General features: G+C 73.0%; 72 protein-coding genes and 1 pseudogene. 39 read left to right on the plus strand and 34 right to left on the minus strand.

Features of this window, described 5'->3' with window-relative positions:
* Positions 1 to 99 precede the first annotated feature (99 nt).
* The 6 genes from ADK55_RS12875 (at position 100) to ADK55_RS12900 (ending at position 7,856) form a co-directional block, all read left to right on the plus strand.
* Positions 100 to 1,272 (plus strand): 3-deoxy-7-phosphoheptulonate synthase, encoded by a 1,173-nt coding sequence (locus tag ADK55_RS12875; protein ID WP_053678179.1) that lies wholly within the window; start codon positions 100 to 102, stop codon positions 1,270 to 1,272.
* Positions 1,272 to 2,042 carry a 2,3-dihydro-2,3-dihydroxybenzoate dehydrogenase gene (locus ADK55_RS12880; protein ID WP_053678182.1) on the plus strand — a complete coding sequence of 257 codons (771 nt, stop codon included), beginning with the start codon at positions 1,272 to 1,274 and terminating at the stop codon, positions 2,040 to 2,042. The genes ADK55_RS12875 and ADK55_RS12880 overlap by 1 nt, the downstream gene beginning before the upstream one ends.
* Before the next feature lie 81 nt (positions 2,043 to 2,123).
* Positions 2,124 to 2,747 carry an isochorismatase family protein gene (locus tag ADK55_RS12885; RefSeq protein WP_053678184.1) on the plus strand — a complete coding sequence of 208 codons (624 nt, stop codon included), beginning with the start codon at positions 2,124 to 2,126 and terminating at the stop codon, positions 2,745 to 2,747.
* Positions 2,744 to 4,630, plus strand: a complete 1,887-nt coding sequence (locus ADK55_RS12890) for an anthranilate synthase family protein (RefSeq protein WP_053678186.1) — start codon at positions 2,744 to 2,746, stop codon at positions 4,628 to 4,630. Before ADK55_RS12885 ends, ADK55_RS12890 begins: the two co-directional genes overlap by 4 nt.
* A gap of 45 nt (positions 4,631 to 4,675) precedes the next feature.
* Complete coding sequence (locus ADK55_RS12895) at positions 4,676 to 6,253, plus strand: class I adenylate-forming enzyme family protein (RefSeq protein WP_053678187.1); 1,578 nt, start codon at positions 4,676 to 4,678, stop codon at positions 6,251 to 6,253.
* 31 nt (positions 6,254 to 6,284) lie between these two features.
* Complete coding sequence (locus ADK55_RS12900) at positions 6,285 to 7,856, plus strand: FAD-dependent monooxygenase (protein WP_053678189.1); 1,572 nt, start codon at positions 6,285 to 6,287, stop codon at positions 7,854 to 7,856.
* Between the two features lie 112 nt (positions 7,857 to 7,968).
* Here the strand turns inward: ADK55_RS12900 and ADK55_RS12905 are convergent, their stop codons facing one another.
* Positions 7,969 to 9,471 carry a PLP-dependent aminotransferase family protein gene (locus ADK55_RS12905; protein WP_053678191.1) on the minus strand — a complete coding sequence of 501 codons (1,503 nt, stop codon included), beginning with the start codon at positions 9,469 to 9,471 and terminating at the stop codon, positions 7,969 to 7,971.
* Positions 9,472 to 9,517: 46 nt separating this feature from the next.
* On the opposite strand from ADK55_RS12905, the gene ADK55_RS12910 reads away from it, so the two are divergent.
* Both ADK55_RS12910 and ADK55_RS12915 read left to right on the plus strand, forming a co-directional pair.
* Positions 9,518 to 9,970 carry a carboxymuconolactone decarboxylase family protein gene (locus tag ADK55_RS12910; protein ID WP_234350025.1) on the plus strand — a complete coding sequence of 151 codons (453 nt, stop codon included), beginning with the start codon at positions 9,518 to 9,520 and terminating at the stop codon, positions 9,968 to 9,970.
* 145 nt (positions 9,971 to 10,115) lie between these two features.
* Positions 10,116 to 11,366: an MFS transporter gene (locus ADK55_RS12915; RefSeq protein WP_053678195.1), complete on the plus strand. Its 1,251-nt coding sequence runs from the start codon at positions 10,116 to 10,118 to the stop codon at positions 11,364 to 11,366.
* A gap of 545 nt (positions 11,367 to 11,911) precedes the next feature.
* On the opposite strand, the gene ADK55_RS12920 is transcribed toward ADK55_RS12915, so the two are convergent.
* From ADK55_RS12920 to ADK55_RS12960, 9 genes are all read right to left on the minus strand, one after another.
* Complete coding sequence (locus tag ADK55_RS12920) at positions 11,912 to 13,114, minus strand: FAD-dependent oxidoreductase (protein WP_053678198.1); 1,203 nt, start codon at positions 13,112 to 13,114, stop codon at positions 11,912 to 11,914.
* Positions 13,111 to 14,493: an FAD-dependent oxidoreductase gene (locus tag ADK55_RS12925; protein ID WP_053678199.1), complete on the minus strand. Its 1,383-nt coding sequence runs from the start codon at positions 14,491 to 14,493 to the stop codon at positions 13,111 to 13,113. The genes ADK55_RS12920 and ADK55_RS12925 overlap by 4 nt, the downstream gene beginning before the upstream one ends.
* Positions 14,490 to 16,580 carry a molybdopterin oxidoreductase family protein gene (locus ADK55_RS12930; RefSeq protein WP_053678202.1) on the minus strand — a complete coding sequence of 697 codons (2,091 nt, stop codon included), beginning with the start codon at positions 16,578 to 16,580 and terminating at the stop codon, positions 14,490 to 14,492. Before ADK55_RS12930 ends, ADK55_RS12925 begins: the two co-directional genes overlap by 4 nt.
* Positions 16,570 to 17,952, minus strand: a complete 1,383-nt coding sequence (locus ADK55_RS12935; protein WP_053678204.1) for a nitrate/nitrite transporter — start codon at positions 17,950 to 17,952, stop codon at positions 16,570 to 16,572. The genes ADK55_RS12930 and ADK55_RS12935 overlap by 11 nt, the downstream gene beginning before the upstream one ends.
* Positions 17,953 to 18,041: 89 nt before the next feature.
* Positions 18,042 to 19,526, minus strand: coding sequence for a 3-carboxy-cis,cis-muconate cycloisomerase (gene pcaB / locus ADK55_RS12940; protein WP_053678206.1), 1,485 nt, complete (start codon positions 19,524 to 19,526; stop codon positions 18,042 to 18,044).
* A complete protein-coding gene (locus ADK55_RS12945) occupies positions 19,526 to 21,505 on the minus strand; it encodes an FAD/NAD(P)-binding protein (protein ID WP_053678208.1) in 1,980 nt (659 codons plus the stop codon). The genes pcaB and ADK55_RS12945 overlap by 1 nt, the downstream gene beginning before the upstream one ends.
* 33 nt (positions 21,506 to 21,538) lie before the next feature.
* Positions 21,539 to 23,119, minus strand: coding sequence for a class I adenylate-forming enzyme family protein (locus tag ADK55_RS12950; protein ID WP_053678210.1), 1,581 nt, complete (start codon positions 23,117 to 23,119; stop codon positions 21,539 to 21,541).
* 42 nt (positions 23,120 to 23,161) lie between these two features.
* Positions 23,162 to 23,701 (minus strand): SRPBCC family protein, encoded by a 540-nt coding sequence (locus ADK55_RS12955; RefSeq protein WP_053678212.1) that lies wholly within the window; start codon positions 23,699 to 23,701, stop codon positions 23,162 to 23,164.
* 96 nt (positions 23,702 to 23,797) lie between these two features.
* Entirely contained in the window at positions 23,798 to 24,772 is a 975-nt protein-coding gene (locus ADK55_RS12960; protein ID WP_053678214.1) for an NADPH:quinone reductase, read from the minus strand.
* Positions 24,773 to 25,004: 232 nt separating this feature from the next.
* Here ADK55_RS12960 and ADK55_RS12965 point away from each other — a divergent pair, with 232 nt between their 5' ends.
* The 7 genes from ADK55_RS12965 to ADK55_RS12995 all read left to right on the plus strand — a co-directional run bounded on the left by ADK55_RS12965 (position 25,005) and on the right by ADK55_RS12995 (position 33,100).
* Positions 25,005 to 25,454: a GNAT family N-acetyltransferase gene (locus ADK55_RS12965; RefSeq protein ID WP_053678216.1), complete on the plus strand. Its 450-nt coding sequence runs from the start codon at positions 25,005 to 25,007 to the stop codon at positions 25,452 to 25,454.
* 105 nt (positions 25,455 to 25,559) lie between these two features.
* Positions 25,560 to 26,078 carry a hypothetical protein gene (locus ADK55_RS12970; RefSeq protein ID WP_053678218.1) on the plus strand — a complete coding sequence of 173 codons (519 nt, stop codon included), beginning with the start codon at positions 25,560 to 25,562 and terminating at the stop codon, positions 26,076 to 26,078.
* Between the two features lie 4 nt (positions 26,079 to 26,082).
* Entirely contained in the window at positions 26,083 to 27,300 is a 1,218-nt protein-coding gene (locus ADK55_RS12975; RefSeq protein ID WP_053678220.1) for an NAD(P)/FAD-dependent oxidoreductase, read from the plus strand.
* Between the two features lie 114 nt (positions 27,301 to 27,414).
* Positions 27,415 to 28,944 carry an FAD-binding oxidoreductase gene (locus tag ADK55_RS12980; RefSeq protein WP_063839527.1) on the plus strand — a complete coding sequence of 510 codons (1,530 nt, stop codon included), beginning with the start codon at positions 27,415 to 27,417 and terminating at the stop codon, positions 28,942 to 28,944.
* 82 nt (positions 28,945 to 29,026) lie between these two features.
* Positions 29,027 to 30,535 (plus strand): APC family permease, encoded by a 1,509-nt coding sequence (locus tag ADK55_RS12985; protein WP_053678224.1) that lies wholly within the window; start codon positions 29,027 to 29,029, stop codon positions 30,533 to 30,535.
* 15 nt (positions 30,536 to 30,550) lie between these two features.
* A complete protein-coding gene (locus tag ADK55_RS12990; protein ID WP_053678226.1) occupies positions 30,551 to 30,967 on the plus strand; it encodes a universal stress protein in 417 nt (138 codons plus the stop codon).
* A gap of 45 nt (positions 30,968 to 31,012) precedes the next feature.
* A complete protein-coding gene (locus ADK55_RS12995; RefSeq protein WP_053678228.1) occupies positions 31,013 to 33,100 on the plus strand; it encodes an FUSC family protein in 2,088 nt (695 codons plus the stop codon).
* 59 nt (positions 33,101 to 33,159) lie between these two features.
* Here ADK55_RS12995 and ADK55_RS13000 read toward each other — a convergent pair whose 3' ends face one another.
* Positions 33,160 to 34,119 carry a LysR family transcriptional regulator gene (locus ADK55_RS13000; protein ID WP_053678231.1) on the minus strand — a complete coding sequence of 320 codons (960 nt, stop codon included), beginning with the start codon at positions 34,117 to 34,119 and terminating at the stop codon, positions 33,160 to 33,162.
* A 151-nt stretch (positions 34,120 to 34,270) separates the two neighbouring features.
* Between ADK55_RS13000 and ADK55_RS13005 the strand changes: the two genes are divergently transcribed.
* Positions 34,271 to 37,759 (plus strand): M28 family peptidase, encoded by a 3,489-nt coding sequence (locus tag ADK55_RS13005; RefSeq protein WP_053678233.1) that lies wholly within the window; start codon positions 34,271 to 34,273, stop codon positions 37,757 to 37,759.
* A gap of 117 nt (positions 37,760 to 37,876) precedes the next feature.
* Here the strand turns inward: ADK55_RS13005 and ADK55_RS13010 are convergent, their stop codons facing one another.
* Together ADK55_RS13010 and ADK55_RS13015 are read right to left on the minus strand one after the other, a co-directional pair.
* The gene (locus ADK55_RS13010; protein WP_053678235.1) at positions 37,877 to 39,082 is read right to left on the minus strand and encodes an aromatic amino acid transaminase; all 1,206 of its coding nucleotides are present in this window, start codon (positions 39,080 to 39,082) and stop codon (positions 37,877 to 37,879) included.
* Positions 39,075 to 40,079 carry a DMT family transporter gene (locus ADK55_RS13015; RefSeq protein WP_234350026.1) on the minus strand — a complete coding sequence of 335 codons (1,005 nt, stop codon included), beginning with the start codon at positions 40,077 to 40,079 and terminating at the stop codon, positions 39,075 to 39,077. The genes ADK55_RS13010 and ADK55_RS13015 overlap by 8 nt, the downstream gene beginning before the upstream one ends.
* 90 nt (positions 40,080 to 40,169) lie before the next feature.
* Here ADK55_RS13015 and ADK55_RS13020 point away from each other — a divergent pair, with 90 nt between their 5' ends.
* The gene (locus ADK55_RS13020) at positions 40,170 to 40,628 is read left to right on the plus strand and encodes an Lrp/AsnC family transcriptional regulator (RefSeq protein ID WP_053678237.1); all 459 of its coding nucleotides are present in this window, start codon (positions 40,170 to 40,172) and stop codon (positions 40,626 to 40,628) included.
* Positions 40,629 to 40,934: 306 nt separating this feature from the next.
* Positions 40,935 to 42,437: an FUSC family protein gene (locus ADK55_RS13025; RefSeq protein WP_053678240.1), complete on the plus strand. Its 1,503-nt coding sequence runs from the start codon at positions 40,935 to 40,937 to the stop codon at positions 42,435 to 42,437.
* A gap of 22 nt (positions 42,438 to 42,459) precedes the next feature.
* Here the strand turns inward: ADK55_RS13025 and ADK55_RS13030 are convergent, their stop codons facing one another.
* Together ADK55_RS13030 and ADK55_RS13035 are read right to left on the minus strand one after the other, a co-directional pair.
* The gene (locus ADK55_RS13030) at positions 42,460 to 43,722 is read right to left on the minus strand and encodes a cation:proton antiporter (protein WP_053678241.1); all 1,263 of its coding nucleotides are present in this window, start codon (positions 43,720 to 43,722) and stop codon (positions 42,460 to 42,462) included.
* 4 nt (positions 43,723 to 43,726) lie between these two features.
* Positions 43,727 to 44,197, minus strand: a complete 471-nt coding sequence (locus ADK55_RS13035) for a cation:proton antiporter regulatory subunit (RefSeq protein WP_053678243.1) — start codon at positions 44,195 to 44,197, stop codon at positions 43,727 to 43,729.
* Positions 44,198 to 44,507: 310 nt separating this feature from the next.
* Here ADK55_RS13035 and ADK55_RS13040 point away from each other — a divergent pair, with 310 nt between their 5' ends.
* From ADK55_RS13040 to ADK55_RS13055, 4 genes are all read left to right on the plus strand, one after another.
* The gene (locus tag ADK55_RS13040) at positions 44,508 to 45,491 is read left to right on the plus strand and encodes a HAMP domain-containing sensor histidine kinase (protein WP_053678245.1); all 984 of its coding nucleotides are present in this window, start codon (positions 44,508 to 44,510) and stop codon (positions 45,489 to 45,491) included.
* Entirely contained in the window at positions 45,488 to 46,141 is a 654-nt protein-coding gene (locus tag ADK55_RS13045) for a response regulator (protein ID WP_053678247.1), read from the plus strand. Before ADK55_RS13040 ends, ADK55_RS13045 begins: the two co-directional genes overlap by 4 nt.
* Positions 46,142 to 46,361: 220 nt before the next feature.
* On the plus strand, positions 46,362 to 47,501 hold the full coding sequence (locus ADK55_RS13050; protein ID WP_053678249.1) for a nitric oxide synthase oxygenase: 1,140 nt from the start codon (positions 46,362 to 46,364) through the stop codon (positions 47,499 to 47,501).
* A 55-nt stretch (positions 47,502 to 47,556) separates the two neighbouring features.
* Positions 47,557 to 48,624, plus strand: a complete 1,068-nt coding sequence (locus tag ADK55_RS13055; protein WP_053678251.1) for a lactonase family protein — start codon at positions 47,557 to 47,559, stop codon at positions 48,622 to 48,624.
* 94 nt (positions 48,625 to 48,718) lie between these two features.
* Here ADK55_RS13055 and ADK55_RS13060 read toward each other — a convergent pair whose 3' ends face one another.
* From ADK55_RS13060 to ADK55_RS13070, 3 genes are all read right to left on the minus strand, one after another.
* Positions 48,719 to 49,639: a sirohydrochlorin chelatase gene (locus tag ADK55_RS13060; RefSeq protein ID WP_078998865.1), complete on the minus strand. Its 921-nt coding sequence runs from the start codon at positions 49,637 to 49,639 to the stop codon at positions 48,719 to 48,721.
* 110 nt (positions 49,640 to 49,749) lie between these two features.
* Positions 49,750 to 50,436 (minus strand): uracil-DNA glycosylase, encoded by a 687-nt coding sequence (locus ADK55_RS13065; protein WP_053678255.1) that lies wholly within the window; start codon positions 50,434 to 50,436, stop codon positions 49,750 to 49,752.
* Between the two features lie 27 nt (positions 50,437 to 50,463).
* Complete coding sequence (locus ADK55_RS13070; RefSeq protein WP_053678316.1) at positions 50,464 to 51,552, minus strand: WD40/YVTN/BNR-like repeat-containing protein; 1,089 nt, start codon at positions 51,550 to 51,552, stop codon at positions 50,464 to 50,466.
* A gap of 229 nt (positions 51,553 to 51,781) precedes the next feature.
* Between ADK55_RS13070 and ADK55_RS13075 the strand changes: the two genes are divergently transcribed.
* Together ADK55_RS13075 and ADK55_RS13080 are read left to right on the plus strand one after the other, a co-directional pair.
* A complete protein-coding gene (locus ADK55_RS13075) occupies positions 51,782 to 52,882 on the plus strand; it encodes an NADH:flavin oxidoreductase/NADH oxidase (protein WP_053678257.1) in 1,101 nt (366 codons plus the stop codon).
* Positions 52,883 to 53,042: 160 nt separating this feature from the next.
* A pseudogene (locus ADK55_RS13080) lies at positions 53,043 to 53,381 on the plus strand (ArsR/SmtB family transcription factor); the annotation flags it as partial.
* 61 nt (positions 53,382 to 53,442) lie between these two features.
* Here ADK55_RS13080 and ADK55_RS13085 read toward each other — a convergent pair.
* Positions 53,443 to 54,822, minus strand: coding sequence for an FAD-dependent oxidoreductase (locus tag ADK55_RS13085; protein WP_053678259.1), 1,380 nt, complete (start codon positions 54,820 to 54,822; stop codon positions 53,443 to 53,445).
* Positions 54,823 to 54,874: 52 nt separating this feature from the next.
* Positions 54,875 to 55,528, minus strand: coding sequence for a DUF305 domain-containing protein (locus tag ADK55_RS13090; protein WP_078998866.1), 654 nt, complete (start codon positions 55,526 to 55,528; stop codon positions 54,875 to 54,877).
* A gap of 76 nt (positions 55,529 to 55,604) precedes the next feature.
* On the opposite strand from ADK55_RS13090, the gene ADK55_RS13095 reads away from it, so the two are divergent.
* The gene (locus tag ADK55_RS13095; protein WP_053678262.1) at positions 55,605 to 57,089 is read left to right on the plus strand and encodes an LVIVD repeat-containing protein; all 1,485 of its coding nucleotides are present in this window, start codon (positions 55,605 to 55,607) and stop codon (positions 57,087 to 57,089) included.
* A gap of 21 nt (positions 57,090 to 57,110) precedes the next feature.
* Here ADK55_RS13095 and ADK55_RS13100 read toward each other — a convergent pair whose 3' ends face one another.
* The 6 genes from ADK55_RS13100 to ADK55_RS13125 form a co-directional block, all read right to left on the minus strand.
* On the minus strand, positions 57,111 to 57,740 hold the full coding sequence (locus ADK55_RS13100) for a TetR/AcrR family transcriptional regulator (RefSeq protein ID WP_053678264.1): 630 nt from the start codon (positions 57,738 to 57,740) through the stop codon (positions 57,111 to 57,113).
* A gap of 117 nt (positions 57,741 to 57,857) precedes the next feature.
* Positions 57,858 to 58,670, minus strand: coding sequence for a hypothetical protein (locus tag ADK55_RS13105; protein ID WP_053678266.1), 813 nt, complete (start codon positions 58,668 to 58,670; stop codon positions 57,858 to 57,860).
* A 140-nt stretch (positions 58,671 to 58,810) separates the two neighbouring features.
* Positions 58,811 to 59,263: a hypothetical protein gene (locus tag ADK55_RS13110; RefSeq protein ID WP_159041378.1), complete on the minus strand. Its 453-nt coding sequence runs from the start codon at positions 59,261 to 59,263 to the stop codon at positions 58,811 to 58,813.
* Between the two features lie 108 nt (positions 59,264 to 59,371).
* Positions 59,372 to 60,034, minus strand: a complete 663-nt coding sequence (locus ADK55_RS13115; RefSeq protein ID WP_053678270.1) for a phosphatase PAP2 family protein — start codon at positions 60,032 to 60,034, stop codon at positions 59,372 to 59,374.
* A gap of 33 nt (positions 60,035 to 60,067) precedes the next feature.
* On the minus strand, positions 60,068 to 61,006 hold the full coding sequence (locus tag ADK55_RS13120; RefSeq protein ID WP_053678272.1) for a M56 family metallopeptidase: 939 nt from the start codon (positions 61,004 to 61,006) through the stop codon (positions 60,068 to 60,070).
* A 92-nt stretch (positions 61,007 to 61,098) separates the two neighbouring features.
* The gene (locus tag ADK55_RS13125) at positions 61,099 to 61,677 is read right to left on the minus strand and encodes a DUF5134 domain-containing protein (RefSeq protein WP_053678274.1); all 579 of its coding nucleotides are present in this window, start codon (positions 61,675 to 61,677) and stop codon (positions 61,099 to 61,101) included.
* Between the two features lie 146 nt (positions 61,678 to 61,823).
* Here ADK55_RS13125 and ADK55_RS13130 point away from each other — a divergent pair, with 146 nt between their 5' ends.
* Positions 61,824 to 62,363: a GNAT family N-acetyltransferase gene (locus ADK55_RS13130; RefSeq protein WP_053678276.1), complete on the plus strand. Its 540-nt coding sequence runs from the start codon at positions 61,824 to 61,826 to the stop codon at positions 62,361 to 62,363.
* A 43-nt stretch (positions 62,364 to 62,406) separates the two neighbouring features.
* Here ADK55_RS13130 and ADK55_RS13135 read toward each other — a convergent pair whose 3' ends face one another.
* Both ADK55_RS13135 and ADK55_RS13140 read right to left on the minus strand, forming a co-directional pair.
* A complete protein-coding gene (locus ADK55_RS13135) occupies positions 62,407 to 63,099 on the minus strand; it encodes a glycerophosphodiester phosphodiesterase (protein ID WP_053678278.1) in 693 nt (230 codons plus the stop codon).
* 236 nt (positions 63,100 to 63,335) lie between these two features.
* Positions 63,336 to 64,004: a PadR family transcriptional regulator gene (locus ADK55_RS13140; RefSeq protein ID WP_053678280.1), complete on the minus strand. Its 669-nt coding sequence runs from the start codon at positions 64,002 to 64,004 to the stop codon at positions 63,336 to 63,338.
* Positions 64,005 to 64,053: 49 nt separating this feature from the next.
* Between ADK55_RS13140 and ADK55_RS13145 the strand changes: the two genes are divergently transcribed.
* The 5 genes from ADK55_RS13145 to ADK55_RS13165 all read left to right on the plus strand — a co-directional run bounded on the left by ADK55_RS13145 (position 64,054) and on the right by ADK55_RS13165 (position 69,424).
* Positions 64,054 to 65,178, plus strand: coding sequence for an LLM class flavin-dependent oxidoreductase (locus ADK55_RS13145; RefSeq protein ID WP_053678282.1), 1,125 nt, complete (start codon positions 64,054 to 64,056; stop codon positions 65,176 to 65,178).
* Positions 65,179 to 65,456: 278 nt separating this feature from the next.
* Positions 65,457 to 66,863, plus strand: a complete 1,407-nt coding sequence (locus ADK55_RS13150; protein ID WP_053678284.1) for a DUF6421 family protein — start codon at positions 65,457 to 65,459, stop codon at positions 66,861 to 66,863.
* Positions 66,864 to 66,889: 26 nt separating this feature from the next.
* Positions 66,890 to 67,660 (plus strand): SDR family NAD(P)-dependent oxidoreductase, encoded by a 771-nt coding sequence (locus ADK55_RS13155; protein ID WP_053678287.1) that lies wholly within the window; start codon positions 66,890 to 66,892, stop codon positions 67,658 to 67,660.
* Positions 67,639 to 68,733 (plus strand): threonine aldolase family protein, encoded by a 1,095-nt coding sequence (locus ADK55_RS13160; protein ID WP_053678289.1) that lies wholly within the window; start codon positions 67,639 to 67,641, stop codon positions 68,731 to 68,733. Before ADK55_RS13155 ends, ADK55_RS13160 begins: the two co-directional genes overlap by 22 nt.
* A 91-nt stretch (positions 68,734 to 68,824) precedes the next feature.
* Positions 68,825 to 69,424 carry a transglutaminase-like domain-containing protein gene (locus ADK55_RS13165; protein ID WP_053678291.1) on the plus strand — a complete coding sequence of 200 codons (600 nt, stop codon included), beginning with the start codon at positions 68,825 to 68,827 and terminating at the stop codon, positions 69,422 to 69,424.
* Here ADK55_RS13165 and ADK55_RS13170 read toward each other — a convergent pair.
* Both ADK55_RS13170 and ADK55_RS13175 read right to left on the minus strand, forming a co-directional pair.
* Complete coding sequence (locus ADK55_RS13170) at positions 69,360 to 70,595, minus strand: MFS transporter (protein ID WP_053678293.1); 1,236 nt, start codon at positions 70,593 to 70,595, stop codon at positions 69,360 to 69,362. The genes ADK55_RS13165 and ADK55_RS13170 overlap by 65 nt on opposite strands.
* Before the next feature lie 174 nt (positions 70,596 to 70,769).
* Complete coding sequence (locus ADK55_RS13175) at positions 70,770 to 71,492, minus strand: lysophospholipid acyltransferase family protein (protein ID WP_053678295.1); 723 nt, start codon at positions 71,490 to 71,492, stop codon at positions 70,770 to 70,772.
* Between the two features lie 219 nt (positions 71,493 to 71,711).
* On the opposite strand from ADK55_RS13175, the gene ADK55_RS13180 reads away from it, so the two are divergent.
* The 5 genes from ADK55_RS13180 to ADK55_RS13200 all read left to right on the plus strand — a co-directional run bounded on the left by ADK55_RS13180 (position 71,712) and on the right by ADK55_RS13200 (position 76,376).
* Positions 71,712 to 72,050, plus strand: a complete 339-nt coding sequence (locus tag ADK55_RS13180) for a TlpA family protein disulfide reductase (RefSeq protein ID WP_078998870.1) — start codon at positions 71,712 to 71,714, stop codon at positions 72,048 to 72,050.
* Between the two features lie 299 nt (positions 72,051 to 72,349).
* On the plus strand, positions 72,350 to 72,886 hold the full coding sequence (locus ADK55_RS13185; protein WP_053678299.1) for a flavin reductase family protein: 537 nt from the start codon (positions 72,350 to 72,352) through the stop codon (positions 72,884 to 72,886).
* 202 nt (positions 72,887 to 73,088) lie between these two features.
* Positions 73,089 to 73,874, plus strand: coding sequence for an electron transfer flavoprotein subunit beta/FixA family protein (locus tag ADK55_RS13190; protein ID WP_053678301.1), 786 nt, complete (start codon positions 73,089 to 73,091; stop codon positions 73,872 to 73,874).
* 56 nt (positions 73,875 to 73,930) lie between these two features.
* Positions 73,931 to 74,893 (plus strand): electron transfer flavoprotein subunit alpha/FixB family protein, encoded by a 963-nt coding sequence (locus ADK55_RS13195; RefSeq protein ID WP_053678303.1) that lies wholly within the window; start codon positions 73,931 to 73,933, stop codon positions 74,891 to 74,893.
* 184 nt (positions 74,894 to 75,077) lie between these two features.
* Positions 75,078 to 76,376: a DUF6986 family protein gene (locus ADK55_RS13200; RefSeq protein ID WP_053678305.1), complete on the plus strand. Its 1,299-nt coding sequence runs from the start codon at positions 75,078 to 75,080 to the stop codon at positions 76,374 to 76,376.
* 108 nt (positions 76,377 to 76,484) lie between these two features.
* On the opposite strand, the gene ADK55_RS13205 is transcribed toward ADK55_RS13200, so the two are convergent.
* Complete coding sequence (locus tag ADK55_RS13205; RefSeq protein ID WP_053678320.1) at positions 76,485 to 77,468, minus strand: LacI family DNA-binding transcriptional regulator; 984 nt, start codon at positions 77,466 to 77,468, stop codon at positions 76,485 to 76,487.
* Positions 77,469 to 77,666: 198 nt separating this feature from the next.
* Between ADK55_RS13205 and ADK55_RS13210 the strand changes: the two genes are divergently transcribed.
* Positions 77,667 to 78,704: an NUDIX hydrolase gene (locus ADK55_RS13210; RefSeq protein ID WP_053678307.1), complete on the plus strand. Its 1,038-nt coding sequence runs from the start codon at positions 77,667 to 77,669 to the stop codon at positions 78,702 to 78,704.
* An 88-nt stretch (positions 78,705 to 78,792) separates the two neighbouring features.
* On the opposite strand, the gene ADK55_RS13215 is transcribed toward ADK55_RS13210, so the two are convergent.
* Both ADK55_RS13215 and ADK55_RS13220 read right to left on the minus strand, forming a co-directional pair.
* The gene (locus tag ADK55_RS13215; protein WP_234350027.1) at positions 78,793 to 79,500 is read right to left on the minus strand and encodes an MBL fold metallo-hydrolase; all 708 of its coding nucleotides are present in this window, start codon (positions 79,498 to 79,500) and stop codon (positions 78,793 to 78,795) included.
* A 153-nt stretch (positions 79,501 to 79,653) separates the two neighbouring features.
* Positions 79,654 to 81,018 (minus strand): dipeptidase, encoded by a 1,365-nt coding sequence (locus ADK55_RS13220; protein WP_053678309.1) that lies wholly within the window; start codon positions 81,016 to 81,018, stop codon positions 79,654 to 79,656.
* Positions 81,019 to 81,254: 236 nt separating this feature from the next.
* On the opposite strand from ADK55_RS13220, the gene ADK55_RS13225 reads away from it, so the two are divergent.
* Complete coding sequence (locus ADK55_RS13225; protein WP_107089178.1) at positions 81,255 to 82,481, plus strand: geranylgeranyl reductase family protein; 1,227 nt, start codon at positions 81,255 to 81,257, stop codon at positions 82,479 to 82,481.
* 792 nt (positions 82,482 to 83,273) lie between these two features.
* On the opposite strand, the gene ADK55_RS13230 is transcribed toward ADK55_RS13225, so the two are convergent.
* Entirely contained in the window at positions 83,274 to 83,732 is a 459-nt protein-coding gene (locus tag ADK55_RS13230; RefSeq protein ID WP_053678311.1) for a nitroreductase/quinone reductase family protein, read from the minus strand.
* A 149-nt stretch (positions 83,733 to 83,881) separates the two neighbouring features.
* On the opposite strand from ADK55_RS13230, the gene ADK55_RS13235 reads away from it, so the two are divergent.
* The gene (locus tag ADK55_RS13235) at positions 83,882 to 84,580 is read left to right on the plus strand and encodes a TetR/AcrR family transcriptional regulator (RefSeq protein WP_053678313.1); all 699 of its coding nucleotides are present in this window, start codon (positions 83,882 to 83,884) and stop codon (positions 84,578 to 84,580) included.
* The last annotated feature ends 84 nt before the right edge of the window (positions 84,581 to 84,664 follow it).

The following is an 84,664-nucleotide window of genomic DNA, read 5'->3' on the forward strand; positions in this document are numbered from 1 at the left end:
ACCCACCCCCGCATTTCGCCCGCGCGCCCCGCTCCCGCGACCCCACACCGCGCGGCAGAGCGGGCACCGCGCCCTCGCTCGTCTACTCGGAGGCACCCCGTGGAAAACGCCGACATCGGCATCCGGCTGAAACCCGCGCTCCAACAGCCGGACTGGGACGACCCCGCGCAGTTGCGTCGGGTCAGGGAGGAACTCCTGGCCCGCCCCTCGCTGGTCGCCGCGGACGACGTACGGACCCTGCGCGGGCTGTTGGCCCGGGTGGCGGCCGGCCAGGCCCATGTGGTCCAGGTCGGCGACTGCGCCGAGGACCCGGCCGAATGCACGCCCGACCACGTCGCCCGCAAGGCCGCCGTCCTGGACCTGCTCGCCGGGTCGCTGCGACTGATCACCGGCAAGCCGGTGCTGCGCGTCGGCAGGATCGCAGGCCAGTACGCCAAGCCCCGCTCGCGCCCCACCGAGGTCGTCGACGGGGTCGACATGCCCGTCTTCCGGGGCCACATGGTCAACGGACCCGAACCCGACGTCGACGCCCGCCGCCCCGACCCGCTGCGGCTGCTCACCGGCTACATGGCCGCCGACGACGTGATGCGGGGCCTCGGCTGGCGCCCCGGCAGCCCCGGCGCCGGCATCGACCCCATGGTGTGGACCAGCCACGAGGCCCTGCTCCTCGACTACGAGGTGTCGATGCTCCGCGGCGACGAGGCGGGCGGACTGATGCTGGCCTCCACCCACTGGCCCTGGATCGGCGAGCGCACCCGGCAGGTCGACGGCGCCCACGTCGAGCTGCTGTCCCGGGTGAGCAACCCGGTCGCCTGCAAGGTCGGCCCGAACATGAGCCCGGCGGAGCTGCTCGCCCTGTGCGAACGGCTCGACCCGGACCGCGAGCCCGGCCGCCTCACCCTGATCGCCCGGATGGGCGCCGACGCCGCCCCCGACGCCCTGCCCCCGCTCGTGACCGCCGTCCGGGAGGCGGGACACCCGGTGATCTGGCTGACCGACCCCATGCACGGCAACACCGTCAGCACCCCCGACGGGTACAAGACCCGCTACGTCGAGACCGTCGAACGCGAGGCCGTGGCCTTCCACTTCGCCGTCACCGAGGCCGGGGGTGTCGCGGGCGGCTTCCACCTGGAGACCACCCCGGACGCCGTCACCGAATGCGTCTCCGATCCGTCCGCGATCGATCGGGTCGGCGAGTTCTACACCAGTCACTGCGACCCGCGGCTCAACCCCGGACAGGCCATATCCGTCGTATCCAGCTGGAGTTTCTGATGGACGGCACCACAGCACTCGTCACGGGAGCCGCCGGCGGGATAGGCCGCGCGGTCGCCCTCACCCTCGGGGCGCGCGGTGTCCGCATCGCCGCCGTGGACCGCGATCCGGTTGCCTTGCGGCGGGCGGTCGAGGAGTGGGCCGACCAGGGCGTCAAGGCCGTCGCCTTCCCCACCGACGTCACCAGCAGCGCCGACGTCGAGCGGACCGTCGAGGCCGCGGAGAGCGAACTCGGCCCGATCGAGCACCTCGTCAACGCCGCCGGCATCCTGCGCCTCGGCCAGGCCCGCGCGTTCACCGACGAGGACTGGAACGCCACCTTCGCCGTCAACACCACCGGCGTCTTCCACGTCTCCCGGGCCGTGGTCAACCGGATGGTCGAGCGCGCCGGGGGCTCCCTCGTCACCGTCGCCTCCAACGCCGCCGGCACCCCCCGCACGGACATGGCCGCCTACGCCGCCTCCAAGGCCGCGGCCACCATGTTCACCAAGTCCCTCGGCCTGGAAGTCGCCCGCCACGGCATCCGCTGCAACGTCGTCGCCCCCGGCTCCACCGACACACCGATGCTGCGGTCCATGTGGCAGGACGAGTCGGGTCCGCGCGGCTCCATCGAGGGACACGGGGACTCGTACCGCGTCGGCATCCCGCTCGGCCGACTCGCGCAGCCCCGACACATCGCCGACGCCGTGGCCTTCCTGCTCTCCGACGAGGCCGCGCACATCACCCTGCACACGCTCACGGTCGACGGCGGCGCCACCCTCGGCGTCTGACCTCCGCGCCCGCGACCCGCCGCCGTCCCGCACCACCCTCACCCGCACCCTTCCACCACGTCAGAGCCACGAGAGGAAGCCATGGCCGGCATCCCGACCATCGAGGCCTACCCGATGCCGACATCGGGGGACCTGCCCCTCAACACCGCCGCCTGGTCCGTCGACCCGGCCCGCGCCGTCCTGTTGTTGCACGACATGCAGCACTACTTCCTGAAACCCCTGCCGGACACCCTGCGCAACGAACTCGTCCGCAATTGCGCCCAGTTGCGCGACCGGTGTGTCGAACTCGGCGTCCCCGTCGCCTACACGGCCCAGCCGGGCGGCATGACCGAGCGCCAGCGCGGACTGCTGCGGGACTTCTGGGGGCCCGGGATGAAGCCCTCGCGCGCCGACCGGGAGATCGCCGACGAGCTGGGGCCCCGTCCCGAGGACTGGGTGTTCACCAAGTGGCGCTACAGCGCGTTCCACCACACCGACCTGCTGGCCCGGATGCGGGAGGCGGGACGCGACCAACTCGTCGTCGGCGGGGTGTACGCCCACGTCGGCGTACTGGCCACCGCGGTCGACTCGTTCAGCCACGACATGGAGACCTTCCTCGTCGCGGACGCCCTGGCCGACTTCACCGAGGAGGACCACCACCGCACCCTCGACTACGCGGCCCGGCGCTGCGCCGTGGTCACCACCGTGAAGGAGACCCTGGCATGACCGCCGCCCGGGAACCGGCGGAGCGTGACCTGCTCGCCCGGATCCTCGCCCCCTCGCCACCACCGTTCGCCCTGCTGCACCGGCCCGGAGCCACCGGGCCCGGCCTGGTGGAGGTCCTCGTCGGCGACGTGTCCCACCCCGAGACCCTGGCGTCCGTACCCCTGCCCGAGCGGGGCGCCGCCGAGCCCGGCCGGCACGAGGCGCTGGTCCTCGTACCCTTCCGGCAGATCCGCGAACGCGGCTTCGAGGCCGCCGACGACGGCTCCCCGCTCATCACCCTCGCCGTCACCGGTCAGGAGAAGGTCCCCCTCGCGGAGGCCGTCGCACGCATCGGCGACCGGCCCATCCGGCTCACCGGCGGCGACTTCGACATCGACGACGCCGGCTACGCGGACATCGTCCGTCGCGTCATCGCCGACGAGATCGGCACCGGCGAGGGAGCGAACTTCGTCATCAAACGCTCCTTCACCGCGGAGATCACCGACTACACCCCGCGCAGCGCCCTGACCCTCTTCCGCCGGCTCCTGGAGCAGGAATCGGGCGGCTACTGGACGTTCGTCGTCCACACCGGCGAGCGCACCTTCGTCGGCGCCACCCCCGAACGCCACATCAGCGTGCACCGCGGCACCGCCGTGATGAACCCCATCAGCGGCACCTACCGCTACCCCGCCGGCGGACCCACCCTGCCCCAGGTCATGGACTTCCTCGCGGACCGCAAGGAGACCGACGAGCTGTACATGGTCGTCGACGAGGAACTCAAGATGATGGCGCGGGTCTGCGAGGGAGGCGGCCGGGTCGTCGGCCCCTACCTCAAGGAGATGGCGCGCCTCGCGCACACCGAGTACCTCATCGAGGGGCGCACCACCCGCGACCCGCGCGAGATCCTGCGCGAGACGATGTTCGCCCCCACCGTCACGGGCAGCCCGCTGGAGAGCGCCTGCCGCGTCATCAGCAGGTACGAACCGCGCGGCCGCGGCTACTACAGCGGCATCGTCGCCCTCATCGGCACGGACGAGACGGGCGAACGGGAACTCGACTCGTCGATCCTCATCCGCACCGCCGACATCGACGCCGCCGGCCGGGTCTCCATCGGCGTGGGAGCCACCCTGGTGCGCCACTCCGATCCCGAGTCCGAGGTCGCGGAGACCAAGGCGAAGGCCGCCGGCCTGCTCGCCGCACTGGAATCGGACGGCGCCACCCGGTTCTCCGCCCACCCCGACGTCCGGGCCGCCCTGGCCCGGCGCAACGACTCCATCGCCGGGTACTGGCTGGCCGAGGAGGGCGAACGCGCCCTGCCGCAAGCCTCGTTGGTCGGACGCTCGGTCCTCGTCGTGGACGCGGAGGACACCTTCACCTCGATGATCGCCCACCAGCTCCGCTCGATGGGCCTGCGGGTGACCGTGAGCCGCTTCGACGAGCCGTACTCCCTCGACGCCCACGACCTGGTCGTCATGGGCCCGGGACCCGGCGACCCGCGCGACGCCGGCCACCCGAAGATCGCCAGGCTGTCGGCCGACGTCCGCGCGCTGCTCGCCAAGCGCAGACCCTTCCTCGCCGTGTGCCTCAGCCACCAGGTCCTCTCCCGGGAACTGGGGCTCGACCTGGTCCGCCGCGACCACCCCAACCAGGGCGTACAGCGACAGATCCAACTGTTCGGCGCGGCCGAACGGGTCGGCTTCTACAACACGTTCGCCGCCCGCGGCGCCGAGGACAAGGCCGAGGCCGAGGGCGTCGGCGTGTTCGAGGTCAGCCGCGACCCGGAGACCGACGAGGTGCACGCCCTGCGCGGACCGCACTTCGCCTCCATGCAGTTCCACCCCGAATCCGTGCTCACCCGGGACGGCGTCCGCATCGTCGAGTCCCTGCTCACCGGCCTGATCTGACCGGCCCACCACCCACCCACACCCCTCCCGCGAAGGAGTTCCGCGATGCTTCCCGTCAACGGCAGTGACAAGGGCCTGTACATGGGTCTCGTGGCCGAGCGGGCCGCCCAGGCCCACGGCGACCAGCTGATCATCCTCGACCACGACCTGGACCTCTTTCCCGAGGCCGGGCGACGCCTGACGTTCGCCGAACTGGCCGAGTACATCGACGACACCGCGGCCCGCCTGTACGCCGCCGGAGTGCGCCGCAGCGACCACGTCGCCCTCCACAAGTCCAACGGCTTCGACATCAACATCCTGTCCAGCGCCGTCGCCCGCCTCGGAGCCGTCCCCGTCCAGCTCTCCCCGTACCTCGACGCCGACAGCGTCCTCGCGCTGCTGCGCCGGCTCGGCTCCCCCCACCTGGTCACCGACACCGACAAGCTCGACGGACCGTTCGCCGGCACCCCCCTCGCGGAGATCGCCGGCCAGGTGATCATCGTGGCCGGCTCCCGCCCGGGCACGGTCTCCCTCGCGGACCTGGCCGGCTCCCCGCGGCAGGCCCCCGTCGTCCCCCACCTCGACCTGCCCGCGCTCATGACGCACACCTCCGGCACCACCGGCCTGCCCAAGCTGGTCGTGCACTCGGCCCGCACCCTGCACGGCCGCTACCGCCCGCAGGCCAAGCTCTTCGACATGATCCGCGAACACGAGACGGTCGCCCTGCACGTCAGCTACGTCCACTCGCGGATGCCCCTGGCCCTGGCCGTCCTGCTGCCCCGCGGCAACCCGATGGTCATCATGAACGACGCCGAGCCCGAGCACGCGGCACGACTGTGGGCCGAGACCCGCCCCGGATTCATCGAATCGCACCCCAACTCCTTCATGGAATGGGAGGTGTTGGCCGACCACCCGCTGCGCCCGCTGTCGAACGTGAAGTACTTCAGCACCACCTTCGACGCCATCCACCCCAGCACCATGCACAAGCTGCTGCACGCCACCGACCGCAGCTCGCCGCTCTTCTACCAGATCTACGGCCAGAGCGAGACGGGCCCGCTCGTCGGCCGCGGCTTCACCCGCGCCACCGCCCTCGGCGCGGACGGCCGCTGCCAGGGCCACGCCTTCCCCTCCGACACCAAGTTCCGGCTCGTCAGCCGCAACGGCAAGGAGGTCACCCGCGACAACCCCGGCTACATCGACGTACAGGCCGCCGGCCGGGCGCTGGGCTACTTCGGCGAACGCGAGCGCTACGACACCCAGGTGCACGGCGGCTGGTGGCGCGGCATGGACCTCGGGTACCGCACCGACGAGGGCTGCCTCCACCTCCTGGACCGCGAGGTCGACGCCATCCCCGGCATCCACTCCACCCTGGAGATCGAGGACACCGTCCTCGGCCGGCTCGACGAACTGACCGAACTCGTCGTCGTCCCCGGACCCGACGGCGCGGGCGTCCCCGTGCTCTGCACCCGCGACGACCTGCCGCTGGACACGGCCCGCTGGCGCTCCGCCGCCGCCGCGTGGCCACAGCTCGCGGAGCCCGTGCAGATGAAGCTCTCCGAACTGCCGCGCACGGCCACGATGAAGGTCCAGCGCCTCGAACTCACCGCACGACTGCGGCGGTTGTCCGCCCCGCAGTCGTCCTGACCACCGTCCGGCGACAGGCAGGAGAACACCCGTGAACGCCACCAGCGATGCCGACGTGCTGATCGTCGGAGCCGGTCCCACCGGCCTGCTCGCCGCCTGCGAACTACTGCGGCGCGGCGTGGGCGTACGGATCGTCGACCGGGCCCACGAAGCCGCCCGGGTACCCAAGGCGCTGTCGCTGTGGCCCCGGGTCCGCGACATCTTCACCGACCTCGGCGTCGGTGAGGCCGTACAGGAGGCCTCCGTACCCGTACGGGCCTTCCGCTACTTCTCCGACCGCAAGCCGGTCGCCTCGCTCACCTTCACCGAGGAGCTGGCCGCCCGCCAGCTCCCCCAACCCGAGACGGAACGCATCCTCACCGAACGGCTGCACGCCCTCGGCGGGAAGATCGAGCGCGGCGTCCGGCTGCTGTGCCTCGACGACGTCGACTACTCCGGCCGGATCGAGCCGGGCGGCACGGTCACCGCCGTGCTGGAGCACGGCGACGGCCTCGTCGAGCGGTTCACCGCGCCCTTCGTCATCGGCGCCGACGGGGCGGGCAGCGACGTCCGCCGGCAACTCGGCATCGGCTTCGAGGGATCCACCTACGAGATGGCCTTCGCCCTCCTCGACACCCGCATCGAGGGGAACCTCCCGCCCGACGAGATCTCGTACTACCAGAGCACCTCGGGCACCCTGTGCGTCGTCCCGCAGCCCGACGGGGTCTTCCGCTTCCTGTCGGTGATGCCCGAGGGCACCACCCTGACCCGCGACGACATGCAGCGACTCATCGACACCCGCGGCCCCCACGGCGTACGGATCACCGAACCGGTCTGGGAGACCGTCTTCCGGGTCCACGCCCGGCGGGCCACCGACTTCCAGCGCGGCCGGGTCTTCCTGGCCGGGGACTCGGCGCACGTGCACAGCCCAGCGGGCGGCCAGGGCATGAACAACGGCCTCCAGGACGCCCACAACCTCGCCTGGAAACTCGCCGCCGTCCTCGCCGGCGAGGCCCCCGCCACGCTCCTGGAGAGCTACGGCAGGGAACGCGTCGAGGCGACCGGTCGCATCGTCCGCGACACCGACCTGCACACCCGGGCCCTGACCGCCCGCACCCGGCGCCGGGTCGCCGCCCGCGACACCGCGTTCCGGCTGCTGGACCGCACCGGCGCCGCCGCCCGGCTCTACGCCCCCGTGATGGCGGGCCGCCGGCTCGCCTACACCCCGGACCGCGACACCCGGCAGCCGTCGACCGGCGCCTGTCGGGTACGCGACCGGCTGCCCGGCGGCATCCGGGCCGGCTCGGTCTTCCCCCGGGCCGCCGCCGTCGCGCTGGGCCTGGCCGGACCGGGGCGGGCCCCGGCGGGCTGGACGCTGCTGCTGCGCCCGCCCGCCCGGGACACCGCCTGGACCGCCCGGGTCGAGCACACCGTCGGCCCCTGGCCGGGGCTCCGCGTCCTGCGGGCCACACCCGACCTGCCCGGCCGGGGCGGGCTGTGCGCCCGCCCCGGGTACTACCTGATCCGGCCCGACGGGCACGTGGCGGCCCACGGGCACACCGACGACCTGCACCGGCTGGAGGCCGAACTCCGCCACGCCCTGACCCCGACACCCGACCACTGACCCCCACGCCCCACCGAGCACCGCACCCCGCACCACCGAGCACCCCCGCGAGCGCCGCCGCCCGGCCCAGGCCGGACGGCGGCGCTCGTGCGCGTTCCGGGAGGTCAGGGGCCTACGGTGCGTCGGACCCGCTCCGGCGGCGCGGCGGTTCCTCCCCGCCGGAGCCCACCCGCTCCTCCTCCTGCGGCGGGTCGGGCAACGCCAGGCACAGGGCGTCCAGGGCCGCCGCGAAGGCGTGGTCGGGCGGGGTTCCGTAGCCGAGCACCAGCCCGTCCCGCGGGGTCATGGAGCTCTCGGGGTGCAGGTACGGCCGCAATCCGTCCAGCGCCAGGCCCTGCCGGCGGGCCGCCCGCAACGCCGCCTCCTCGGTGTCCCTCGGCAGCTCCAGCACCGCGTGCAGCCCGGCCGCCACCCCACTGACCTTGATGTGCGGGGCCTCCTGCGCCAGCCGGGCCGCCAGCTGGTCCCGGCGGCGCCGGTAGATCAGGCGCATCCGGCGCAGGTGACGGTCGTAGGCGCCCGAGCCGATGAACTCGGCCAGGGTCAGCTGGTCCGTGACCCCCGACCACATCTCGCGGGGGCCCTTCACGGCGAGCACGTCGTCCACCAGCCAGCCGGGCAGCACCATCCAACCCAGCCGCAGCGCGGGCGACAGGCTCTTGCTGGCGGAGCCGATGTAGACGATCCGGTCCGGGTCCAGGCCCTGGACGGCGCCGACCGGCTGGCGGTCGTAACGGAACTCCCCGTCGTAGTCGTCCTCGATCAGCACTCCACCGCTCGCCCGCGCCCAGTCCACCACCGCGGCCCGCCGCTCCGGGTGCAGGGGCCCGCCCGTCGGGAACTGGTGAGCCGGGGTGAGAAGCACCGCCTTGGCGCCCGTCCCGGGGAGTTCCTCGACCCGCGCGCCCCCGCCATCCACCGTCAGCGGCACCGTGGCCAGCCCCGACGCCACCAGGATGTCCCGGTGGAAGGACAGCCCGTACGACTCCACCGCGACCGGGCCGGCGAGCACCTTGCCGAGCAGCTCCAGCCCGTGGGCGAAACCGGAGCAGACGATGATCCGGTCCGGGGCGGTCCGTACGCCGCGCACCCGCGCGAGGTACTCGGTCAGCGTGCGGCGCAGCTCGATCCGGCCGCGGGGGTCACCGACCCCGAAGGCGTCGTGCGGAGCGGCGGCCAGCGCCCGCCGGGCGGCGCCGATCCAGGCGGTACGGGGGAAGGCGGAGGCGTCGGGGGAGCTCGGCAGCAGGTCGTGCACGGTCCGGCGGTGCGTCGGCCGGGCCGGGCCGCGCGGCCGGTCGGGCTGGAGCGGGGCCGCCCGTCGGGCCACCCGGGTACCGGAGCCCTGGCGCGCCGACAACCAGCCCTCCTCCACCAGCTCGGCGTACGCGTCGGCGACGGTGTTGCGGGCGATCCCCAGGTCCACGGCGAGGGCCCGGTAGGGCGGCAGCCGGGTGCCGGGGGCGAGCCGGCCGGAGTCGATCGCCGTGCGTAACGCCTGCATCAGCTGGTTGCGCAGGCTGCCCTCGCCGCTCAGCTCCAGGTGCAGATCGCTCCCGGTACCCGTCGGATCGGGATCGGACGCACCCTCGGAATTGACCCATGATCTCTGCATGGGAATGCACCCTACTGCGGGCCGATTGCGCTCCTACAGTTTTCACATGACCACTTTTCAGGTTCCTGAGCGCATGAACTTCGCCGCCGTCGCCCCCAAGATCTTCAAGTCCGTCCTGGCCCTCGACGGGGCCGCCCGACAGGGCCTCGACCCGATCCTCCTGGAGCTCGTCCAGATCCGCACCTCGCAGATCAACCGCTGTGCCTACTGCATCGATTACCACACCAGCGACGCCCGCAAGGGCGGCGAGTCGGAAGAGCGGATCTACCAGCTCACCGCCTGGCAGGAGTCCAGCCTCTTCACCGTCAAGGAGCGCGCGGCACTCGCCCTCACCGAGGAGGTCACCCTCCTCCCCGGCGGAGTCACCGACGCCGTCTACGACGAGGCCGCCCGCCACTTCGGCGAGGAGGAGCTCGCGCACCTGATCGCGCTCATCTTCACCGCCAACGTGTGGAACCGGATGAACGTCGCCACCCGCAAGACCCCCGGAACCGAGTAGTCCGGCCGCTCCGCGACCCCCTCAGACCCCATAACGACGCACCAGGGCGGTGGCCACCGCCGGACAGGCCAGGCCACCGCCCCACGCATGCCCCCACCCCCGTCTCCCGGCACCAGAGGGGGACCGCTGACGAAGGACTGACATCGTGACCACCCTCGATTCATCCGCACCGCGCACCGCGGGCAAGGAACCCTCCGCGGTCAAGGGCTGGCTGGCCGTCCTGGCCGTCACCCTCGGCATCTTCTCCCTCATGACCTCCGAGCTGCTGCCCGTCGGCCTGCTCACCCCGGTCGGGGACGCCCTGAAGGTCTCCGAGGGCACGGCGGCCCTCATGGTCACCATCCCCGGCCTGGTCGCGGCGATCTCGGCCCCGCTGGTGACCGTCGCCACCGGAAAGTTCGACCGGCGGCTCGTCCTGGTCATCCTGATCGCCATCGTCGGCCTGGCGAACCTCGCCTCCGCCTTCGCCACCAGCTTCGCCGTGGTCCTGGTCGCCCGCTTCCTCATCGGCATCAGCGTCGGTGGCTTCTGGTCCATCGCCGGCGGCATCGCCCTGCGCCTGGTGCCCGAACGACACGTCGCCCGCGCCACCGCCGTCATCTTCGGCGGCGTCGAGACGGCCTCCGTGCTCGGCGTGCCCACCGGCACCTTCCTCGGCGACCTCTCCGGCTGGCGCACCGCCTTCGCCGCGGTCGGCATCCTCGGCCTCGTCGCCCTCGCCGCCATGCTCTTCCTGATGCCGAAGGTCCCGGCCGAGCGCACCATCGTCTTCGGTGACCTGCCCCGCGTGTGGAAGTCCAACGCCGGCGTCCGCATCGGCATCGCGATGACCTTCCTCGTCATCACCGGCCACTTCCTCGCCTACACCTTCGTCCGTCCGCTCCTCCAGGACGACGGCGTCGGCGACAACATGATCGGTGTCCTGCTGCTGACCTTCGGCATCGCCGGCATCACCGGCAACTTCATCGCCGGCGCCCTGATCGCCAAGCGGCTGCGCCAGGTCGTCATCGGCATCGCGATCGTCCTCGCCGTCGCCATGCTGCTGCTCGCCACCGTCGGCAACACCACCGTCACCGCGGCCGTCATCCTCGTCCTGTGGGGCCTGGGCTACGGCGCCGTGCCGGTGACCTTCCAGACCTGGATCCTCGACGCCGCCCCCGACGCGACCGAGGCCGCCTCCTCCCTGTACGTCTCCACCTTCAACCTGTCGATCGCCCTCGGCGCCCTCTTCGGCGGCATCGCCGTGGACAACCTCGCCACCGCCAGCGTCCTGTACATCGGCGCGGGCCTCGCGATCCTCACCCTCCTCGTCGTCGGCCGACGCTCCGGCCGCCCGACCGACTCCGCCCCGGCCGCCGAACCGGCGACCGACCCGGCCACCGCGGCCGCCCACTGATCGTCTGCCCCGCGACCAACCGTCCCCCGCGGGCGGGACAGACAGCCGGGCGCGGCTCCCTCAAGGAGCCGCGCCCGGCGCTTTCGCGTGCGAGTGCGCTTCTGGCGGGGCGCGGGTTCGGGGGTGGGGCGGGCTTCCGCGCTTCGGCTCCCACCCCTCGGGTCGACGACGCCGCACCCGGCCGCTCCACACCGCGGGAGCCCGGGTGCGGTCAGGGGCGCAGGTCGGGGGCACCGGTCAGCACGTCCCGACCCGTCCCGACCTGACCGGCGAAGGCGTGCGAAAAGCTCCGGTAGACGCTCCGGGGAGGCGCTGTCGTCGCCGACCTCCATCACGGGGCGGGCTCCTGTACCGACACGGACACGGATACCGATACCGACACCGGGACGGAGACGCGGCTGCCCGAGAAGCAACGCCCTCGGCGCACACCGGCGGGGGACGGCCGGCGAACGGCACCAAGGGGAACGCACAAAGGGGCGGGTCGGCGCCGTAGCGCCGACCCGCCCCACCCTGCCCCTCGGCCGCCGCGATCCGCGGCCCGCGTCTCAGACGAGCAGCCGCTCCGGGGGCCCGGTCAGTTCGTGGCCCAGCATCGAGCGGAGTTCCCCGTAGGCGCGCGTGTCGCCGGCCAGGACGCCACCGAGGAGGGTGCGGCCGTCCGGGCCGAGGACCAACTTGGCGTAGGTGGCGGCCGTGTGGTCCTCCCGTACGAAGGACAGCGCGCCCTCGACCCGGGCGTGGACGTCGCCGAACCCGGCCACGTCCACGCCGAACACCTTCAGCTTCGCCGAGGTGTCGGCGCCCGGGAAGGGCTCGGACGCCCTGCCGGTCAGTTGCGCGGCCACGCTCTCGGCCATCAGGTAGCCGGGGGCGACCAGGCCGTGGCAGCGGCCCAGGACGGCCGCGCACTCTCCGACCGCCCAGATCCGGGGGTCCTCGGTACGGCAGTGGGCGTCCACCAGGAAACCGCCCCGCTCCCCGCGCGGAAGCCCGGCCGGCTCGGCCAGTTCGTCGCGCGGGCGGACCCCCGCCGAGAACACCACGCAACGGGCGGGCAGCACGTCACCGTCGGCCAGCGTCACCCCGCGGACCCACCCGTCGGGGCCCGCGTCCACGGACGCCACGCCGCGGCCGCAGTGCACGCTCATGCCGAGCCGGCCCACCAGGCGGGCCAGCACCGCGCCCCCGCCCTCGTCGAGTTGGAGCGGCATCAGGTGCGGGGCCACCTCCACCACATGGGGTCGCATTCCCAGCGAACGCAGGGCCTGCGCCGCCTCCAGCCCCAGCAGCCCGCCGCCGATCACCACGCCGGCGGCGCCCGGTTCGGCGGCCGCGCGCAGGGCGTCGAGGTCCGCGAGGGTCCGGTAGGTGAAGCAGCCCGGCAGGGTGTGACCGGGGATCGGCGGCACGAACGGCTTCGACCCGGTGGCCAGCACGAGCGCGTCGTACCGCACGTGCGAGCCGTCCGCGAAGGTCGCCGTACGGGTCGCCCGCTCGATCGCGACGACCGGAACCCCGAGCCGCAGTTCGACCCGGGGGTCCTCCAGGACCTCGGGGCCGGTCAGCGTCAGGTCCCGGGCGCTCCGCCCGTCCAGGTACGAGGAGAGCGCCACCCGGTCGTAGGCGGCGCGGGGTTCCTCGGCCGCGACGACGATCCGCCACGACGCGAACCGCTCGTCCGCCCGCAGGAGTTCGAGGAGCCGGTGGCCGACCATGCCGTGGCCGGCGAGGACCAGGGTCCCGCTCACGGGCGGTGCCCCCCTTCCGCGGATCGGGCGAGTTCGGCGCAGAGCCGGCCCACCGCCGGGACACAGGTCCCGCAGCCCGTGGTGGCCCGGGTCGCGGCGGCGAGCTCGGGCAGGGCGCGGGCACCGCCGTCCCAGGCCTGCCGAAGGGCCCCCCGGGTCACGTTGTTGCACTGGCAGACCACGGCCGTGTCCGGCAGCGCGCCCGAGGCCGCGTACCCGCCGGCGGAACCGATCAGCAGGGCCAGCCGGTCGCTCGGCACCGGGAGGTCCCGCGCGTACAGCCGGCCCACGGCGGCGACGGCCTGCGGGAACCCCGCGACGATCCCGGACCGGATCCGGCCGTCGCGCAGCCGCAGTCGGGCGTGGCGCCCGCCGCCCGGATCGGACAGCGACACGGTTTCCTCGCCGGGGGCCGGTTCCCGGTCCGGAGCGGGTTCCCCGCCCTGGCCGACGACCGTCAGTTCCAGTCCCCGGATCCCGGGGCGCAGCACGCGTCGCGTCGGCCGGTACGGCCTGTCCGAGCCGGTCAGGATGCTTGCGAGGGCGTCCGCCTGTTCCCACGCCGACGTCAGGGAGTCCCCGGCGGCGCCCGCGTGTTCGGCGCAGTCCCCGATGGCGTGGATCCGCGGATCGCCGGTGCGCAGCCGGTCGTCCACCACGATCCCGCGCCGCACCTCCAGCCCCGCCGCCCGGGCCACCGCGGTCTCCGGGACGCTGCCCGCGCACGCCAGCACGGTGGCCGCCGCGAGCAGCCGGCCGTCGTCCAGCACGGCCTTGCCGTGCTCGGCGCCGGCCACCCGGCGGCCGAGTTCCAAGGCCACGCCGGCCTCCTCCAGGGTCCGCGCCAGTACCGCCGAGGCAGGCCCGTCGAGGTCGCGGTGGGCGAGCCGCGGCCCGGAGTGCACCAACGTCACCTCGTGCCCGGCGCCGCTCAGCGCGGCGGCGGCGCCCGCCCCGCGCAGCCCGCCCCCGGCGATCACCACCGGCCCCTCCGGGGGCGGTTCGGCGTCGGCGAGGGTGCCCAGTCGGCGCACGGCGGGGGAGTCGAAGCCGGGGGACCGCGGGCGCGCCCCGGTGGCCAGCACCAGGACCTCGTACCCGTACCCGGTCCCGTCGGCGGTACGGACCTCGCGTCGGGCACGGTCGATGCCGGTCACGACGGCCGCCCGGCGCACCCGCGCGTTCCCCGGCGGCGCGGCCAGCTCCAGGGCGCGGCCGGGCAGGGTGCCGTCCAGGACCGACAGCAGCAGGGCCCGGTTGTAGGCGGCGTGCGGCTCGGCTGCCAGGACGGTCACCGGACCCCGGTGCCCGAGCCGGTGCAGGGAGGCGCAGAGGCGGTGGGCGGCCGGGCCGTGGCCGACGACGACGATCCCGCTCACGAGGACTCCGACCAGGGTTCGACGCGGACGGCGGCCAACTTGAACTCCGGCATGCCGCTGACCGGGTCCAGGGCGGGCCCGGTCATCAGGTTGGCCCGGCCCGCGCCGGGGAAGTGGAACGGCACGAACACGGTGTCGGCGCGCAGGCTCTCCACCAGCCGGACCCGGGCCACCACCGCCCCGTGCGCGGAGACGACCCGGGCGTGAGCGCCGTCGGTCAGTCCGAAGCGCCCGGCCGTGTCCGGGTGGACCTCGACGAACACCTCCGGTGCGACGGCCATCAGTTCGGGTACCCGGCGGGTCTGCGCCCCCGACTGGTAGTGGGCCAGGACCCGGCCCGTCGTCGCGAGGAGCGGCCGCCCGGCGTCCGGGACCTCCGCGGATTCCCGGTCCTCCACCGGGGCGAACCGGGCCCGCCCGTCCGGGTGCGCGAAGCGGTCCAGGAACATCCGGGGCGTACCGGGATGCCGGGCGCCGCCGTCGTCCGCCGGGCAGGGCCAGTACAACTCCTCGCCCGCGTCGAGCCGTTCCCAGCTGATCCCCGCGTAGTCGGCGCGGCCCCCGGCGGAGGCCCGGCGCAGCTCCTCGAAGACCGTGCGCGGCGCCGTCGGGAACCGTTCGGGAGGCTGCCCCAGTCGCGTCGCGAGCCCGTGCAGCACGTCGAGGTCGGTCCGTACCCCGGGCGGCGGGGCCAGGACCGGGCGGCGGCGCACCACCCGCCCCTCCAGATTGGTCAGGGTGCCCTCCTCCTCGGCCCACTGGGTGACGGGCAGCACCACGTCGGCCAGGGCCGCCGTCTCGGACGGCACGAAATCGGCGACGACCAGCAGGTCCAGGGCGGCCAGCCGGCGCGACACGTGCGCCGCGTTCGGGGCGGACACCGCCGGATTGGAGCCGAAGACCAGCAGGGCCTTGGGTCCGCCGGGCGTGCCGAGGGAGTCGAGCAGTTGGTAGGCGCCGGTGCCCGGGCCGGGCAGGGTGTCGGGCTCCACGCCCCAGACGCCCGCCACGTGGGCGCGCGCCGCCGGGTCGGTGATCATCCGGTACCCGGGGAGCTGGTCGGCCTTCTGGCCGTGCTCGCGTCCGCCCTGCCCGTTGCCCTGGCCGGTCAGGCAGCCGTACCCGCTGCCCGGGGTGCCCGGCAGGCCCAGCGCGAGCGACAGGTTGACGAACGCGGACACCGTGTCGGTGCCCTTGCTGTGCTGTTCGGCGCCGCGCCCGGTGAGCACGTACCGGCGGTCCGCCCCGGCGAGCATCCGCACGGCCTCGCGCATGTCCGCGACCGGTACGCCGGTGATCCCCTCCACCCGCTCGGGCCACCAGGCCACGGCCCGCCGCCAGGCCTCGTCGAAGCCGGTGGTGCGCTCGGCCACGTACGCCTCGTCGAGCAGGCCTTCCGTGACGGCGAGGTGGAACAGGCCCAGGGCCAGCGCCAGATCGGTGCCCGGCACGGGCTGGAGGTGCAGCGCGGCCAGTTCCGCCGTACGGGTGCGGCGCGGGTCGATCACGACGAGGCGCGCCCGGTTCAAGTGCCGCATCAACGGCGGCATCGTCTCGGCGGGGTTGGCGCCGGCCAGCAGGATGACCTGCGCACGCCCGAGGTCCGCGACGGGGAACGGCAGACCCCGGTCGAGCCCGAAGGCCGCGTTCCCGGCGGCGGCGGCCGACGACATGCAGAAGCGGCCGTTGTAGTCGATCCTGCTGGTGCCGAGCGCCACCCGCGCGAACTTGCCGAGCAGATAGGCCTTCTCGTTGGTCAGTCCGCCGCTGCCGAACACCCCGACGGCGTCCGCGCCGTGCTCCCCGCGCAGCCGTGCCAGCCGACCGGCGACCAGGTCGAGCGCCGAGTCCCAGTCGGTGGGGGCCAGTCGCCCGTCGGGGCCGCGCACCAGCGGGGTCCGCAGCCGGTCGGGCGCCCGGAGCACCGCGGGGGCCGTCCAGCCCTTCTGGCACAGGCCGCCCCCGGCGGGGTCGGCCGGCCGGACGGCGACCGCGTCGCCCTCGTCGCGCAGCACGGTCGGGCACTGGAGGGCGCAGTACGCGCAGTGCGTGGCGGCCTCGGGCGCCGCGACCAGGTCAGCGGGCACGGGCCGGCCTCGGCTCGCGCGATGGGGCGGGTCCCTGGGCGACCCGCCGCCCGGGACGCAGGTACACCGCCCAGGTGAGCAGCACGCAGAGCGCGTAGTAGCCGAGGAAGCAGGCGAACGCCGTGGTGCCGCTGCCCTGTGGCCCCTGGTAGGAGGCGCGGAACGCCAGGTTGATCGCCACCCCGCCGAGCGCGCCGACCGCGCCCGCGATCCCGATGGCGGCGCCCGAGATCCGACGGGCCCGGGCGAAGGCCTGCCGGGCCTCGCCGCCCGAGGTGATGGTGGCCTCCGCCTCGGCGGCGGCCGCGGCCGGGATCAGCTTGTACGTGGAGCCGTTGCCGAGCCCGCTGAGCACGAAGACCAGGGTGAAGGCCGCGACGAACGCCCCGAAGGACCCGGCCCGCGAGGCCAGCAGCAGCCCCGCCGTTCCCAGGGCCAGCGCCAGGAACGCCCACAGGGTGACGCGCGCCCCGCCCCAGCGGTCGGCGAGCTTCCCGCCGAGCGGCCGTGACACCGAGCCGAGCAGCGGGCCGATGAACGTGTACGAGGCCGCTTCGAGCGGCGTCGAGCCGAACTCGTTCTGCAACACCAGCCCGAAGGCGAACCCGTAGCCGATGAAGGAACCGAACGTGCCGATGTACAGGAAGGAGATGAACCAGGTGTGGCGGCTCGCGGCGGCCTCGCGCAGCGCCCCGGGCCGGGCCCGGACCGCGTCGACGTTGTCCATCTTCAGGGCCGCGAGCAGCGCGGAGAGCACGATCAGCGGGAGATAGACGGCGGCCACGTACGACGGGTGGGTGTCCCCGGCCGTGGCGATCACCAGCAGGCCCAGCAACTGCACCACGGCCACGCCGAGGTTGCCGCCGCCGGCGTTCACCCCCAGGGCCCAGCCCTGGCGGTTCTGCGGGAAGAAGGTGGTGATGTTGGTCATCGAGGAGGCGAAGTTGGCGCCGCCCACCCCGGCCGTGGCGCCGATGACCAGGAACACCCACAGCGGGGTCCCCGGGCGCTGCACGAAGACGAACGCGAGCAGCGCCGGCACCAGCAGCACGGCCGAGGCGAACACCGTCCAGTTGCGACCGCCGAACCGGGTCACCGCCCAGCTGTACGGCAGCCGCAACACGGCGCCCACCAGGGTCGGCACCACGACGAGCAGGAACTTCTCACCGGGGGTGAACCCGAGGCCGATCTCCGGCGACATGAACAGCACGAGCACCGACCACATGCTCCACACCGAGAACCCGATGTGCTCGGACAGCACGGACAGTGCCAGGTTGCGGCGCGCGATCCGCTTCCCGGTGCGCTCCCAGTACTGCTCGTCCTCCGGGTTCCAGCCTTCGATCCACCGCCCGGCGGCGGGCCTGGTCTTCATGTCTCTCCTCTCTGGGGCCCGGTCCGCCTCTCGGCGACACCGGGCCCGACGGGGTGCCGCTCAGGCCGCTCGGGGCGCCTCGGGCCCGCTCAGGGCCGCTTGGGGGCGCGTTCCACCAGGGCGCGTTCCACCAGGGCGCGTGCCGCGCCCGTGTACCCGGCCGGATCGCACAGGCCCGCCAGCGCCGCCGGCCCCAGGACGCCCGCCAGCTCGGGAGCCTCGGCGAGGACGTCCGCCAGGGGACGTCCCTCGGCGCCGGCCGTCGCCGTGGCCTCGTTCAACAGCGTGCGGGCCGCGGCCTTCCCGAGCCGTGGGGCGAGCACGGCCACGATCCGCTCCGAGACCACCGCGCTGCCGGTGAGGTCCAGGTTGGCGCGCATCCGCTCCGACCTGACCTCCAGCCCCTCGGCCAGTTCCACGGCCGTGTGCGAGGCGCCGCCCACCAGCCGCAGGCACTCCCGCAGCAGCAACCACTCGGCGTGCCAGGCGCCCGCGGACCGCTCGTCCTCCGACACCAGACAGGCCGTCAACGCGCCCGCCAGGGCCGGGACCTGGAGGGCCGCGCTGCGGATCAGCGTGGACAGCACCGGATTGCGCTTGTGGGGCATCGCGGAGGAACTCCCCCGCCCGGCGCCGCCCGGTTCGGCGAGTTCGCCGACCTCGGTCCGGGCCATGCCCTGCACGTCCACGGCGATCTTCCCGAGCGCCCCCGCCGTGAAGGCGAGCGCCGCCGCCAGGTCGGCGAGCGGCGTGCGCAGGCTGTGCCACGGCAACGCCGGCCGGGCCAGGCCCGTCTCGGCGGCGTACGCGGCGACCAGCCGGTCGTGGAAGACCCCCGGGTCCAGCACGTCCTCGGAGCCCTCGGGGCCGTCGAGGCCGGCGTACTCGACGTACCCGGCCAGGGTTCCCGCCGCGCCGCCCAGCGAGACGGGCAGCCCCTCCTCCTGGACCCGCGCGAGCCTCTCCCGGGCCTCGCGCACCAGCTGGAGCCAGCCCGCCGCCTTCAACCCGAACGTCGTCGGCACGGCGTGCAGCGCCATCGTCCGACCGGCGATCAGCGTGTCCCGGTGCTCCCCGGCCAGCGCGGCCAGGGCCGTCGCGGTACGCGTCAGGTCCTCCCGCACGAGCGTCAGCGCGCGGTGCGCCACCAGCATCGCCCCGGTGTCGAAGATGTCCTGGCTGGTGGAGCCGCGGTGGACGTACTCGGCGGCCTCCGGGGAGTCCGCCGCGACCACCGCGGTCAGCGCCCGCACCAGGCCCACGACCGGGTTGGCCGTCTCCCGGGCCGCGACGGCCAGCTCGCGCAGGTCCAGCCGCTCCGCCCGGGCCGCGTCGGTGATGGCGTCGGCGGCCTGCCAGGGCAGGGTGCCCAGCCGGGCCTGGGCCCGGGCCAGTGCCGCCTCGGCGTCCAACATGGCCTGGAGCCAGGCGGGATCCCCGGTCACCGCCTCGACGGGGGTGCCGGCGCGGACCGGTGAGAGCAGGCCCGCGTCGGGCGCCGTCGCGGGAGCCGGCTCGACCTCGGCCGCGGGAGGGGGCGCGGCCGGCTCGACCAGGCGCAGACCGCCGGGCATCAGACGATCACTCCGGTGAGGTCGGTGCCGGCGTCCACCGGGCCCAGCCCGGCCGGCACGTGCGCGACCGCGGGCAGGTCCAGTACCGCGCGGGCGATGGCGTCGGAGTCCCCGAGCGTCACCGAGTCCACGCCCGGACGGATGCCCGCCGCGGTCACCCAGTGCACCGATTCGGTGGGCACCCCGTACGCGAACCGTCGCGGATGCGCGCGGCCCCGCGCGTCGAGCATGTGGAACGGTCGCTCGGTCACCGCGAGCCCGCCCGTCTCGTACGTGGTGCCCTGCGCGGCGTCGATCCGGTAGGTGGCGGCCTGGTCGGTGTCCAGGAGGTGGCGCAGCAACGGGTCGGCCGTGCGCCGCAGATCGGGCTCCGGCAGGCGGGCCTCGATCAGCGCGGTCGCGCGGATCGCCGGACCGGGAACCACCGAGGACTCGGCCACGTACAGCTGCGCGGTGGTGTCGATGCGGACCTGCACCCCGGGGCCGAGGATGGTCAGGACCCCCGCCTCGATCAGGGCGCCCATCTCCTCGATGCGGGAGGCCGGCGGGCCGATGGACAGGAACGCGTTGAGCGGCGTGTACCAGCCCTCCAGGTCGTCGCGGTGCGAGGTGCCCTCCAGCCCGCCGTGGTCGACCGCCAGCCGGATCTCGTTGCGCAGGTCGCGCAGCAGGTCCAGGGCGGCCTTCACGGGGCCGCTGACGTTCCCCTGCTTGGCCGCGACCACGTCGCGGGCCAGGTACTCCAACAGCCAGGCGGTGAAATCGGCGCGGCCGGTGAACACCCGGTCGCCGTAGGGACGGGAGAGGCCCTCCCAGTCCCACCGGTCGGCCTCCTCGATGCCGTGCGCCGTCAGCAGTGGCGCGGGATCGGCGTCCGGCTCCAGCGCCAGGTACTGCTCCACGAACGGCTCGCGTTCGGCGTCCCGGCCGCGCTGCGTGAGCAGGGTGCCGTAGTAGACGCTCTCCACCTCGCGGGCGATCAGCGGCCACAGGTCGGCGCTGAAGCTGACCGGCCGGCCGTCCCGCGCGTCCTCCTTGAGCGCCGCGATGAACTCGGCGGTCAGCAGCCGCGGGTAGTAACGCCCGTGCGCGCCCTTCTCGTTCTCGCCGCGCGCGTGGTAGGGGATGCCGCGCCGCGAGAACGCGTACAGCCGGGGCTCCTGCCCGGACGGGCGGTACACGAGCTTGTCGCCCTCCCGCTCGAAGGCCCCGCCGCGGCCCGCCGTCAGCAGCGCCATGTGGTCGAAGAAGTTCAGGCCCAGACCGCGCAACAGCACGTTCTGGCCGGCCTCGATGCCGCTGAGGTCCAGGTCCGCCGGGTTCGAGGGCGTGAGGTAGGTGAGGTGGTGGATCCGGGCCAGGCTGGCCGTCCGGGCCTCCCGGCTGGTGAGCCGGGCCGGCACGTGCCCCTGCGCCATCACGATGGCGTCGAGCGCGTTCAGCCGGACGCCGTTCTCCAACCGCACGCCCTGCGGTCCACCGGGCACCCCGTGGGTGTCGGCCATGGCCACCGCCCGCGTCCGGTGCACGTGCACCGTGACGTGGCCGGGCGCGCTCTCGACGACCCGGCGGAAGCAGTCGCCCAGGTAGGTGCCGTAGAAGGCGCGCGTGGGGTACGTGTTCGGACCCATCCGGCGGGCCTCGGCCAGCGTGGCCTCGTCGTGGCTGTCACGGTCCCCGAGCAGGGCCAGGCCCTGCGCCCACTCGTACAGGCTCGGACCCGGCTCGATGGGCCCGTCGATGCGGACGCTGTGGTCCGTGAAGACGGTGATCTGCGAGGCGACGGTGTTCATCAGCAGGTGCCGGGACTGGGCCGCGCGCCACACCGTTCCGGCGCCGGGCGCGGAGGGGTCCACGACGTGCACCACGACGCCCTCGCGCGAAGGCGCGGTCCGCTCGGCGGCGATCAGCCGCTCCAGGACGGACAGGCCGCGCGGTCCGGCGCCGATGACGGCGAGCTCTACTCGGCTCTTCTTCATTGCGGAACTCCCATTCCTACGGTGCGCGGACGACTAGTTGGCGGTGCTCGTGGACTCGCCGGCGCCGAGCAGCCGGGCCAGCTCCAGGCGCTTGATCTTCGTGGTCGCGGTCTGCGGGAGGTCCTCCAGCCGCCACTGCACGGGCTCCGCCAGCGGCGGCAGCCCGACCACGGCCGACTGCCAGGCGGCCAGGTCCAGCGGCTTGTCGTCCCGGGTGCTGACCACGGGGACGGCGGTGCCGTCGGGGCCGGGGATGATGATGACCTCGACGAGCTCGGGGACGCGGGTGAACAGCTTGTCCTCGATCTCCAGGGTGCTCTTGACGCCCGGGATCTCGTCCACCTCGCGGTCCAGCAGGTGCAGACAGCCCCACTTGGTGCGGTAGCCGACGTCGCCCATGCGCCACCAGCCGTCGTTGACCTGCTTCTCCCAGCGCTGGTGCTCGCCGAGGTAGCTGATGATCCGGCCGTCGCTGCGGACCTCGATCCAGCCCGGGTTGTCCTTGTCCGGCGGGTTGCCGTCGCGGCTGACGACCCGTACCCCCGTCATCCCGGGGAACGGCACGCCCACGCACCGGCCGTTGAAGTCGGCGCCGTCCTTGAGGGAGTACGTGCGGGCCGCGATCGGACCGACCTCGCTCTGGCCGTAGGCCTGCGCGAACCGGCGGTTCTTCCGCCCGGAGGCCTGGAGCAGCCGGTTCACCGTCCGGGGGTGGATCGCGTCGAAGGTGCTGGAGAAGTACTTCACGTTGGCCAGCGGCCGGCGCGGGTCCTCGGCCAACACCTCCCAGCGCAGGAAGGTGTTGGGGTGCGCCTCGATGAACCCCGGCGGCACCTGGCTGAACAGGTCTCCCACCGTCTCCGGGTCGTCGTCGCGCAACACGATCAGCGGATGGCCCTGGAGCACGGCGATGGGCATCGCGGTGAACATCCGCGAGTGGACGAACGAGACGTGCACGGCGATCGGTTCGCTGCGCCGCACGGCCGTCGACACCACGGTGGCCTGCGGCCGGTAGCGCGCCTGGAAGCTGGTGCCGGTGTGCACGGCGAGCTTCGGCGTGCCGGTCGTGCCCGAGGTGTGCGTGATCAGGGTGGGATGGTCGGCGGGCATGGCGACCGCCGGCACCCGCGGTGCCCCGGCGAGCGCGGCGAACGCGGTCGCGCCCTCGTACGCCCCGGAGGCGAGCAGCACCTCCCGGGAGAGGGCCATGACCTCGGCGGGCAGCGAGTGCTCCAGCTTCTCCTGGTCGGTGACCAGGAACGGCCGGCCCACGCGCCGCAGCAGCTCGGCGACGGTCGCCCCGTCCAACTTCGGCGACAGCAGCACCGGGACGGCCCCGATGCGGGCGATGGCGCAGGCCAGCAGGGTGATGTCGAACCCGTCCCCCTTGTGCACCACCACGTGGTCACCGGGGCGGACCTGGACCGACCACAGCCGGGAGGCCAGCTCCGCCACCAGTTCGGCGACCTCCGTCAGGGTGGCCCTGCGGCTCAGCTCGGGGGCGATGTCGAGATCGTGGTCGAGGATCACGAAATTGCCGGGGTGTCGGGCGGCCGCTCGATCGAACAGCGTGCCGAGCCGAATTCCCTTGTTGTTTATGCGCTGGAGGAACATGCGTCACTCTCTCGTCCGTGAATTGCCGATGCCGGTCTGAATTCAGGCCTTTTCGATGACGTCCTTGATGCGGGAGAGAGTGGCGTCGAGATCCTGCACCAACTTCGCCGTCCAGTCGTCGACGAACTTCCGGCGCCCCGCCTCGTCCAGATCCGCGACGATCTTGTGGATTCCGGCGGTCGCCTTTCCCATCCGGAAGTGGTGGGTGAGCACGGAACCCGATCCGTCGGCCTTCACGTCGAAGCCCCAGACGCTCTCCTGGTCCTCCTGGGCGTGCGTGAGCATCATCCAGCGGAACGTCCGGCCCGGCTCGGCCGCCGTGACCCGGGCCTCGGTGTACCAGGTGCCGCGGACCAGCGGGGCCCAGGCGACGACCTGCTCGCTGCGCAGGTTCTCGCCCCGGAAGATCGAACCGACCGCGGAGGGCTCTCCCGAGATCCATTCGCCGCCCATGCATTCCGGGCTCCATTCGGCACTGCGCGGCAGGTCGCTGACCACCGCGTACACCTCCTCGGGCGTGGCGTTCACCGAAATGTCGGCGCGGAGTTCAAACAGCGGGGAGGTTTCGATGATGTTCGTCATGGTTGAAATCCTGTCTTTGTCGGGGCGGCCGGTCAACGGCCGAAATTGCTATCCGTCAGGTCGATGACGCCATGCGTCCATGAATTCGGGAATGCGTCAGGAAACGCGCAGGACGAGCTTTCCGCGGACCTTTCCCTCGTCGAGCCGACGGTGCGCCGTGCCCGCCTCGCTCAGCGGCAGCACCTCGGTCGCGTGCGGCTTCAGCAGCCCGTCGGCCAGCAACCGGTTGATGTTCGCGGCGGCGTCCGCCAGTTCGTGCGTACGGGCGTGGGAGATGGCGAAGCCGAGCACCGAGCGGTCCTGGAGGTACAGGGCGCCGGCCGGCAACACCGGACGCGTCCGCAGTCCGGCGAGGACGACCACCCGGCCTCGGGAGGCGAGCAACTCCACCGCCGTCTCCAGGTCGTTGCGGCCCGAGGTGTCCACGTACAGGTCCACGCCGTCCGGGGCCGCCGCCCGGATCAGGGCCGGCACGTCCTCCTCGCGGTAGTCGACGAAGTGCCGGGCGCCCAGCGAGCGCACGTACGCGGCGTCGCGCCCGGCGGCCACGGCCACCACCCGGGCGCCCGCCTGGGCGGCCATCACCACCGCCGCGCTCCCCACGTTCCCGGCGGCGCCGAGGACGAGGACCGTCTCGCCGGCCCGGACCCGACCGTGCGTGAACAGGGCGAGGTGCGCCGTCGCCGCCGGATGGGCCAGCGCCACCGCGTGCACCGGGTCCACCCCCGCCGGCAGGTGGTACAGCCGGTCCGCCGGCACGGCCACCCGTTCGGCGGCGGCGCCCTGCCGGCCCGCGTGACCGAGGCTGTTGCACCACACCCGGTCACCCGCCGCGAAGCCGGGCGCACCGGGACCGGCGGAGACCACCGTTCCCACGAGGTCCCGTCCCACGACGAAGGGGAACGGCACCGGGGTTCGCCAGGCGCCCGAACGCACGAAGGTGTCCACGTGGTTGACGGCGGTGACCTCGACGTCGACCAGCACGTCACCCGAACCGGGAACGGGCGGCGGCAGTTCGCCGTGACGGATGGAATCGGGGGGACCGAGTTCTTCTATGTAGGCAGCACGCATGGCTCGGATTCTGGTGCGGTTCCGGGGCTCCCGGGCCGCCGGAGGCGATCACCGCCCGAGGTCCGTCACCTCCCCGTCCCCGGTGTGTCACCTCGGCGCCCCCGGACGACGAATCGCACCACCGAGGTCCGTCAAGTCCCCGTCCCGCACGTCAAGTCCGGGCCCGGAACGTCAAGTCGGACGAGGCCGCCGCTCCATCGGCCGCCCGGCCGCCATCCCTACGATGCCGGTCATGACCACGACCCCGCCGCGCACCGCGGCACTCCACGAGGTGCCGATCGGCGATCCGCGCGTCACCACCGACGTCGGCCCGCTCATCCGGGCCCTGCGACCCGCGCTCGACGAGCAGGCCTTCGCGGCCTTCGCGACCGAAGCCCAGGCACAGGGGCTGGTGTTCACCGCCGCCTACGACGAGGCCGGCCACTGCCTCGGCGTGGCGGCCCACCGTGTCCTCGCCACCAGCCGCGGTCGGATCCTGTTCGTCGACGACCTGGTCACCGATCCGGACCGGCGCTCGGGCGGGACCGGTGCGCTGCTGCTGGCCGCCCTGAAGTCCCGGGCCCGGGAGGAGGGATGCGTCCGCGTGGAACTGGACTCCGGGGTGACCAACCAGGGCGCCCACCGCTTCTACCACCGCCACGGCCTGACCATCGGCGCCCTGCACTTCGCCGTCGAGGTCTGAGACCCGCCTCCGCCGCACCCGACCGCGGCCTCTCGACGACGGGGCCTCGCCCGCGCCTTGCCGGTTCTTGGTCACGCCCTGTCCGGCGGCCGGGACGCTGGCGACATGACCACGCACGCCCCCTCGTCGACCCGCCCCGTCCTCCCGGAGCCGGCCGCCCTCACCCGTGTCCGCACCCTGCTGGCCACCCTGAGCCGGGACCACGCGAGCGCCCGGTGGGCGCCGACCGCGCTGGAGGCCCGCATCGGCGAACTCCTGCTCACCGCCTCGGCGGGCGACGGCGCACTCACCGCGCCCCGCCTGCGGGCAGCCCTCGCGGAGGGATCGATGAGCTTCCTCGCGGACAACGGGGGCCGGCTCGCCCTGCTCCTCGGCGCCGTGCTGGAGCTGCTGATCTCCCCGGGGCCGGCCGACCCCGGAGCGGCCGGCCCCGCCGCGCCCGAGGACCCGTACGACGCGGAGCACACCCGGCAGGCGGCGGCACACGCCCGAGAGGCGGTCGGACACGTCCACGAGACGGCGGCACACGCCCGAGAGGCGGTCAACGCCGTGGACGCGGTACACGCCCTCCTCGACCGGATCACCCGGGACCCGGGCCTTCGGGCCGACGGCGCGGGGGGCTAGCGCGATGCCGGACATCCTCGTCGTCGGCGGCGGCTTCGCCGGGGTCTGGGCGGCCGCGTCCGCCGTCCGCGCCCTCCGGGAGGCGGGCGCCCCCCACCACTCGGTCACCCTGGTCACCCCGGGGAACGACCTGGTGCTCAGGCCCCGGCTCCACGAGGCCGACCCGCACACCATGAGGGTCCCGCTCGACCGCGTCCTCGGCCCGATCGGGGTGGGGCGCGTCGCCGCGACCGTGACGGGAATCGACACCGTCGGGCGACGTGTCACCACCGCGGACACGGCCGGCCAAGAACTCGTCCTGCCCTACCGCCGGTTGATCCTGGCGTGCGGAAGCCGTCTGGTGCGGCCCGAGCTGCCCGGCGCCGACCTGCTCTTCGACGTCGACGACATCGACTCCGCCACCGCCCTGGACACCCACCTGCACGGCCTGCCGGGCGAGCCCGTCGCACCGGGCCGCTTCACCGCCCTCGTCGTCGGCTCGGGCTTCACCGGCCTGGAGACCGCGACCGAACTCGTCGGCCGGCTCCGCGTGATCGCCGCACCCCACGGCGCCACCGCCGAGGTGCGGGTGGTCCTCGTGGAACGGGCCCCGGTACTCGCCCCCGGCCTCGGCCCCGGCCCCCGACCGGTGATCGTCGAGGCGCTGGAGCGGCTCGGCGTCGAAACCCGCCCGGCCACCACCCTGGAACGGGTGACCCCCGCCGGCGCCACCCTCTCGGACGGCGCCGTGCTGCCCACGCGCACCGTCGTGTGGACCGGCGGGGTCGTCGCGGCCCCGCTCACCGCGCTGGTCCCCGGCGCCCGCGACCCGATCGGACGCCTGGAGGTGGACGAGTTCCTCCGCGTCCCCGGCGCACCCGGGGTGTACGCGGCGGGGGACACCGCCGCCGCCCGGGCGGACCCTGACCACCTCGTGCTGCCGAGCTGCCAGTACGCCATCCCGCTCGGCAAACACGCCGGGCACAACGCCGCCGCGAGCCTGATCGGCCGGACGCCCGCACCGTTCCGCCCGGCTCCCCACGTCACCACCCTCGACCTGGGCGAGGCCGGCGCGGTGTCCACCACCGGCTGGGAGCGAACCGTACGGCTGACCGGCGCGGAGGCCAAGACCCTCAAGCGGACCCTCACCGCGCAGTGGATCCGCCCCCCGCTGGACGACGCCGACGAACTGCTGCGCCAGGCGGACCCCGCCTTCCGCACCCGCCGCACCACACCCGCCTGACCCATACCCACCCGACCCACCGCACCGACCCGACCCACCGCACCGACCCGACCCACCACGCCCGTCCCGATCCACCACACCCACCTCACCGTGCCCACCGGGGGAGCCATCCGCATGATCAGCAGACGCACACTCATGAGAGCCGGCGCCGCGACCGGGGCCGCCGGCCTCCTCGCCTCCGGCACCGCCTTCGGGACCGCGGCCCTCGCCAGCGACCGCAGCGCCCCGTTCGCCCGCCTGCGCGAACGGCTGACCGGCCGACTGGTCCTGCCCCAGGACCCCACGTACGACCTGGCCAAACAGCTCCAGATGGCCCGCTACGACGCGATCCGCCCCCAGGCCGTCGCCTACTGTGCCAACAGCGCCGACGTGGCCCACTGCGTCCGCTTCGCACAGGACCACGGGCTCCACGCCGCCGTCCGCAGCGGCGGCCACAGCCAGGCCGGCTACTCGACCACCACCGGACTCGTCATCGATGTCTCCCGGCTGAGCAGCATCCGTCCCGGCCGCGACACCGTCCGCCTCGGCCCCGGCAGCCAGGGCGTCGACATCCTCAACACCCTGGCCCCCCTCGGCATCCAGCTCGGCTCCGGCACCTGCCCCACCGTGGCGATCGGGGGCTGGGTGCAGGGCGGCGGCCTCGGACTGACGGCGCGCGCCTTCGGCATGGGCAGCGACCGGCTCGTCTCCGCGCGCGTCGTCCTCGCCGACGGCTCGGTGGTCGACACCTCCGCCGCCGAGCACCCGGACCTGTACTGGGCCCTGCGCGGCGGCGGCGGAGGCAACTTCGGGGTGGTCACCGACCTGGAACTGCGCCCCGTCGACGCGCCCTCGATGACCGTCTACACCCTCACCTACGACGGGGCCCACGCCGCCGACGTCCTGCTCGCCTGGCAGGACTGGATGGCCGACGCGCCGCGCGAACTCGCCTCCGAGCTGTTCGTCATCCTCCCCGCGGACTCACCCGAGGGCACCGCCCCCACCGTCGTCGTCTCCGGCGCCCACGTCGGCGCCCTGGCCGCCGCGGACCGACACCTCGACCGGCTGATCGCCTCGGCGGGCCGCCCGACCACGAGCCGCGAGGCCGCTCAGCTCCCGTACCAGCAGGCCATGATGAAGGTGTACGGCTGCGCCGACGCCACCGTCGAGGAATGCCACCGGATCGGCTACTCCCCGAGGGCCACGCTGCCCCGGGAGAGCTACGCCACCTACCGCAACGTGTACTTCGACCGGCGCTGGCCCCCGGCGACCGCCCAGGCCGCCCTCGCCGTCCTCCAGAGCGATCCGCGGCCGGGCCAGTTCCGCTTCCTGGGCCTGTTCTCGTACGGCGGCCGGATCAACGAGGTCGCCCCCGGCGCCACCGCGTTCGTCCACCGCGACGTGCTCTTCGAGGCGGGCTTCCAGGTCGGCCTCCCCGTCGGCGACCCCGCCGCGCAGGACCGCGAACGCGCCCAGGCCTGGGTCGACGGCGGCTACGCCACGCTGTACCCGCGCTCCAGCCGCCGTTCGTACCAGAACTACATGGACCCGGCGCTCACGAACTGGCGGGAGGCCTACTACGGCCGCAACTACGCCCGGCTGCGGAGCGTCAAGCGCGCCTACGACCCGCACCGCTTCTTCCGCTTCGCCCAGGCCGTCGACTGACGGCGCCCCACCCCGGCCCGACCGGCCCACCGGCACCGCCGCCCACCTCGCGCGGCGGTGCCGGGTGCGTGAGGATGCGTACATGGCCCAGGACGGCACGGCCGGCGGACCGGCGAGCGACATCCCGGAGGCGGGGCTCAAAGCCAACGCGATCGGCTTCCTCGACGCGCTCGTCATCGGCCTCAACTCCACCTCGCCCGCCTACTCGCTGGCCGCCGTCATCGGGCCGATCGTGGCACTGGCGGGGATCTACGCACCCGGCGTGATGCTGGCGTCCTTCGTCCCCATGCTGCTGATCGCCGCCGCCTTCTACTACCTCAACAAGGTCGACCAGGACTGCGGGACCACCTTCTCGTGGGTCACCCGGGCCATGGGCCCGTGGGCCGGCTGGCTGGGCGGCTGGGCGATCGCCATGACCGGCGTGCTGGTCATCGGCTCCCTCGCCGACGTGGCCGTCCACTTCGGTCTGCTCGCCGCCGGCCTCGACGACTGGGCGACCGACCCCGTGATCCGACAGACCCTCACCGTCGTGGTGATCCTCGCCATGACGGCCGTCTGCGTCATCGGAACGGAGATGTCGGCGCGCCTCCAGGACGTGCTCATCATCGCCCAGGTCTTCTTCCTGCTGACCTTCGCGGTGGTCGCCCTCTACCGCGTCTACGCCGGCACCAGCACCCTCGACTCGATCGAACCGAGCATCGACTGGCTCAACCCGTTCGGCGCCGGCGGCGCCGCCCTCACCGGCGGACTGCTGCTCGGCGTCTTCATCTACTGGGGTTGGGAATCCGCGGTGAACCTCACCGAGGAGGTCGAGAACTCCGCCACCGCGCCCGGCAAGGCGGGCATCTGGTCCACCGTGGTGCTGCTGGTGACCTACCTGTCCGTGGGCTTCGCCGTCGTCGCCTACGCCGGAACCGCCTTCCTCGCCGAGAACGCGGGCGAGGAGGAGGCCGTCTTCGCGGTCCTCGCCCACGAGGTCATGGGCGGCCTGGACTGGGTGGTCCTCCTCGCCGTCTGCACCTCGGCCCTCGCCTCCACCCAGACCACGATCATCCCCGCCTCCCGCACCGCCCTGTCCATGGCCCGCCGCCACGCACTGCCTCCGGGGCTCGCCCACATCCACCCGCGGTTCCGCACCCCGGACGTCAGCACCTGGTGGGTCGCCGGCATCGCCATCGCCTGGTACCTCGTCGTCAACCAGATCAGCGAGAACGCCCTGCTCGACTCCCTCACGGCGCTGTCCCTGCTCATCGCCTTCTACTACGCGCTCACCGGCCTGGCCTGCGTGATCTACTACCGGCGCCACCTGACGGAGAGCCTGCACAACTTCCTGCTCATCGGTCTGGGCCCGCTGGTCGGCGCCGCACTGCTGTCCTGGCTGCTCGTGGAGTCGGTCGGCGACATGGCGAACCCGGCCAACTCGGCCGGCGGCGTCTCCTGGTTCGGACTGGGACCGCCGCTGGTCATCGGGATCGGGATCGCCGTCGTCGGCGTCCTCGTCATGTGCTTCTGGCGGCTCCGGGACGGCCGGTTCTGGCAGGAGCGACGCGGCGTCGCCGACCCCGCGCTCGTCCACGCCGAACAGCACTGAGGCGGGAGGCCTCCCATGTCCGTGGTCCTCGGGTACGACGAATCACCCGGCGCCGAACGCGCCCTGCGGGTGGCCCTGGAGGTGGCCGCCGCCTTCGGTGAACCCCTGGTGCTGGTCTACGGGGCGAACGCGCCCGGCGCCACCGGGGAGGAGTACCGGGCCCACCGCGAAGCCGTCCGCCAGGCGGGCCGCAGCGCCCTCGCGCACGCCGTGGAGGCCGCCGACGAGGCCGGAGTCCCCTCGACGGTGGAGGTCGTCGACGACAAACCCGCCCAGGCCCTGCTCGACGCGGCCGAACGCCACCGGGCCCGGGTGATCATCGTCGGCACCTGGGGGGACAGCCCGATCCGCGGCGCCCTGCTCGGCTCCACCCCGCACAAGCTGCTGCACCTGTCGCCGGTCCCCGTGCTGTGTGTCCCGACGGAGCCGTGACGCCTCCGAATGTCCCGCCCGCGCCGGCCGTGCGACGCTGAAACCGTGCGAGCCCTGGAGGAACTCCGGACCGGCACCGGCGCCGTGCCGGCGGCCGCGCGCCGGTCCGTCCGGGTCACCCTCGCCGCCTGCCTCGCCTTCTACGGGCTGCTGTACGGCCTGGACCGGCCCGTCGGCGCCACTTACGCCCTCTTCGCCGCCGTCGCCCTGGCGGGCCTGTCCCGGATCCCCGGCACCGGCCGGCAGCGGTCCGTCGTCATCGTGCGGGTCCTGCCCGTGACCTGCGTGCTGGTGGTGATCGGCACCTTCCTCGCCGTGCGGACCTGGACCGCGGTCGCCGGCATGCTCGTCATCGGCTTCTGCCTGGCGTTCGCCGCCGCGGGCGGGCCCCGGCCGGCCGGCGCCGCCCCCGGCCTCCAGCTGATGTACATCCTGCCGAGCTTCCCGCCGTACGCCCCCGACGACCTCGCGGAGCGGCTGGGCGGCACCCTCGTGGGACTGGTCCTGCTGATCCTCGCCGAGCGGTACGTCCTGCCCGACCCGCGCGTCCCCGGCTACCGGGACCGGGCCGCCGACGCCGCCGTCGAGGCGGCCCGCTGCGCGGCCGACCTGGAACGCCGGCCCCACACCCTGCCCGCCGCCGAGGCCGAACGGTCCAAGGCCGTCGCCGAGACCCTGCGCCCCTCCATGGTCCCGGAGGCGGAACGGCCCGCCGGCCCCGGCGTACGGGAGCGGGGACTCGCCCACACCGGGCTCGCGGCCCGCACCCTGCTGGCCCGGCTCCGCAACCTGCCCGCGCCGGTGGCCGGGCTGCCCGCCCGAAAGCCCGGCCTGCGCGTCGTACGGGCCGTGCGGGAGTCGGCCGACGGCACCGCCGTCCTGCTGCGGGAGGGCAGCCGGCCCCCGACGGACTCCGCGCCCCTGTGGAGGCTGCGGGCCGAACTCGCCGACACCCCGATCTCGGAGCCGGGCTCCGGCCCCCGGCACGCCGCGCTGCTGGAGGTCGCCGACGCCGCGCTCGTCCTGCGCTCGGCGGCGGAACTCGCCGTGTACGGCCGGGCGGCCGGGCGGGAAGGCGACCCGGCGGACCGCTTCTGGTACGCCCGACAGAGCACGGCCCGACTGTGGTGGCACCGGATCGCCGGGCACACCGGTCCGAGGTCCGTGCACTTCCAGAACGCCGTCCGGCTCGCCGTGGCCCTCGCCGTCGCCCGCACCGTGGCCGGGATCGACTCGCTCCCGCACGGCTTCTGGGCGATGCTCGCCGTGGTCAGCCTGACCCGCACCACCGCCGTGGCCACCCGCGGCACCGTACGGACCGCCCTGATCGGCACCAGCCTCGGCGCGCTCGCCGCCGGTACCGTGCTCGCGCTCGCGGGCGAGGCGACCACCGTCTACCAGGTCATGCTGCCGCCGCTGATGCTGGTCACGTTCATCGTCGGGCCGGTGAAGGGGGTCGGCTGGGCGCAGGCGATGTTCACCCTGGTCGTCGCCATGGTCTTCGCCCAACTGTCGCCCGTGACCTGGCAACTGGCCGAGGTCCGCTTCCTGGACGTGCTCATCGGCAGCGTGATCGGCATCGTCTGCGGCGTGTTGGCCTGGCCGCGCGGCGCCCACGACGAACTCCAGCGCGCGGTCGCCGAGTTGTTGCGGACCGCGGCGGACGACGTCGAGGTGACCACCCGTGACACGGGGGCGCCGCCCGGCCCCGAGGACATGCGGGTGCGGCACGCCCTGACCATGGCCGAGACGGCGTTCGCCCAGTACCAGGCCGAACGCCAACGGCCGGCCGCGCCCCACCAGGACTGGCAGGCCGCTCTGATGGTCGGCCACCACGTGCTCTGGGGCTCCCGGCGGGTCCTCGACAGCCCCGACGGCCTGCCGCTCGGGCCGGTCGAGGCGGCCGGGATCCGGGAGTACGGAACCTGGGTCGCGGCCGGGTTGCGGGAGGCGGCCGACCGCTCCGGCGCCCCCAGGCCCCCGTCGGCGCCGCCGGAGCGGGCCCTGCGCCGTCCCGAACCGGCCACGGCCGCGCCCGTGTTCTTCGCGGCGATGGCCTGGCTCGACAACCTCACCGCCGACCTCGCGCTCCTGGACACGGACCCGTCCGCGCGGGTCGCCGCCGCCCGCTGACGGCCCGGGTCGCGCCGTCCCCCTTGTCCCGGTCCCGCCGGCCCGCTGACGGCCCCGGTTCAGTCGAGGGCCGGGTGGACCTCCGGGTGGGCGTCCCACCAGGCCCGGTGGAAGGGGTGGTTGTCGATGTTGGCGAGGTACGAACCCGCCGCCGCGCGGTACAGGACGTCCGCCTGGAGCGCGGAGACCGAGGAGCGGTTCCAGGCCAGCCGGATGCGTCCGGTGATCGGGGTGCCGACCAGGGGGCGCATGACAGTGCCGTCCACGACGGGGGCCGTGGGCTGACTGAGCGCGATGGCGCGGCCCGCGGCGATCAGGTCGTGCCGCATCTTGCGGTCGATGATCCGATAGCGCAGTGACGGGACGAACCCCGCCTTCGCACAGGCCTCGATCAGCGCCTCGGGGCCGCCGTCGTCGTCCTCCACCAGGGTCATCCACTGCTCGTCGGCCAGTTCGGCCAGTTCGAGGTCCTCGCGTCGGGCCAACGGGTGCCGGGCGGACATCCTGATGCAGAAGGGCTCCCTGGGGACCAGGGTCCGGGCCAGGACACCGCCGGGCAACGGAACCACGTGGTCGTTGACCTCGCCGTACACGATGACGTCGTAGCGGCCCGCGCCCAGCATGCGCACCAGGGCCGTCACCGAGTCCTCCAGGTCCACGGTGATCTCCCGCCCGGACAGGGCCAGATCGGTGCGCGCGAGCAGGCCGTCGAGCAGGACGAGCATGATGCAGCCGAGCCGCAGCGGATCGTCGGTCGACATGGCCCGGGTGTCGGCGCCGAGCGCGTCCATCTCGTTGAGGACGCGGCGTGCCTTGGCCAGCACGAACTGGCCCAGCGGGGTCGGTTCCACGCCGTGTCGGCCCCGGACGAAGAGTTCGCCGCCGGTGACCCGTTCGATCCTGCGCAACTGGGCCGAGAGCGCCGGCTGTGAGATGCCCAGCCGCCGCGCCGCGCCCCCCAGGCTGCCGGCCTCCGCGATCTCGCAGACGGCTTGCAGATGTCTCAACTCCAACTGCATCCGGGCAGCTTACGCAGGGTGACCCCACCGCACCATAACGCGGGTCTTATGCCGGCAGGGATGTCCCAATCTCGCCATGTCCACGCCCATACTCGGCGCAGCCAGACCCCCCACACACGATCGGAGTGGACTCTTGCAGCCCACCAGATGGATGGCGTCCGTGGCCGCCATGGCGCTGACCGCGAGCCTCGCCGGCGCGCTGGCCGGCACCGCCTCGGCCACGCCCCAGCAGCAGGGACAACCCACCGGATCCGCCGCCCGGGCCGTCGCCGCCGCCGACGCGGCGGTCCGCAGCGGACTCGACACCCTCGTCAACTCTCCCCAACAGCAGTACGACCGGCGCCTGGTCACCCCCTGGGTGCAGGACCTGTACTCCGTCGCCTACGAACGCAGCTACCGCGGCCTGCCGGTCGTCGGTGGTGACGCGGTCGTCCTCGCCGACGGCGAGGGCCGGGTCCGCGCCCTCCAGTCGGCCTCCGCGACCGTGATCGACGTGGCGACCACCCCGACCGTCGCCGCCCGCACGGCCGAGGCCACCTCCCGCGCGGAACTCGCCTCGGTGGACAAGGTCCTCGACAGCCGGCTGGTCGTCCGACTCAAGGACGACAAGCCGGTCCTGGCCTGGGAGACCGTCCTCTCCGGCCGCACGAAGACCGCTCCGAGCAAGCTGCACGTGTTCGTGGACGCCCGCACCGGCAAGATCGTCGACCGCCACGACGAGGTCGTCGCCGGCACGGGCACCAGCAAGTGGAACGGCCCGAGCCCGCTCACCATCGACACCACCGCCTCCGGCGGCACCTACTCCCTGCGCGACCCGAACCGCACCGGCCTGAGCTGCGCCGACTACAGCACCGGCACCGTCTTCTCGAAGTCCTCCGACTCCTGGGGCAGCACCAACGCCACCTCCAAGGAGACCGGCTGTACCGACCTCATGTTCGCCGCCCAGAAGCAGTGGGACATGCTCGGTCAGTGGCTCGGCCGCAACGGCGTCAGCGGGAACGGCCGAAGCTTCCCCGGCAAGGTCGGCCTGAGCGACCTCAACGCCTACTGGGACGGCAGCTCCGTCACCATCGGCCGCAACACCGCCAACGAGTGGATCGCCGGCGTGGACGTGGTCGCCCACGAGTACGGGCACGCCATCGACTCCAACACCCCGGGCGGCACCAGCGGCCAGGAGGCCGGGCTCGGCGAGGGCACCGGTGACATCTTCGGCGCGCTCACCGAGGCGTACATCAACGAGCCGTCCCCGTACGACACCCCGGACTACACCGTCGGCGAGATGATCAACCTCCAGGGCCGCGGGCCGATCCGGAACATGTACAACCCGCCGGCCGTCAACAACGACCCGGCCTGCTACAGCTCCGCGATACCCGGCACCGAGGTGCACGCGGCGGCCGGCCCGCTCAACCACTGGTTCTACCTGCTCGCCGAGGGCACCAACCCGGGCGGCGGCAAGCCCAACAGCAGCACCTGCAACTCCAGCACCCTGACCGGCGTCGGCGTCCAGAACGCCGGCAAGATCTTCTACGGCGGCATGCTGCTCAAGACCAGCGGCATGTCCTACAAGAAGTACCGGACGGCGACCCTCGGCGCGGCCAAGTCGCTCGACCCGACCACCTGCAACCTGTTCAACAAGACCAAGGCCGCCTGGGACGCCATCAGCGTGCCCGCCCAGAGCGCCGACCCGACCTGCGTCCCGAGCGGACAGAACGACGACTTCTCGCTCGCCCTCAACCCGGCCGCGGGCACCGTCCAGCAGGGCGGCTCCGTGACCACCTCGGTGTCCACCAACACCACCACCGGATCGGCCCAGCAGGTCACCCTCAGCGCCACCGGCCTGCCGGCGGGCGTCACGGCCACCTTCAACCCGGCCACCGTGCAGTCCGGCCAGTCCTCGACACTGACCCTCTCCGCCAACTCCAGCGCGGCCCCCGGCGCCTCCACCGTCGTGGTCAAGGGCCAGGGCCCGAGCCTCGCGCACACCGTCGACTACACGCTCAACGTCGGCGGCACCCAGCCCGGCAACGACCCGCCGAACATCAGCGTCGCCAACGTCCAGGCGCACCTGACCCAGTTCAACACCATCGCCTCGCAGAACGGCGGCAACCGCCGCGCCGGCAGCGCCGGTTACACCCAGTCCCTGGCCTATGTGAAGGGCAAGCTCCAGGCCGCCGGCTTCACCGTCACCGAGCAGAACTGCACCTCCTGCACCTACCCGTCGAACAACCTGATCGCCGACTGGCCCGGCGGCCCCGCCGACCAGACCGTCATGTTCGGCGCCCACCTCGACGGCGTCCCCGCGGGCCCCGGCATCAACGACAACGGCTCCGGCTCCGCCACCCTGCTGGAGAACGCGCTGGTCCTCGCCCAGAAGAACCCCACCATGACGAAGCACGTCCGCTTCGCCTGGTGGACCGACGAGGAACAGGGCCTGAACGGCTCGGAGTTCTACGTGGGCCGGCTCGGCAGCGCCGAGCGCACCGCCATCAAGGCCTACTACAACTTCGACATGGTGGGCTCCACCAACGGCGGCTACTTCATCAACAACGTCAACTCCGCCGCGGCCGCCCCCCTCAAGGCCTACTGGACCTCGCTGAACCTCGCCCCCGAGGAGAACGTCGAGGGCCAGGGCCGCAGCGACGACTACTCCTTCCAGCAGGGCGGGATCCCCACCTCCGGCTACGCGGCCGGCGCCAGCGCCCGCAAGACCTCCGCCCAGGCCGGCAAGTGGGGCGGCACCGCGAACTCCGCGTACGACTCCTGCTACCACAGCGCCTGTGACACCACGAACAACATCAGCGCCACGGTCCTCGACCGCAGCGCCGACGGCGTCGCCTACGCGATCTGGAAGCAGGCCGTGGGCGGCGAGACCCCCGCCCAGGACTTCTCCCTCGCCACCTCCCCGGCGGCCGGCTCCGCCAACCCGGGCGGCAGCGTCACCTCCACCGTCAACACCACCACCGTCAGCGGCGCGGCCCAGACCGTCGCCCTGTCCGTCTCCGGCGCGCCCTCCGGCGTCAGCGCCACCCTCAGCCCGACCTCCGTCCAGTCCGGCCAGTCCTCGACGCTCTCCGTACAGGTCGGCGCGGGCACCGCGCAGGGCACGTACACGCTGACCGTCACCGGTACCGGCACCACCAGCCACAGCACCACCTACACCCTGACCGTCGGGGGCGGCGGCGGCACCTGCACCCCGCGCCAGGTCGTGGTCAACGGCGGCTTCGAGAACGGCTCCAGCCCCTGGACCGCCTCCTCGGGCGTCATCACCAACCAGGCCGGCCAGACCCCGCACGGCGGCTCGTACAAGGCGTGGCTGAACGGCTGGGGCACCAGCCGCACGGACAGCGCCTCGCAGTCGCTGACCATCCCGGCGGGCTGCTCGGTCCACCAGCTGTCCTTCTACCTCCACATCGACACCGACGAGGACGAGAACGTCGTCTACGACACCTTCAAGGTCTCGGTGGGCGGCCAGACGCTGGAGACGCTGTCCAACGTGAACGCGAACTCCGGCTACGCGCTGAAGAGCTACGACGTCTCCCGGTTCGCCGGCCAGACCGTCACCCTGCAGTTCCAGGGGGCCGAGGACCAGTCCCTCCAGACCTCCTTCGTGGTGGACGACGTCACCCTCCAGGTGAGCTGACGCCCGCCCGGGCAACCGCCCCGGAGCGGCACGCCCCCGGCCGACCGGCCGGGGCGCGTGCCGCTCCGCGGCGTTGCCCGGCGGCGGCGAGGGCCCGTCTCCCGCGCGGTGGCGCGGCTAGTTCTTCTCGGCCAGCACGGCCGCGACGCCCTGCGCGAGGCAGGGGACGCGGTGCGAGGGGATGCCCGCGATGTTGATCCGGCCCGAGGTGGTCCCGTAGATGGCGAATCCGCTGCGCAGCCGCAGCATTTGGCGCGGGTCGAGCGGCAGCATCGAGAACATGCCCTTCTGCCGTGCGAGCACGTCCGCCTGCGAACTCCAGCCGAGCTTCTCCAGGCCCGCGACCAGATCGCGCCGGTTGTCCGTGATCCGGTCGCGCATGGCGTTCAGCTCCGCCCGCCAGGTCGCCCGCAGTCCCTCGTCCTCCAGGACCGCCGTCACGATGGCGGCCCCGTGCTCCGGCGGCATCGAGTAGAGCGTGCGCGCGGCGTTCTGGAGGGCCGTCTCCACGTGCCGCAGCGAGGCGCGGGAGGAACCGATGACGACGGCGCAACCGGTGCGGTCGCTGTAGAGGCCGAAGTTCTTGGAGCAACTGATCGCGACGAGCATCTCCGGCACCCGCTCGGCGAGCATGCGCGTCGGGGCCAGGTCGGCCTCCAGGCCGTCGCCGAGTCCGTGGTACGCCAGATCGACGAACGGGACCCAGCCGGCACGCTCCGCGAGCGCGGCCAGCTCCTCCCAGTCCCGCGGCGACGGGTCCACCCCACTGGGGTTGTGGCAGCAGCCCTGGATCAGCACGACGTCGTCGCGGCGCGCCCGCGCCAGGTCCGCCAGCATGCCGGCCGTGTCGTGGCGACCCTCGGCGTCCACCCAGGCGTACGTCCGCACGTTCAGCCCGGCCGCCTCCAGGATGGGCCGGTGGTTGACGTAGGCGGGGTCGCTGATCCACACGGTGGTCCCCGGACGGGTCCGGCAGATCAGGTCGGCCAGCAGGCGCAGGGCCCCGCTGCCCGCGACGGTCTGGACCGCGACGGCCCGCTCGGCCGGCGCCTCGGCCGCGCCCGAACCGGGCCCCAGCACGAGCGACAGCATCGCGCGGTTGAAGGCGGTGTTGCCGGACAGACCGCGGTACTCCTTCGAGGCGGAACGTTCCGCCAGACCTATCTCGGCCTCGCGCACGGCCGCCATCACGGGCGTGCCGCCCGTCTCGTCCCGGTACACCCCGAGGACGAGGTTCAGCCGCTCGGGCCGCGCGTCGGCCCAGAAGGCCTCGGTCAGGTCCCACAGCGGATCCACGGGCGGCGGAAGGAGGAGCTCAAGCATCTGCGGGAACCTCGGGCTGGGATCGGGGGCGCGAGCGCCGATTGGCGAGGACGACGCCGGCGGTGATGAGGGGGACGCCGACGAGCACGGCGAGCGTCGGCGACTCGTCGAGCAGGGGTATGGCGAGGAGGACCACGGCGACCGGGCTCAGACTCCCGACGACCGAACTGCGCTCCGCGCCCAGCGCCCGGATGGCGTACGCGTAGAGCAGGCCGGCGCACAGCCCGACCCCGAGCCCCTGCACCACGAGGAACAGCAGGATGTCGCCGCCCGTCGCCGAGGCCATGCCGGTGGGGAGCACGCCCGTGAGGACGAGGAGGCCCATCACCGTGACCGAGGGCAGGCACAGCAGCCCGATCGACCCGACCGGATCGAGATCGACCTCCTTGAGGCCCACCGTGTACAGGGCCCACAGCCCGCTCGCCACCAGCAGCAGCCCCGAGCCGCTCAGCACGTCCGTGTTCAGCGGGACGACGTGGCGCCAGACGAGGGCCCCGACACCGGCGCCGATCAGCGCCAGTCCGGCCGCCTGGGTCCCCCGGGGCATCCCGCGCCCGCCGGCGACCATCAGCCCGGACACGAACAGCGGGACCATGCCGGGGACGATCGACCCGACGAACGCCGCCGAGGTCAGCGAGCCGCCCTGCATGGCGGCGAGGAAGAACGGGACGCCCGCCCCGCAGACGATCTTCGCGGCGGCCGCCGGGCGCACGGCCGCGATCCGGGCGCGCCGCCGCCACAGCGCGGGCGCCAGGACCAGGACCGGGACGCCGAACCGCAGCAGGGCCGCGTCGGCGGGCAGCAGGGTCGAGGTGCTCAGGGCCCGGGCGCTGAGCGCGAAGGCGGCCCAGATCAGCACGGTCACCACCAGCGCCGCCGTGCCCCGCGCCTGTGGCGAGAGCCGGTGCGCGACGGACCCGCGCGGGGGGGCCGTCGCGGGCAGGACGCTCTGCGTGACCAAGGGTTCCTCCAGCATGAGGGGGCCGGAATCGGCCACCAGGCAACGCTAGAGCTTGAGCCGGGGCAGCCGATTGCCACTTCTGCCTCCCAGGCATAGCTTTGGGGCAGAATCTGCCAAGGAGGGCCGATGGACTCAGTCGATCTGCAAATCATTCGCGAATTGCAGGCCGATGGTCGCCTGTCCAACCAGGACCTGGCCGACCGCGTCCGACTCTCCCCCTCGCCGTGTCTGCGCCGGGTCCGCCGACTGGAGGAGGCCGGTCTCATCCGCGGCTACACGGCGATGGTCGACCAGGTCGGCTTCGGGCTCCCCATCACCGTCTTCGTCCGGATCCGGCTGGAACGCCACACGAGCGAGGCCGTCAGGATCTTCGAGGGGCACGTCGGCGGCATCGAGCACATCCAGGACTGCTACCTGATGGCGGGCAGCAGCGACTACCTGCTCAGGGTCGTGATCGAAAGCCTCCAGGCGTACGAGGCCCTGGTCCGCGACCGGATCCACGCCATCCCCGGCATCGCCTCCATCGAGTCGAGCTTCGCCTACGGCAGCGTGAAACAGTCCCGCACCTACCCCCGCCCCGCCTGACCCCGGTCACGGACGCGACGCCGGGTCACGGACGCGATACCGGGCCCTTGGTCCGCGCCGGCCCACATCCCGAGCCCGGAACAGGGCCAATGGCCCAGTCGACCGAGCCCGAGTTGAGCCAGTGGGCCCGGGGGTGGTTATCTGTGTCCTATCCATGTACTTACGGCGCCACGCAGCGCCGGACGGCGACGAGGCCGCTCCGGACCGTGGCGCCTTCGCCGTGCCCGCACACCGCCCACCACCCCCGGGCGGACGCAGGCCCGGCGCGCGTCGTATCGAGGGGGGCGGCACACCGCCGTGAAGAGGATGTTCGTGGCTCCGGACCCGGGGCGAATGAGACTCAGGAACGCGCTCCGCGCCGTGATCGGCATCGGCCTGGCCGTCGCCTCGGCCGAACTGGCCGGACTGTCCCTGACCGCCTCCATCACCGGCGGACTGGCGGCCCTGCTGGCCCTGTTCACCGTCCTCGACGCCACCGTGCGCGCCCAGCGGGTGACCACGGCCCTGTTGCCCCTGGCGGGCTTCCCCGTACTGGCCCTCGCCACGACCCTGCACGGCATCACGCTCGCCCGCGACGCGGCGTTCCTCCTCGTCGTCCTCGCCGGGGTCTACGCCCGCCGCTGGGGTCCGCGCGGCCACGCCCTCGGCGTCTTCGCCTTCATGAGCTTCTTCACCACCCAGTTCCTGCACGCGGTCCCCGCCCAACTGCCCGAACTGTTCACCGCCGTCGGCCTGGCACTGCTCTCCGCCGGCGCCGTGCGCTTCGTCCTGTGGCCGATCGAGCGCCGCACACCGCCGCCCCCGACCCCGCCCGGCCTGCCCGGCACCGGCTTCGCGCGGACCACCACCCGACAGGCCCTCCAGGCCACCGCCGCCTGCGCCGTCGCGCTCAGCGTGGGCCAGGTGCTGTCCGAGGACCGCTGGTACTGGGCCGTCGGCACCGTCTGGTGGATCTTCGTGAACACGGCCTCGCGCGGCGAGACCCTGGTGCGCGGCTTCCGCCGGGTCCTCGGCACGGTCATCGGGATCGGCGTCGGCCTGCTCGTCGCCATCCCGCTGGACGGGGCGCCCGCGCCGACCGCCGCGCTGGTCGCCGTCTGCGTCTTCGGGATCTTCTACACGGCCCCCGTCTCGTACAGCTGGATGATGTTCGCCGTGACGGTCATGGCCGGCCTGCTCTACGGTCTCCTCGGCGTCCTGGACCCGGGCCTGCTCGTGCTGCGCTTCCAGGAAACGGCCGTCGGCGCGGTCTGCGCGGCGCTCGCCGTGATCCTCGTCCTGCCCGTCACCACGCACGCGACGAACGACGCCTGGATCCAGCGCGCCCTGCTCTGCGTCCGCACGTGCACGGCCGAGGCCGCCGCCCGACTGGCCGGCTCACCGGTCGCCGACCCGGCCCCGCACGCCGCCGAGCTGGAACTGCTGCTGGGCCGGGTACGGCTCTCCCTCGCCCCGCTCGTCCACCCGCTCAGCCCGTACGCGGCCCGCAAGGCACGGGCACGCCACGTGCTGTCCCTCCTCGACGAGTGCGCCGTCGAGGTGCGGGGGCTGGTCACCGTGGCCGCCGACCCGGACGCCGGCCACGACGCCCGGCTCGCGGCGGCCTGCCGGCGCGTGGAGACCGCCGTCGAGGCGCTGATCTCGCCCGGGACACCTGCCGACGCCGACGGCCGACCGGCCGCGGGACTGATCCCCGAGCAGCGCGCCGGCGAACACGCGCTGGCCCACCTGCACGGCCTGGAGCGGCTCCTGACCCAGCTCGACGCCCCGTTGCGCACGCCCGCGCGCGGCTCCCTGGTCAGCGCCTGAGCGAGACCGGTCGGGCCGCCCCTCAGGCGCGCCCGGCCGGATCCTGGTTCTGCTCCGGCACGCCCTCGGACACGCCCTCCGGCGACTTCGCCGGCGCGGGCACCGCGGCCAACAGCGGCCCCGGCGGGACCCGCCGCCCGGTCAGGTACACCGCCAACGGCTCCGTGTAGCGGGCGGTCAGCGGTCCCACGATCACCAGGATCAGCACGTACGCGGTCGCCAACGGCCCGAGGGCCGGCTCGATGCCCGCGGTGACCGCCAGCCCGGCGATCACGATGGAGAACTCCCCGCGCGCCACCAGGGTGCCGCCCGCCCGCCAACGCCCCTTGACGCCGACCCCGGCCCGCCGCGCGGCCCAGTGGCCGGTGGCGACCTTCGTGCAGGCGGTGACGAGCGCGAGCGCGAGGGCGGGCAGGATCACCGGCGGAATGCTGGCCGGATCCGTGTGCAGGCCGAAGAAGACGAAGAACACCGCGGCGAACAGGTCCCGCAGCGGACTCAGCAGCGTGTGCGTGCCCTCGGCGACCTCCCCGGACAGCGCGATGCCGACGAGGAACGCGCCGACGGCCGCCGAGACCTGGAGCTGCTGGGCGACGCCCGCGACGAGCAGGGTCAGTCCGAGCACCACCAGGAGCAGCTTCTCCGGGTCGTCGCTGGAGACGAAGCGGGAGATCACCCGCCCGTACCGGACGGCGACGAACAGGACCGCCCCGGCGACACCGAGCGCGATGGCCAGGGTCAGACTGCCCGCCGCGAGACTCACCCCCGCCAACAGCGCCGTGACGATCGGCAGGTACACGGCCATGGCCAGGTCCTCCAGCACCAGGATGCTGAGGATGACCGGCGTCTCCCGGTTGCCGAGGCGTCCGAGGTCGCCCATCACCTTGGCGATGACACCGGAGGAGGAGATCCAGGTGACCCCGGCCAGGACGACGGCCGCGACCGGCCCCCAGCCCATGAGCAGCGCCGCGACCGCGCCGGGCACCGCGTTGAGGCCGAAGTCGACCAGCCCCGCCGGGTACTGGGTCTTGAGGTTGGAGACGAGATCGCTGGCGGTGTACTCCAGGCCCAGCATCAGCAGGAGCAGGATGACGCCGATCTCGGCGCCGATCGCCACGAACTCCTCGCTGGCGCCGAGGGGCAGCAGCCCGCCGTTGCCGAACGCGAGCCCCGCCAGCAGGTAGAGGGGGATGGGGGAGAACTTGAGGCGCCCCGCGACCCGGCCGAGCAGGCCCAGGCCGAGGATGATCGCGCCGAATTCGATGAGGAAGACAGCGGAGTGCACGGCCTCACTCCCGTCCGAGTATCGCGGCGGCCGCCTCGACGCCCTCGCGGGTGCCGATGACGATGAGCGTGTCCCCGCCGGCCAGGCGGAAGTCCGGCGCGGGGGAGGGGCGGGCCTCGGCGCGGCGCAGTACGGCGACCACCGAGACGCCGGTCTCGGTCCGCATCCGGGTCTCGCCCAGAACGCGGCCGTTCCAGTGGGAGTGCGCCGACAGCTCGATCCGTTCGGCCACCAGCCCCAGATCGGTGGTGTGCAGGACGTTCGGACTGTGGTGCGCCGGCATGAGCGCGTCGATCAGCGACGCCGTCTCCGGCCCGGTCAGGTGCAGCGACTGGGCGCAGGCGTCGGGGTCGTCGGCCCGGTACACGTTCACCGTGCGGGTGCCGTCCCGGTGCGCGATCACCGACAGGTGGCGGTGTTCGCGCGTGGTGAGGTCGTACTGGACCCCGATGCCGGGCAGCGGTGTCGTACTCATCCGTGGAGCAGGCACAGCCCGTCCCCCCTTGATCCATCCGTGGTTTCCGTACGGCGCCGCAGGCGTGTTCGGGCAGGTCACGGGCCTCGGCGCGGGCCCATGCTGCCACTTTCCGAAGGCGCGTGAAATGGGTGTCGGCACGGATGGACAGGACGGGTCCGCAGCGGTGAGGGTGGGGCGGGGAAGTGGATCCCGCCGCGGGGGGGGGCCGGGACGAGGCTCGGGCCGGACCCGGTCGGCGGCCGATGCGGGTGGTGGAGGCGGGGACGGCGATAGTGGGACGGACGTTCGACGAGAGAGGCGCGCTCCCATGTCGCTGTACTGGCGGATCTTCCTGTTGAACGCCGCCGTGCTCGTCGTGGCCGTGCTGCTGCTCTTCGGTCCGGTCACCGTCTCGACCCCGGTCCTCTTCGGGGAAGCGCTCGTCCTGCTCTGCGGACTGGTGGCCATGCTCGTCGCCAACGCCGTTCTCCTGCGGATCGGACTCGCCCCGCTGCAACGCCTCACCCGGGCCATGGCCACGGCGGACCTGCTGCGTCCCGGTCGGCGTCCCCGGGTCACGGGCCGCGGCGAGATCGCCGAGCTGACCGAGACGTTCAACAGCATGCTGGACCGGCTGGAGACCGAGCGGGCCACCAGCAGCGGCCGTGTCCTGTCGGCCCTGGAGGCGGAGCGCCACCGCATCGCGCGCGAACTCCACGACGAGGTCGGCCAGACCCTCACCGCCGTGCTCCTCCAGCTCAAGCACGCCGCCGACCGGGTACCCGAACCCGTGCGCGCCGACCTGCGCCAGGCCCAGGAGACCACCCGCGCCGGTCTCGACGAGATCGGGCGCATCGCCCGACGCCTGCGCCCGGGCGTCCTGGAGGAACTGGGCCTGCACAGCGCGCTCCGGTCGCTGGTCGCCGAATTCACCACCCCGCGCCTCGGCGTGAGCGCGCACATCACCCCGGGACTGCCGGCCCTGACGCCCGCCACCGAACTCGTCCTGTACCGCGTCGCCCAGGAGGGCCTGACGAACGCCGCCCGGCACGCGGGCGCCACCCGCGTCGCACTGCACCTGCGCCCGCGACCCGGCGGCGGCGTGGTGCTGCTGGTCCACGACGACGGCCGGGGCGTGGGTGCCGCGCCGGAGGGCGCCGGCATCCAGGGCATGCGCGAGCGCGCCCTGCTGATCGGCGCCGAACTGTCCATCGCCCCCGGAGCCGCCGGCGGCACCGACGTACGCCTCACGGTCGCCCCCACCGACACCGCCGCCCACACCCACACCGACACCGGGGAGAACGCCCGATGACCGCACCGGCCCGGATCCTGCTCGCCGACGACCACGCCCTCGTGCGGGGCGGCGTACGGCTCATCCTGGACGCCGAACCCGACCTCACCGTCGTGGCCGAGGCGGCCGACGGGGCCGAGGCCGTCGCCCTGGCCCGCACCACCGACGTGGACCTGGCCATCCTCGACATCGCCATGCCCCGACAGACGGGTCTACAGGCCGCCCGGGAGCTCGCCCGCCTCCGGCCGGGGCTGCGGATCCTGATGCTCACCATGTACGACAACGAGCAGTACTTCTTCGAAGCCCTGCGGGCCGGCGCGGGCGGGTACGTCCTGAAGTCCGTCGCCGACCGCGACCTCGTTGAAGCCTGCCGGGCCGTCCTGCGCGACGAACCGTTCATCTACCCCGGCGCCGAGACCGCCCTCATCCGCAGCTGGCTCGACCGCGCCCGCCAAGGCGACCCGCTCCCGGCCCGGCCCATCACCGAACGCGAGGAGGAGATCCTCAAGCTCGTCGCGGAGGGCCACACCTCGAAGGAGATCGGGGACCTGCTCGTGATCAGCGCCAAGACCGTGGAACGACACCGGGCCAACCTCCTCCAGAAGCTGGGCCTGCGCGACCGCCTCGAACTCACCCGCTACGCCATCCGCGTCGGCCTCATCGAGCCCTGATCCCCGCCGCCGAACACGCACAACTCGGCCAACCGGGGCGGATGTTACTCCGCTCCCGGAGCTTCTCGGGGCTCCTCCCGCCAAGACCACTCGGACGAGTGTTCCCCTGGCAAGGGTCGCCTGCCGCTGACCTGCGGCATGTACAACGGGTGATCGGAGAATGCACGTTCATCCGGCACGTACCGGGTGGATCTGGTCGAACGGGGGGTAACGGCCCGGAATGGAAATTCTTCACCAGCGCTCCGACACCGCTCAGGTGTGGGAAGCGGCCGAGGAGTTCATCCGACTCTTCCACCGGGAGAATCCGGAAGCCGGTGATCCGCGTGCTCGACTCGCCGCCGTACGGGCCGAACTCGCGGGCACCGGAACCTACCGACACACCCCTGAGGAACTGGTGCACGGCGCCCGCGTCGCCTGGCGCAACAGCAACCGCTGCATAGGCAGGCTCTACTGGAACTCGCTGCGGGTCCGCGACCGCCGCGAACTGACCGAGGCCGACGGCATCGCCGAGGAGTGCTTCGCCCACCTGCGCGAGGCCACCAACGGCGGCCGGGTCCGGCCCACCATCACCGTCTTCGCCCCGGACGCCCCGGGCCACCCCGGCCCGCTGATCTGGAGCGAGCAACTGGTCCGGTACGCCGGGTACGGAGACCATCCCTCCATCACCGTCGGCGACGCCCGCAACGGCCCGCTCACCGGCGCACTGCTGGGCCTCGGTTGGCCCGGCGGACCCGGCACCCCCTTCGACCTCCTCCCGCTCGTGGTCCAGGGCGTGGACGACAAGCCGCGCTGGTTCGAGACGCCCGCCGACGCGGTGTTGGAGGTCCCGATCCGTCACCCCGACGCCGCCGACGACTGGGCGGACTGGGGACTTCGCTGGCACGCGGTCCCGGCCATCTCCAACATGTGCCTGGAGGTCGGCGGCATCCACTACCCGGCGGCGCCGTTCAACGGCTGGTACATGGGCACCGAGATAGGAGCCCGCAACCTGGCCGACACCGACCGGTACAACCTCCTCCCCGCGGTCGCCCGCCGGCTGGGCCTCGACCTGTCCACCGACCGTTCCCTCTGGAAGGACCGCGCCCTGGTCGAGCTGAACCGGGCCGTACTGGACTCCTTCGACCGGGTCGGAGTGACCATCGCCGACCACCACACCGAGTCCCGGCGCTTCCTGTCCCACCTGGAGCGGGAGGAGCGCAAGGGTCGTGCGGTCGGGGCGGACTGGTCCTGGATCGTGCCGCCGATCTCCGGTTCCGCGACCCCGGTGTTCCACCGCACGTACGAGGACCGGGCCAGCGCGACGGCCTACGTTCACCACCGCGGCGCGCAAGAAAGGGCCCAAGGGCGGGATTTGGTCTAGACCTTCTGTTACCGTCGGCTCCGAACGGATCCGGAACGGCGGAATTGAGGTACCTGTGGACGACGCGCACAGCACGGACCAAGCGGACGGACACCGGGCCTACATCGGCTCGTTCACCTCGGGGGGCGGTCGCGGTGTCACCACCGCGGCCGTGGATCCGGCCACCGGGGCGCTGACCCCGATCTCCGCCACCGCCGCCCTCGTGGACCCCTCGTACCTCGCCCTCGCGCGGGACACCGGGGTGCTCTACGCGGTCAGCGAGACCGAGCAGGGCGGGGTCGGCGCCTTCCGTGCCACGGCCGAGGGGCTCGAACCGCTCGGCGACCCCGTCCGGGTCGGCGGGTCCGGTCCCACCCATCTCTGCGTCGCGGGTCGGCGCCTGTTCGCCGCCAACTACACCTCCGGCAGCGTCAGCAGCCTCCCGCTCGCCGCCGACGGGCGGATCCTCGGGCCCGCCGCCGTCCTGGCGCATCGCGGCTCCGGTCTCGACTCCGACCGGCAGGCGTCCCCGCACGCCCACCAGGTGGTGCCCGACCCCACCGGCCGCCGGCTGCTCGCCGTGGACCTGGGCACCGACTCGGTACTGGTCCACGCCCTCGACCCGGCCGGCGGCGAGCCCCGGCCGTACGGCGAGACCGCGCTGCGGGCCGGGACGGGACCGCGCCACCTCGCCTTCCACCCGGACGGCGAGGTGGTCTACGTCCTGCACGAACTGGAGGCCCAGCTGACCGTCTGCCGGTGGACCGCGACCTCCGGGCGACTGGAACCGGTCGCGGAGGTTCCGATCGCCGCGGGCGGGCCCTCAGGGCCCGTACGGGACCACCCCTCGGCCGTGGTCGCCTCGCCCGACGGGCGCTTCGTCTGGGCCGCCGTGCGCGGCGCCGACACACTCGTCACCTTCTCGCTCGCCGGCGGCCCCGAGAAACCGCAGCTCACCGCCATCGTCTCCTGCGGTGGGCGCGGGCCGCGCGACCTCGCCCTCGACCCCTCGGGCCGCCGGCTGTACGCGGCGAACGAGAGGTCCGGGGACGTCACCTGGTTCGACGTGGACCCGCTGACCGGCCGGCCGCGGCGGGCCGGTTCGGTCCCCGTGCCCGCCGCCACGTGCGTGGTCTTCGGCTGACCGCCCGGCCGACGGGCCCGCTCCCGCACGCACGAGGGCCCGCGCTCCAGGTCGTGGAGCGCGGGCCCTCGCGTACGGATGTCGAGCGGGTGGTTCAGTGGGCCGCGGCGCCCAGGGTGATCCCCAGCGCCGCGCTGTACTGCGCGACGGCCAGCTTGCCGAGCGCCGGGTAGGCCCCCAGCACCTCGGCGGTGGCGCAGTCGGCCTCCTTGCAGGCCGTGTCCAGCAGCCCCTCGGCGGCCTCCGGGCCGATCAGGTACGGGGCCAGCGCCAACTGCGTCGAGCCCTCGGCGCGCAGCTGCTCGGCGATCGACGCCACCGAGCCCTCCTGGTCCAGGGCGGCGGCCTTGACCGGCACCGCGAGACGGGCGGCCAGCAGCATGCCGGTGATCCCGGCGGCCCGGACGGCCTCCTCGCCGCCGGTGGTCGCCAGGATGATGCCGTCGGCGGCGGTGGTCACGGTGAACAGGCGCGCCCGGTCGGCGCGGGCCAGACCGGCCTCGGAGAGCCGCACGTGCAGGCCCTCGGCGAGCAGCGGGTGCGGGCCGAGCACGTCGGCCAGCTCGGCGGCGGCCGAGGAGTCCATCAGCGCCTGGCGGACGCGGCGCAGCAGGTCGCCGTCGGGGCCGGCCAGCAGGGGCACGACCACCGCGTCCGGGCCGGTCGCCGGGGGCACCTCGTGCCCGGCGGCGCGGGAGAACTCCGCGCGCGCGGCACGCTCGTGCGCGACGGAGGTCAGTACGCCGGACAGCGACGGGAACTCGGAACCCTCGACGTCATCGCCGTCGAGGTACCCGATCCGGCCGTCGAGGCCCGGCAGCTCGGAACGACCGATGCTGATGATCTCTTCCGCGAGTCCGCGCGAGGCGGCGGAGGGGGCACCGGGCACGGCGAGCACCAGCGCGGGCGCGCCCTCGGGCGCCACCGCGGGCTCGGGTCGGCGGTGCCGTCCGGCAGGGCGGGGTCGCGGCATTCGTACGGGCAGGCCATTGTCGGGCCCAGTGGGGGAGCTCATGGCGCCGCATGCTACTGGCTTATCGGAAGAGAGTGTTCGGGCAGGGCCTCTTCCGGCGGCTTCTGTCCGTATTTATCCGTTGAATGTCGTATACGTTTCAACTGTACGGATCAACTGGCGTTCGGCAGGCGCCAGTCAACCGGCTGCGCTCCCTGTCCCACCAGCAACTCGTTCGTCCTGCTGAACGGCCTGGAACCGAAGAACCCGTTGGCCGCGGACATGGGGGAGGGGTGCACGGACTCCACGGCCGGCAAGTCGCCCAGCAGGGGCCGCAGGTTGCGTGCGTCACGCCCCCACAGCACGGACACCAGCGGCTTGCCGCGCGCGGCGAGCGCGCGGATGGCCTGCTCGGTGACGGCCTCCCAGCCCTTGCCGCGGTGACCGCCGGTCTTGCGCGGGGCGGTGGTGAGCGAGCGGTTCAACAGCAGTACGCCCTGCCGGGTCCACGGGGTCAGGTCGCCGTTGAGCGGCCGGCCCGTCCCGATGTCCGCGTGCATCTCGCGGAAGATGTTGTCCAGGCTCGGCGGCCACGGACTCACCTCGGGCGCCACCGAGAAGGACAGACCCATCGCGTGCCCCGGGGTGGGGTACGGGTCCTGTCCGACGATGAGCACCTTCACCTCGTCGAAGGGCTGCTGGAACGCGCGCAGGACGTTCGCCCCCGAGGGGACGTACGTCCTTCCCGCCGCGATCTCGCCGCGCAGGAAGTCGCCCATCGCGGCGATCTGCGCGGCCACCGGCTCAAGAGCCCGGGCCCAGCCCGGCTCGACGATCTCGTTCAACGGTCGTGCTGCCACGGTCGATCACTCTACTGGCTCAATCCGTCACGGGAGAACGGCGGCCCTCACGCAGAGCACGTCCGGCAGGTGCTCGGCCAGGAGTTGCCAGCTGTCCCCGTCGTCGTGACTGCCGTACAACTCCCCGTTGCGGTTGCCGAAGTAGATCCCCGCCGGGTCCCCGTCGTCGGTGCAGAGCGCGTCCCGCAGGACGGTCCCGTAGTGGTCCCCGTCCGGCAACCCCCGCTCCAGGGGCTCCCAGCGGGCCCCCGCGTCCTGTGTGCGGAACACCCGGCAGCGGTGTTCGGCCGGGACGCGATCGGAGTCGGCGTTGAGCGGGAAGACGTACGCGGTGTCCGGCCGGTGCGGGTGTGCGGCCACCGCGAAGCCGAAGTCGGAGGGCAGCCCGGCGCCGATGTCGGTCCAGTCCGTGCCCGCGTCGTCACTGCGGTAGACCCCCCAGTGGTTCTGCAGGTACAGCCGGTCGGCGTTCCCGGCGTCCTGGGCGATCTTGTGGACGCACTGGCCGAACTCCGGGTTCGGGTCCGGCAGGAACACGGCCGAGACCCCGTGGTTCGACGGGGTCCAGCTCGCCCCGCCGTCCCGGGTCCGGAACACGCCGGCGGTGGAGACCGCGACGGTCACGGCGTCCGGATCGCCGGGGTGCGTGATCACGGTGTGCAGGCCCTCGCCGCCACCGCCCGGTACCCAACTCCCGCGGCTCGGGTGCTCCCACAGCGGCCGGACCAGCTCGAAGGACTCGCCCCGGTCGGTCGAGCGGAACAGGGCGGCCGGTTCGGTACCCGCGTAGACCACGTCCGGGGCCTCCGGTCCGGCGGGGTGCAACTGCCACACCCGTTCCAGTGAGGCGCCCGTGTCCCGGGGGAACCGCACGGCCGCCGCGGTGGGTTCCCGCCAGGTCGCGCCCAGGTCGTCGGAGCTGAAGACGGACGGGCCCCAGTGCGCGCTGTCCCCGCCGACCAGCAGGCGGGGGGCCGGGTCCCGGGTGTCGATCGCGACCGCGGACACGGCCTGGGCGTTGAAGTGCGGCCCGTCGAACCGCCAGGGCCCGGCGTCCGTCCGTCGGCCGATGAAGAGTCCTTTGCGGGTACCCGCGAGCAGCAGAACGTCGGACATGGCCGACACCTCCGGACTTCCTTGTCCTTCACGACAGCAGCTTTGAGTCAGTCTGCACCCGACCGCCGACAGCGGCTCGCAGTGACGTTCCGGGTTCCGGTCCCGGCCCCGCGACTCCGCGAACCCCAGTTGTACGAGAGGTCTCGTAGTACGGGGAAATTCGTAGTACGGTAAATCTCGTACTTAGCCGCCGAGCCCGGCGCGCGCCCACCGACACCCGGAGAGCCCGATGAGTGCTGCCCCCGCCGCGTTTGCCGCCCTTTTCCAGCCCCGCACGATCCGCTCGGTGACCATCCCGAACCGCGTGTGGATGGCTCCGATGTGCCAGTACAGCGCCGAGGCCACCGGCCCCGCGGTCGGTGCGGCCGGCCCGTGGCACTTCGCGCACTACGCGGCCCGCGCCGTCGGTGGCACCGGCCTGATCATCCAGGAGGCCACCGCGATCTCGCCGGAGGGCCGCATCTCCCCGTACGACCTCGGCATCTGGAACGACACCCAGGTCGAGGCGCTGCGCCCGCTCACCGCCTTCCTCAAGTCGCAGGGCACCATTTCGGGCATTCAGCTTGCGCACGCCGGCCGGAAGGCATCCACCGAGCGCCCCTGGAAGGGCGGCCGGTCGGTCGGACCCGAGGGCCACGGCTGGCTGCCCGACGCCCCGAGCGCGCTGCCCTTCCACGAGGGCGACCCGATCCCGCACGAGCTGACGGTCGAGCAGATCCACGAGGTCACCGCGCAGTTCGCGGACGCCGCCCGCCGCTCCCTCGAAGCCGGCTTCGAGATCGTCGAGATCCACGGCGCGCACGGCTACCTCATCGGGCAGTTCCTGTCCCCGCGCAGCAATCACCGCACCGACGAATACGGCGGCTCCTTCGAGAACCGCACCCGCTTCGCCCTCGAAGTCGTCGACGCCGTACGGGCGGTGTGGCCCGAGGAACTCCCGCTGTTCTTCAGGGTCTCCGCCACCGACTGGCTGGAAGAGGACGGCTGGACCGGCGACGACACCGTCCGGTTGGCCGCTCTCCTGCACGAGCACGGCGTGGACTTCCTCGACGTCTCCACCGGCGGACTCGCCCCGGACGCCGAGATCCCGGTGGCTCCCGGCTTCCAGGTGCCCTTCGCGGCCCGGGTCAAGGCCGAGACCTCGCTGCCCGTCGCCGCCGTCGGCCTGATCACCGAGCCCGCCCAGGCCGAGAAGATCCTGTCCAACGGGGAGGCCGACGCGATCCTGCTCGGCCGGGAACTGCTCCGCGACCCGTACTGGGCCCGCCGCGCGGCGGCCGAACTGGGCGCGGAGCCGCGTACGCCCTCCCCGTACCACCGGGCCTGGTGAACCGGGTCGGCCCGGGCCCCCACGTCCGGGCCGGCCCCACCGGGAGGCGTCCCGCCGGGAGACGTCCCCGCCGCGAGACGGCCCTCCCCGCGCGGGCCGTCTCGTACGGCATCCCTCGTACAATGGCGGCACGAGTCACACCGAGCGAGTGGAGCAGGACATGGCGGAACGTGAGACCACCCGCGCACTCGCCCACCCCGACCGCGCCGAGATCCGCCTGGAGGGCGTGCTGCACGCGCTCTCCGACCCGCTGCGACTGTCCATCGTCCGGGACCTGGCCTCCTCGGACACCGAACTCGCCTGTTCGCACTTCGCGTTGCCGGTCACCAAGTCGACGACCACGCACCACTTCCGGGTGCTGCGCGAGAGCGGCGTCGTACGGCAGACCTACGCGGGCACCACCAAGCTGAACGGCCTGCGAGACGCCGACCTGGAGGCCCTCTTCCCCGGCCTGCTGGACAGCGTCCTCCAAGCGGCGAGCGCCCAGGAGGCCCGCCTCACGACCACCTCCGCGGCGGATCCGACCGCGGATCCGGTGACGGCGCGGGACACGACAGCGGTCACGGCGTAGGGGGCGACGGGGAGCCCGCCGCGCCCAGCAGGCCCGACCAGTCGGGGATCTTGACGGAGCGGCGTCCCAGCGAGCGCCCCAGGTCGGCCTCCGCGATCTCGATGGCCAGCCAGCCCGGCCACTCCACCGGCCTCAGTCCCGCCGCCCGCAGGGCGTCCAGCGGGTCGCCCGGAAGCCGGCGCCGGGCCAGCGCCCCCGCGTCCTGGAGCAGCGAGGACGCCGTCTCCTTGGCGCACGGCCGGTTGGTGCCGATCACCCCGGTCGGGCCGCGTTTGATCCAGCCCGCCACGTACTCCCCGACCGAGGCCCGGCCCGCGCGCAGCACCCGACCTGCCGCGTGCGGGATCGTGCCGCGCGCGGCGTCGAACGGCAGACCGGGCAGGGGCACGCCCTGGTACCCCACCGACCGCAGGACCAGCTCCGCCGGGACGTCCTCGTACACGCCCGTGCCGGTCACCCCGCCCGCGCCGTCCTGCGCGGTCCGCTCGAACCGCATGCCGACGACCCGCCCGTCCGTCCCGCCCAGCACCATCGCCGGACGCAACTGGAACCGCAGGGCGATGGTCCGATCCGGCTTCTCGGCCGCCTCCTCGCCGTCCGCCTCGGCCCAGCCCCGCAGCACCTCAAGGTTCCGCCGGGCCACGGCGGGCAGCGCGGCCGCCGCGTCCGGGTCGCGGTAGGTCGGGTCCAGGGCCAGTTCGGCGGGATCCACCCGCACCGCGACCCCCGGCAGGGTGCCCAGTTCGCGCAGTTCCTTCGTGGTGAACCGGCCCTGGGAGGGGCCGCGCCGGGCGACCATCGACACCGTCCGCAGACCACTGCCCGCCAGCACCCCCAGAGCCGGGTGCGGCATGTCGGTCGCCGTCAGCTCGGGCGCGCCCCGGGCCAGGATGCGGGTCACGTCCACCGCGACGTTGCCCGCCCCGACCACCACCGCCGAGCGCACCCCGCGCAGATCGAAGGCCGCCGCGTCCGGGTGCCCGCTGTACCAGGCCACGAAGGCCGTCGCGGAGTGCACCCCGGCCAGTTCCTCGCCGGGGATCCCCAGCAGCCGGTCCCGGGCGGCGCCGACGCAGTACACGACCGCGTGGTACAGCTCCAGCAGCCGGGCGGTGGTCAGGCTCGGGCCGCCCACCTCCACGTTCCCGAGGAAGCGGATCCGCTCGTCCTCCAGCACCGCGCGCAGACTTCCGGTCAGCGACTTGATCTTCTCGTGGTCGGGGGCCACCCCGTACCGCACGAGCCCGTACGGCGCCGGCAGTCGGTCCAGCACATCGACCCGTACACCCGGCACCTCGCGCTGCTGGACCAGGGTCTGCGCGGCGTAGACCCCGCTCGGGCCCGAACCGACGACGGCGACACGAAGCACGGCGGAGCTCCTCCCGCAGGTGTTCCCAGCATGACACCGGGCCCCCCGGCCGTCAGCCCATCGCGCGCATACGGTGGATCTCGGCGCTCTGGGTGGCCACCACCTCCGTCGCCATCTCCTCGACCGCCACGTTGTTGCCCCCGGCCAGCGCCTCGCCCGCCATCTTCACGGCGCCCTCGTGGTGGGCGATCATCAGCGTGAGGAAGAGCCGGTCGAAGTCCGCGCCCCTCGCCGCGGCGAGATCCGCGAGTTGCCGCTCCGTGGCCATGCCCGGCATCGCTCCGTGGTCATGGGATCCGGCGTCGGTGGAGGGCTCCGGGTGCCGTGCCCGCCACTTCTCCATGGCCCCCATCTCGGGTCGCTGCGCGGCGGCTATGCGTTCCGCGACCCGCTTGACCCCGTCGGCCGAGGCCCGGGTCGGGGCGAGCGCGCTCATCGTCAGCGCCTGCCCGTGGTGCTCGATCATGTGGCGCACGTACGTCTGGTCGGCGGCGTTGGGACTGTCGTCCGGACGCTCCTTGGCGGCCTGTTCGGGGGAGAGGGTCCGTGCCCTCTCACCCGGTCTGCCGGGGGCCACGACCACCGGCGAGCCGTCACGGGCGTCGTCCGACGAGCCGTCCTGCCGGCAGCCGGCGAGGGTGAACAGGAGACCGGCGGTCAGCGCCGCTCCCAGGATTCGGCCGAGTAAGGCGTTTGCCATGTCCATGGAAAGGACGATACTGCCGGGGTCCAGGTTCCGTTCCCAGGAAGAGCGGAACGCACGGGCCCCCACGGGAGGCACAGTGACCTCGCACACCGTCAGAGCGCCACGCAGGAGTCCGGCGGTGGCCCTCGTGGCCGCCGGGCTGCTCTCCACGCTCCTGGCCACCGCCGGACCGGCGGTCGCCAGCCCCGACCCGGGCGACGCGTTACCCGGCGTCGGATCCGCGCGGAACGCCGCACCCGCCCAAGGCCGCGAACTCGCCCCCGGGGAGATCCCCGGTCAGGACGAGATCGTGCACAGCCGCAACATCAAGCCCCTCGCCAACATCCCCAGCGCCAACCCCCAGGGCATCAACTCGGACCTGGCCTTCCAGGGCAGGTACGCCTACGCGGGCAGTTACGACGGCTTCACCATCTACGACATCGGCAACCCGAAGGCGCCCAAGACCGTCACCACGGTCCTGTGCCCCGGCGGGCAGAACGACGTATCGGTCTCCGGCGACCTGCTGTTCCTCTCCACCGACTCCTCGCGCAGCGACGACTCCTGCAACAGCGTCTCGCAGCCCGCCACGGAGAAGTCCTCGTGGGAGGGCATCAAGATCTTCGACATCAAGGACAAGAAGAACCCCAAGTACATCAAGTCGGTGGAGACCGCCTGCGGCTCGCACACCCACACCCTGGTCCCGGGCGGCCGTGACATCTACCTCTACGTCTCCTCGTACTCGCCGAACGAGGCCTTCCCCGACTGCAAGCCGCCGCACGACGGCATCTCCGTCGTCAAGGTCCCGAAGAAGGCCCCGACGACGGCCTCGGTCGTCGCCTTCCCCGTCCTCTTCCCGGACGGCGGGAACCCGGGAGCGCCCGCCAACCCCGGCGTCTCCAAGACCACCGGCTGCCACGACATCACCGTGCTCCCCTCGAAGAACCTCGCCGCCGGCGCCTGCATGGGCGACGGCATCCTCTTCGACATCAGCAAGCCCGAGCAGCCGCGGGTCATCGACCGGGTCCAGGACAACGTGAACTTCGCGTTCTGGCACTCCGCGACCTTCAACGAGCGCGCGAACAAGGTCGTGTTCACCGACGAATTGGGCGGCGGCAGCGGCGCCACCTGCAACGAGGCCACCGGCCCCGACCGGGGCGCGGACGGGATCTACGACATCACCGGGCGCGGGGACCAGCGCAAGCTCGTCTTCAAGAGCTACTTCAAGATCCCGCGGCTCCAGGCCGACACCGAGAACTGCGTGGCCCACAACGGCTCGCTGATCCCGGTCGGCGGCGGTCGCGACGTCATGGTGCAGGCCTGGTACCAGGGCGGGATCTCGGTGTGGGACTTCACCGACTCCACCCGGCCCAGGGAGATCGCGTACTTCGAGCGCGGCCCCCTGACCACCGACACGCTCGGCCTCGGCGGTTCCTGGTCGGCGTACTACTACAACGGACACATCTACTCGAACGACATCGTCAAGGGCCTCGACGTGCTGCGGCTCGACGACCGGCGCACCGACAGCGCCAAGTGGGTGCGGATGGACGGCCTCAACGTGCAGACGCAACCCGAGTACCACTGACCCCGCCCGACGACAGGGCACTCACCGTGCCGAGGGGAACGATCCGCCGGGCGGCCCGCCGTCCGGCGGGTCGCCCATCTCCCAGTCCAACGCGTACCGCTGGAACAGCTCGGCCCGCAGCCGGGTCTGCGGCATCGGCGCTCCCGGCAGCAGCACCGCCACCACCGCGCCCATCAGCAGGGCCCGCAGCAGCGGGTAGTCGGTGTCCACGTCCGCCGACCCGTATCGGGCGACCGTGTCCCGCAGCAGCTCCGCGAGCCGTTGTTGTTCGACGCACTGGACGAACCCCTCCGCCTGGAGGATGCCCGCCATGTGGGTCCGCATCAGCCGCGGCCGGTCCCGGGCGAGGCCCAGGATCGCGTCGATCGCCCGGGCCAGCCGCTCGCGGCCGTCATCCGCCGGAGGATCCCGTTCCAGGGCCGCTTCCAAGGTCAGGTGCATCAGACGGTGCACGGCCGACTGGAGCAACTGTCGCTTGCCGGGGAAGTAGTACGAGACCAGGCCGCGGGCCGCGCCCGCGCGGTCCGCGATGTCGCCGAGGGTCGTGGCCTCGTAGCCGCGCTCGGCGACGAGTTCGACCGTGGCCTGCAGCAGCCGCTCCCGGGAACGTCTACGCAATTCTTCATTGACCGATGCGCTGCGCGGGGACATGCTTACTCCTGCGTTGACTGGCTGCGAGCCAATATACTCAGCGCACGAGATCGTCTGCTCTGGGCGACGCGGGGGATCGCCCAGAGCAGGCAGGATCCGGCGGTCTGCTGAAACGATTCAGCCGGGCACCTGTTGATCAGGCGAGCCGGCCGGCTCCTCCTGTCGGCGCAGCAGTCGGGTGGTCAAACCGCCGACGACGATCAGGCCGACGCCGAGCCACCACGTGTTGTCGAAGATCAGCACGGCGATCCCCACCGGGATCAGCAGCCCGGCCAGCGGGAGCAGCAGTCTGGAGACCGGCGGTGCGGGCAGGCCGCGGGCCTTGGCGCGCGCGACGTCGGGGTACCACTCGGTGAAGCGCAGGGCCGCCACGATCGCCAGGATCTGGATGATCCAGCCCGTCCAGATGTTGTTCGGGTTGCGCAGCACCAGGTCGCCGAAGGCGCCCGCGACGGCGGCCACCAGGAAGGCGAGCCCCCAGACCCCGGTGATCGCGTAGTTGGTCCGCAGGAAGGCGGGCGTCTTCCAGAGCGAGGGGTCCACGCGCTCGCGGGCGTACTGGAGGGTGAAGGGCATCCGCACGGCCATGGACCCGAACGCGATGACCACCAGGGCGATGTTGGAGACCTCGCCGGCGTACGTTTCCAGCCACCGCAGGGTGCCCGGACTCGCCGTGAGGCCCACGATGCTCAGGACTCCGAAGAACACCAGGTCGGACAGTTCCAGAAGCTTCCACGACGAGCCGCGGTCGACCAGTCGGCCCCCCACCACGAGGGTCAGCGAGATCACCAGGGCCAGCGCCACCGCCCACTCGAACCGCCCCGGCCCCACCAGCAGGGAGAACGCGATCCAGGGGGAGATGCCGACGAAGGGACTGTTCAGGATGCCGGCCACCTTGCCGGCGACGGGGGAATGGGTCGCTCTTGCCATGGGCTCCGGCCTTCCTGCCGCCCGCACCCTGCCTCAGGTTCGTGCCTCACGTTCCAACGTACGCCGGACCGTCGCGTTCGACGCGGGGAGCGGGACCTCCGCGAACGGGACCAGGCCGGTCGGGTCGCGGGCCGAACGGATCAGCGGGGCGGCAGCAGGAAGTGCGCGCCGACCCCGGCCCCGTCCACGTGCACGACGTGCGCACCCACCCGGACCGTCTGGGTGCCGCCGACGCGCCACGACCCCTCGTCCCCACGCGTCCCCCCGGCCGCCCCGGCGGCGTCGCCCCCCTCGTCGGCCCCGTCGCCCAGGGGGATCCAGACCTCCAGGAAGGTGCTCCCGTCGAGGTTCGTGCCGGTCTCCACCAGGCCCGCCCCCTCCCGGCGCAGGGTTCCCACGTCGTGCCCGGGGACGCCCACCTCGTGGTGGAAGGTGACCTGCCCGCCCTCGTAGGAGGTGGTGCCGGCGAAACCGCGACTGTCCGCGTAGAACCTGCCGCTCTGGAGCCACACGACGGTGTCGGTCTCCCGCAGCGGTCCGCCGTCACGGCTGATTCCGGCGCGCGACCAGGCGCCGCGCGAGGGTGCGTCCATGATCAGAGCCTGCCACAGGACCTGCCGAGGACCCCGACCGGCGTGGCGCGCCGGACGCACGCATCCTGGGCACAGGAGCCGTCGCCCGACCGACGGGATCGCGATCCCTCAGGCGGGGCCGGGTGCTCCGGGCGACGCGGGGGGTCGCCCGGAGCGGGGCCGCCACAGCGTCACGAGCGCGACCAGGGCCACGCCCAGCAGCCAGCCGGCGAGCACGTCCGAGAACCAGTGGACGCCGAGGTAGAGCCGGGTGAGGCCGACCCCGACGACCGAGACGACGGCGAGGGTCCACGCGGCGGCCGCCTTCGTCCTCGGGGTCTGCTCGGGCAGCAGCCAGAGCAGCGTTCCGCACACCACGGTCGCCGTCATCGCGTGCCCGGACGGATACGCGGCGAAGTGGGCCGAGTCCACCGGGTCCGGCCACTCCGGCCGCTCCCGACCCACCAGCGCCTTCAACCCCTGCTGCACCACCGAGGCCACGAGGGCGGCGACCGCGACCCGCATCGCGCGGTTGCGGTCACCCCGCCACCACAACAGGAGGCAGGCGGCCGCGGCCAGGGCGCGCATGGTCCACGGGTCCCAGACCCAGTCGGAGAGCACCCGCGCCAGGTGGGTGACCCCGGGGTGCGTGACGGCGTGCGCGTGCAGGTCCCGGGCGACCCCGTCGTCGAAGGAGATCAGCGGGTCCCACCGTCTCACCACGAGCACCGTCAGAACGGCGGCGAGCAGCGCGCAGGAGATCCCGGCAATCCGTACGAGGTCATTCCGCATGCGGAGATCCTCGCACCGCTCGCGACCGGGGCCCTACGTCAGCGCGCTGAGGCCCGGTACGAACGCGACCAGCAGCGGCACCGCCGGGACCAGGGTCGCCAGGGCCGTCAGACGCAGCCGACGGACCGGTGACAGGCGGGGCGCCGCCGACAGCAGGCGCCGCACCCGCTGCGGTACGTGGGCCTGCGGGGTGGGGCAGGGGCCGAAGACACCGCGGTCCTCGTTGAGCCCCACCAGGGCGAGCGCGATCGTCAGCCGCCCGAAGCGCCGCGAGGCCACGTCGTCGGCGGCGAGCTCCACCAACCGGTGCATCTCGGCCTCGAACGCCGCGAACACCGGGATCTGCGGGAACCCCTGGGCGAGCGCCCGCGAGCAGTGCAACAACCAGTCGTGCCGGGCCGCCACGTGACCCTGTTCGTGCGCCAGCACCGCGTCCAGCTGGCTGCCCTTGAGCCGCCCCAACGCCGCGGTGCTGACCACCAGGCGCGGGACCGCCCCCGGCTGCCACCACGCCTCGGGCCGGGAACCCTCCAGGACGACGAGGCGCGCCGCCGCGGGGTCCTCGCCGGGCAACAGCGGGGCCCGGTCCCGGAGTTCGGCCGCCCCCACGCGCCGTCGGGCCCGCGCCCGCAGCACCTCGCGCGTCAGCATCGCGCCCGTCCACAGTCCGCCGCCCGCGAGGACCAGCGCGGTGCCGATGGCCCAGGGCCCGCCCGCCGTACCCAGCGCGTACGCGTCGGCCACCCCGTGCGGCGCGGACGCGAAGAGCCGGCCCCGGACCGCCGGCCAGGCGGCCGCCGCGCTCAAGACCATCGACAGCGCCAGGCACAGGAGCACCGCGCCCACCACGCACTGCCACACCCACAGCGCGACGACCGGCTCGCGGTCGGGCCATCGGGCCCGGGCCAGCAGACGGGGAGCGAGCACAGCGGTCAGTGCGCCGAGCAGCAGAAGGGCGGCGGGGACCATCATGGTCGCCAGCCTATGAGCGCGAGACCTCCCCCGGGTATCGCCTCGGCGCATTGGTGACGCAGGACACGTGCCGGTGCGGCCCGCCCGGGACCTCACATGCCCGGCAGCATCGCCAACATGCCGATGCCCATGGCGAGTCGACAGGCCCGGGTCAGTTCGCCGGTCCCGCCGACGGCCGACGCGAGGGACTGCCCGCCCGCCGCGGACACCACGGGCCGCCCGCCCCCGCCGGCCATCAGCCGGGCCCCCGCGAGCAGCACGTACCCCGTGAAGTAGACGAGCAGCACCCCGGTCACCAGCGGCATCCCCCGCGCCGCCCCGACCGCCGGGCCGTGCCCGTGTCCGGCTGTCATCGCCAGGCCCTGGTAGGCCATGTAGGCCATCGCCAGGGAGCCCACCAGGTGGTGCGCGTGGTGGGCGCCGTCGCGCAGCAGCCACAGCGCGTGCAGGGCGGCGCCGCAGAACGCGCCCAGCAGGATCCGCGCGCCCCACGCCCCGGTCCCCGGCGGTACGGCCATCACGGCCATCCCGAGTCCCATCACGGCCTCGCCCGCCGCCGGCCCGCGGCCCTCCCCGCCGGCTCTGCTCGCGCGCAGCAGACAGTAGGTCCCGCTCACGGCGCACAGCAGCACGAGCAGCCAGGCGGAAAGGACGGAGGAGATGGAGGACATCGCGGATCCGTGCACGGCGGAACCCCCCGGTTCGTCGGCTTCACCGGAAGAGATGCCCCTGTCCGCAGGTCCGCACGCCGGCCCGGGTTAGGCTCTCCATACCGTGCCAGGCGCGGCATGTGCCCAGAGGAAGAACGGAGCCGTCGATGTCGACCGCCCACCCCACCGAACTGAGTTATCGCAGCGCCGTCGAGGCCGACGTGCCGGAACTCGTGGCGCTCGTCGAGTCGGCCTACCGCGGGGACGCCAGCCGCGGCGGCTGGACCACGGAGGCGGACCACCTCGACGGACAGCGCACCGACGAGAACGGTGTCCGCCAGGTCATCGGCGGCCCGGACAGCGTGCTCCTCGTCGTCGAACGCGCGGGCGAGATCGTCGCCTGCTGTCACCTCGCGCACCGCGGCGACCACGCCTACTTCGGGATGTTCGCCGTCCGCCCCGGCCTTCAGGGCGGCGGCCTCGGCAAGGAGATCCTGGCCGAGGCGGAGCGCCGCGCCCGAGAGCAGTGGGACGTCAAGGAGATGCGGATGACGGTGATCAACGTACGGGAGGAGCTCATCGCCTACTACGTGCGCCGCGGCTACGCGCGCACCGGCGAGCTGAGCCCCTTCCCGTACGGCGACGAGCGCTTCGGCAAGCCGCGCCGTGAGGACCTGGCCTTCGAACTGCTGGTCAAGTCCCTGTAGCGCGCCCTGCGGTTGGCCGGGTCCCGGCGCTCGACGCGACTGGTCAGGCGGTGAAGCGGCCCGTGCTGCGGATCTCCGGGAAGTCCGTGATCACGCCGTCCAGTTGGAGGGCGCGCGCCAGCCGCAGGTGCTCCAGGGTGTTGACGGTCCGCCCGGTCACCCGCAGCCCCTCCGCGTGGAGCGACTCCACAAGCGCCAGGTTGAGTCGGTGGATCTCCAGGGCGACGGTCTCGGCGCCCGCTGCCGGCGCCCGGTCCTCGATGACCCTGCGCTGCGCCTCGTGCCGGTCGGCGTAGAGGCAGCCGCGCACGCCCGGCACCAGCCGGGTGACCTCCGCGAGCACCGCGTCGTCGTACGAGGCGACCTCGACCCGCGAGGTCAGGTCGCGGCGCAGGATCCACCGGGCGAGCGCCTCGGCGGTGGCCGGGTCCTGGACGCAGGCCTGGAGCGGTACCTCCACCGCGTCCGCCACCTCGTCCAGGACCGGCACCCGTTCGCCCTGCCCGGCGTCCAGCGTGCGCAGTTCGGCCAGGGTGAGTTCGGCGACGGGGCCGGCTCCGTCGGTGGTGCGGTCCACCTCCTCGTCGTGCAGTACGACGAGGGCGCCGTCCTTGCTCAGGCGTACATCCAGGGCGATGACGTCCATGCCGGATCGCTGCGCGCGGGCGAACGACCGCAGCGTGTTCTCCGGTTCGACGCCCATGACCCCGCGATGACCGATGGTGAGGAAAGTCAAGGTTCTCTCGCTTCCGTCGACGGCGGCTCCCCGCACGGTCGCGGTGTCCCGACCGGCCGCGCGCGGTGAGGCGCATGCTAGTGCGCCGACCGTGCGATGGGACCGCCCGTGCGGGGCGCGCGGGAGCGTGCCGGCCTTTTCCCGTCGGGCTCGTACGGCCCGCCGGGCCGTCCCCGTGTCACCCGGGCGTGGGCGCGTCCCCATCGGCTTGACGGACGTACGCCGGCGTCCGTGACTCAGGCCCCGGCGCCGGGTCCGCCCTCGGTTCCGGCGGTGCTCGCTCCGGCGCCGGGAGCGGTCTCGGCCCGCGGGGCGGCGACCGCCTCGACCTCGGCCAGGTCGGCCAGCAGGGCCTCGGCCAGCTCCAGCTCGGCCAGGTGCTGCCGCTCGCTCCAACGCAGCGCGAGGGTGGGGAAGGCCCACTCGCTCACCCCGCCCGCGTGTTCCACGGCCTCCCGAACGGCGGCCAGTTCGCCCCGGGTCCGTTCCAGATGGTCCTCCACCATCGCGCGCAGCAGCGCCGGTTCGGCCAGGTGTCCGAGCCAGATCCGCAGCAGCAGCCCGTGCTTGAGGACCGGGGGCCCGGCCTCGGCGGTGTCCGAGGCCCAGCCGGCCAGGGCAGTGCGGCCCGCGTCGGTGATGGCGTAGCGCCGCTTGGTCCGCACTTCCTCGGGGCCCGAGCGGACGGATGCCGCGTACCCCAGTTCCTCCAGGCGGCGCAGTTCGGCGTAGATCTGGCTGATCGCCGGCGACCAGTAGAAGAACCGCAGTGAGGAGTCCGCCCACTTCTTCAGCTCGTAGCCCGTGCGTTCCCCGGGGAAGGACAGCAGGCCGAGAACCGCCCACGCGGTCGGCGGAAGGACCTGCGGGAGGTCTTGCTTCCTCGACTTATTACTACTAGTCATATTCCGAATCGAAGCAAGGCCGGGCACGGGACGCAACTCTGGAGGCATCGTGAAATTCTCCGTGATCTTCGAAGCTCAGCTGGCCGATCCGACCGCGGAACGGGAACACCAGGTCATCCGCGACTGCGTCGAGCAGGCCGTACTCGCCGAACGCATGGGATTCGACCGGATCTGGGCCGTCGAGCACCACTCGTTGAAGTGGTACGCACACATGTCGGCCCCGGAGATCTTCCTCACCTGGGTCGCGGCCCGGACCGACACCATACGCATCGGGCACGGCGTCGTGTGCATGCCCTTCAACTTCAACCACCCGGTCCGGGTCGCGGAGCGCGCCGCCATGCTCGACCTGCTGTCCGGCGGCCGGCTCGACCTGGGGGCCGGGCGGGGCGGCACCACGCAGGAGACCTCCCTGTGCGGGGTGGACAAGGACCGGACCACCGCCGAGGTGGAGGAGGCGCTGCGGATCATCGGCAGGGCCTGGCAGGAGGAGGAGCTGGAGTACCGCGGCGAACTGCTGGACATCGGCCCGCACCCGATCCTGCCCCGACCGACCCAGACCCCGCACCCGCCGCTCTTCCTGGCGTGCAGTCGCGCGGAGACCCTCGTACAGGCGGCCGAGCTGGGGATCGGGGCTTTGGTGATGGGCTTCGCGGGTCCGGAGTCGATCGCGCGGATGCGCGCCGTGTACGACGGGGCGATCGTCGGGCGGGACGGGTCGCGCTTCGTGTCGACCGCCGTCAACGACCACTTCTCCGTGCTCTGTCCGACGATCGTGCTCGACGACCCGGCCGAGGCCCGCCGGATCGGCGTCCGGGGGCAGCGCTTCTTCGCCCAGTCGATCGGCCACTGGTACGGAGGGGCGGGCGTCCCGGACGAGGCGGTGGTGGCGGGCGCCGACGAGCCGGCCGAGATGCGCAGGGCCGCCGAGCAGGTCGTGGCCCGACTGCACGAGCAGGACATCCCGGTGCGGCCCACCGCCACGGCCACGTTCAACGCCGATCACGCCTACGGGAGCGCCGACGACGCCATCGCCCACGTGGAGCGGCTCCGGGCGGCCGGCGCGGACGAGGTGATGTGCCTGATCCAGATGGGCACGGTGCCCCAGGAGGCCTGCCTGGAGACGCTGCGCCAGTGGGGAGAGCACGTCATCCCGCACTTCCGCGGCGCCGAGTGAGCAGGATCACGGGAGGTCGGGAGCGGGCCCGCCGCCCTCGGTCCTCGACGTCCCGAGCCGGCGCGCCTTCGGTGCCCGGAGCGGTCCCGAAGGCGTTCTCGCAGGTCCGCGGGGTATGGGGAGGGAAGACCGGAGGCTTGGCTTCCACCGTGAAGGACGGGAAGAATTTCGGCGAAGCGGGGGGTGAGGCAGGATAATTTCCCGAGTTCTCTCTTGAGTGGGAGAGCCTCACATGCATACGCTGTCTTGACGTGAGGTTCTCCTGTGGAGGAAGTGACATGACGGAAACTCTTGTGCCGGGCGTCGGCGGTGCCGTGACAACCGCGGAAACGCGGGTAGTGGACCAGCCCGCGTGGCTCGCGCTCAAGGCCGCCGTGGAGGAGATCCGCCCCTGGCAGTCGGCCGACGGCTCGATCGACTTCGAGGCCGAGGGAGCCCCCGCGCGCGTCGAGGTCGAGGCCGTCGTGGAGCGCGTCGCGGACGCCGTGCTCGCGCTGTCCCCGCTGCTGCCGCACGCCACCGAGTACCACGCCGCGCTCGTCGCGGACCTGCGCAAGTGGGTCGCGGACGACTTCCGCGTGCCGGACTTCCTCGACTCCCTGCTGGCCTTTCACCCGGCCTCCGGGCGCGCCGACGGCCTCCAGCACCTCGTCGTCTTCCCGATGTACACGCAGAACGGCAACCTGGACCGCAACTTCGAGGCCGTCGTGCTGAAGATGGTGTGGCCCGAGTGGCTCGCCGAGCTGGAGCGCACCCGGTACGACAACCCGCTCTTCCTCGGCATCACCTTCGAGGACTTCACCCCGGGCTACGACACCCACTCCGCCGTGCTCTTCCCGGAGACCATCGCCGTGCGCGAGGCCCCCGAGCGCTTCACCTGGGGCGGCATCTTCTGTGACCGCGAGGCCGCGCGCTACCGCCGGGTCACCGAGGCGGCCGTGGACATCCTGGGCATCGAGCTGCCCGAGGACATCGCCGCCATGGTCGAGGACCAGCACCGCTGCGAGAAGGCCTTCGTGCTGTGGGACATGGTCCACGACCGCACCCACAGCCACGGCGACCTGCCGTTCGACCCCTTCATGATCAAGCAGCGCCAGCCGTTCTGGATGTACGGCCTCGAGGAGCTGCGCTGCGACCTCACCGCCTTCAAGGAGGCCGTGAAGCTGGAGTCCGAGGGCAACGAGCACGGCCGTGACGTGCAGTACGCCGTCCTCTTCGACCGGATGTTCCGCTTCCCGGTCTCCGGCGACCGCAACCGCAACTACGACGGCCTCGGCGGCCAGCTGCTCTTCGCGTACCTCCACAAGCACGACGTCGTGCGCTGGACGGACAACAAGCTGAAGATCGACTGGATGCGCGCCCCGCAGGTCACCAACCAGCTGTGCGCCGAGATCGAGGACCTCTACCGGGCCGGCATCGACCGCCCGAAGCTCGTCCACTGGTTCAAGGCCTACGAGCTGGTCTCCACCTACCTCGCCCCGCACCCGGGCTCCAAGTGGGCGAAGGGCCCCGACGCCCTCGACCTCACCCTGCCTCCGCGCAAGCTCGTCGACGACGTGCTTCCGGACGAGTTTCCCCTGAGCATGTTCTATGAGGCCCTCGCCAAGAAGCTCAAGGGTGTGATCGCCTCCACGAAGGGCATCACCGCCCTGAACGCCGAGACGGCCGAGCAGGCCGCCGCGTGAGCTCTCGCCCACAGGAGGCTGCACAGATGAACGGCTCCGGTAACACCGGCAACGGTGACGGGAAGCTGCACGGAGCGGTGATCGCGGTGGCCGGGGCCGGTGGGCCCGCGGGCCAGGCCGCCCTGCTCCGCCTCGCCGAAGCGGGCGCGGTGGTCGTCGCGGCCGACGCCGACCCGACGCGCCTCGCGGAGGCCGTGGACGCGGCCCGCTACGCACACGGCGGCGCCACCGTCGTCGGCGACACCGTGGACCTCCTCGACCTGGAGGCCACCAAGGCCTGGGCCGAGCGGACCGAGAAGGAGTTCGGCCGGGTCGACGGCCTCGTCCACCTCGTCGGCGGCTGGCGCGGCAGCAAGACCTTCACCGACGCCGACCTGGCGGACTGGGCCTTCCTGGAGAAGCTCCTGATCCGCACCGTCCAGCACACCTCGCTCGCCTTCCACGACGGCCTGCTGCGCAGCGATCGGGGGCGCTACGTCCTGATCAGCCAGTCCGGCGCGCACAAGCCGGTCGCCAACAACGCCGCGTACAACGCGGGCAAGGCGGCGGCCGAGGCCTGGACGCTCGCCATGGCGGACTCCTTCCGCAAGGCGGGGGGCGAGGACGGCCCGAACGCCGCGGCTGCGATCCTGGTCATCAAGGCATTGGTGCACGACGCGATGCGCGCCGAGCGTCCCACTGCGAAGTTCGCGGGCTTCACCGACGTCAAGGAGCTGGCCGAGGCCATCGCCGGCGTCTGGGAGCGGCCCGCACCCGATGTGAACGGACAGCGTCTGTGGCTCACTCCGCAACCGTGAGAACCGCGAGCGGGAAGACCGATGCGCACCGCCACCACGATCCGGCGGTGCGCGGATTCGCCAGCGACAACTACGCGGGGGTGCATCCGGAGATCCTGGAGGCCATCGCGTTGGCCAACGGAGGCCACCAGGTCTCCTACGGCGACGACGAGTACACCGAACATCTGCAGAAGATCTTCCGCAGCCACTTCGGCCCGTACGCGCAGGCTTACCCGGTCTTCAACGGCACCGGTGCGAACGTCACGGCCCTCCAGGCCCTGACCGACCGCTGGGGCGCCGTGGTCTGCGCCGAGTCGGCGCACATCAACGTGGACGAGGGCGGCGCGCCCGAGCGGATGGCCGGGCTCAAGCTGCTCACCGTCCCCACTCCGGACGGCAAGCTCACCCCCGAGCTGATCGACCGGCAGGCCTGGGGCTGGGAGGACGAGCACCGCGCGATGCCGCAGGTCGTCTCGATCACCCAGAACACGGAACTCGGCACCGTCTACACGGTCGACGAGATCCGGGCCATCTGCGAGCACGCGCACGGCATGGGCATGAAGGTGCACCTGGACGGCGCGCGGATAGCGAACGCCGCCGCCTCGCTCGACGTGCCGATGCGTGCCTTCACCAACGCGGCCGGCGTGGACGTCCTGTCGTACGGCGGGACCAAGAACGGGATGATGTTCGGCGAGGCCGTCGTCGTGCTGAATCCCGACGCGGTCCGGCAGATGAAGCACATCCGCAAGATGTCGATGCAACTCGCGTCCAAGATGCGCTTCGTGTCGGTGCAGTTGGAGGCCCTGCTCGCCAAGGACCTGTGGCTGCGCAACGCCCGGCACGCCAACGCGATGGCGCAGCGGCTGGCGGCCGGTGTCCGGGAGACCGACGGGGTCGAGATCCTCTACCCGGTGCAGGCCAACGCGGTGTTCGCGCGACTGCCGCACGCGGTGACGCGCCGGCTCCAGGAGCGGTTCCGCTTCTACTTCTGGGACGAGATCGCCGGCGACGTGCGCTGGATGTGCAGCTACGACACCCAGGAGGAGGACGTCGACGCCTTCCTCCAGGCGCTGAAGGAGGAGCTGGCCCGGTAGGGCCCGCCCGTCAGACGCCCGGTGGGGCCGCCGACTCGACACCCATAATGCGATAGGCATGCCAAAGCATGCATAGGTATGCTCCTGGATCATGGAAATGATCCAGGAGCAACCCGACCCCGCCTATCTCGCGGCCGACGAGGCGGTGGACCACGGCCACCCCCTCGTCGCCGAGACCGCCGACGCGCTCTGGACCGCCACGGGCGGCGACCCGTACGCCTACGCCGCCGTGGCCTACGAGTTCGTCCGCGACACCGTCACGCACTCCGCCGACGCCGGCGACGACCGCGTGACCTGGCGCGCCTCCGACGTGCTCGCCGCGCGGACCGGCATCTGTCACGCCAAGTCCCACGCCCTCGCCGCGCTGTTGCGCGCCCGGGGCATCCCGGCGGCCCTCTGCTACCAGCGTCTGACCGAGGACGACGGCTCCGGCCCGCTGATCCACGGCCTCGTCGCCCTGCGCCTGCCCGGCAGCGCCCACTGGGCCCGGGTGGACCCGCGCGGCAACAAGCCGGGCGTGGACGCCCGGTTCACCCTCGACCACGAGCGGCTCGCCTTCACCGTCCGCCCCGAACTCGGCGAAGTCGACTACCCGGGGCTGTACGCGGCCCCCCACCCCGCCCCGCTCACGGCCCTCCGGGAGTCGGCGGACCGGTCGGAGCTGTGGCGGAGGCTGCCGACGGCGCTGTGACGGCCTCCGGCGGTACGGGGCCACGCACCAGCGCGGCGTACAGCAGCGCGGCGGCCGCCTGGAGCCCGGCGATCCCGAGCAGCAGTGTCCACGGCGGTGCGTCGGCGGCGAACCCCACCAGGGCGGCGCCCGCCGACGCGGCCGTCAGCTTGAGCCCCGCCCCGAGCGTGAACACCTGGGTCCGGACCCCGTCGGGCGCGTGGTCCGAGCGGATCCGCAGCGTGGCCGTCAGCAGGGGACCGTCACACACCCCGGCCACCGCGAACGCCACCGCCGCCCACGCGACGGAAGGGGCGAACGCGGCACCCGCCAGAGCCAGTCCCGTCCCGGCCAACGCCCCGCAGGCCAGCCGGCCCGGAGCCACTGCCGTGATCCGACCCAGCGTCAGGGAGCCGCCCAGCGCCCCCACCGCGAAGGCGGTCATCAGCACCCCGCCCGCTCCCGGGTTCCCCAGATCGGCCGCGAACAGCACCGAGGTGGTGGTCAGCGAGCCGATGCCGACGAACGCCAGGGTCGTCGCCGAGGTGATGGCCCGCAGCTCCCGGACCCGCCAGAGCGCCGCCAGACCGCCGCCCACCCCGACCCGGGGTCCGCCCGGCGGCCGGCCCGCGCCCGGGGTTCCGTACGGAAGCGTCGCCGCCAGCACCGTCGCCAGCGCGCCGGCCGCCGCCGGCAGTGCCATCGCGGAGGCCGCCGAACCCGTCGCCGCGACCAGGCTGATCGCCGCCGGAGCGGTCACCCCGGCCGCGTTGTACGTGGAGGCGTCCCAGCCGTACGCCCGGTCGCGGCCCGGGCCGGGCGGCCACAACCCCGCGACCAGGCTGGACAGTCCGCCCGTCACCATCGGCCCGCAGGCACCCCCGAGCGCCGCCACCGCGAACACCGCCGGCGCCGGCGCGCGGCCCAACAGCAGGGCCAGGGCGGCCACCGCGGCCGTGAACCCCGCCAGACAGCCCACGTGGAACAGCCGGGGGCTGCGCGCCCGCGCGGCGGCGGCCCCGGCGAGCGGGGCCGCCAGCACGTGCGGGGCCAACCAGGCGGTCAGGACGAAGGCACCGAACGCCGCGTCCCCGGTGCGCTCCAGAGCCAACAGCACCACGGCCATGCCCATGCCCTCGGAGGCGAACCGCGCGGCGAGCGCCGCGGCCAGGTACCGCCCGAACCCGCTCATGCGGGAACCCCCTCCGGATCGCGTGACGCGAATCGGGCGCGCTCGGCGGGCCGCCCGGCCACGCACCGCACCACGCCGAGCGGGCCGGCGGCGGCGGGGGAAGGCGCCGACGCGGCACCCACCCCGGGTCGGCCACCCGGCCCGCCTACGTGAACCATCCGTCGGACGGACGGCTCAGCCGGCTTCCTTGACCTGCGCCGGCGTGGGCGCCGTGCCGCCCAGGTGGGCCGGCAGCCACCAGGAGTCCTCGGAGCCCTTCGGCTTGGTCGGGTAGGCGCGCTGCGCCGCGTCCAGCAGCTCCTGCACGCGCTCGCGCAGCCGGCGCGTGATCGCCCCGGCGTACTGGTCCGAGGGCGCGTCCATCGGCTCGCCGATCCGCATCGTCACCGGGATGTGGCTGCGCTTGAGGTCCTTCGGGCGGCCCTTGGTCCACAGTCGCTGGGTGCCCCACAGCGCCACCGGGATCAGCGGGACCCCGGCCTCCTGCGCCATGCGCGCCGCACCCGACTTGAACGTCTTGAGGGTGAAGGACTGGGAGATCGTCGCCTCGGGGAAGACCCCGATGATCTCGCCCGCGCGCAGCGAGTCGAGCGCGTGCTGGTACGCCGCCTCGCCCTGCGCCCGGTCCACCGGGATGTGCTTCATCGCCCGCATCAGCGGACCGGACACCTTGTGCCGGAACACCGACTCCTTGGCCATGAAACGCACCAGGCGCTTCTGGGGCCGCGCCGTCAGGCCGGCGAAGATGAAGTCCAGGTAGCCGATGTGGTTGGACACCAGGACCGCCCCGCCCTTGCGCGGGATGTTCTCGGTGCCCTTCATGTCGATACGGATGTCCAGCGCGCGGAACAGCGTGTGCGCCGCGCCGATCACGGGAGGGTAGACGAGCTCAGCCATGGTGGGGAGACCCCGCCTTTCTGCCTGGGGAGGTGCTCCCGGCGGAAGTTACGGAAGCGTAGGTACGCTGACCATGGGGATCGTGCCCCATACGAGGGCTGCTGGCCAGCCCAGACGCTTGTGCCCGGGGAGATTCTCGTCACGCCGGGAAGCGGTGGGGAATGCGGCGCACCCGCGGGGCGCTCGCATCAGCGTACGAACGGAAGCGGGCGGGTGTCGATGGGAGCCGAGGTGCGCGGACACGGGAACGCGGCGGGGCTGGGCGTCGCGGAGCTCGGCGCGGAGCCGGGGGAGCGGGCCAGCCTGGTCCAGTTCTCCAGCGCGTTCTGCCAGCCCTGCCGGGCGACGCGGCGGATCCTCGCCGAGGTGGCGGCCATGGTGGACGGGGTCGCGCACATCGAGGTCGACGCCGAGCGGAACCTGGAACTGGTGCGCGCGCTCGGCATCGACAGGACCCCGACGGTGCTGGTGCTGGACTCGGCCGGGCGGATCGTGCGGCGGGCGGCCGGAATGCCCCGCAAGGCGGACGTGATCGCGGCCCTGGGAGCCGCCGTGTGAGGCCCCGTACGCGAGGCCTCGGGGTCACCCGGACGGCCGGGCGCGCGGCGGGGCCGGACCCGATCGCGCCGGTGCGCGCGCCCGTACGCAGAGTGACGCGCCTGACATCTGGCCGCTGCGGCTTGACTGTGTACACGGGTGATCGTCAGGCTGACGACATGCGGTACGAACTCCTGCTTTACGGACGGACACACGTGGACCTCGTCCGGTACGCGAGCGCGCGCTGTTGGGATCGCTGAACGCCCCCGGCTGCCCGATCCCCACCGTGCCCGCGACCGCGCGGCAGAAGGAGTCCTTCCATGACAGCCCCGACGGCTGAGTTCCCCTCTTCGACCACGGGCCGGCCCGGCTCACCCGATCTGCTGCGCTCCGTCTTCCGGCAACACGCCGCGGGGGTCGCCGTGATCACCGCCGCCGACCCGAGCGGCCGGCCGGTCGGCTTCACCGCGACCTCGCTCAACTCGGTCTCCGCCGAGCCGCCGCTGCTGTCCTTCACTCTCGGAACGGGGTCCTCCAGCTGGCCCGTGATACGGGACTCCGCGCATCTCGGCGTGCACATACTCGGCGAGCACCAGCGGGAGTTGGCGGGACTGTTCGCGCGCGGCGGAGCCGACCGCTTCGGTCCGGGCACGCAGCGGGTCGAGGGTCCGCACGGCGTCCCGGTGCTCTCGGGAGTGCTCGCGTGGCTGGTGTGCCGGGTGGTGGCGCGGGTGCCCGCCGGGGAGCACAGGGTGATCATCGCGGAGGCGGTGGCCGGTGATCCCGCCTCGGGACCGGCCGGCGAGGCGCGTCCCCTGCTGTATCACCAGGGTCGCTTCAACGCGTTGCGCGACTGAATCGTCCCTGCCGGCGCCCGTTCGGGCGGCGTTGGGCAGATCACAGTTCGGTGGCCTTGCCACCAGGGAACACCAACTGTGTACTGACGAGTAACATTCCTGTCGGGGCGCGGGCCGCCCCGATCGGGATCCGCCCGACAAGGCGCCTATGCTGCCTGCACAAGGCGGTATCAGAAATAGACGATGCGGTAGGAGAGCCGGCGTGAGCCTGAGGATCGTTGTCTGTGTGAAGTACGTACCCGACGCCACCGGCGACCGGCACTTCGCCGATGACCTGACCGTCGACCGCGACGACGTCGACGGTCTGCTGTCGGAGCTCGACGAGTACGCCGTGGAGCAGGCGCTGCAGATCGCCGACGAGGCGGACGACGCGGAGATCACCGTCCTGACCGTGGGTCCCGAGGACGCCAAGGACGCGCTGCGCAAGGCGCTCTCGATGGGCGCCGACAAGGCCATCCACGTCGAGGACGACGACCTGCACGGCACCGACGTCATGGGCACCTCGCTGGTGCTGGCCAAGGCGATCGAGAAGGCCGGCTACGACCTGGTCATCACCGGCATGGCGTCCACTGACGCCGCCATGGGCGTCCTCCCGGCGATCCTGGCCGAGCGCCTGGGCGTCCCGCAGGTCACCCTGCTCTCCGAGGTCAAGGTCGAGGACGGCACCGTGACGGGCCGCCGCGACGGCGACTCCGCGAGCGAGCAGCTGGAGGCCTCCCTCCCCGCGCTCGTCTCGGTGACGGACCAGTCGGGCGAGGCCCGCTACCCGTCGTTCAAGGGCATCATGGCCGCCAAGAAGAAGCCGGTCGAGGCCTGGGACCTGTCGGACCTGGACCTGGAGGCCGAAGAGGTCGGCCTCGAGGGCGCCTGGACCGCAGTCGACTCCGCGACCAAGCGCCCGGAGCGCACCGCCGGCACGATCGTCAAGGACGAGGGCGAGGGCGGCAAGCAGCTGGCCGAGTTCCTGGCCGGCCAGAAGTTCATCTAAGAGCTTCGGTCACCTCGACACCCCCCTGACCTCTTCGCATTCGCAGGAGCATTCCCATGGCTGAAGTTCTCGTCTACGTCGACCACGTGGACGGCGCCGTCCGCAAGCCCACCCTGGAGCTGCTGACGCTCGCCCGCCGCGTCGGCGAGCCCGTCGCCGTCGCCCTCGGCGCCGGCGCCGAGGCCACCGCCGCCGTGCTCGCCGAGCACGGCGCCGTCAAGGTCCTCACCGCCGACGCCCCCGAGTTCACCGAGTACCTCGTGGTGCCGAAGGTGGACGCCCTCCAGGCCGCGTACGACGCCGTCTCCCCGGTCGCCGTGCTCGTCCCGTCCTCCGCCGAGGGCAAGGAGATCGCGGCCCGCCTGGCCGTCCGCATCGGTTCCGGCATCATCACCGACGCCACCGACCTGGAGGCCGGCGACGAGGGTCCGGTCGCGACCCAGGCCGTGTTCGCCGCGTCGTTCACCACCAAGTCCCGCGTCTCCAAGGGCACCCCGGTCATCACCGTGAAGCCGAACTCGGCCCCGGTCGAGGCCGCCCCGGCCGCCGGCGCCGTCGAGGCGCTCGCCGTCACCTTCGGCGCCCTGGCCACCGGCACCAAGGTCACCTCCCGCACCCCGCGCGAGTCGACCGGCCGCCCCGAGCTGACCGAGGCCGCGATCGTGGTCTCCGGCGGCCGTGGTGTCAACGGTGCCGAGAACTTCCACATCATCGAGGACCTCGCGGACTCCCTCGGTGCGGCCGTCGGCGCCTCGCGCGCCGCCGTCGACGCCGGTTGGTACCCGCACTCCAACCAGGTCGGCCAGACCGGCAAGTCGGTCTCCCCGCAGCTGTACATCGCCTCCGGCATCTCGGGCGCGATCCAGCACCGGGCCGGCATGCAGACCTCGAAGACCATCGTGGCGGTCAACAAGGACGCCGAGGCCCCGATCTTCGACCTGGTCGACTACGGCGTGGTCGGCGACCTCTTCGAGGTCGTCCCGCAGCTGACCGGCGAGATCAAGGCGCGCAAGGGCTGAAACCCTCGGGTCACTCGCTGACCTGCGTACTCTCCGCCTCCGGGGCCGTGTGGTGTTTGTCACCACACGGCCCCGAGTCGTTTCCCCGGGAGGGCCGGAGGACCATTGACGGAGCGGAACCCCGTGACTAAATTCTGCAATACGGATCCAAGATTCCGTGAAGCGGAAAAGAGGAGAGTGCACGATGGGTCAGCAGGAGAAGGTGGCGACGAGCCTCGCAGGCGCGGTCAGCGAGGGCATCAGCGCCTCCCTCGCGCCGGTGGACGCGGAACTCGCGCGCCACTACCCGGGCGACCCCGGCACCCGCCAGCCCATCCACACGGTCTACGTCCCCGGTGACGTCTTCGCCGCCGACACCATCCGTTCCTGGGGCGACCAGGCCCTCGCGGCCCTCGACGAGCACGCCCCGGACGCCGCGACCTTCGCCAAGGTCCTCGGCATCTCCGACGAACTGGCCGTGCCCGTGTACGACCGGGTGCGCGCCAAGCTCGCGTCCGAGCCCATCGAGGACCTGCGCGTCGACTTCGAGGACGGCTTCGGCGTCCGCTCCGACGAGGAGGAGGACCAGGCCGCCGCCCGCGCCGCCCGCCTCGTCTCGGAAGCGTTCGCCAACGGCACCAACGCCCCCTACATGGGCATCCGCATGAAGTGCATGGAGTCCAACGTCCGCGACCGCGGCATCCGCACCACGGACATCTTCCTGTCCGGGCTCCTCGCGCACGGCGGCCTGCCCGAGGGCCTCGTCCTCACCCTGCCGAAGGTCACCTACGCCGAGCAGGTCGGCGCCTTCGTCAAGCTGCTGGAGGCCTTCGAGATCACCCGCGGCCTTCGTCCGGGCCGGATCGGCTTCGAGATCCAGATCGAGACCAGCCAGTCGATCGTCGCCTCCGACGGCACCGCCACCGTGGCCCGGATGATCGAGGCCGCCAAGGGCCGTGCCACCGGCCTGCACTACGGCACGTTCGACTACAGCGCCTGCGTCGGGGTCTCCGCCGCCTACCAGTCGAGCGACCACCCCGCCGCCGACCACGCGAAGGCCATCATGCAGGTCGCGGCCGCGGGCACCGGCGTACGCGTCTCCGACGGCTCGACCAACGTCCTGCCGATCGGCACCACCGAGCACGTCCACGAGGCCTGGAAGCTGCACTACGGTCTCACCCGCCGCGCCCTGGCCCGCGCCTACTACCAGGGCTGGGACATGCACCCCGCGCACCTGCCGACCCGCTACGCGGCCGTCTTCACCTTCTACCGCGAGGGCCTGGAAACGGCCGCCGCGCGCCTCAAGGCGTACGTGGCCAAGATCGAGGGCGACGTGATGGACGAGCCGGCCACCGCCAAGGCGCTGGCCGGCTACCTGGTCCGCGGCCTCGACTGCGGAGCCGTCGGCGCCGACGAGGTCACCGCCCTGACCGGCCTGACCCGCGCGGAACTGGACGCCTTCGCGATCCCGCGCCGCTCCGCGACCCTGACGGCCACGGCCTGATCCGTTCGACCCGGGCGCCCGAGGCCCGGCCGGGGTGTTCCCGGCCGGGCCTCGCGGCATCCCGGATCGTCCCGTATCCCGTATTCCGTGTCCGGTGCTCGGCGTCGGTCAGGGCCTCGGGGGGATCTCGCCCGAGCCGCGCGGGATCAGGCGCGTGGGGAGTTCGATGCGGGCAGGCGGCAGTGCGGCCCCCGACAGGCGTTGGAAGAGGCGGTCCGTGGCGACGCGGCCCAGGGCGGCCGCGTCCTGGGCGACCACCGTCACGCCGGGACGCAGCAGGTCGGCCAGCTCGAAGTCGTCGAAGCCGACCAGCGCCACCGGGTCGCCGCCGGCCAGGATCCGGACCAGGGTGACCGTCACCCGGTTGTTGCCCGCGAAGAGCGCGGTGACCGGCTCCCGGTCGGTCAGCATCCGGTGGGCGGCCGTCGTGACCCTGTCCGGCGTCGTGGAGCCCAGTGAGACCCAGGACTCGGACACCGGCAGGCCCGCGTCCGCCATGGCCGCCTCGTAGCCCCGCAGGCGTTCCGTCGCGGTGTGGATGCGCGGATGGTCGCCGATGAAACCGATGCGGCGGTGGCCGCCGGCGATCAGGTGGGCCACCCCGTCCCGGGCTCCGCCGAGACTGTCCGACAGGACCACGTCCGCGTCGATCCGGCCCGCCGGGCGGTCCACGAACACCGTGGCCACGCCCGCCCGGATCTCCGGTTCCAGGTACCGGTGGTCGTCCCCGGCCGGAATCACGATCAGTCCGTCCACCCGCCGGGCGCACAACGCGAGGGCCAACTCCCGCTCCCGGTCCGGGTCCTCGGCGCTGGAGCCGTTGATGAGGAGGGCGCCGTGGGCTCGGGCCACCTCCTCCACGGCCCGGTTCAGCGGGCCGTAGAAGGGGTCGGCGAGATCCTCCAGGACCAGGCCCACCGTGGCCGTGCGCCCCTTGCGCAGCACGCGGGCGCTGTCGTTGCGGCGGAAACCCAGTGCGTCGATGGCCTCTTGGACGCGCCGCTCGGTGTCGGGGGTCACTCCCGGCTCGCCGTTGACCACCCGTGAGACCGTCTTCAGGCCCACGCCGGCGTGGGCCGCCACGTCCTTCATGGTCGGCCGGTTGCCGTAGCGGGGCTCGGACGGGCGGCGGGAATGGGGCACGGGATCTCCGGCGGAGTGTTCGGACGGGCCTCGGGCAAGGCTCTGACCTTGAGGATAAGCACTCGGTCGCCGAATGGGTTTCCGTGGCAGGGTGGTGCGGGCAAGCCTCTGGGGGCTTCGAGGCGAGCCATCGGGAGAGGGGTAGACGTGATTGTCTGGATCAACGGCGCTTTCGGTGCCGGGAAGACCAGCACGGCCCGCGAACTGGCCGGACTCCTGCCGGATAGCGCTTTGTTCGACCCGGAGTTCATCGGGGACGCGTTGCGCGTGCTGCTGCCGCGCAAACGGCTCGCGGAGGTCTCCGACTACCAGGACCTGCCGAGTTGGCGGCGGCTCGTCGTGGACACGGCGGCGGCGATGCTCGCGGAGCTGGGCGGGGTGCTGATCGTGCCGATGACGTTGTTGCGGCAGGAGTATCGGGACGAGATCTTCGGTGGCCTCGCGGCACGACGGATCCCGGTGAGGCACGTACTGCTCGCCCCTGAGGAAACGATTCTCCGGGCACGGATCGCGACCAGGGAGGAGCCGGGGGCACCGGAGCAGGCGGACCTGCGACTCAGACAGTGGGCGTACGACCACATCCCCGCCTACCGGCAGGCGTTGGGCTGGCTGGCGGCCGACGCGCACGTCATCGACAACGGGCGGCTGAGCGTCCGCGAGACCGCCGAACGCATCGCGGAAGCCGTCCGCACGGACGACGCGGGCATCTGCGACATCGTGCAGACACCCGAACCGACCCGGGAGACGGTGGCCTCCGGCGTCCTCCTCTTCGACGACCGGGACCGGGTGCTGCTCGTCGACCCGACGTACAAACCGGGCTGGGAATTCCCCGGAGGTGTCGTGGAAGCGGGGGAGGCGCCGGCCCGCGCCGGCGTGCGGGAGGTGGAGGAGGAACTGGGGTTGGTCCTGGGGCGGCTGCCGGCGCTGCTGGTGATGGACTGGGAGCCGCCCGCCCACCCGGCGTACGGGGGCCTGCGGCTGCTGTTCGACGGGGGACGGCTGACGGAGACTCAGACTGCTGAACTACGGCTGCCCGGACCGGAGTTGAGGGCATGGAGGTTCGTGACGGAGGAGGACGCGGCCACGTTGCTGCCGGCACACCGTCACGAACGCCTGCGGTGGGCGTTGCGCGCCCGGGAGCGGGGGTGCGCGCTGTACCTGGAGGCGGGACGACCGGTCCCGTAGGGCGGGCCGTCAAAGTGGCGCCCGCAGGCGAACCGTCGGTCCGTGTTCCCGACGGCCACCGCCCCGGAGGGGACCGGGACGGCGGCCTTCAGCGCGGCTGGGGTTCGGTCGTGGCGGCGCCGAGGATCCGGGCGGTGTCCCGGGTCAGCGGGTCGCCGTGCCCGAAGCATGCGATCGACGGGGACAGTTCCGCCAGGCGACGGAACGAGGACGCCGCCTGCTCGCCGTCCACGTTGAACACCCCCTGCATCACCTGCCCGACCCCCGCGACACAGTCGCCCGTGAACAGCACGCCCCGAGCGGGCAGGTGGACGCCGATGCTGCCCGGTGTGTGGCCGGGGGAGTGGACGATCACCGCGCCGCCGCCGAACGGCAGTACCTCGCCGTCCTCGACCTCCCGGTCCACGCGGGTCGGCGGGGCCTCCGGGGCCGTCAGGCCGTGTGCGTACAGCGGGAGTTCCCAGTCCGCCAACACCGGCTCGGGAACGGGCTGTTCGCCCCGGATCACCGGCGCGTCCAGCCGGTGCGCCACGATCTCGGCACCCAGGCGGGCGGCGAGTTCCCCCGAGGCGCCCACGTGGTCGCGGTGGCAGTGCGTCAGGACGATCCGCTCCAGGAGCTCGGGCCGCAGGCCGAGCGAGCGGATCGCCTCCTCGATCTCCGGGGCCGAACCGGCGTATCCGGCGTCGATCAGGGTGAGGGCCTCGTCGTCGCACCACAAGTAGGCCTGGCCGATGGGGAAGCGCAGCATGTGCAGCCGCCCGGGGACCACCTCGACACGCTCAAAGAGAGTCATGTCGCGAACCTACGAGGAAGATCCCCGCTCCCGGCGTCCGGTTCACCGGGAGCGGAGTTCGCCCGTGGCGCAAGCCCTCTACACGCGCCTCGGGTGCGCATCTCAGGCATCGATCTCAGGCGTGCATCTCAGGCATGGATCTCGGACGTGCGCTCAGGCGCGCTTGGATTCGGCGTAGTTGACGAGGAAGTGGGCCTCCGCGACCGACAGACGCTCCAACTCCTCGGGGGAGACGCTCTCGTTCACCGCGTGGATCTGCGCCTCGGGCTCGCTCAGCCCGATGAGCAGCATCTCCGCCTCCGGGTACAGCGAGGTCAGCGCGTTGCACAGCGGGATGGATCCGCCCATGCCGCTGATCTGCATCTTCTGCCCCGGGTAGGCCAGTTCGAGGGCCGCCGCCATCGAGGCGTAGGCAGGGCTGTTCGTGTCCGCCTGGAAGGGCTGGCCCTGACCGACGACCTCCAGTTCGAGGCGCGCCTTCCACGGCGTGTGCGCCACCAGGTGTGCTTCCAGCAGCTTGATGGCCTGCGCGGTGTCCGCGCCCGGCGGGATCCGCAGGCTGATCAGGGCGCCGGCACTGGCGTGCACCGACGGGGTGGCGCCGACCACCGACGGGCAGTCGATGCCCAGGACCGTGACGGCCGGACGTGCCCACAGCCGGTCGGCGATCGTGCCGCGACCGATCAGCTCCACACCGTCGAGGACCCTCGCGTCGCTGCGGAAGTCCGCCTCCGGGTACTGGAGCCCCTCCCACACCGCGTCCGACGCGAGACCGTCGACCGTCGTCGTGCCGTCGGCGGCGCGCAGCGAGTCCAGCACCCTGATGAGCGCGGCCAGCGCGTCGGGCGCGACCCCACCGAACATGCCCGAGTGCAGGTTCCCGCCCAGCGTGTCGATCTTCACCTTCAGCAGGGTCATCCCGCGCAGGGTCGCGACCACCGTGGGAAGACCCAGACGGAAGTTGCCGGCATCGCCGATGACGATCGCGTCGGCCGTCAGCAACTCGGGGTGGGCCTCGGCGTACTGCTGGAGCCCGCCGGTGCCCTGCTCCTCCGACCCCTCGACGATCACCTTCACGCTCACCGGCACACCGCCGTTGGCCTTGAGCGCGCGCAGCGCCAGCAGGTGCATGATGAACCCGCCCTTGCAGTCCGCCGCGCCGCGCCCGTACCAGCGGCCGTCGCGCTCGGTCAGTTCGAAGGCCGGCGAGATCCAGGCGGCGTCGTCCAGGGGCGGCTGGACGTCGTAGTGCGCGTACAGCAGCACGGTCGGGGCGCCCTCGGGACCGGGCAGGAATCCGTACACCGACTGCGTGCCGTCGGGGGTGTCGAGCAGCGCCACGTCCTGGAAGCCCTCGACGCGCAGCGCGTCGGCCACCCAGTTCGCGGCGCCGTGGCTCTCGCTCTGGGGGAACTGTGCCCAGTCCGCCACCGACTGGAAGGCCACCAGCTCGGTCAGCTCCGTCTTGGCGCGGGGCATCAGCGAGGCGATGGTCTCGGCGATCGGATTCTGGGACATGGGCACGCTCCTCTTGGGTGCGACGTTGTTCTGTTTGTACGCCACCCGCATTCGCAGGGGTGTGCGTATGCGGGGTACGGCGAAAGACATTCCCGATCCTCGCACAGCGGGCCGAGGCGATCTCTCACCGTAGGATTTCCCCGGCATCCGAGCAACAGCGTGATCAGGAGCAGCAACACATCGTGAGCAGCGACGACGACGTACACGACGCAAGCGCAGAGCGGTCCGCCGCCGAGGTGACGGAGGAGGGGAACGCCGGGGGGACCGGCGAGGTGTGGGACGTGGTCGTGGTCGGCGCCGGACCGGCCGGGGCTTCGGCCGCGTACGCGGCGGCGACCGCGGGGCGGCGCGTCCTGCTGCTGGAGAAGGCCGAACTGCCCCGGTACAAGACCTGCGGCGGTGGCATCATCGGGCCTTCGCGCGACGCCCTGCCGCCGGGGTTCGTGCTGCCCTTCCAGGACCGCGTCCACGCGGTCACGTTCTCCATGAACGGGCGACTGACGCGGACCCGGCGTTCCAGGGGGATGCTGTTCGGGCTCGTCAACCGTCCGGAGTTCGACGCGGCGCTGGTCGCGGAGGCGGAGAAGGCCGGCGCGACGATCCGTACGGGCACGGCCGTGACCCGCGTCGAGCAGCACGGCGCGGCGGTGCCCGACCGGCGCACCGTGGCCGTGGTGCTCGCGGACGGCGAGACGGTGCTGGCACGCGCCGTGGTCGGGGCGGACGGCAGCGCCAGCCGCATCGGCGCGCACGTCGGGGTCGAGATGGAGCAGGTCGACCTCGGCCTGGAGGCGGAGATCCCCGTACCGGAGACGGTGGCCGCCGACTGGAAGGGGCGGGTGCTCATCGACTGGGGTCCGCTGCCCGGCAGTTACGGCTGGGTGTTCCCCAAGGGTGACGTCCTGACCGTCGGCGTCATCTCGGCCAAGGGCGAAGGCGCCGCCACCAAGCGGTACCTGGACGACTTCATCGCCCGGCTGGGCCTGGCCGGCTTCGAGCCGTCCGTTTCCTCCGGACACCTGACCCGCTGCCGCAAGCCCGAGTCTCCGCTGTCGCGGGGTCGGGTACTGGTCGCGGGCGACGCGGCGGGACTGCTGGAGCCGTGGACCCGTGAGGGCATCTCGTTCGCCCTGCGTTCGGGTCGGCTCGCGGGGGAGTGGGCCGTCAAGATCTCCGAGGCGCAGGACGCGGTGGACGCACGGCGCCAGGCCCTGAACTACGCCTTCGCCATCAAGGCCGGGCTGGGTGTGGAGATGGGCGTGGGCAGGCGCATGTTGACCCTGTTCGAGTCCAAGCCGGGTCTGCTGCACGCCGTCATCACGGGTCTGAGGCCGGCGTGGCTGGCCTTCGCCCGCATCACGCGCGGCTCGACGACACTCGCCGAACTGGTGCGCCAGTACCCACTGGCCCGGCGGGCGCTGCACGCGCTGGACAGTCGACAGACCGGCAAGGGCGGTTCCTAGTTCGGCGGTTCCTGGTTCGCCGACGCGGGGTGCGGTCGCTGGACCGGGGCGGGGCGGGGCGGACGGAGGGCCCGGAGGGCCGGGGCGGGGTCGGCGCGGGGTACGGCCGACCGGGTCGACCGGGCCGACCGGGTCGACCGGGCCGACCGGGTTGGCCGGGTTGGCCGGGCTGGCGGGGTCGGCGCGGCGTCGGCGCGGGGTACGGCTGACCGGGCCGGCCGGGCTGATGGGATGACGGGCCGACCGGGCCAGCCTGGCTGACGGCCGACCGGGTTGGCGGGCTGACCGGGCCGGCTTTGGGTGGGTCTGGGTCGACCGGGCCGGCAGGTCCGGCCGGGCCGGCATGTCCGGCCTGGTTGGCTCGTCCTGGCCGGCTCCGGGCCCGGTCTGGTCGGAGGGTCCGACTGGTACCGGCCGGCTTCGGACCGGATCCGACCGGTTCGACGGGTCTGGCCGATCCGGCCCGGTGCGATCAGGCCGATGACGGGATCCGGTCGGTGAACGGGTCGCCCGTGTGCCGTCTGCCGGTCGGCCCGGCCGGCCGTCTGCCGGTCTTCCAGCTGTCCGCCAGTCGTCCGGCCGTCCGTGCGACGCCGGCTCGGGCCCTTGCGCGGGCCCGAGATCGAACCCCTGCGCGGAGCCCACGGACCGGGATCGGGCGCAGGGCCGGGCGCCGGGCCGAGTGTCCTGGGCGCGGTGGGGTGGGTGTGCAGGTCGGCGGGATGTGGCCGGCACGGTCGAGACCCGCGCACTCCCGTTCTCCGCCGGCGCGGGAGTACGGGAGCCACGGCCTCACTTCGTGACGGTGATCCGGAAGACGGGGTGGTCGCCGGCCGCCGCCTGGAGCTCGGCTTCGGAGGACTTCGCGGTGACTCCCTGGAAGAACCGGTTGACCTCCCAGCCCCACTTCTCCAGGTAGGCGCGCAGGATTGCCGCCTGCCGCACCGGGTCCGTGATCTCGGTGACCGTGAAGGTGCGCACCTTGCGGCCCACGCGCAGCTCCCCGCCGCCCGCGACCCGCATGTTGCGCACCCACTGGGAGTGGCCGCGAGCCGAGACGAGGTACTGGGCGCCCTCGTAGGTGTGCGGGTTGACCGGGATCCGCTGCATCTTGCCGGAGGTGCGACCCCGGACGGACAGCTCGGCGGTACCGGCGAGGCTGACGCCGAGACGGGCGAGCCTGCCGAAGAGGGCGTTGAAGCGGACGCCGAACGGGCCGGCCTGGACGTAATAGGGAACGGGCGCGTTCATGATGGCCTCCGGGACCGCTTGAGAGAGCACTGCTCTCGTTTGAGATCAGTGTGCACGGGCCCCCGGAACAAAGCAAGAGCAGTGCTCTCGAATTGGATCGGTGCACTCGTTCTTGGGCACTGCTCCGTCTGCATGGCACACTGATCCGCATGAGCACCGTGCGTGGGGCAAGGGAACGGGCCCGCATCGAGGTCACCGCCGCCATCAAGGACGAGGCACGCCGCATGCTCGCGGCCGAGGGTGCCGCCAAACTCTCACTGCGCGCCGTCGCCCGCGAGCTGGGCATGGTCTCCTCGGCCCTGTACCGCTACTTCCCCAGCCGGGACGAGCTGCTCACCGCGCTGATCGTCGACGCGTACGACAGCGTCGGCGCGGCGGCGGAGCGGGCCGAGGCCGCTGCCCGCGCCGAAGGCGCCCCGCCCCGGGCGCGCTGGCTCGCGATCTGCGAGGCCTTCCGGTCCTGGGCGCTCGCGCACCCGCACGAGTACGCGTTGATCTACGGTTCCCCCGTTCCCGGCTACAGCGCCCCCCTCGACACCGTCGGCCCCGCGTCCCGGGTGGGCAACACCCTCATCGCCGTGGTGCGTACCGCGTACGAGGGGCGGGGCCTCGCCCTGCCGCCGCTGCCCGACAGCCTGCGCCCGGAGGCCGTCCGGATGACCGCCGACTTCGCCGAAGGGTTGCCCCCGGAAGTCACCGCCGCCCTGGTCGTCGCCTGGGCGCAGCTCGCCGGGATGGTCTCCTTCGAGTTGTTCGGCCAGTTCAACCGGGTGGTCGAGGACCGCGCCGGACTCTTCATGCACGCCGCCGGGCAGCTGGCGCAAGGGGTCGGACTGCCCGCGGTGTGACGTCCGCCGCGCGACACCGCTCGTGTCGGTAGCCCCGACCCGCCACGACGCCGTCCGGCCCGCCCCCCCGAGCCGCCGGCTCCG

Source organism: Streptomyces sp. WM4235 (assembly GCF_001279725.1).
Classification (GTDB): Bacteria; Actinomycetota; Actinomycetes; order Streptomycetales; family Streptomycetaceae; genus Streptomyces.

Coding starts and splice junctions, on each gene's coding strand:
- ADK55_RS12880 (WP_053678182.1), top strand. CDS start 1,272: ATGGACGGCACCACAGCACTCGTCACGGGAGCCGCCGGCGGGATAGGC.
- ADK55_RS12885 (WP_053678184.1), top strand. CDS start 2,124: ATGGCCGGCATCCCGACCATCGAGGCCTACCCGATGCCGACATCGGGG.
- ADK55_RS12890 (WP_053678186.1), top strand. CDS start 2,744: ATGACCGCCGCCCGGGAACCGGCGGAGCGTGACCTGCTCGCCCGGATC.
- ADK55_RS12895 (WP_053678187.1), top strand. CDS start 4,676: ATGCTTCCCGTCAACGGCAGTGACAAGGGCCTGTACATGGGTCTCGTG.
- ADK55_RS12905 (WP_053678191.1), bottom strand. CDS start 9,471: ATGCAGAGATCATGGGTCAATTCCGAGGGTGCGTCCGATCCCGATCCG.
- ADK55_RS12910 (WP_234350025.1), top strand. CDS start 9,518: ATGACCACTTTTCAGGTTCCTGAGCGCATGAACTTCGCCGCCGTCGCC.
- ADK55_RS12935 (WP_053678204.1), bottom strand. CDS start 17,952: ATGAAGACCAGGCCCGCCGCCGGGCGGTGGATCGAAGGCTGGAACCCG.
- pcaB (WP_053678206.1), bottom strand. CDS start 19,526: ATGCCCGGCGGTCTGCGCCTGGTCGAGCCGGCCGCGCCCCCTCCCGCG.
- ADK55_RS12945 (WP_053678208.1), bottom strand. CDS start 21,505: ATGAAGAAGAGCCGAGTAGAGCTCGCCGTCATCGGCGCCGGACCGCGC.
- ADK55_RS12950 (WP_053678210.1), bottom strand. CDS start 23,119: ATGTTCCTCCAGCGCATAAACAACAAGGGAATTCGGCTCGGCACGCTG.
- ADK55_RS12955 (WP_053678212.1), bottom strand. CDS start 23,701: ATGACGAACATCATCGAAACCTCCCCGCTGTTTGAACTCCGCGCCGAC.
- ADK55_RS12960 (WP_053678214.1), bottom strand. CDS start 24,772: ATGCGTGCTGCCTACATAGAAGAACTCGGTCCCCCCGATTCCATCCGT.
- ADK55_RS12965 (WP_053678216.1), top strand. CDS start 25,005: ATGACCACGACCCCGCCGCGCACCGCGGCACTCCACGAGGTGCCGATC.
- ADK55_RS12970 (WP_053678218.1), top strand. CDS start 25,560: ATGACCACGCACGCCCCCTCGTCGACCCGCCCCGTCCTCCCGGAGCCG.
- ADK55_RS12975 (WP_053678220.1), top strand. CDS start 26,083: ATGCCGGACATCCTCGTCGTCGGCGGCGGCTTCGCCGGGGTCTGGGCG.
- ADK55_RS12980 (WP_063839527.1), top strand. CDS start 27,415: ATGATCAGCAGACGCACACTCATGAGAGCCGGCGCCGCGACCGGGGCC.
- ADK55_RS12985 (WP_053678224.1), top strand. CDS start 29,027: ATGGCCCAGGACGGCACGGCCGGCGGACCGGCGAGCGACATCCCGGAG.
- ADK55_RS12990 (WP_053678226.1), top strand. CDS start 30,551: ATGTCCGTGGTCCTCGGGTACGACGAATCACCCGGCGCCGAACGCGCC.
- ADK55_RS13000 (WP_053678231.1), bottom strand. CDS start 34,119: ATGCAGTTGGAGTTGAGACATCTGCAAGCCGTCTGCGAGATCGCGGAG.
- ADK55_RS13005 (WP_053678233.1), top strand. CDS start 34,271: ATGGCGTCCGTGGCCGCCATGGCGCTGACCGCGAGCCTCGCCGGCGCG.
- ADK55_RS13010 (WP_053678235.1), bottom strand. CDS start 39,082: ATGCTTGAGCTCCTCCTTCCGCCGCCCGTGGATCCGCTGTGGGACCTG.
- ADK55_RS13020 (WP_053678237.1), top strand. CDS start 40,170: ATGGACTCAGTCGATCTGCAAATCATTCGCGAATTGCAGGCCGATGGT.
- ADK55_RS13025 (WP_053678240.1), top strand. CDS start 40,935: ATGTTCGTGGCTCCGGACCCGGGGCGAATGAGACTCAGGAACGCGCTC.
- ADK55_RS13035 (WP_053678243.1), bottom strand. CDS start 44,197: ATGAGTACGACACCGCTGCCCGGCATCGGGGTCCAGTACGACCTCACC.
- ADK55_RS13040 (WP_053678245.1), top strand. CDS start 44,508: ATGTCGCTGTACTGGCGGATCTTCCTGTTGAACGCCGCCGTGCTCGTC.
- ADK55_RS13045 (WP_053678247.1), top strand. CDS start 45,488: ATGACCGCACCGGCCCGGATCCTGCTCGCCGACGACCACGCCCTCGTG.
- ADK55_RS13050 (WP_053678249.1), top strand. CDS start 46,362: ATGGAAATTCTTCACCAGCGCTCCGACACCGCTCAGGTGTGGGAAGCG.
- ADK55_RS13060 (WP_078998865.1), bottom strand. CDS start 49,639: ATGAGCTCCCCCACTGGGCCCGACAATGGCCTGCCCGTACGAATGCCG.
- ADK55_RS13070 (WP_053678316.1), bottom strand. CDS start 51,552: ATGTCCGACGTTCTGCTGCTCGCGGGTACCCGCAAAGGACTCTTCATC.
- ADK55_RS13075 (WP_053678257.1), top strand. CDS start 51,782: ATGAGTGCTGCCCCCGCCGCGTTTGCCGCCCTTTTCCAGCCCCGCACG.
- ADK55_RS13090 (WP_078998866.1), bottom strand. CDS start 55,528: ATGGACATGGCAAACGCCTTACTCGGCCGAATCCTGGGAGCGGCGCTG.
- ADK55_RS13100 (WP_053678264.1), bottom strand. CDS start 57,740: ATGTCCCCGCGCAGCGCATCGGTCAATGAAGAATTGCGTAGACGTTCC.
- ADK55_RS13105 (WP_053678266.1), bottom strand. CDS start 58,670: ATGGCAAGAGCGACCCATTCCCCCGTCGCCGGCAAGGTGGCCGGCATC.
- ADK55_RS13110 (WP_159041378.1), bottom strand. CDS start 59,263: ATGGACGCACCCTCGCGCGGCGCCTGGTCGCGCGCCGGAATCAGCCGT.
- ADK55_RS13115 (WP_053678270.1), bottom strand. CDS start 60,034: ATGCGGAATGACCTCGTACGGATTGCCGGGATCTCCTGCGCGCTGCTC.
- ADK55_RS13120 (WP_053678272.1), bottom strand. CDS start 61,006: ATGATGGTCCCCGCCGCCCTTCTGCTGCTCGGCGCACTGACCGCTGTG.
- ADK55_RS13125 (WP_053678274.1), bottom strand. CDS start 61,677: ATGTCCTCCATCTCCTCCGTCCTTTCCGCCTGGCTGCTCGTGCTGCTG.
- ADK55_RS13130 (WP_053678276.1), top strand. CDS start 61,824: ATGTCGACCGCCCACCCCACCGAACTGAGTTATCGCAGCGCCGTCGAG.
- ADK55_RS13140 (WP_053678280.1), bottom strand. CDS start 64,004: ATGACTAGTAGTAATAAGTCGAGGAAGCAAGACCTCCCGCAGGTCCTT.
- ADK55_RS13150 (WP_053678284.1), top strand. CDS start 65,457: ATGACGGAAACTCTTGTGCCGGGCGTCGGCGGTGCCGTGACAACCGCG.
- ADK55_RS13155 (WP_053678287.1), top strand. CDS start 66,890: ATGAACGGCTCCGGTAACACCGGCAACGGTGACGGGAAGCTGCACGGA.
- ADK55_RS13165 (WP_053678291.1), top strand. CDS start 68,825: ATGGAAATGATCCAGGAGCAACCCGACCCCGCCTATCTCGCGGCCGAC.
- ADK55_RS13170 (WP_053678293.1), bottom strand. CDS start 70,595: ATGAGCGGGTTCGGGCGGTACCTGGCCGCGGCGCTCGCCGCGCGGTTC.
- ADK55_RS13175 (WP_053678295.1), bottom strand. CDS start 71,492: ATGGCTGAGCTCGTCTACCCTCCCGTGATCGGCGCGGCGCACACGCTG.
- ADK55_RS13180 (WP_078998870.1), top strand. CDS start 71,712: ATGGGAGCCGAGGTGCGCGGACACGGGAACGCGGCGGGGCTGGGCGTC.
- ADK55_RS13185 (WP_053678299.1), top strand. CDS start 72,350: ATGACAGCCCCGACGGCTGAGTTCCCCTCTTCGACCACGGGCCGGCCC.
- ADK55_RS13195 (WP_053678303.1), top strand. CDS start 73,931: ATGGCTGAAGTTCTCGTCTACGTCGACCACGTGGACGGCGCCGTCCGC.
- ADK55_RS13200 (WP_053678305.1), top strand. CDS start 75,078: ATGGGTCAGCAGGAGAAGGTGGCGACGAGCCTCGCAGGCGCGGTCAGC.
- ADK55_RS13205 (WP_053678320.1), bottom strand. CDS start 77,468: ATGAAGGACGTGGCGGCCCACGCCGGCGTGGGCCTGAAGACGGTCTCA.
- ADK55_RS13215 (WP_234350027.1), bottom strand. CDS start 79,500: ATGACTCTCTTTGAGCGTGTCGAGGTGGTCCCCGGGCGGCTGCACATG.
- ADK55_RS13220 (WP_053678309.1), bottom strand. CDS start 81,018: ATGTCCCAGAATCCGATCGCCGAGACCATCGCCTCGCTGATGCCCCGC.
- ADK55_RS13230 (WP_053678311.1), bottom strand. CDS start 83,732: ATGAACGCGCCCGTTCCCTATTACGTCCAGGCCGGCCCGTTCGGCGTC.
- ADK55_RS13235 (WP_053678313.1), top strand. CDS start 83,882: ATGAGCACCGTGCGTGGGGCAAGGGAACGGGCCCGCATCGAGGTCACC.